This is a genomic window from Desulfitobacterium dehalogenans ATCC 51507 (genome assembly GCF_000243155.2).
Lineage (GTDB): Bacteria > Bacillota > Desulfitobacteriia > Desulfitobacteriales > Desulfitobacteriaceae > Desulfitobacterium > Desulfitobacterium dehalogenans.
In genome coordinates this window covers 3,111,046-3,226,388 of the sequence record NC_018017.1, presented here as the reverse complement: position 1 = coordinate 3,226,388, position 115,343 = coordinate 3,111,046, and the positions used below count along the sequence as shown (strand labels likewise).

121 protein-coding genes (2 of these 121 only partly in view) are annotated in these 115,343 nt (G+C 42.6%); 95 read left to right on the top strand and 26 right to left on the bottom strand.

The window, feature by feature from the left end; genetic code table 11:
• The 3 genes in view from nuoL to DESDE_RS15640 are tightly spaced (each overlapping or abutting the next) and all read left to right on the top strand, a layout consistent with a single transcriptional unit that may run on beyond the window.
• Window positions 1-264, top strand: partial view of an NADH-quinone oxidoreductase subunit L gene (nuoL, locus tag DESDE_RS15650; protein WP_014794999.1) — the 3' portion only. 1,695 nt of this gene lie to the left of the window's left edge; 264 of the gene's 1,959 nt are visible here — the last part of the coding sequence; the start codon falls outside the window, past its left edge; it ends in the stop codon at window positions 262-264.
• A complete protein-coding gene (locus DESDE_RS15645; RefSeq protein WP_014794998.1) occupies window positions 264-1,823 on the top strand; it encodes a complex I subunit 4 family protein in 1,560 nt (519 codons plus the stop codon). Before nuoL ends, DESDE_RS15645 begins: the two co-directional genes overlap by 1 nt.
• Window positions 1,823-3,313 (top strand): NADH-quinone oxidoreductase subunit N, encoded by a 1,491-nt coding sequence (locus tag DESDE_RS15640; protein ID WP_014794997.1) that lies wholly within the window; start codon window positions 1,823-1,825, stop codon window positions 3,311-3,313. The genes DESDE_RS15645 and DESDE_RS15640 overlap by 1 nt, the downstream gene beginning before the upstream one ends.
• A 45-nt stretch (window positions 3,314-3,358) precedes the next feature.
• Here DESDE_RS15640 and DESDE_RS21305 read toward each other — a convergent pair whose 3' ends face one another.
• Window positions 3,359-3,529, bottom strand: a complete 171-nt coding sequence (locus DESDE_RS21305; RefSeq protein ID WP_242831264.1) for a hypothetical protein — start codon at window positions 3,527-3,529, stop codon at window positions 3,359-3,361.
• Window positions 3,530-4,032: 503 nt separating this feature from the next.
• Here DESDE_RS21305 and DESDE_RS15635 point away from each other — a divergent pair.
• The 7 genes from DESDE_RS15635 to DESDE_RS15605 all read left to right on the top strand — a co-directional run bounded on the left by DESDE_RS15635 (window position 4,033) and on the right by DESDE_RS15605 (window position 12,598).
• Complete coding sequence (locus tag DESDE_RS15635) at window positions 4,033-4,398, top strand: YraN family protein (protein ID WP_014794996.1); 366 nt, start codon at window positions 4,033-4,035, stop codon at window positions 4,396-4,398.
• A gap of 211 nt (window positions 4,399-4,609) precedes the next feature.
• Complete coding sequence (locus DESDE_RS15630) at window positions 4,610-5,302, top strand: response regulator transcription factor (RefSeq protein ID WP_014794995.1); 693 nt, start codon at window positions 4,610-4,612, stop codon at window positions 5,300-5,302.
• A 32-nt stretch (window positions 5,303-5,334) separates the two neighbouring features.
• A complete protein-coding gene (locus DESDE_RS15625) occupies window positions 5,335-7,140 on the top strand; it encodes an ATP-binding protein (protein WP_014794994.1) in 1,806 nt (601 codons plus the stop codon).
• Between the two features lie 27 nt (window positions 7,141-7,167).
• Window positions 7,168-8,091 carry a LysR family transcriptional regulator gene (locus DESDE_RS15620; protein WP_014794993.1) on the top strand — a complete coding sequence of 308 codons (924 nt, stop codon included), beginning with the start codon at window positions 7,168-7,170 and terminating at the stop codon, window positions 8,089-8,091.
• 15 nt (window positions 8,092-8,106) lie between these two features.
• A complete protein-coding gene (locus DESDE_RS15615) occupies window positions 8,107-9,036 on the top strand; it encodes a LysR family transcriptional regulator (protein WP_014794992.1) in 930 nt (309 codons plus the stop codon).
• A gap of 267 nt (window positions 9,037-9,303) precedes the next feature.
• A complete protein-coding gene (locus tag DESDE_RS15610; protein WP_014794991.1) occupies window positions 9,304-10,680 on the top strand; it encodes an MFS transporter in 1,377 nt (458 codons plus the stop codon).
• Between the two features lie 31 nt (window positions 10,681-10,711).
• The gene (locus tag DESDE_RS15605) at window positions 10,712-12,598 is read left to right on the top strand and encodes an aryl-sulfate sulfotransferase (protein WP_041917287.1); all 1,887 of its coding nucleotides are present in this window, start codon (window positions 10,712-10,714) and stop codon (window positions 12,596-12,598) included.
• Window positions 12,599-12,682: 84 nt separating this feature from the next.
• On the opposite strand, the gene DESDE_RS15600 is transcribed toward DESDE_RS15605, so the two are convergent.
• The 4 genes from DESDE_RS15600 to DESDE_RS20835 form a co-directional block, all read right to left on the bottom strand.
• A complete protein-coding gene (locus DESDE_RS15600) occupies window positions 12,683-14,776 on the bottom strand; it encodes a recombinase family protein (protein ID WP_014794989.1) in 2,094 nt (697 codons plus the stop codon).
• Window positions 14,777-14,779: 3 nt separating this feature from the next.
• A complete protein-coding gene (locus tag DESDE_RS15595) occupies window positions 14,780-14,980 on the bottom strand; it encodes a hypothetical protein (protein ID WP_041917286.1) in 201 nt (66 codons plus the stop codon).
• A gap of 223 nt (window positions 14,981-15,203) precedes the next feature.
• Window positions 15,204-16,343 carry a dGTP triphosphohydrolase gene (gene dgt, locus DESDE_RS15590; protein ID WP_014794988.1) on the bottom strand — a complete coding sequence of 380 codons (1,140 nt, stop codon included), beginning with the start codon at window positions 16,341-16,343 and terminating at the stop codon, window positions 15,204-15,206.
• 329 nt (window positions 16,344-16,672) lie between these two features.
• Window positions 16,673-17,512, bottom strand: coding sequence for a LexA family protein (locus DESDE_RS20835; RefSeq protein ID WP_014794987.1), 840 nt, complete (start codon window positions 17,510-17,512; stop codon window positions 16,673-16,675).
• Between the two features lie 164 nt (window positions 17,513-17,676).
• On the opposite strand from DESDE_RS20835, the gene DESDE_RS15575 reads away from it, so the two are divergent.
• The 7 genes from DESDE_RS15575 to DESDE_RS15545 all read left to right on the top strand — a co-directional run bounded on the left by DESDE_RS15575 (window position 17,677) and on the right by DESDE_RS15545 (window position 21,095).
• The gene (locus tag DESDE_RS15575) at window positions 17,677-17,895 is read left to right on the top strand and encodes a helix-turn-helix transcriptional regulator (RefSeq protein ID WP_014794986.1); all 219 of its coding nucleotides are present in this window, start codon (window positions 17,677-17,679) and stop codon (window positions 17,893-17,895) included.
• Between the two features lie 2 nt (window positions 17,896-17,897).
• A complete protein-coding gene (locus DESDE_RS15570; RefSeq protein WP_014794985.1) occupies window positions 17,898-18,095 on the top strand; it encodes a hypothetical protein in 198 nt (65 codons plus the stop codon).
• Between the two features lie 38 nt (window positions 18,096-18,133).
• Window positions 18,134-18,322 (top strand): hypothetical protein, encoded by a 189-nt coding sequence (locus tag DESDE_RS15565; RefSeq protein WP_014794984.1) that lies wholly within the window; start codon window positions 18,134-18,136, stop codon window positions 18,320-18,322.
• A gap of 73 nt (window positions 18,323-18,395) precedes the next feature.
• Complete coding sequence (locus DESDE_RS15560) at window positions 18,396-18,860, top strand: hypothetical protein (RefSeq protein ID WP_014794983.1); 465 nt, start codon at window positions 18,396-18,398, stop codon at window positions 18,858-18,860.
• Between the two features lie 27 nt (window positions 18,861-18,887).
• A complete protein-coding gene (locus DESDE_RS15555; RefSeq protein WP_014794982.1) occupies window positions 18,888-19,316 on the top strand; it encodes a hypothetical protein in 429 nt (142 codons plus the stop codon).
• 217 nt (window positions 19,317-19,533) lie between these two features.
• On the top strand, window positions 19,534-19,782 hold the full coding sequence (locus DESDE_RS15550) for a hypothetical protein (protein WP_014794981.1): 249 nt from the start codon (window positions 19,534-19,536) through the stop codon (window positions 19,780-19,782).
• On the top strand, window positions 19,782-21,095 hold the full coding sequence (locus DESDE_RS15545) for a hypothetical protein (RefSeq protein ID WP_014794980.1): 1,314 nt from the start codon (window positions 19,782-19,784) through the stop codon (window positions 21,093-21,095). The genes DESDE_RS15550 and DESDE_RS15545 overlap by 1 nt, the downstream gene beginning before the upstream one ends.
• 365 nt (window positions 21,096-21,460) lie before the next feature.
• On the opposite strand, the gene DESDE_RS15535 is transcribed toward DESDE_RS15545, so the two are convergent.
• Window positions 21,461-22,390, bottom strand: a complete 930-nt coding sequence (locus DESDE_RS15535) for a hypothetical protein (RefSeq protein ID WP_014794978.1) — start codon at window positions 22,388-22,390, stop codon at window positions 21,461-21,463.
• Between the two features lie 293 nt (window positions 22,391-22,683).
• Here DESDE_RS15535 and DESDE_RS15530 point away from each other — a divergent pair, with 293 nt between their 5' ends.
• The 40 genes from DESDE_RS15530 to DESDE_RS15340 all read left to right on the top strand — a co-directional run bounded on the left by DESDE_RS15530 (window position 22,684) and on the right by DESDE_RS15340 (window position 60,786).
• A complete protein-coding gene (locus DESDE_RS15530; RefSeq protein WP_014794977.1) occupies window positions 22,684-24,504 on the top strand; it encodes a DNA cytosine methyltransferase in 1,821 nt (606 codons plus the stop codon).
• A gap of 9 nt (window positions 24,505-24,513) precedes the next feature.
• A complete protein-coding gene (locus DESDE_RS15525; RefSeq protein WP_014794976.1) occupies window positions 24,514-25,029 on the top strand; it encodes a hypothetical protein in 516 nt (171 codons plus the stop codon).
• Between the two features lie 42 nt (window positions 25,030-25,071).
• Window positions 25,072-25,272 (top strand): hypothetical protein, encoded by a 201-nt coding sequence (locus DESDE_RS15520; protein ID WP_014794975.1) that lies wholly within the window; start codon window positions 25,072-25,074, stop codon window positions 25,270-25,272.
• Complete coding sequence (locus DESDE_RS15515) at window positions 25,260-25,607, top strand: hypothetical protein (RefSeq protein ID WP_014794974.1); 348 nt, start codon at window positions 25,260-25,262, stop codon at window positions 25,605-25,607. Before DESDE_RS15520 ends, DESDE_RS15515 begins: the two co-directional genes overlap by 13 nt.
• Window positions 25,608-25,612: 5 nt before the next feature.
• Window positions 25,613-25,840, top strand: a complete 228-nt coding sequence (locus DESDE_RS15510) for a hypothetical protein (protein WP_014794973.1) — start codon at window positions 25,613-25,615, stop codon at window positions 25,838-25,840.
• Between the two features lie 31 nt (window positions 25,841-25,871).
• The gene (locus tag DESDE_RS15505; RefSeq protein ID WP_014794972.1) at window positions 25,872-26,303 is read left to right on the top strand and encodes a hypothetical protein; all 432 of its coding nucleotides are present in this window, start codon (window positions 25,872-25,874) and stop codon (window positions 26,301-26,303) included.
• Between the two features lie 110 nt (window positions 26,304-26,413).
• Window positions 26,414-26,977 (top strand): hypothetical protein, encoded by a 564-nt coding sequence (locus DESDE_RS15500; RefSeq protein WP_014794971.1) that lies wholly within the window; start codon window positions 26,414-26,416, stop codon window positions 26,975-26,977.
• 162 nt (window positions 26,978-27,139) lie between these two features.
• Entirely contained in the window at window positions 27,140-27,655 is a 516-nt protein-coding gene (locus DESDE_RS15495; RefSeq protein WP_014794970.1) for a hypothetical protein, read from the top strand.
• 75 nt (window positions 27,656-27,730) lie between these two features.
• Window positions 27,731-28,423, top strand: a complete 693-nt coding sequence (locus tag DESDE_RS15490; RefSeq protein WP_014794969.1) for a DUF7736 domain-containing protein — start codon at window positions 27,731-27,733, stop codon at window positions 28,421-28,423.
• A 46-nt stretch (window positions 28,424-28,469) separates the two neighbouring features.
• Window positions 28,470-28,646: an antitoxin VbhA family protein gene (locus DESDE_RS21930; RefSeq protein ID WP_014794968.1), complete on the top strand. Its 177-nt coding sequence runs from the start codon at window positions 28,470-28,472 to the stop codon at window positions 28,644-28,646.
• Complete coding sequence (locus tag DESDE_RS15485; protein ID WP_014794967.1) at window positions 28,647-29,324, top strand: Fic/DOC family protein; 678 nt, start codon at window positions 28,647-28,649, stop codon at window positions 29,322-29,324.
• Between the two features lie 110 nt (window positions 29,325-29,434).
• Window positions 29,435-29,626 (top strand): hypothetical protein, encoded by a 192-nt coding sequence (locus DESDE_RS15480; protein WP_014794966.1) that lies wholly within the window; start codon window positions 29,435-29,437, stop codon window positions 29,624-29,626.
• Window positions 29,627-29,783: 157 nt separating this feature from the next.
• Window positions 29,784-30,569 (top strand): ParA family protein, encoded by a 786-nt coding sequence (locus DESDE_RS15475; protein WP_014794965.1) that lies wholly within the window; start codon window positions 29,784-29,786, stop codon window positions 30,567-30,569.
• Complete coding sequence (locus DESDE_RS15470; RefSeq protein ID WP_014794964.1) at window positions 30,566-31,552, top strand: ParB/RepB/Spo0J family partition protein; 987 nt, start codon at window positions 30,566-30,568, stop codon at window positions 31,550-31,552. Before DESDE_RS15475 ends, DESDE_RS15470 begins: the two co-directional genes overlap by 4 nt.
• Entirely contained in the window at window positions 31,545-31,763 is a 219-nt protein-coding gene (locus DESDE_RS15465) for a hypothetical protein (RefSeq protein ID WP_014794963.1), read from the top strand. Before DESDE_RS15470 ends, DESDE_RS15465 begins: the two co-directional genes overlap by 8 nt.
• Complete coding sequence (locus DESDE_RS15460; RefSeq protein ID WP_014794962.1) at window positions 31,760-32,452, top strand: JAB domain-containing protein; 693 nt, start codon at window positions 31,760-31,762, stop codon at window positions 32,450-32,452. Before DESDE_RS15465 ends, DESDE_RS15460 begins: the two co-directional genes overlap by 4 nt.
• Window positions 32,453-32,877: 425 nt before the next feature.
• On the top strand, window positions 32,878-33,213 hold the full coding sequence (locus tag DESDE_RS15450) for a hypothetical protein (protein WP_014794960.1): 336 nt from the start codon (window positions 32,878-32,880) through the stop codon (window positions 33,211-33,213).
• A gap of 7 nt (window positions 33,214-33,220) precedes the next feature.
• Complete coding sequence (locus tag DESDE_RS15445; protein ID WP_014794959.1) at window positions 33,221-33,892, top strand: DUF6710 family protein; 672 nt, start codon at window positions 33,221-33,223, stop codon at window positions 33,890-33,892.
• Between the two features lie 94 nt (window positions 33,893-33,986).
• Window positions 33,987-34,952: a DUF3991 domain-containing protein gene (locus DESDE_RS15440; RefSeq protein ID WP_014794958.1), complete on the top strand. Its 966-nt coding sequence runs from the start codon at window positions 33,987-33,989 to the stop codon at window positions 34,950-34,952.
• A gap of 13 nt (window positions 34,953-34,965) precedes the next feature.
• Window positions 34,966-35,469: a hypothetical protein gene (locus DESDE_RS15435; RefSeq protein WP_014794957.1), complete on the top strand. Its 504-nt coding sequence runs from the start codon at window positions 34,966-34,968 to the stop codon at window positions 35,467-35,469.
• 169 nt (window positions 35,470-35,638) lie between these two features.
• Window positions 35,639-35,965, top strand: a complete 327-nt coding sequence (locus tag DESDE_RS15430; protein WP_014794956.1) for a MobC family plasmid mobilization relaxosome protein — start codon at window positions 35,639-35,641, stop codon at window positions 35,963-35,965.
• Between the two features lie 74 nt (window positions 35,966-36,039).
• Entirely contained in the window at window positions 36,040-39,039 is a 3,000-nt protein-coding gene (locus tag DESDE_RS20830; RefSeq protein WP_014794955.1) for a relaxase/mobilization nuclease domain-containing protein, read from the top strand.
• A gap of 15 nt (window positions 39,040-39,054) precedes the next feature.
• Window positions 39,055-39,321, top strand: a complete 267-nt coding sequence (locus tag DESDE_RS15420; protein ID WP_014794954.1) for a hypothetical protein — start codon at window positions 39,055-39,057, stop codon at window positions 39,319-39,321.
• A 14-nt stretch (window positions 39,322-39,335) separates the two neighbouring features.
• Window positions 39,336-39,926 carry a 5' nucleotidase, NT5C type gene (locus DESDE_RS15415; protein WP_041917285.1) on the top strand — a complete coding sequence of 197 codons (591 nt, stop codon included), beginning with the start codon at window positions 39,336-39,338 and terminating at the stop codon, window positions 39,924-39,926.
• Between the two features lie 164 nt (window positions 39,927-40,090).
• The gene (locus DESDE_RS15410) at window positions 40,091-41,956 is read left to right on the top strand and encodes a hypothetical protein (protein WP_014794952.1); all 1,866 of its coding nucleotides are present in this window, start codon (window positions 40,091-40,093) and stop codon (window positions 41,954-41,956) included.
• A gap of 137 nt (window positions 41,957-42,093) precedes the next feature.
• Window positions 42,094-44,478, top strand: a complete 2,385-nt coding sequence (locus DESDE_RS15405) for an NACHT domain-containing protein (protein WP_014794951.1) — start codon at window positions 42,094-42,096, stop codon at window positions 44,476-44,478.
• 83 nt (window positions 44,479-44,561) lie between these two features.
• Window positions 44,562-44,993, top strand: a complete 432-nt coding sequence (locus tag DESDE_RS15400) for a prepilin peptidase (protein ID WP_014794950.1) — start codon at window positions 44,562-44,564, stop codon at window positions 44,991-44,993.
• A 69-nt stretch (window positions 44,994-45,062) separates the two neighbouring features.
• On the top strand, window positions 45,063-45,596 hold the full coding sequence (locus DESDE_RS15395; RefSeq protein ID WP_148269928.1) for a hypothetical protein: 534 nt from the start codon (window positions 45,063-45,065) through the stop codon (window positions 45,594-45,596).
• Window positions 45,597-45,826: 230 nt separating this feature from the next.
• Window positions 45,827-46,693 (top strand): hypothetical protein, encoded by an 867-nt coding sequence (locus tag DESDE_RS15390; RefSeq protein ID WP_014794948.1) that lies wholly within the window; start codon window positions 45,827-45,829, stop codon window positions 46,691-46,693.
• A 78-nt stretch (window positions 46,694-46,771) separates the two neighbouring features.
• Window positions 46,772-49,132 carry an NHL repeat-containing protein gene (locus DESDE_RS15385; protein ID WP_014794947.1) on the top strand — a complete coding sequence of 787 codons (2,361 nt, stop codon included), beginning with the start codon at window positions 46,772-46,774 and terminating at the stop codon, window positions 49,130-49,132.
• 11 nt (window positions 49,133-49,143) lie between these two features.
• Window positions 49,144-49,719: a hypothetical protein gene (locus tag DESDE_RS15380; protein ID WP_242831263.1), complete on the top strand. Its 576-nt coding sequence runs from the start codon at window positions 49,144-49,146 to the stop codon at window positions 49,717-49,719.
• A gap of 26 nt (window positions 49,720-49,745) precedes the next feature.
• On the top strand, window positions 49,746-50,558 hold the full coding sequence (locus DESDE_RS15375; RefSeq protein ID WP_014794945.1) for a cellulose synthase operon protein YhjQ/BcsQ: 813 nt from the start codon (window positions 49,746-49,748) through the stop codon (window positions 50,556-50,558).
• Window positions 50,559-50,577: 19 nt separating this feature from the next.
• A complete protein-coding gene (locus DESDE_RS15370; protein ID WP_014794944.1) occupies window positions 50,578-51,801 on the top strand; it encodes a nucleotide-binding protein in 1,224 nt (407 codons plus the stop codon).
• Between the two features lie 58 nt (window positions 51,802-51,859).
• Window positions 51,860-52,003 carry a hypothetical protein gene (locus DESDE_RS22120; protein ID WP_014794943.1) on the top strand — a complete coding sequence of 48 codons (144 nt, stop codon included), beginning with the start codon at window positions 51,860-51,862 and terminating at the stop codon, window positions 52,001-52,003.
• A gap of 75 nt (window positions 52,004-52,078) precedes the next feature.
• Complete coding sequence (locus DESDE_RS15365) at window positions 52,079-53,545, top strand: ATPase, T2SS/T4P/T4SS family (RefSeq protein ID WP_014794942.1); 1,467 nt, start codon at window positions 52,079-52,081, stop codon at window positions 53,543-53,545.
• Window positions 53,526-54,419, top strand: coding sequence for a type II secretion system F family protein (locus tag DESDE_RS15360; RefSeq protein ID WP_014794941.1), 894 nt, complete (start codon window positions 53,526-53,528; stop codon window positions 54,417-54,419). The genes DESDE_RS15365 and DESDE_RS15360 overlap by 20 nt, the downstream gene beginning before the upstream one ends.
• Window positions 54,420-54,443: 24 nt before the next feature.
• Window positions 54,444-55,259, top strand: a complete 816-nt coding sequence (locus tag DESDE_RS15355) for a type II secretion system F family protein (RefSeq protein ID WP_014794940.1) — start codon at window positions 54,444-54,446, stop codon at window positions 55,257-55,259.
• An 81-nt stretch (window positions 55,260-55,340) separates the two neighbouring features.
• A complete protein-coding gene (locus DESDE_RS15350) occupies window positions 55,341-58,253 on the top strand; it encodes an Ig-like domain-containing protein (protein WP_014794939.1) in 2,913 nt (970 codons plus the stop codon).
• A gap of 329 nt (window positions 58,254-58,582) precedes the next feature.
• Complete coding sequence (locus DESDE_RS15345) at window positions 58,583-59,134, top strand: hypothetical protein (RefSeq protein WP_148269926.1); 552 nt, start codon at window positions 58,583-58,585, stop codon at window positions 59,132-59,134.
• A gap of 83 nt (window positions 59,135-59,217) precedes the next feature.
• Window positions 59,218-60,786: a hypothetical protein gene (locus tag DESDE_RS15340; RefSeq protein ID WP_158309875.1), complete on the top strand. Its 1,569-nt coding sequence runs from the start codon at window positions 59,218-59,220 to the stop codon at window positions 60,784-60,786.
• A gap of 104 nt (window positions 60,787-60,890) precedes the next feature.
• On the opposite strand, the gene DESDE_RS15335 is transcribed toward DESDE_RS15340, so the two are convergent.
• The 4 genes from DESDE_RS15335 to DESDE_RS20820 form a co-directional block, all read right to left on the bottom strand.
• Window positions 60,891-61,967: a glycine-rich domain-containing protein gene (locus tag DESDE_RS15335; protein ID WP_014794936.1), complete on the bottom strand. Its 1,077-nt coding sequence runs from the start codon at window positions 61,965-61,967 to the stop codon at window positions 60,891-60,893.
• Window positions 61,968-62,050: 83 nt separating this feature from the next.
• Entirely contained in the window at window positions 62,051-62,602 is a 552-nt protein-coding gene (locus DESDE_RS15330) for a hypothetical protein (RefSeq protein ID WP_148269926.1), read from the bottom strand.
• A gap of 354 nt (window positions 62,603-62,956) precedes the next feature.
• Window positions 62,957-63,988 (bottom strand): glycine-rich domain-containing protein, encoded by a 1,032-nt coding sequence (locus DESDE_RS20825; RefSeq protein ID WP_014794934.1) that lies wholly within the window; start codon window positions 63,986-63,988, stop codon window positions 62,957-62,959.
• A 97-nt stretch (window positions 63,989-64,085) separates the two neighbouring features.
• Window positions 64,086-65,348 (bottom strand): hypothetical protein, encoded by a 1,263-nt coding sequence (locus DESDE_RS20820; protein WP_014794933.1) that lies wholly within the window; start codon window positions 65,346-65,348, stop codon window positions 64,086-64,088.
• Between the two features lie 126 nt (window positions 65,349-65,474).
• On the opposite strand from DESDE_RS20820, the gene DESDE_RS15315 reads away from it, so the two are divergent.
• From DESDE_RS15315 to DESDE_RS15250, 16 genes are all read left to right on the top strand, one after another.
• On the top strand, window positions 65,475-66,404 hold the full coding sequence (locus DESDE_RS15315; protein WP_014794932.1) for a tyrosine-type recombinase/integrase: 930 nt from the start codon (window positions 65,475-65,477) through the stop codon (window positions 66,402-66,404).
• Between the two features lie 264 nt (window positions 66,405-66,668).
• On the top strand, window positions 66,669-67,517 hold the full coding sequence (cpaB, locus tag DESDE_RS15310; protein ID WP_041917282.1) for a Flp pilus assembly protein CpaB: 849 nt from the start codon (window positions 66,669-66,671) through the stop codon (window positions 67,515-67,517).
• A 14-nt stretch (window positions 67,518-67,531) separates the two neighbouring features.
• Complete coding sequence (locus tag DESDE_RS15305; RefSeq protein WP_014794930.1) at window positions 67,532-68,191, top strand: hypothetical protein; 660 nt, start codon at window positions 67,532-67,534, stop codon at window positions 68,189-68,191.
• A gap of 44 nt (window positions 68,192-68,235) precedes the next feature.
• Window positions 68,236-68,892 (top strand): hypothetical protein, encoded by a 657-nt coding sequence (locus tag DESDE_RS15300; RefSeq protein WP_014794929.1) that lies wholly within the window; start codon window positions 68,236-68,238, stop codon window positions 68,890-68,892.
• 16 nt (window positions 68,893-68,908) lie between these two features.
• On the top strand, window positions 68,909-69,355 hold the full coding sequence (locus DESDE_RS22595) for a hypothetical protein (RefSeq protein WP_050981844.1): 447 nt from the start codon (window positions 68,909-68,911) through the stop codon (window positions 69,353-69,355).
• Window positions 69,352-70,875, top strand: a complete 1,524-nt coding sequence (locus DESDE_RS15295; protein ID WP_050981842.1) for a VirD4-like conjugal transfer protein, CD1115 family — start codon at window positions 69,352-69,354, stop codon at window positions 70,873-70,875. Before DESDE_RS22595 ends, DESDE_RS15295 begins: the two co-directional genes overlap by 4 nt.
• Window positions 70,876-70,897: 22 nt before the next feature.
• On the top strand, window positions 70,898-71,230 hold the full coding sequence (locus DESDE_RS15290; protein WP_014794928.1) for an Mbov_0395 family pilin-like conjugal transfer protein: 333 nt from the start codon (window positions 70,898-70,900) through the stop codon (window positions 71,228-71,230).
• A 79-nt stretch (window positions 71,231-71,309) separates the two neighbouring features.
• On the top strand, window positions 71,310-72,131 hold the full coding sequence (locus tag DESDE_RS15285) for a conjugal transfer protein TrbL family protein (RefSeq protein WP_014794927.1): 822 nt from the start codon (window positions 71,310-71,312) through the stop codon (window positions 72,129-72,131).
• Between the two features lie 16 nt (window positions 72,132-72,147).
• Complete coding sequence (locus tag DESDE_RS15280) at window positions 72,148-72,354, top strand: hypothetical protein (protein ID WP_014794926.1); 207 nt, start codon at window positions 72,148-72,150, stop codon at window positions 72,352-72,354.
• An 11-nt stretch (window positions 72,355-72,365) separates the two neighbouring features.
• Window positions 72,366-72,698: a hypothetical protein gene (locus DESDE_RS15275; RefSeq protein ID WP_014794925.1), complete on the top strand. Its 333-nt coding sequence runs from the start codon at window positions 72,366-72,368 to the stop codon at window positions 72,696-72,698.
• Between the two features lie 19 nt (window positions 72,699-72,717).
• Window positions 72,718-73,416 carry a hypothetical protein gene (locus DESDE_RS15270; protein WP_014794924.1) on the top strand — a complete coding sequence of 233 codons (699 nt, stop codon included), beginning with the start codon at window positions 72,718-72,720 and terminating at the stop codon, window positions 73,414-73,416.
• Window positions 73,417-73,456: 40 nt separating this feature from the next.
• Complete coding sequence (locus DESDE_RS15265; protein WP_014794923.1) at window positions 73,457-75,292, top strand: VirB4 family type IV secretion system protein; 1,836 nt, start codon at window positions 73,457-73,459, stop codon at window positions 75,290-75,292.
• 15 nt (window positions 75,293-75,307) lie between these two features.
• Complete coding sequence (locus DESDE_RS15260; RefSeq protein ID WP_014794922.1) at window positions 75,308-76,036, top strand: M23 family metallopeptidase; 729 nt, start codon at window positions 75,308-75,310, stop codon at window positions 76,034-76,036.
• Entirely contained in the window at window positions 76,033-76,209 is a 177-nt protein-coding gene (locus DESDE_RS22115; protein ID WP_014794921.1) for a hypothetical protein, read from the top strand. The genes DESDE_RS15260 and DESDE_RS22115 overlap by 4 nt, the downstream gene beginning before the upstream one ends.
• Before the next feature lie 347 nt (window positions 76,210-76,556).
• A complete protein-coding gene (locus DESDE_RS15255; RefSeq protein WP_242831262.1) occupies window positions 76,557-77,840 on the top strand; it encodes a primase C-terminal domain-containing protein in 1,284 nt (427 codons plus the stop codon).
• 121 nt (window positions 77,841-77,961) lie between these two features.
• The gene (locus DESDE_RS15250) at window positions 77,962-78,231 is read left to right on the top strand and encodes a hypothetical protein (protein ID WP_158309874.1); all 270 of its coding nucleotides are present in this window, start codon (window positions 77,962-77,964) and stop codon (window positions 78,229-78,231) included.
• Between the two features lie 172 nt (window positions 78,232-78,403).
• Here DESDE_RS15250 and DESDE_RS15245 read toward each other — a convergent pair whose 3' ends face one another.
• The 5 genes from DESDE_RS15245 to DESDE_RS15225 form a co-directional block, all read right to left on the bottom strand.
• Window positions 78,404-78,862, bottom strand: coding sequence for a hypothetical protein (locus DESDE_RS15245; protein ID WP_148269924.1), 459 nt, complete (start codon window positions 78,860-78,862; stop codon window positions 78,404-78,406).
• Window positions 78,863-78,938: 76 nt separating this feature from the next.
• Window positions 78,939-80,171 carry a glycosyltransferase family 4 protein gene (locus tag DESDE_RS15240; protein ID WP_014794917.1) on the bottom strand — a complete coding sequence of 411 codons (1,233 nt, stop codon included), beginning with the start codon at window positions 80,169-80,171 and terminating at the stop codon, window positions 78,939-78,941.
• Between the two features lie 64 nt (window positions 80,172-80,235).
• Window positions 80,236-81,231 (bottom strand): polysaccharide biosynthesis protein, encoded by a 996-nt coding sequence (locus DESDE_RS15235; RefSeq protein WP_014794916.1) that lies wholly within the window; start codon window positions 81,229-81,231, stop codon window positions 80,236-80,238.
• A gap of 5 nt (window positions 81,232-81,236) precedes the next feature.
• Window positions 81,237-81,875, bottom strand: coding sequence for a DUF1796 family putative cysteine peptidase (locus tag DESDE_RS15230; RefSeq protein ID WP_427846200.1), 639 nt, complete (start codon window positions 81,873-81,875; stop codon window positions 81,237-81,239).
• Entirely contained in the window at window positions 81,826-82,800 is a 975-nt protein-coding gene (locus DESDE_RS15225; RefSeq protein WP_014794914.1) for an NAD-dependent epimerase/dehydratase family protein, read from the bottom strand. Before DESDE_RS15225 ends, DESDE_RS15230 begins: the two co-directional genes overlap by 50 nt.
• A 143-nt stretch (window positions 82,801-82,943) precedes the next feature.
• On the opposite strand from DESDE_RS15225, the gene DESDE_RS21860 reads away from it, so the two are divergent.
• On the top strand, window positions 82,944-83,120 hold the full coding sequence (locus DESDE_RS21860; protein WP_158309873.1) for a hypothetical protein: 177 nt from the start codon (window positions 82,944-82,946) through the stop codon (window positions 83,118-83,120).
• Between the two features lie 1,667 nt (window positions 83,121-84,787).
• Window positions 84,788-85,687: an Ig-like domain-containing protein gene (locus tag DESDE_RS22225; RefSeq protein ID WP_014794913.1), complete on the top strand. Its 900-nt coding sequence runs from the start codon at window positions 84,788-84,790 to the stop codon at window positions 85,685-85,687.
• Window positions 85,688-86,263: 576 nt separating this feature from the next.
• On the opposite strand, the gene DESDE_RS15215 is transcribed toward DESDE_RS22225, so the two are convergent.
• The 6 genes from DESDE_RS15215 to DESDE_RS15190 form a co-directional block, all read right to left on the bottom strand.
• Window positions 86,264-86,812: a M23 family metallopeptidase gene (locus DESDE_RS15215; protein WP_014794912.1), complete on the bottom strand. Its 549-nt coding sequence runs from the start codon at window positions 86,810-86,812 to the stop codon at window positions 86,264-86,266.
• Window positions 86,812-87,051 (bottom strand): hypothetical protein, encoded by a 240-nt coding sequence (locus DESDE_RS15210; protein WP_014794911.1) that lies wholly within the window; start codon window positions 87,049-87,051, stop codon window positions 86,812-86,814. The genes DESDE_RS15215 and DESDE_RS15210 overlap by 1 nt, the downstream gene beginning before the upstream one ends.
• Window positions 87,035-87,715, bottom strand: a complete 681-nt coding sequence (locus DESDE_RS15205) for a replication-relaxation family protein (protein WP_148269923.1) — start codon at window positions 87,713-87,715, stop codon at window positions 87,035-87,037. Before DESDE_RS15205 ends, DESDE_RS15210 begins: the two co-directional genes overlap by 17 nt.
• A complete protein-coding gene (locus DESDE_RS15200) occupies window positions 87,615-88,799 on the bottom strand; it encodes an FtsK/SpoIIIE domain-containing protein (protein ID WP_014794909.1) in 1,185 nt (394 codons plus the stop codon). Before DESDE_RS15200 ends, DESDE_RS15205 begins: the two co-directional genes overlap by 101 nt.
• Window positions 88,800-88,821: 22 nt before the next feature.
• Window positions 88,822-89,040, bottom strand: a complete 219-nt coding sequence (locus DESDE_RS15195) for a hypothetical protein (RefSeq protein WP_014794908.1) — start codon at window positions 89,038-89,040, stop codon at window positions 88,822-88,824.
• Window positions 89,041-89,151: 111 nt separating this feature from the next.
• Window positions 89,152-89,367 (bottom strand): helix-turn-helix transcriptional regulator, encoded by a 216-nt coding sequence (locus tag DESDE_RS15190; protein WP_014794907.1) that lies wholly within the window; start codon window positions 89,365-89,367, stop codon window positions 89,152-89,154.
• Between the two features lie 234 nt (window positions 89,368-89,601).
• Between DESDE_RS15190 and DESDE_RS22810 the strand changes: the two genes are divergently transcribed.
• Both DESDE_RS22810 and DESDE_RS15185 read left to right on the top strand, forming a co-directional pair.
• The gene (locus DESDE_RS22810) at window positions 89,602-89,736 is read left to right on the top strand and encodes a hypothetical protein (RefSeq protein ID WP_282433502.1); all 135 of its coding nucleotides are present in this window, start codon (window positions 89,602-89,604) and stop codon (window positions 89,734-89,736) included.
• Window positions 89,729-90,274 carry a GNAT family N-acetyltransferase gene (locus tag DESDE_RS15185; RefSeq protein ID WP_014794906.1) on the top strand — a complete coding sequence of 182 codons (546 nt, stop codon included), beginning with the start codon at window positions 89,729-89,731 and terminating at the stop codon, window positions 90,272-90,274. Before DESDE_RS22810 ends, DESDE_RS15185 begins: the two co-directional genes overlap by 8 nt.
• A gap of 247 nt (window positions 90,275-90,521) precedes the next feature.
• On the opposite strand, the gene DESDE_RS23035 is transcribed toward DESDE_RS15185, so the two are convergent.
• The 3 genes from DESDE_RS23035 to DESDE_RS15175 form a co-directional block, all read right to left on the bottom strand.
• Entirely contained in the window at window positions 90,522-90,665 is a 144-nt protein-coding gene (locus tag DESDE_RS23035; protein ID WP_427846199.1) for a DUF6019 family protein, read from the bottom strand.
• Window positions 90,666-90,751: 86 nt separating this feature from the next.
• Entirely contained in the window at window positions 90,752-92,308 is a 1,557-nt protein-coding gene (locus tag DESDE_RS15180; protein ID WP_014794904.1) for a YifB family Mg chelatase-like AAA ATPase, read from the bottom strand.
• A gap of 171 nt (window positions 92,309-92,479) precedes the next feature.
• Entirely contained in the window at window positions 92,480-93,124 is a 645-nt protein-coding gene (locus tag DESDE_RS15175; protein WP_014794903.1) for a hypothetical protein, read from the bottom strand.
• Between the two features lie 259 nt (window positions 93,125-93,383).
• Here DESDE_RS15175 and DESDE_RS15170 point away from each other — a divergent pair, with 259 nt between their 5' ends.
• The 7 genes from DESDE_RS15170 to DESDE_RS15140 all read left to right on the top strand — a co-directional run bounded on the left by DESDE_RS15170 (window position 93,384) and on the right by DESDE_RS15140 (window position 100,229).
• Window positions 93,384-94,331, top strand: a complete 948-nt coding sequence (locus DESDE_RS15170) for a decaprenyl-phosphate phosphoribosyltransferase (protein ID WP_014794902.1) — start codon at window positions 93,384-93,386, stop codon at window positions 94,329-94,331.
• Window positions 94,331-95,590 (top strand): ArnT family glycosyltransferase, encoded by a 1,260-nt coding sequence (locus tag DESDE_RS15165; protein ID WP_014794901.1) that lies wholly within the window; start codon window positions 94,331-94,333, stop codon window positions 95,588-95,590. The genes DESDE_RS15170 and DESDE_RS15165 overlap by 1 nt, the downstream gene beginning before the upstream one ends.
• A 1-nt stretch (window position 95,591) precedes the next feature.
• Window positions 95,592-95,948 carry an SMR family transporter gene (locus DESDE_RS15160; RefSeq protein ID WP_014794900.1) on the top strand — a complete coding sequence of 119 codons (357 nt, stop codon included), beginning with the start codon at window positions 95,592-95,594 and terminating at the stop codon, window positions 95,946-95,948.
• Between the two features lie 230 nt (window positions 95,949-96,178).
• On the top strand, window positions 96,179-96,514 hold the full coding sequence (locus tag DESDE_RS15155) for a metal-sensitive transcriptional regulator (protein ID WP_014794899.1): 336 nt from the start codon (window positions 96,179-96,181) through the stop codon (window positions 96,512-96,514).
• A gap of 48 nt (window positions 96,515-96,562) precedes the next feature.
• Window positions 96,563-99,454 (top strand): heavy metal translocating P-type ATPase, encoded by a 2,892-nt coding sequence (locus DESDE_RS15150; protein ID WP_014794898.1) that lies wholly within the window; start codon window positions 96,563-96,565, stop codon window positions 99,452-99,454.
• 59 nt (window positions 99,455-99,513) lie between these two features.
• Entirely contained in the window at window positions 99,514-99,708 is a 195-nt protein-coding gene (locus DESDE_RS15145; RefSeq protein ID WP_014794897.1) for a CopZ family metallochaperone, read from the top strand.
• Window positions 99,709-99,797: 89 nt separating this feature from the next.
• Complete coding sequence (locus DESDE_RS15140; protein WP_014794896.1) at window positions 99,798-100,229, top strand: Hsp20/alpha crystallin family protein; 432 nt, start codon at window positions 99,798-99,800, stop codon at window positions 100,227-100,229.
• A gap of 58 nt (window positions 100,230-100,287) precedes the next feature.
• On the opposite strand, the gene DESDE_RS15135 is transcribed toward DESDE_RS15140, so the two are convergent.
• A complete protein-coding gene (locus DESDE_RS15135) occupies window positions 100,288-100,467 on the bottom strand; it encodes a small, acid-soluble spore protein, alpha/beta type (RefSeq protein WP_014794895.1) in 180 nt (59 codons plus the stop codon).
• A 203-nt stretch (window positions 100,468-100,670) separates the two neighbouring features.
• Here DESDE_RS15135 and DESDE_RS15130 point away from each other — a divergent pair, with 203 nt between their 5' ends.
• On the top strand, window positions 100,671-101,501 hold the full coding sequence (locus tag DESDE_RS15130) for a TIM barrel protein (protein ID WP_014794894.1): 831 nt from the start codon (window positions 100,671-100,673) through the stop codon (window positions 101,499-101,501).
• Between the two features lie 19 nt (window positions 101,502-101,520).
• Here the strand turns inward: DESDE_RS15130 and DESDE_RS15125 are convergent, their stop codons facing one another.
• Window positions 101,521-103,860, bottom strand: a complete 2,340-nt coding sequence (locus DESDE_RS15125) for an ABC transporter ATP-binding protein/permease (protein ID WP_019850993.1) — start codon at window positions 103,858-103,860, stop codon at window positions 101,521-101,523.
• A 166-nt stretch (window positions 103,861-104,026) separates the two neighbouring features.
• Between DESDE_RS15125 and DESDE_RS15120 the strand changes: the two genes are divergently transcribed.
• The 10 genes from DESDE_RS15120 to codY form a co-directional block, all read left to right on the top strand.
• A complete protein-coding gene (locus tag DESDE_RS15120; protein ID WP_014794892.1) occupies window positions 104,027-104,629 on the top strand; it encodes a DUF3786 domain-containing protein in 603 nt (200 codons plus the stop codon).
• A 506-nt stretch (window positions 104,630-105,135) separates the two neighbouring features.
• On the top strand, window positions 105,136-105,687 hold the full coding sequence (locus DESDE_RS15115; protein WP_014794891.1) for a hypothetical protein: 552 nt from the start codon (window positions 105,136-105,138) through the stop codon (window positions 105,685-105,687).
• A 306-nt stretch (window positions 105,688-105,993) separates the two neighbouring features.
• The gene (gene ku / locus DESDE_RS15110; protein WP_014794890.1) at window positions 105,994-106,956 is read left to right on the top strand and encodes a non-homologous end joining protein Ku; all 963 of its coding nucleotides are present in this window, start codon (window positions 105,994-105,996) and stop codon (window positions 106,954-106,956) included.
• A 190-nt stretch (window positions 106,957-107,146) separates the two neighbouring features.
• Window positions 107,147-108,316: a DNA-processing protein DprA gene (gene dprA / locus DESDE_RS15105; protein WP_014794889.1), complete on the top strand. Its 1,170-nt coding sequence runs from the start codon at window positions 107,147-107,149 to the stop codon at window positions 108,314-108,316.
• 141 nt (window positions 108,317-108,457) lie between these two features.
• Window positions 108,458-110,548: a type I DNA topoisomerase gene (gene topA / locus DESDE_RS15100; RefSeq protein WP_014794888.1), complete on the top strand. Its 2,091-nt coding sequence runs from the start codon at window positions 108,458-108,460 to the stop codon at window positions 110,546-110,548.
• A 1-nt stretch (window position 110,549) separates the two neighbouring features.
• Window positions 110,550-111,863 (top strand): methylenetetrahydrofolate--tRNA-(uracil(54)-C(5))-methyltransferase (FADH(2)-oxidizing) TrmFO, encoded by a 1,314-nt coding sequence (trmFO, locus tag DESDE_RS15095; protein WP_014794887.1) that lies wholly within the window; start codon window positions 110,550-110,552, stop codon window positions 111,861-111,863.
• Between the two features lie 424 nt (window positions 111,864-112,287).
• On the top strand, window positions 112,288-113,184 hold the full coding sequence (gene xerC / locus DESDE_RS15090) for a tyrosine recombinase XerC (RefSeq protein WP_014794886.1): 897 nt from the start codon (window positions 112,288-112,290) through the stop codon (window positions 113,182-113,184).
• A gap of 99 nt (window positions 113,185-113,283) precedes the next feature.
• On the top strand, window positions 113,284-113,814 hold the full coding sequence (hslV, locus tag DESDE_RS15085) for an ATP-dependent protease subunit HslV (RefSeq protein WP_014794885.1): 531 nt from the start codon (window positions 113,284-113,286) through the stop codon (window positions 113,812-113,814).
• Window positions 113,815-113,826: 12 nt separating this feature from the next.
• Entirely contained in the window at window positions 113,827-115,203 is a 1,377-nt protein-coding gene (gene hslU, locus DESDE_RS15080) for an ATP-dependent protease ATPase subunit HslU (RefSeq protein WP_014794884.1), read from the top strand.
• A 45-nt stretch (window positions 115,204-115,248) separates the two neighbouring features.
• Window positions 115,249-115,343 carry the beginning of a GTP-sensing pleiotropic transcriptional regulator CodY gene (gene codY, locus DESDE_RS15075; protein WP_014794883.1) on the top strand. Its footprint extends 694 nt past the window's final position, so only the first 95 of its 789 coding nucleotides appear in the window; the start codon lies at window positions 115,249-115,251; the stop codon falls past the right edge of the window.

Genomic DNA, 115,343 nt, shown 5'->3' with positions numbered 1-115,343 from the left:
TGGTTCATTCATAAGGTTATGGATGGCGTTGTAGCCAAAGTACTTTATTGGTTTGACCTCTATATTATCGATGGTATTGTTAACGGGTTGGCAGCGGTTACCCGGGGTTCGGGCCGCGTCTTACGCCGGACCACCACTGGTCAGCTGCAAACCTATGCTTTGGTATTCTTCTTTGCTATAGTCGTAATCTATCTTGTCTTCGCCTTGGGAGAGGGACAGCTTTCGGCGCTTAATCCCGCAGCTATGCTAGGAGGTGTTAAGTAATGTCGACTTTGGCACTTCAGCCTGAAGTGGGCTCCTTTATTCTGCCATTCGCACTGTTAGCACCCATTCTGGCAGCACTGCTTATTGTGTTCCTGCCCAAAGAGGAAGGAAAGACGATTAAACTGGTGGCAGCTCTGGGTACCCTCACTTCATTGTTACTTTCTCTCTATGTATTCTTTGCCTATGACCGCTCCTTAGCAGGCATGCAGTTTAATCTCACGATTCCGCTGATTCCGGATATCGGTGTTAATCTGGCTTTCGGGGTGGACGGCATTAGTATTCCTATGCTCTTACTCACGAACCTCATCGGCTTTACTGCCGTGTATTCCTCTTGGAACATCGACAATCGTGTCAAAGAGTTCTTCGTTCTTCTCCTGATCCTGATTGCCGGGGTTATGGGAACCTTCATTGCCCGCGACCTGTTTATCTTCTTCCTTTTCTATGAAATCGTGGTTATTCCCATTTATATCATGGTTATCATCTGGGGAAGTACAAAACGGGTGACCAAAGAGTATGCAGGGATGAAGCTGACCATCTACCTGTTGATCGGATCCGCTTTATTGCTGGTGGCTATGGTTTCCCTTTGGGTCAATGCTACCAACCAGCTGGCCGCCCTGGGCCAGGGGCCGACCTTTATGTTCGATGAGCTGGCAAAGCTTCAGTATGACCAGACCTTCCAGATCATTTGCTTCGGTCTTTTAACGTTAGGCTTTGGTTCGCTGATTTCTATGTTCCCCTTCCATTCATGGTCTCCTGACGGTTATGCCGGCGCTCCTACAGCGGTCAGTATGATTCACGCCGGAGTCTTGAAGAAGATCGGGGGTTACGGTTTAATTCGCCTGGGACTTATGGTGTTCCCCTTGGGTGCAAAATTCTGGGCGCCGGTGATTGCCGTCTTAGCGGTGATTAACGTTCTCTATGCAGCCTTCATCGCTTTAGCACAGAAAGACCTCAAATATGTGGTCGGATATTCTTCCGTAAGCCATATGGGTTATGTTCTGATTGCCGTGGCGGCACTTAATATAACCAGTATCAATGGCGCAGTGGCCATGATGTTTGCGCACGGCGTGATGTCAGCCCTCTTCTTCTCCATGATCGGATTTATCTATGAGAAGACCCATACCCGCAATATTGCGGAACTGGGCGGGCTTGCCCATCAGATGCCACGCCTGGCCGTAGGTTTCTTACTGGCAGGTATGGCTGGCCTGGGATTGCCCGGCACAGTGAACTTTATCGGTGAATTTACGATCTTCATTGGAACGGTTAAGGTATTGCCGGTCCATGCGATAGTTGGTATCGCCGGGATTATCTTCACAGCGGTTTATTCCCTCCGACTTATTGCCAATGTCCTCTTCGGACCTCGCCGTAAGGAATGGGATCATCTGAAAGACCTGCGCGGTCCTGAGCTTGTTCCTTTGGTTGTTCTGGTCTTTGTCATCATCATCACTGGTGTGTTCCCGAACACCGTACTGCAATTGATTGACACCGGGGTCCAATCCTCAGGGTTAGCCAAGGTGCTTGAAGCTGTGACTCAGGCGAAGATGGGGGGGTTGTTCTAATGGTGAGTTTCGAATTATCTTTACTCTCAACGGAAATCATTATGGCAGTCCTTGGCCTTGGCTTATTCGCAGTAGGATTAATCCTTCCCCGCGGGTCAAGACAGGGAATGTTCCCTCTTACCTTATTCGCCCTCTTGGGAACCCTTGCTTATGCCGTCTATGATTTCTTCTATGGTGGAAATGCGGCGTTCCTGCAAGGAATGTATATGCATGACCAGTTTGCAAGCTTTTTTAAGATTCTTTTCGTCATTGCGGCATTCCTTGTGGTGCTCTCAACGAAAGACTATGTGGCTAAATTCCAGGCTCATCGTGGAGAGTTCTATCCCTTATTGCTCATAGCTACTTTGGGCATGATGCTCATGGCTGGAGCAGGGGATCTTATCACCATGTATGTAGGCTTAGAGATGATGACCATAACCTTCTATATTCTCGTAGCCTACCATCCTAATGATCCAAAATCCTCAGAAGCCGGTATTAAGTATTTAGTTCTTGGAGCCGCTTCCTCGGCAGTGCTTCTCTATGGTATCAGCCTTATCTATGGACTCACCGGCTCCACCCAGATGCACTCGGTGGCCATGACCTTGGGTGCGGAAGCGAATCCGGTGACCATTCTGGCTACCGTGATGATGCTGGCCGGTTTTGGCTTTAAGATTAGTTTGGTTCCTTTCCATATGTGGGCGCCGGATATTTATGAAGGGGCACCTGCTCCGATTACCGCCTTCTTAGCTACAGCTTCCAAAGCTGCCGGTTTCGCAGCCCTGATCAGATTCTATGTCTTAATGATGTACAATCACTCCATGGGTGAAGCTGGGCTCATTCTGCTTCTTGTTCTGGCTGCTTTAACCATGATCATCGGAAACTTGATGGCCTTCCCGCAAAAGAACATCCAACGTTTGATGGCTTATTCAGGGATTGCCCAAGCAGGTTATGTCATTGTTGGTGTTATCGCAGTCTCCATTGCCAGCTCGGCAGCCCAAGGGGGCGTCGATCCGGTCAGTGCTTTTCTGGACGGGATTAAAGGGGTATTGTTCTACCTGATGATTTATGTCTTTGCCAACTTAGGGGCCTTTGCGGTGATTACCCATGTGGCCCAATCTCAAGGCAGCACAGAGATTAAGGACTATGCAGGTTTAGCTAAACGCTCCCCGCTGTCCGCCGCAGTTCTCACCTTATCCGTTCTTTCTTTGGCTGGGATTCCTCCCTTGGCAGGATTTGTGGGTAAATTCTACCTCTTCTCGGCTGTCGTCAACCAAGGTCATGTCTGGATAGCGGTGATTGGTTTTGTGATGAGTATGATTTCCGTCTACTACTATTTATCGATTGTTAAGGTCATGTATCTAGGCGATGGGGAAGGATTACCTGAAGTACCGGTTCGTGGTGCTGCCAAATTTGGTATGGTATTCTCTATGATCATTACCATTGTCTTAGGTATTTATCCCACACCTCTGGCTCAAATGGCGATTACAGCCGCTACGAGCCTGGTAAAATAGGATAGTGTATGTCTTTAAGAGTCTCAGCTTATGCTGAGGCTCTTTTCATAAGCGGCTGCGATAAAAAGGAGTGGAAAGCCAGGTCTCCAGGATTTTGTTTACAGCGGTCGCTCCATAAGCTGCGCGGACAAAACTAACGCTCAAGCCCTCCGCTCCGTCGGGACACCGCCCAAATCGCTCCTGCTCAATGGGCGGTTGGAAACGTCCTGTTTCCAACCCGACTCCGCTGCGTGCTTTTCGCGAAGTTTTGTTTCCGCTCGCTTAAATCCGCTCCCTTTTGTAAATCAAAATCCTTGGGCTGTCTTTTGGGTCTGGGCTGCGAAGCGTCCCTATAAGACCTAAAAGAAAAGCTGAAAGAGACCCACAAGCGTAGCTTTATGCACAGGAGCAAACGGATTTCACTGTGTATAAGGCAGCTAAGGCTTCTGATTCGCTTCACTCACCATAAGCCAAGCTTTCTTTAAGCGTAGGGGCGGTCAGGTTAACGAGGCTTTCTTAACGTAGCGCAGCCACGGTTCACATCTGGTATTGCCCAAAGGTTTGGTGCAGCTGTTAAGAATGCGAGTTAATCAGCCCTGAAGCTATGGAGTGAGTGATGTGCGTAAAGCTACGCGACCCGGCTTTGCTGTACAACAGATTCTTGCTGGGACAAAGGGACTTAATATGTTAGAATACTAAAAAACTTAGAACACTAAGGAAATCAAAGGAGAGAGCTGTCGGTGAGCGAAAGTCGGCAAGCATTAGGAAAATATGGAGAGGAACTTGCTGTAAAGCATATTAAGCAGGCTGGACTTACTGTTCGGGAATGCAATTATCGCTGTCCTTTAGGGGAAATGGATATTATCGCTCAAGACGGGGAAACGATTGTTTTTATTGAAGTTCGGACTCGTTCCACCGGAAGACAGGGATGGGGGGAAGAGAGCATTACCTCTAAGAAGCGTGAGAGACTTTATCGTATTGCTACTCATTATTTAAACTATAGGAAGTATAAAGAGTGGCCTTCTTTACGCTTTGACATAATTGCCATACGTTCCCAAGACCGGGAAGGCAGTCAGCCGGATATTATCTGGATCCGTAGCATTTAAATAATATTGATAAATCCACATTCTGAAAAGAGTGGCCCTATATGCCCGCAAGCGTAGCTTTACGCACAGGAGACCACGCCCGAAGGTACGGATGTGGGGAAAGCTACACGACCCGAGCAAACGTATTACATTGGAATCAGATCTCTTATTTGTTATAAAGTAGAGGTATGATAAAATGCAGATATAAGACAATATTGGAGGGGAGACAGCTATGAATCCCATTTTAGTAATCGATGATGAAGAACGCATACGTCATTTGGTTCGCATGTATTTGGAACGGGAAGGCTATGAGGTGGATGAGGCGGGAAACGGACGGGAAGCTTTGGAAAAAATCCAGAAACGGGATTATGCCCTGCTTATCGTTGATTTAATGATGCCTGAGATAGATGGTTGGAAGGTATGCCGGGATGTAAGAGAGAAATCCGATATCCCTATCATCATGCTTACTGCCCGAGGGGAAGAGTTTGATCGAGTGCTGGGTTTTGAATTGGGCGCAGATGATTATCTGGTAAAGCCATTCAGTACCAAGGAGCTTGTGGCACGAGTAAAAGCCCTTTTAAGGCGTTCCCGGGGGAATACTGCCATAAGTTCTTCGGATTTAGTCTTTGGTTCCCTTAAGATTGAAAAGGAGAAACATCGGGTGTCTATTGAGGATGAACAAATTCCTTTTACCCCAAGGGAATTTGAACTTCTTTACTTTTTGGCGAAAAACCCCAGCCGGGTGTTTTCCAGAGAACAGCTTATGGAGACTGTATGGGGCTATGACTTCTACGGGGATGCCCGTACAGTGGATACACATGTGAAAAAAATCCGCGAAAAGCTGGCGGATCCTAAGGTAAGAAGTATGCTTGCTACGGTATGGGGAGTGGGCTATAAATTCGATCCTGAAGCAGTCAATGAATAGGTTAAGTCTTCACTTGAAAAGAGGAGAAAAAATTGAAGTTTGATCTTCGTCCACGAAGTATCAGTATAAAATTATGGGCTGCCATTACCGCTTTAATCCTAGTGGTATTAGGTGGATTAGGGATAACAATCACTTTGCTATTCGGTGATTTTTATTTCCAACAAACATTGGATACTTTGGGAAATGAAGTTAAGGAAATATCTCACTATCTCGGGGAGCAGCCTAACTGGTCTCAGCGCTTATTTGCCATTGATGAGATCCGTCTTTCCTCGGATACCCAGATGGTTGTCATTGACCGTTACAGTGAAATCATTGCCATCAAAGGTGGGAATGTAGCGGCAAGCTTCGGAACCAACGACCGTATCGGTTGGGGTGACGTTTCAGGGGAGATGAGCTGGCTTATCCGCTCTTTATACCCTTCGGATTTCTTATCCAGAACCGATATTGCCGAGGTCTTGGCGGGAAAGGTTATAACGATTAAGGCTATCCCCAGGAATCAGACGGGACAAGCAATGCTGATCGCTGCGGCCCCCATAGGTACCCCAAGTGAAGCCATTGTGGTGTTGGGGACATCGCCGGCCCCTGTTCAAGATAGTATCAATGCTTTTCGACGGATGACTTTATACGTATCTCTGGCAGCTGTGGTGTTGGCTACCCTGGTAAGCTTAGTTTTCGCAAGACAAGTGACGAGGCCCTTAGCTCTGATGCAAAAAGGGGCCAGCCAAATGGCTAACGGGGACTTTCAGCCCATCACCGGAGTGAGAAGCCGTGATGAGTTGGGTGAACTTGCCGATGTCTTAAACTCTATGGGAGAAAGCCTGAAGAACCATATGACTTGGCTATCCGAGGAGAGGAACCTCCTCCTGGGTATTGTAGAAGGGATCAGCGATGGCGTCATTATGCTGGATGCGGGAGGGGAGATTCTCTACACCAATGAACCTGCTAAAGCCCTTTGGCAAGGGTCGGGGCCGGACGAAGAGTCCCCGGAGCGGAAAGAAGCCCTTATGACTTTTTTACGGGAGTTCATGGAGGATGTTGAGATCGATAACAAGATCCATTTCAACTTGGATACCCAAGTGCTTCAAGTGGCTATGGCAACAACCCAATTTGAAGATGGAAAGCAAGGCTATGTTGCTGTACTGCGGGATATTACCGCATCCTTAAGGGCCGAAAAAGAGCGGCGGGATTTTATGGCCAGTGTCACTCATGAATTACGAACCCCCCTTCACTTGATTCAAGGATATTTAGAGGCTATTCAAGATGGAGTGATAGCCGAAGAGGAGCAAGCGGAAAACATTGATTTGGTGTTGGAAGAGGCTAAACGTTTAGCGAAATTAGTCATGGAACTCCAGGAGTTGGACCGCTTTGACAACTGGAAGAATTTTGAGAAGAAAGAAATTGACTTGGCTAGTTTTCTCCAAGAGTTGCACTATCGCTTTCAAGGACGGGCAGAAGAGTTAGGAATTCATTTAGAGATGGATAATGGTACAGGAGTCATCCATGCCAACCGAGATCGTTTGCTCCAAGTCTTTATCAATCTCATAGAAAATGCGTTCCGGCACACTCCTAAGGGGAAAAGTGTCAACATTAGAATCATTGACTATGATGAGCATATTCAGTTTAATGTAGAAGATCAAGGAGAGGGAATTCCCCCTCAAGCCCTTCCCCATATTTTTGATCGATTCTATAGGGTGGATAAATCCCGCTCGCGGAAAGAAGGAGGTATGGGCTTAGGCTTATCCATTGTTATGCTGATCGTTGAGGCCCATAATGGGGAGATTAAAGTTGAAAGCGAGGTCGGAAAAGGTACAACCTTCAAAGTGATACTTCCCAAATAAATGAACTTTATTGGAGGGATAGTTTCTGTGCGAATAGAACAACTCCAGCATATTATTGAAATTAATAATAAAAGGTCCATATCGGAAGCGGCGAAAACTTTCTTTATGGGCCAGCCTCAGCTTAGCCACTCCATGAAGAACCTGGAAGATGAGTTAGGATATAAGATATTTCGGCGCAATCGAGCAGGTTTAATTCCAACCTGTCAAGGGAAGGAAGTTGTCGGACTGGCTCGTGAAATAATTAATAATATGGAGGAACTTAAGTCTCTGGCAAGTGGCAAAGCCAACCTAACCGGAAATCTCAGTCTGACTCTTGCGCCGGGAGTTTTCAACTCATATGCCAGCTGTTTGATAACTGGTTTCAACGGAAAATACCCTAATATTAATCTAATGATTACAGAGGATATAGACACTGCAATCATTGAAAAGGTTGCCACGGGAACATGTCTAATGGGGGTCACGGTGTGGACCAGCAATTATGATGAGACCATGCGAAGGCTCCTTGATGGAAGTGATATAGCCTATGAAGAAATTATTCAGGATGACCTGAGCTTGATTGTCGGTAATCAGCATCCATTAGCAGATAAAGAGATCATAAGATTGTCCGATTTGGAAGGAATGACTTTTGTGGATTATTGCGGCAGATATCGTAATTTGCTACGAATTTGTGGGATCAATACGACTAAGAGTCAATTCCTGATTGTTTATAACCGAGAGGTCATGAAAATGATCATCGCAAAAAATCAGGGAATCGCTCTGTTTCCTCGTTTTTTCTTTTATAATGATTTGTTTTTTGAACAAGGGTTGTTGAACTATCGCACTATCGAGAAAGGAAAAGATGAAATCAAAATGAAAATGTATCTCATCTATTCCAGAACTAAACCTTTGTCGCATTCTGCGCGGCAATTAAAGAAGATGCTCACCGAAACAATTGTCGGCAACTATAGTTAAGGAGAAAATTCATCCATGCGTATAGAACAGCTTGACCAAATCATAAAGATTCACGAACATGGATCTCTATCCAAGGCTGCTAATTCACTGTTTATCAGCCAGCCCTCATTAAGCGTATCCGTCAGCCGGCTGGAAGAGGAACTGGGCCTGAAAATCTTTGAACGCAGTAATACAGGTGTGCTGCCTACAGAGCAGGGAGAAGTTGCCTTGGAATTGGCAAAAAATATTGTGGGATTAAGCGAAAAGATTAAAGAAATTATGGATGGAAGAAAGGTCCTAATCCGTAATCTTCAGATGGCTATACCGGGAGCCTTCGCTAATGCCATAGCCCCGGATCTACTGCTGAGGTTTCACGCTCTTTATCCTGAGGTTAATCTGCATATTCATGAGACACCCTATTATGAAATTGTGGAGCGCATGGATAAGGGAGCATACTCCATAGGCGTCATACCCTGCGGACAAGAGGGCAAAAAAGATTTACTCAAGCAGCTTAAAGACGTTGAAATTGAATGCGAGATTATCTCCGGCGGTCAGGCCAAATTATTGCTTTTCTTAAGCAGCAAGAACCCTTTGGCAGATAGAGAACGGATTAGCTTCTCTGATATTAAGTCGATGAAAATGATTTCATATAAAACAAACTATATTCAAACTTCGCGAAACTTAGGATATCCTTTCAATAAGCCAATTGTTGTTGAAGACATTGAGCTGCTTAAAAAGCTGATCGGTGCGGACTTCGGGTTTTCCATTTTTCCAGAGATTTTATCCTTCAACGATTTATATATGAGCAGTGGAATGATTAAAGCTATACCCATGCCGGAGTTAAGTGAGCAGTGGGATATTTTCATCTTATACTACCCTAACGAATCTTTATCATCTATCGAAAGAGAGTTGCTTGCTCTGGTCAAAGAGCTGATTCAGGATAACCTAATTAGTCAGATAGAATAGAGGTTGGAATTTAATATGGGTATGCAATATATGCACGAGTAAGTGCATATATTTTTTTTCACATACCTGGCATAACAAAACCTATATTATGCAAAGCCCTAGCAATATCCTACAATAAAGTCAGCCAATTGGTCCATCAGTTTTACTTATTTTTATGGCTCACAGAAAAGCCTTGAAGGAGGAATTGTGAAAGTACTGTCTTTCTTCTTTGCCCCCGAACCTATACTTTCAATTTTTAGGCTGACTATGTAAAGGATGTGGAAATGTATGAGTGTAGAATTTAACCAAGGTAAGGAAATTTCACTTACCGATGGGCCAAAAGTAAAGAAACCTAATAACTATTTCGATGGATTGGCTGTGTCCAAACAGCATCTGTTTTTATTTGTCATCATTGTTTTGTCATACTTTTTCGAGCAAATGGACAATAACAATTTTGCCTTTATTGCTCCTGCTCTTGTTGGTGGAGGGTTTTTCCAACAAAATCAAATCGCCACAATTACCTCAACTTATTTTCTGGGCATGACCCTTGGAGGATTCCTGGGAGGATTTATTTCTGATGCTATCGGCCGTCGCAAGACTTTTTTGTTAGCTATGCTGATCTTCTCTTCTATGTCTATCCTTAACGGCTTAACCAGCAACTTTTCCGTCTTCGTATTCGCCAGAGCAGCAACCGGATTCGGTATCTTCATGATGATGGTTACCTCAATTGCTTATATCGCGGAAATGGCTCCTGGAGAAAGCCGGGGTAAATGGCAAAGCTTGACCGCCGCCGGAGGGTTTATGGCTATGCCGGCCATCGGATTTATTTCCAGAGCGATTATTCCTACAAGTCCGGAAGCTTGGCGGATTATTTTCTATCTCGGTGGCTTAGGCTTTATAAGCTTCGTACTGGGTCTTAAATATCTTAAAGAATCTCCACGTTGGCTGGTAAGCAAAGGCAGAATCGCTGAAGCTGAGAAAATCGTCGAAGAACTCAGTGGCGTAGCAGTCGATTTAACAGAGGCTGCCAAGCATACTCCGCCAAAAGTAAGCTTTGTTGAACAGTTTTCAGGAATGTTCAAAGGGAAGTATCTAAAACGCACGCTTATTTTGTTGGGCTTTGGTATTCCTATCAATATTGCCAGCTTTGCCACATCTGTCTGGACACCAACCCTCCTCACCATGAAAGGGTTTACCCTCGAACAGAGCTTAACCATTGGTACTGCCTTTATGCTGGGTGGCCCGGTGGGACTGTTCCTCTCTTCACCCTTCTCAGATAAAGGCGGTCGGAAGATTCCTATAGCCGTAGGTGTTTTAGCAGGTGCTATCATGACCGTAATCTTTGCCGGCCTGGGCAATACCTATATGGTCGTTATGATTGTGGCATTTATGTTAAACGCTTTAGGTATGGGTACCGGATTTATCGCCATGGCGTATGTTCCTGAACATTTCCCGACCAAAATGCGCAATACCGCCGTGGGTATCGTCAATGCCTGCCAACGTCTCGGTGTATCGGCTTCTCAACTTTTTATTCCCCTCATCATGGCAGGATACGGCTTTAAAGGCTTATATCTTGGTATTGCTTCCTTAATGACATTCTCAGGCTTGTTCGTTCTTGCCTTAGGGGCACGTACGGGTGGAAAAGCACTAGAAGAAATTGACTAAAGTACGCAATTGCAATAAGGAGTGTTGAATGATGAATCCGATCAAAAGTGAACAAATTCCCCATATTATCCATAGGCAAAAGGATTTTGAAGAAGCTTTTTTAGCTGAATTCTCAGCGGGCCATTATACGCTGGCTAACCCACTGGTTGAACTCAATCCCTATGAGATTTGCCCCTTAACGGCCATGATATTATTTGAAACACCGGTATCCACTGAGGCCACGATTATCGTTCGTGGAAAAGAGCATCCTGGAGATATCCGGCATACATTTCCTGCTAATAAGAAGCATATTCTACCGATTTATGGGCTTTATGCAGATTACGAAAATAAGGTTGAAATCGTCCTGGCTAATGGACAGAGGAACACGGTAACCATCAAAACCGGGCCCCTTCATCCTGATGTTCCGGTAGCCACCTCGATTAAGACTACTTCTGAATACATGGGAAATAATCTGATGTTCCTGACGGCGGCTATGAAAGCTATGCCTGTAGGCTATGACTATGCAGGTGAGGTTCGCTGGTATGCTACGAGAAATTTCGCCTTTGACCTCAAGCGTATACCTAATGGCCATATTCTTATTGGAACTGAACGTTTGGTGAAAATGCCTTATTTCACCACAGGCCTTTATGAAATGGCCTTTAGCGGGAAAATATTCAAGGAATACCGTCTGCCCAGCGGATACCATCATGATCAATTCGTAATGGAGGATGGCAACATCCTGGTTCTCACCTTTGATTTTTACTCCGGTACGGTTGAGGATATGTGTGTGCTGCTGGATGCCGAAACAGGGGAAATTCTGAAATCCTGGGACTATAAAAAGGTCTTGCCACAGGATGTAGCCGGTTCCGGAAGTCAAGATGCTCACGACTGGTTTCACAATAATGCCGTTTGGTATGATAGGAAGACCAACAGCCTAAGTTTATCCGGTCGTCACCAAGACGCAGTGATCAATATTGATTATGAAACAGGGGAGTTAAACTGGATCATTGGGGACCCTGAAGGGTGGCCTCAGGACATGGTGGATCAATACTTCTTTACCCCGGTTGGGGAAGGGGAGTTCGACTGGCAGTATGAGCAGCATGCTTGTGTTGTTTTGCCCGATGGAGATATCATGCTTTTTGACAATGGTCACTTCAGAGCAAAAAACAAAGAAAACTACTTGCCCAACAGCCAGAATTTCAGCCGTGGTGTAAGATACCGTATTGATACTGAAAAGATGACCATAGAACAAGTATGGCAATATGGGAAAGAACGGGGCGCTGAATTTTTCTCACCTTACATTTGCAATGTTGAGTATTATGATGAAGGTCACTATCTGGTTCACTCCGGTGGTATTGGCTATGAAAACGGCGAAACCTGCGAAGGTATGGCGGTTATGAAGGTATTACAACCGGAGTTTAAGGATAATGTGTACACCTTTAATTCCATTACCTGTGAGCTCAAAGATGATGTGCTTATGTATGAATTACAAGTACCTGCTAATTGTTACCGGGCAGAAAAACTACCCCTCTACTATGCCTACGAAACTGCCGAATTAGGCGAGGGAAAAATACTCGGCAATTTAGTTGAGACCCAAGAGACAAAAATGAAGATTAAGGCAGTGGAGACAGGTGAGAGGGTGCCGGATCATTATGAAGCATCCATCACAGAAGAAGAGGATCGAATTCTCTTGAATGCTATCTTTGACGCAGGGGAACTGGCTCAGTTGCTCTTGGTGGATGGAGACGGCGGGGTAAAAAGATATCCTATCAGTACCGTACCTCAGGCATTTCAAGCCATGTGCGTAGGGACGTTCCAAAAAGCAGACCCTCGTAACATTGATGTTTATATCAATAAGACCGGATTATCCGGAAAGTATCAGGTTAAGCTCATTGCTGAAGAAAAGCTCTATGAGACCGGAGTTAGCATTACGGCTTAAGCATAATAATAGCAAAGCAAACGGCTGGAGAGCAGGGAAATGCCCTATTCTCCAGCCGTTTCTGACTTGTTTTATATAGCAGGATCAGTATGCAGTAGGGCGGTCCAAGGTTCGGTATTGAAGGGCTTCGGCGAGATGAAGAGGAAAGATATTCTCCTTACTATCTAAATCAGCAATGGTACGGGCAACCCGCAGTATTCTATCGTGGCTGCGAGCGCTTAGGTGCTGACGGTCGAACACATTACGAAGAAGCTGTTCCCCAGCGGAGTCAAGACTACAGAAGGTGGATGTTTCCCCAGCACTCATCTCCGCATTAGTTCTGCTCTCCCCTAGACGGGCCCATTGGCGCCGGCGTGCCTTGAGAACACGGTTTTGAACATCTGCTGAGGTCTCACTTTCCGAATACCGGTGAAGTTCATCAAACTCCACCCGGGGAACTTCAATGTGAAGATCGAAACGATCCAGTAAGGGGCCGGATATCCGGTTACGATAATGACTGATTTGACGTGGCGTACAGATACATGCTCGCTTAGGATCCCCGTACCATCCGCAGGGACACCCGTGTGATTCACTATGTTGGTCACTATGTTGGAAACTATATTCAATGTAAATAGTTGCTGTGGGGCTTTTATCTTCATGAATTGTTTCTACTATGACTCGTTTTACAAGCATCTTAACGATTTCTCTCTTTTCATCCCAAAGGATATCTTCATGAATTCTTGATTTCAAGTAGGCGAGCAGCTCTTGAATTTTTGATATTTTTTCTTCGCCAGTAAATTGCTGATCAGGATACTTATTTAATTGGCTTAACCTTTCGTTAAGCTGCATTGACTCTGTATTTATTTTTTGAAGCTGTAGTTCAACATCTTCCACAGTAATTATCTTTTTCCGAAACAGATCCAGTATCGATTGCTTTTCAGATTCTTTTTGGTTGATGGCTTTAGTTAGAAGGTCCTTTTCCTGATTTAGTTGTTCAACATAGGAGTTATCATCAGCAATTTCCGTTTCTAATTCGTTTAAAAGATCATCAGGATTGCTTACAAAATACACGATATCGGACCATACTAGATTTTCAAGCCATTCTTGAGGAACATTCTTAGAGGTGCATTTTTCTTCATTTGGACCATGGTACATGTTTTTACTATGGCATCTATAATAACCTGTAAGTTTATTTTTTGATCCACTATAAGCGGTACCGGTGTAGGTCCTGCTACAACTACCGCAGCGAATAAGTCCACTGAGCAAGTAATTACGCATTTTGTTCCTCGTTGCTTCGAGTCTATTTTCTTCAAGAACAGCTGCGGCTTGATCGAACATTTCGCAGGTAACAATTGCGGGAACTTTTCGGGTGATTATTTCGCGGTCTTTTTGGGACCGGCGACCATACTCATGTATTCCTTTATAAGTTGAGCTAATAAGTATAGCTCTTATTCTTCCTGGGTACCAAATTCCGGCGGTGTTTTCCTTTCTTTTTCCTTTCAATACCTTACGTCCATCCTTAGTATAAGAAGGGGGAATACCCAAAGCATTAAGGTAGTCAGCAATTTTATAGGTGTTCATACGTCTTTCAATAGTTAAGCGATAAATCAATATGATAACATCGACTTCAGATAATTCAAATCCTGGAATAGGATCGTTTGATAGAGCTAAATACCCGTCTTCAACTCTATATCCATATGGAACAATGCCTCCTAACCATTTTCCATTCTTTGCAGCTCTGTTGGCACCAAGCCACATCCTCTGCAAAATAGTCTCTCTTTCAAGGTCTGCCACGCCGGCCAATATGGTTAGCAAGAATCTACCGCCTGGATCGCTGGTGTCGAAAGGCTCTGTCATGCTGCGAATTTTTACTCCGTGCTTTTCAAGTTCATATACTGAATTTAGTATTATTCGAGCTGAACGCCCGAGCCTGTCCAACTTGTAAATAAGTAAAGTTTTGATTTTGCCCGCTTTTGCGTCTTCGAGAAGACGCTTTCCATCTTTACGTTCCTCTAAGGGAATGGTGCCTGTAACACCGTCATCCAGGTACCATTCTTCCAACTTAATTCCGTGCAAATCACAGTATTTATTACCAAAGTCAATTTGGTTTTCGATGGTACCTCTTTCAGCCTGATCTTCAGAAGAGACTCGACCATAGGCAGATACCTCATCTAAGTTAATTTCTGCAATTCCAAACACTTGTTAGTCCCCTCCAATTTCTTTAACTTGGCTAAAAGCTCGATTGAAGTCCCTTATTGATACCATAAAGCGGTGATCAGGCAAAGCCTTATAAGTTCTGATATGGTTATTGAAAATAAAATCAATGGTTTCCGCTTTACTTAATTTGAGAGCTGCACTTACCTGTGTAACGGTTAAATAACGGTCATTTTGCGTTTGATACACCTCCTAAGGAGCCGCTAATAGAAATAGCCCCACAGCTCTCCCTAGGGAGAAATGTGGGGCTCTGAGGGCCCTCTGACAAGTTTAAGTGTTCTGGACTTCCGGCTGAATATCGCGGAGCCCCTAACATATTTATGTGTTCAGTATAGCAGATGTTGAAAAAAGAACAAGTGTTCTATAAATGGAAATTATTGATACAAGAAAGCAAGGCAACAATACTTTTCGTTTAAACTGTCATTTTTTCCTCATAGTAGTTGTCAAAATCGTCGCTAACAGTATCCGGAGACAAGTTATTGATTATGTTCATATACGCCAAATCTGCATTTTCATCTCCAAGCCACTGAATATAATCTACTACCATTCTTTCCGCTCCGAATTTATCAAGTTTGTACTGATTTATTTTTCTGTTTTTTCTTAGGATAAATTCAGGGTTATTTATGCAGTAGTCAAAGATAGTGCATATCTTTTCAATTCCCTCTTGGTCTGTGGCCACAACCATTGGAGAACAGATTATCTCTGAATAAATATGTCCCTTGATAGTATCATAAACTTTAAGAAAATCAGAGCTAAAAGATATGTGATCTCTATTTTGGCTGTTACTAATGACATCATATATCAAATGATCGATCCAATTATGGTCAAACGGAATGTCAGTAAGGCTGTTCCATAATACTTTGAACTCGTCTTTTGTTATTAATCCGTTTCTTATTCCATCATCTATGTCATGCTTTAGATAGGCAATTCCGTCTGCAATATTGACAACTTGTCCTTCAAGAGAAGCTGGTTTGCCTGGAGCATAACGGTCGATTTGATTCAATTCATTAATAGTGCCTGAGCAATTTGTATGCTTTAAAATTCCCTCGACAACATTATGGGTTAAATTGAATCCAGGATATGGCTCTCCTGTAGCGTTATCAAGGCGATTACATAGAGTTGTTCTCAATATCCATACACTTTGAGCATTATGGTGAAATGTCATTCCACTAAGGCATTTTTTTAGTGCAGTTTCTCCGGCATGACCATAGGGAGTATGCCCCAAATCATGGCCAAGTGCTATAGCCTCTGTGAGATCTAAGTTGAGTTGAAGAGGTCGCGAAATAGACTTGGCTATTTGTGATACTTCCAAGGAGTGTGTCAAGCGAGTTCTGTTATGTTGTTCAAGTCCACTTGCCTTAAAAATCTGAGTCTTCATTCGTAGCCGGCGAAATGGGTTTGAATATAGAATTCTTCCAACATCTCGTTGATACTCAGTTCTATAGATGTCCGGTGTCTCTTTTTTCCAACGTTCTGCGTTTTTTGATTTTTTTGCGTTACGGCGTAAGTGCTGTTCCTCCCAAGCTTCCTGTTGTTCTCTGTAAGTTGTCATACTATCCTCCTCTTAAATGTTATTGAAAAGAAATATATTAGCTATTTTTATTTCAATACCCGTAAGCCCTTGCAATTTTCTTCGCAGCCCAATCCGATTGTATTTCAACATGAGCATGTCGCATATTTAATCCAATGATATAGCCGGCGCTAGCTAGAAAATATCTTTACGATGAGACAGCTTATAAGAGCTTTTTAATTCAAGCCGTAATTAATTACAATATGGGAAACGACTTTTAATCACTTCCTGTGGAATTATGTCGAAATTGATATATATGATAAGAACTGCCCTTCTTTTTTAGTAAGGCAGTTCGTTAATTATATTAAAGGTTAATTAACTTTTTTTACAACGCTTGCGAATAATTCAAGCATATTCTGAACTTGTTTTCCGTCAAGGCCAATCTTACTGGCCCTCATAATCGTATCTTGCCAATCTTGATCGAGGATATCCTTCGATATAACCATATTTTTATAATCATGAAGAGAAGGAGTTTCCTTTATTACTCGAATAAGTTTTCCAATAATTCTGTGTTGGGCCGTAAATGACATATCTTCATATTCGGGATTCGCCGAACGGAGCTTGAATCCCGTATTATCTTGGACAAAAAATTTTAGTGCCGCTCTCCATTCACCATCATCAATACCGGCTGCTACGATGGAACCGTGAGAAGCAACCGAAGTTTGCTCCATGAGAGCAAGATCGCCTTCATGAATGCCAACCCAACTCATGGAATCACCAACAATACGAAGGGCAAAGTCTGCATCGAGATAATCTGGAACACGAATTACTTCTTCCCAATTATCCTCTGAAAGTATAGGAAGCCCGGCACGGATTGTCCCTAATACCGGTATAGTCGAAAGAGGTGTAGATTTATAACTGTGCTTATATGAAGTTGAAGCCTCACCGATAACTATTGCTCCTGCTGGAACTCCAGTTAAGTAGTCGTTTGATGGTCGAATAGAATCTGAGCGCCCGAGAAGATAATCAGTAGTAACATTGAAGTAATTAGCCAAAACTAATTTAATATCATCACTTGGAACCCTCACATCATTTTCATATTGACTAAGAGTCGAATTATTTACCTTCAGTATTTCGGCCAATTCTTTTTGATTTAAGCCTTTTTTTTCTCTAAGAGACTTAATTCTTTGCCCCAAAGTATTCTTGCTCATCAGGTTACCATCTCCAATTTCACATATTGTGAACAACTAAATTATAATTGGAAAGGAAAAGATATACAATCAAAGTTCACGAATAGTGAACAATATTGTTGACATTTGCTAAGTGTGAAAGTATAATAAAGATATAATTAACGTTTCGTGAAAGGCGGTTTGTAATGATTGAACTAAAGTTTGCTAGAGAAGCTAAGGGATATACCCAAGAGCAGATGGCTCAGCTAGTTAAAATAGGCGTTTCCACATATAACATGTATGAAAAAGGCAATAGAAATGTCCCGGATTATATTGCTGACAGAATAGCTAATGTTCTCCAAATTCCTAAAGACGAAATTTTTTTGCCTGTAAGATTCACAGTTAGCAAATGTAAGGGGGGTTAAGCATGGCTGAACCGGCAATTTTTATAACTGAACCTACATACCAAAGCAAAAAATTTGAGGATACCGTTACTGTCGTGCGTATCTTTAATCCGAATAAAGAGAAGATGCTTTCAGCCTTAAAAAGAGTTGTGAATCTTGCAGAAACTCATGCAACAGATTCGACTGAAGATTTGGATGCTGAATTGGATGCTATTTCATAAATCAAAATGGAAGGAAGATAGCTGAGGGGAGTGGGGAGATGAATCATTCAACTATCATTCGCTGTAAAAAATGTAACAGAAGACTCTTTGATATCAGTAACTGTGAGGGAAAAGTCAATATTCAGATCGTCTGTCCAAAATGTGGGGAAATATGGGAAGTTTCAATATCCGGTGAGCTTATCAAAATCAACCGCGTACGGAAAGAAAAAGAGCAAGTTGGGAAGTAAAGGCAGAATCGAACCAAAAGAGATCTTAGGCTGGCTTTGTTGGGAGTGAGTAAACAGAAGAAGGGGGAAAAGCATGTACAGCATGAAGGGGCATTGGATGCTCGTTAGTAAGGAATACAAAGAAGATTTTAGCACAAAGAAAATCAGAGAGGATGTAAAGATTAGCCTTACGGATAAAGAGTATATCAACCTAAAGTTGCTGGCTTACAAAGCTGGGTTCAGAACCCCTGGAGACCTTTTATCATCCTTCGTTGGCGATTTAACAGGTTGGCACAGAAACGGATCGGATGAGAGCGAACTTGCCGAAATGTGGTTCGAGAGAACTTTTGGCGAAAGTGAAGATCACAGTAATTTCATTCACTACCTCTATAATAATGACTTTACATTAGGAGATATGACTGAGCTTCTTTACGATGAAGACTACTTCGAGGACGTATATGAAAACTACATGGATGAAAACAAGGGAAAGAAAAACCAGACAAAAGAAGAATGTAAAAAACTCATGACAGAGCTGCTTGAAAAAGGGGAAGAGCTATAAAGTTTTTGATTAAGAGGGGACGATGATATGGACATAATAATCCAGCAAAATAACATTAGCATCGAAAACTTAACGAATCGGCAGTTTGCCTTGATTTGTGAAGCGGTTTTAAGCCATTTTTGGGAGACGGGCGATTATGGAATTAACGAAGCTGACCGTGAATTGATAAGAGAGGCTTTTGAAAAAGTTGATGGCAAATCTATCCTTGACTTGGCTTCAGAAAGGCGTGAAATCCAAGAGAAGGTTTGGTCAATTATGGCTAGTTACAATTCAGATATTACCTCTCGTCATGCTTGCGTTACTACCCATCGCGGACTTGCCATTTACGTCTTAAGGGAAGCTTGCCCGGCCGCCGGTGATAAGCTTGGATATCTTATCAATCATGCAAATTTTCAAGGAAGACATTATGATACGGTTCAAAATGCAATGGATGATATTGATAGATGGAAAGGATGAACATTTTGCACCGCCCGCCTGATGAGCGCAGACGCGCCTTGGGTCCGCTGGGTACGGACCGAAACTGATGATCCGGCAGAGCTGCCGGGGAGGTCGCGGGAACCCTATTAGCCGCTAATCATTATTAAACTCAACTTCTATAAACAGTTAAATAATTCCTTTAAATTGCTCTAGAATTTAGTTCGGTGAAACGGAACGGAAGGATGTGGGCGAAGCTATGTCCATAGGTAAATCAAAAAGTGAAGCTGTACAGTTAAATGAATTTAGAGAAAAAACGCTTGATTCATACAGGGAGGCGGCAAAAAAAAGAGGGTGTCAATATTTACACTGTTATTGCTTAGCACACATAAAACACCTTGTTACATCCGAGTGCTCAGATAAATTGTTGAGAAAAATGATAGAGATTGCGATTGAAGCTTACGATCTTGTCGCGAATGATACAACTCTCCCTTGGGGGGTGAAGTGATGTCGAAGCTTAAATCCTCCGGGCGGCCGGCTGGCCGGAAGAACACCTCTATACGAGCCGACCGGCTGGAAGTGATCCAGCAGGTAGCCGAAAAACTCATTGCCGGCATGGCCATTGCGTCCTCATCGGAGTTGGCTTTAGCAATCTGGCCGGAAGCGGGTCTGGACAAAACAGTCCTCAATGCAAAATCTAAAACTATTCGTCTGGCACTCAAAAACATAACGGACAATCCGGAGTTGGCCTCTATACCCCAAGAAGCTCTCCAGGCGGCTCTTGTGCAAAGAGCTGGACTAAAGAAGGACCCAAAAGATATTGAAAAAGAAAAGGAGGAGAAGGAAGCAGCTCGTCGATCACACCTTGAGCTGCAGAAAAAAGATTGGATGAGTCAGCCGGTTCGTTTGATGGAAAGTCGGATCAAGGCAGCGGCTAAAGAAGCTTTGGGAATTTATATCGGTGAAGGAGTAACACCGTCCAATCCGATGCCAAGTTTTAATGTCCGAGTTGCCCGCAACACATTTACCCGGGAATCGGCTCTTCAGGTTCTGCAATTAGAGCTGAAAATCCAACTCCATTCTGTGCTGCGCTACACGTGGGGTGGGGAAGAGGCTTGGGAGTTTTTTCAGAAGGCAAAGGAGTTAGTAAAACTCAAAAAGAAGCGTTTTAATGCTGAGAACTTGAGACGAGAAGAGGTATCCGCATTGGATTATCAGCTCAAGCAGTTACAAGATGATGTGGAACTGGCCTATGAGAAAATGAATAGTCAAAAAGGCTGGGCCGATCCTGATCTGACCGCCAGTCAGCAGCTTTCAAACTCAGATATTAAAAACATGGTAATAGAGTACCACACCAACGAAGTAGAAGCCTGGGCTGCAGACAAGCTACCGGCAGATGTCCAAATTCCCAAAGACTTGCGATATCCCGAAGCGGATAAGCTTTGGGATAAAGAACCTTTGCAACAGCCTGAATCAAATTCTTTCCATACCCTGGCTCCTATAGAAGATAGCGCAATAAAACGTGATATTGCCAACACGATACGAGGAAGCTCCCTACGAGTCGCGGGGATAGATAAAGCGGCTTTCCCAGAGAATAAAGATTTCTTCACTGTGGAGGATCTCGAATATCTATGTATGTTCTATGACCGGGGGAGCAAGGAAGTTGCCAAAGCATTGAAAAAAAGCGTCGGTTCGGTCATCAGAAAATATCAATGGCTTAAAAAGCTCAATCTAGTGGATTATTACAAAGAACGTTTCTCAGAAAAAGAAAAAGCCCCGGCAAAAGCCGAGGGACAAATAAAAATCTCCCGTTCATTATAACTCAAGATCGGGCCAAAAACAAATCGACGTTTTCCTACAGCGTTGTAGCATTCAATAATGCCAGGGAAAGCATGGAAGATTCCAAAAAGCATCCTATTGATGCAATCATTTACTTCTATTAGATTGGCAATTCAAAACAAGTTAAAAGTGAATAAATGGAGGGGTAATTATTGTGACAGTAAGAAAAATTTATTTAAGGAGTAGTTTACGGATTAAACGAAGAGCTTCAATTAAAAGAAAGAGTCATATTTTGTTAAAATTTCATCGGCTAGCGCTAGATACGTCCAAAATGATAGGTGAAATTCGCTCAGAATATGAATTTTTGGTGTTAGCAGGTTCTTTTCTGGAATGCAAACAAAAGGAGGCTACATTCGAATAACAAAGCAATATAGTAAATAGTATTTAAGTTCGTCATAAGGCCATAGCCAATACAACCAATGATTTTTAGAGCCATCTAATTCGTGCGAAAATGTAGGGAATCTATTAAATAGGTCCTTAGTGCCCACTGTTGCGCCGAAAATACAAAATTTTTGATGGATAGTTTGAATATATGGGAGATCACTGGTTCTGATAGCTTTTTCTAAATCGGGCAATACCCCTATATTGCCTAATTCGAGTGATACTTCTGCTGCGTCAAGCCAAATGAATAGAGCACCATCTTTTTCTACGAGATTTATTAAAACTTGATGATAATTCTCTATTACTTTGTAAATCAAGTATTTAGCTTCATCTATCAAGCTCTTTTTTTCTTTTGGACTCAAGTAATCTCCAAGAAGATCAAGCGTTTTCAGCATGTAGGGGATTACTAATTGTGTATGCATAGCTGAAGATGCAACAACTGAAAAACTACCATATAGATCGGATAAATCATCTATAGGCTTTAGATCATTTGCAACTTTTCTAATATATGAAACAATTTTTTTTCTTGGCATTTCATCAACCAGCATTGCTTCAAATTTCTTCGGAAAACCAGCTTTAGTTAATCCTGAAACATCGATATTTAATAGCTTAATTTTCAGACTTTTACTTTCATCAACCTTTTGACGGATAAGAGCATCTTTTACGCTACTTATGTCTAAATCAACAAGATAAAGTTCATCAACATTTTCTAGCCAGCAATTGAGGTCGATGTCGTCGCAATTTCCTGCGCCGAAAATAATAATATTTTGACTGGGCTTGTTTTTCAGGAGTGCCCTTTCTTTAAAGATTTTAGTTAATTGGTCTCTATGAGCCTTCCAATCATACCATCTTGAGAAGTTCCTTGATGAATTGAATTTATTGTAGATGCTATTCAAAAAATCACCTCAGAAATTTACTACTCTTTGCTAATTATATAATAAAATTGCACATTTTTGTATTAATTTTCAATTCTCGGCAACCAGTTGAACTGGCCCAGCAGGGCTGAGGATAAATTAAAGATCAAATTATGAAAGGGGAAGATGATGGGAAATCAAACAAAGTACTCTATCATTAAAATAATCACTATTTCCATTGGATTGGTAGTAAGTTATTGGGATTATGAATTATAAAAGCAGTAGGAACAAACGTCCTGCTGTTTTTTTATTTCAATAACCAGGAGGTGGATACATTGTTAATAGAAAAAACCTTAGCCGTCATATTTACAGGGATTGGCGGTTATTCTTATGGCGCATTAAAAGCACAAGTGGAATACGGCGGGAACGTTTATAGATACAAATTAACTGCAGCAATCGACTGCGACCCGATTGCTTGTCATAACCACGATCTTATAACCGGAGAATCAAAATCTATCGTGATGGATTTATTTAGCAGGAAGCAGTATATTCGCTTTCATGGGCAAGAGCCGCCTGAAGATTGGCATGAAATCACGCCATGGGATATATGGGTTGCATTAGGTTACAGAGTGCCAAACGTGTTTTTTCTGAGTCCCCCGTGTAAAGGGCTTTCAGGATTGCTTTCCAAGAAGTTTGCAGATTCAGAGAAATATCAAGCTCTTAATGAACTGTCTGTAAGAGGGATGGAACTTGTACTTTTGGCATGCTACCTCTATGGAGGTGACGTGCCGGAGATTGTGCATTTTGAAAATGTTCCGCGAATTACGTCCCGGGGTAAAACCCTATTAACAAAGATGAAAAAGCTTCTGAAGCATTATTGTTATGCTGTGGATATGAATCCCAGCCATAACTTAGGTCAAATAGGAGGGCTTGGACAGAATAGAGTACGCTTTCTGATCATGGCCAGGCAGGAGAGTAAAATCCCGAACTTTATCTATCAGCCGGCCAAGAAGCCTATGAAGACTATTGGAGATATCATCGGTCCGTTGCCGGTACCAGGCGATACAGTTGCTGGCGGTTGGATGCATCGGATGATGAATTTGCAGTGGAAAACCTGGGTAAGGTTGGCCCTTATCCGTGAAGGCGGTGATTGGCGTGATCTCAATGCTCTCGATTGGTGGAATTATGGAATTACCTATATTCCCCGAGGAGCTGGTGCTTATGGTGTCCAGGCGTGGGATGAACCGTCGAATACAGTCATTGGGAATGCTCGTATTAATGGCAGCAATGGATGTGCAGCTGTAGCCGATCCAAGAACGGGCTTTAAAGACAACACTCATGTTTCACTTTACCGGGTAAGTAAGTTCACTAAATCGGCCCCAACGATAACGGGAGCCATTGGTCCAACGAATGGCTGCATAAACATTAGCGATCCTAGGCTGAGTCAGAGAAGCAGCAGGCATCCAAGTGTTTACCAAATTGTTAGATATGATGAATGCGCCCCCACTGTCACCGGCACAAGGTTTGGCAGCGGGGCCTTGGCCATTGCGGACCCCAGAATTCCAGAACGCCCCGGTCGATACACAGATAAGTATCGTGTACAAGATTGGAAAAAGGCCGGAAATACCATAACAGGGGTTACTGATGTACAAAGTGGAGCTCAGTTGATCGGCGATCCACGATTAACCTGTGAGTGCCGTTCTGGAAGTTATGGTGTCCAAGCATGGGATGAGCCAGCTAAAACAGTGTTTGCCAGTTATGATGTACATGCAGGAACAGCAGCAGTGGCGGACCCGAGAATACCTGAAGATACGGAACGAGGTGTCTGGATTATTATATCCGAAGATGGTACCTGGCACAGACCGTTAACAACATATGAGGGGGCCATTCTCCAGTCATTTCCTACTCATCTTCCGGATGGACGTCCTTTTCAGCTTGAAAAGTGTTCTGATGCTAAGGCGAGAGAATATATCGGTAATGCATATCCACCGGCTGCAGCCACAGCAACAAGTGAAGTAATGCTTTTGGCATTGGCCAAAGCCGATGCCAAAGTTGAATTTGAGTTAAGTCATAAGACCATTTGGGTTGCACCTGATTCGACCGAAGAGGTATCTGATGTGACACATTTAAGTCATTTTGCGCAACATCGGAGGTAGATAAAAACGATGGAGATACGAGATGAAATAATTATCACTTATCCAAACGTCACGCTTGAGTATGCAGAATGTTGCTCTGACAGTATGAAGCGCTTAGGTACATATGCTGAGATATTGTCCGGAAAACTTGGCTATAGGTTGAAAGTTGGTGACGAGGCGGGATTTCTGCAATCGCCTTATCTTAAAGAAGAAAGAAAATCACCATACCGGAAGTACCCACTCTTCCCTTCAACGGTCGTTAAAGAAATCACCGCTGCCGGGGTTTTATTCGCTGACAAATGGTATCCCGACGAGGCGGCATTTATACCGTTTGAGGATTTGCTGGTAAAGCCTGTGGACGCTACGCGAATCAAGTTTGATATCCGTGAGCTTCTGGACGGAAATGCTCAAACTTGCGAATGGTGCAAGAAGAAAAATAAGTATGTGGAATACGACTTGTTTTCTCGTCACTGGTCGAGGAATCACAGGCTTGATAGTAACCTGAAAAACTTTGTGCTTCTTAACGAGCAGGTGGCGTTTTTCTAAGAAAGGATTTCATCCATTTTACAGGGGAAGGGAGTAGGAGCTGTGTTAAAAGAGATAAAGCCAGGTAGAAAGTATTTTGTGATCAATATTGATGAACCTTATGCTGAGCATATTTACGAGATTTTGAAGGCTGGTCAGATTGCTAAAGGAGAATGGCCCGAAGGGGATATCAATTTTGAAGAGTGGAAAAGAATTACCTTTAATAAACCAATAAAGGAAGGTGAAATTTTATGGAACTTTTAACGGCATTGGGTGCCTATCTTTTCTTCGGAACGGTTGGAGTCGGTATAATGGGTGCCGGCTTTAAATATCATCAGAAGCATGGTGGAGCAAGCACTATGCTTATCGGGTTTTCATTACAATTTTATATCTTTGGAATGGTTATGCTGGTTCCAAAGCTGCCCAATCTATTGGAATCGATTTTAAGTCAAAATATAGACATTAGCGGTTACATTAACGGTTTTTGGCATCTCTTTGTTGGAATCATTTTGCTGGTTTTAAGTGGCGTGGCATCGGTAATCTATAATCGTCAGAAAAACAAAAAGAAGTCGCATGATGAGATAAAGTTAAAGGAGTGATGGCAGTGTCCGGCTTTAAACAGGTCTCACTAGCCGATGTTTTTGATGCCCAAGAGCTTCCCCTTGGATTGGGTGAGTATGTTGAACATAGAAGTAAGCCGGGGGTTATCCTGGAGATTGTCAGCGAACCTTATACTACCAAAACGGGTAAGGTAGGGGTGGAGGTAAAAGACCCGCAGGGTTGGACATATCCGGTTGTGCTGGAATATCTGAAACGTTACAAACAAGCCTAATTGACCCAAAGTATGAAAGGAGAAAGGTAAAATGAGTGACATCCTTGATTTGAGTAGCAATAATAATGAGATTGATTTCAAAAGAATATATGATGAGAATTATGATGATCTCAGAATTGGAAAAACTAGAGAGATTATACTACAAGAAAAAGATTCATTGAAACTCTCGTTAGAAGCCCATCCTATGTGGACCGACCACAAGGGAAAAGGAATACACGCGGTTTCCATCAACGTTTATGATGAAAATAACAGGGCAGGTTTTAAATACTCGCTTCCAGTAGAAGATTATGCAGATCCAGAATTTCGTTGGAAAGAGGTTCGAGGCAATTATGATGAAATAAAATCATGTTTTGACAACTGGGATAAAGCACTAGAAGAAGAATTGATGGAACTGTCAGGAAAGGGTACTCCGCAAGCTCAAGTTCATGTAGAAATGAATGATGAGTGGGATTTGGAACCATGAATAACGTAGGTGGCTTGAAGCCTTTCAGGTGTGATATCTGAGGGGCTTTCTTAGTTTGCTCAGAGTAGCCGCCCACCGGGGCGAATTGACAGTCAAGGAGGACTTTTCTAATGTATAAAGATTACGAAAATGAGCCAATGTACATAGCTACATTCGCAGTCGTGGCTATTCTTACGTTTTTTCCCTCGCTAGTGGCAGCGTTCAGGTATCCATTCTTTCTAAACTACATATCAATCATCAAAGAAACTCAACCTATTATTGCTTTTCTCCCATCGTTCATTGTAATAACTATGTGGTCTCAGGTTCTTGTCTATTGGATTGCGGTAATGATAGTAATGTTTGGTTTACTTATAGATCCTCTATTTAAAGTTAAGGCAAGCATGACTGATTTTAGTGCATCGGATTTCTTAACTACTGTTTTTAATGTTATGTGGCGACGGATGGCAACGGGTTTGATAAGTGTTTTAGGCTTTGCAATAGGTTTTAGTGTATGGGTTATTGTAATTACGTCGGTTTTAACTTTTCATACATCAGATATCACCCTTCCAAATACATTTATCCTTTATGTGTTTGCCGGTATTGGTATGGGTTCGATGACTGCCAAAGGGATGCTCGTTTTTGCGAAGAAACTGGTTTCAATTTTGTCCACAGGTGGACTATCAGGAAATGGATGATATGATGAAAATACAACAATTGATTAAGAAGCCTTACAAGAGTGTCACTTGTAGGGTTTTTAATTAATTCGCAGAGTGGCCGCCCATTAGGGCGGATTAATGCGGCAGAGCCGGTCACAAGCCCGGCATTGTTTGCAAAATGTATAGTGGGAGGGTTTTAAAATGAATAGGATTGGCTCATTTACCCAAGAAGAAATAATTGAAAAATGTCAGGAAAATCCACGTATTAAGGATGGTGGAAGAGAGTTCGGAAGTCACATCTCTGAAAAAGATTATCCTTTTAAATTTTATGAACTAAAAGAACCTCAAGATCTTTTTTATCAAATCGGTAGGAATCCTCGCTTTATAAGAGAAGTGTGTGTTTTTAACAGTTTGGCATTCATCAATCAGATACCAGACAATGGTGATGAGTGGTGGGCGTTAAAAAAATATACGGATGACTCAATAAAAGCTTTTTCTAACATAATATTTGAAGGTTTAATTACCTCAGGTTGGACTCCTAACGGAAATGTAAATGAAAAAGTTATTAAAGATCTGGATGCAGCAAATTCCCCTGAAGAAGTCGAAAGCATTTGGTCAACGTATTTACAAACTGAAAAGGATATGCTGGCGCGTGTTTATAAATCTTCCCAAGCTGAAATAGCCGATGATGAAATGGAATATGACCCACATTATTAAAAGAGAACATCAAGAAGGAAATTGCGACAGGATCAAGAATCAAATGATATATTGAATTAAAAAAGGGGGATTAAAATGGCTGTATATGGTTATATACGCACGGCTCAAAATGAGGAGTTTTCTAAAGACCAAGAAGATATAATAAAACTGACTGCATCTAAAAACGATCTCATAATTGATAAAATATATATCGATCATAATGTCTCTGGATTAGCTTTAGGAGCAAGTTTTCAGGAAATGATGAATACCTCAAATTTAAAAACGGGGGATACCATAATAACCACTAGCTTTTCCAGGATATCAAGAAAAGGTGAACATATTGACACGTTTTTACTGGAAACAAAAAATATAGGTGTTCGAGTTATCAGCGCTAGTGAAGATTTCGACACAGCCATAGGTAGATGGGCCGAATTTGTTTCAAGTATTACATCTTTTCTACCATCATACTTTGGAAGAGAGTTTTACTTAGGTGATATTTTAAGCATTGTTACTGACAAAATACTTTATCCACGGAAAATAGAAGGTATGCACGATATTCTTAATTACATGTTAGGAACTCAGATCTTGACTCATCAAATTCCGGAAGCCATAAAAAAATGCAAACCAGTCATTTTGGAACAACATCCTGAACTTGCCACAGTTGATTTTTCTAATATAAAAGAGTGGGGTGTTTGGCTTAGAATGCAAATCGAATTATTTGGTGAGACTCTACCGATTATGCCAATTCCGCACATTAATTCAGATGCACAAATACACGAGATTGATTGATCAAATTATGTGACTAAGTATGCTCTTATGGAAGGGTGAAGAAAGAATGAAAAGCAAAGAAGAGCGTTCGAGTGAGAACCAACGGATCATATCTAATGCGAAAGCCTCTATGGCCATTGAGGGGTTTACGGTTACTGAAAAAGAATCTGAATTGGTGCAGCAATATCTCGAAGGCTCATTATCTGAAGCAGAGGTTATCAAACGGATTAAAGGTGGTCTCTGAATGGATAGGATAGAATATTGCTATCCCGATACAAACATTCTTAAAAACAAATTAGGGATAAAAGACTCAGGAAAACTCCATGAGATGGAAAGGGGGCTTACTTTTTTTCGCTTGGCTCAACTTGAAAAGGAACCAATCCCTGGCAGGTTTGACTTACAGCATCTGCAGAAGATTCATCATCATATTTTTCAGGATATGTACGGTTGGGCTGGCCAAATTCGTTTGACGAATATTGCTAAAGGAAATTCGTTGTTTGCTCTCTATCATTTAATAGAGCCCTCATGTGATGAGCTTTTTAAAGCTTTGAAAAAGGATAATTATCTTCAAGGTTTAAGTCTTGATAAAGTGAGTGAAAGGTTAGCGCATTATACTTCAGAAATTAACGCTATACATCCTTTCAGGGAGGGAAATGGGAGAGCTACCAGGGAGTTCATTCGCTGCCTCGCTAAAGAGGCCGGATATGAACTCAACTATTCGGAATTTGACAAAAATCAATTAGTGGGAGCCTATATAGCGTCATTTAAGGGAGATAATACTGAGCTTAACAACCTATACAAAGAAAACCTTAGACAAATTATCCCGGAATTGGAAAGGGATTCTTTCATTGAGGAAAATAAGTCAGTCGTAGTAATAGAAGAGTATCGGGAAATGGATGATGAGTGGGAACTGGAACCATGAATAAAGAATTAGCATGAAGCCTTTCAGATATGAAATCTGTAGGGCTTTTTATTATGGTTATTCGAATTTTGTGTGGAATCTCCTAATTTTAAAATGTGAGGATGATATGTATGGATATTAAACAACATGAACCTGAAGGTGTACACTTGGGCATATCAGGCAAAGTCGAAATTGTTAAGCTTGATTATTATAAGGAACGCCGGAATGACAATGCGGTTATTATGGCTAAGGCTGGAAGGGGTATGAATTATATTCATAAAGCTAATCTTGTATCCCGATTTCAAGAGGAAAGAATACTCTGAAATACAACAATTGATTAAGAAGCCTTTCAGGTGTGATACCTGAGGGGTTTTTATTTTACGCAGAGTGGCCGCCCATCAGGGCGGATTAATGCGGCAAGCCGGTTCACAAGCCCGGCTTTTTGCTTGCAATTTTTTAAGGAAAGGGAGAATTAATGTTATGAACCAATGTGAAATTATTGCTATAGCCAATCAAAAGGGAGGCGTTGGCAAGACCACGACGAGTATTAATCTGGGTTATTCCCTGGCTGAGCAGGGAAAGAAAGTCCTGCTGGTGGATTGCGACCCACAGTCTAACCTTACAATGAGTTTTGGGATTGATCATCCGGACGAATTACCCATCACGCTGTATCATTTAATGAGCAATATTATTGATGATGATGAATTACCATTAATATCAGAGTTTATCCTTTCTTTCGGTAACCTTGACATTATTCCATGCAGCATTGAGCTTGCTGCAATAGAGATTAATCTGGTAAATGCAATGAGCAGAGAAGTAACCTTAAAAGCTATCCTTGATCCGCTGAGGCATCATTATGATTACATCATCATTGATTGCATGCCCTCATTAGGCATGTTAACGATCAATGCTTTAGCCGCTTGTGATCGTGTATTGATTCCAGCAGCTCCTCAATACTTGTCAGCAAAAGGTCTGGAACTCTTACTGAAAAATATTATGCGTGTTAAGCGACGGATCAATCCAGGTATCGAAATAGACGGTATCCTTATTACTATGTTCACCGAACGAACCAAGCTTTCAAAAGAGATTCTAACGCTTATCAACGAAGCATATGGAAGCCATATTCGAATTTTTGAAAGTAAAATTCCTGTTAGCGTTAAAGTTGGTGAGGCAGTTCTTAACTCTAAAAGTATTGTTGAATTTGATCCCAAAGGAAAGGTGGCTACAGCATATAAGAACTTTGCAAAGGAGTATGAGGGCCGATGATCGAAAAAAAACTCAGATCTCTTGAGGATCTTTTTGGTGATCCAATTAAAAACAAATCTACTGTCAAGGAAAGCGGATCAATCATTGAGCTTGAGTTAGATTGTCTTATTTCTTTCAGCGATCATCCATTTAAGCTATATACTGGGGAACGACTGGAAAACATGGTTGAAAGCATAAAAGAAAATGGTGTTCTCCAACCTATCATTGTCCGGCCAGTCGGCAGTGGAAAATACGAAATTTTAGCTGGTCACAACCGGGTTAATGCCTCCCAATTGGCAGGACTCAGCAAAATAAGAGCTGAGATTCGCGACGTTGACGATCATGAAGCTGTCATAATCGTCATAGCGACCAATCTTGAGCAAAGATCCCCATCCGATATGCTACCTTCCGAGTTAGCAAAGGCACTTAAAATGCAGCTTGAAGCGGCTAAGGCAACTGGAAAAAAACAAATTATTAATGCGCTAGATTCACCCTCAAACCCGCATGGAGACAGGGATTCACAGGAAGGTAACCCAGTGGGGCACCGGGGTAAAAGTATAGAAAAAGTTGCCGATAAAAATCGTATGAGTAAGACAAATATCCAACGGTATATTAGGCTGAATGAACTTATTCCAGATCTCCTCGAACGGGTAGATGACGAGACAATAGCTTTACGTCCTGCGGTTCATTTATCGTATTTATCAAGAAACGAGCAACAAATAATAGAAGACACTATTTCTATCAAGGGCTATAAAATTGATATGGCTAAATCTGAAAAACTAAAAGATCTATCCAAACGAGGGAAATTAACTGACGAGAAAATTTACTCTGTTTTGTCCGGCGAAGATGAAAAAAAGCCTAAAAAGCCAACTAGTATTAAGCTTAAGCCAAAACTGGTTACTAAATTTTTTAAATCAGAGCAAAACCAGGCCGAAATCGAAAAAGTTATTGAGGAAGCACTAACTATATATTTTCAGATGAAGGAGGAGAAAGAAGATGAATAATTACATTCAGGAGCTTAATGAATTTAGCGAGTTAATGGTTAAACTCATTGGACCAACAGTGGATGAAGCACAGGAGCTGAGGCGCTGTATAGATGATTTTGGGGCTGACATCTTCAATCACCTTGACCGTATCAATTTACCGTTGGAGCAGCTTGAAAAGCTAGATGCTATTCGAATTCTTATATCCGGCCGCAAGGAGGACAATCAATGAACCCTTCTCAAAACCTTGCATATAAAGAGATTTTTTTGAGTGGTTTGGCCGGGCTTACCGGCCTTTCTCATGCCCAGCTCAAAGAATATAGTAAATCAAGTTCTATTTTCAATATCATGGATTATCCGGAACTAGTCGATCCGACTTCAGAACAGTTGGAGCGAATTGAACTTCTCAAAAAACTAATCAAAAGCTATAACGTGTTAAGAACTGCAGAAACTACAAGGATGGTATTGGATGATGTTTCTGCTGCAGGAAGATATTTTGTATCCTTCCTGGAGGGCAAGAGAGATAAAGAGGTCTTCATGGTTGCTTTCATGGATACCAAGCTAAAAGTCATTGAAACGAGGATAATGAGCGAAGGGGATATCAATTCGGCCGCCGTTTATCCAAAAGAGATTTTAAAGAGAGCATTAGATTGCAGTTGCTCCTCAATTTTTCTAGCGCATAATCACCCCTCTGGTGATCCCACGCCCAGTAGAGAAGATATTGCCTTGACTCAAAAGCTAGCCAATATATTTGAACCTATAGGAATTCATATTAATGATCATTTTGTTGTAGGGGGGATGAACTATTACTCCCTTAAAGAAAACGGTGAGTCTTGTTTTGACTATAGAGATACTGCAAATTATCAGCCTATCTATTATCATCAAGATAATGCTGCAAATGACCATGAGCTAGAGCCATAATAAATCAAGACGTGAACTATCCCGTCTTTTTTATTGTCCTAAATAGGTGAAGAAGGGAGGTAGATCTTGCATGTCTATCGTGTGTAGTTGCTTAAAGAAAATGGAACAAGACATTATTCAAAATTACACGGTTGAAGAGGTAGAGCCGATAATTCAAATACCTAACTGGGGAGTAACCGTAATGGAGGCAATGCCATATTCGAAAAAACTTAATAGGCATTTAAAACGCTCTGGTGTTCGATGTGTACATCATAAATGGAGTCATTGCCCTCTGTGTGGCAAAGAATTTCAGTAAAAGAAATATAGGAGGAAGAAACATCTAATCGCAGAGTGGCCGCCCGTCAGGGCGGATTAATGCGGCAGGCCGGTTCACAAGCCCGGCTTTTTTGCATGCAAATTTTAAGTGTCCGAAGGAGGTGGGATGATTGGATAAGGAGCTTAAGGCGATCATAAAGCCTTATGATAATTGGTTTAATGATGTAGATGAGGAAACCAATCTTCAGGCTAAAGCTGCTTTGCTGGAATTTTATCGGGTATTGCGCAAAAGGAAACCAGATACTAGGTATGAGATGGGAGATATTTATCACTTTCGTTATCTTCTTTTTTTTGTAAATATTAAGAAGGCCTTTGAAGAAGAAAAATATCTTCGTGTATGTAATGAATTTCATTCGTTGATGTACTATACTCCCTTTTTTCAGAAAAGAGTTTATAATAATGCTATTAACATTCTAGAGACTTATCTTGAGATAAAGGGAGGGTGAAAACAGAGTGCTTAAAAAGCTATTCTCTAAGAAAGAGATAAAACTGAGATCACACCCGGAAAGGGAATTTGATTGGGCTATGAGTTTTGTCCGGGAAGCCTTGGAGTATGAGAACACCAATGAAGACAAGATTATTATTTTGGATTTCATGTTAGGGCTGATCAGGGAAGATTTAAAAACCTCTTTAATGACAAGTGTTTTTTACAATGAAGAACCTGTGAAAATTTCTCCTTTTTTCCCGAGTACTTACGAAGACGAATCAGGGAAGCTAAACAATTTGGAGACCGATAAGAGTCAGAAAAGAGAAATTGACTTAGCCAAGGATTGTGTTTTTGTTGTGCCGTGGGATAAGAGTGACTTGAGAGGTACTATAAAGAACATATTTCAAAACCCCTTTGAATTCATAGACTCTAATCACATGGCCAACTACTATCCTTATTTAGATATTTGTCATGCTTACAATGGACTTCATTCCATAACAGCAGGAATTGGACATAAAAAGGGGATAATCAAAGCTGACGTTATGGATATCACCCCTTTGTTTAATCACATCTATACTGACGGGAACTGTTGGTTAAATCAACATAACCATAATAAGCTGTGGGAGCTATGGGATTTTCGTATTGGAGTGATTTATGAGGTGGCGAAGATTAAGTACCGGCTGGAGAGGAAACTATAACCCGATTTTTTAGAGCTGATTTATAGGGGTTAAGACGTGAATTATCGCGTCTTTTTTTATTGCCCAAAATCGATAAGGAAAGAGGTGAAAAATCATGGGGAAACGGAAACTCTTCACGGATGAACAGGTTGACATGGCTAATAACATTAACATCCTGGAATATGCCAGGCAAGCGGGTTATCCCATTGAACAAATCTCACCTAAAGAATTTAAAATACCAAAACAGGGTGGTCTCCGTATTGATGGAAACGGCCATAGGTGGAACTGCTTTTCAACCAAAACGGGTGGCGGACCGATTCAGTTTGTTATGTACATGGAGAAAAAGTCCTGGGTGGAAGCCGTAAAACAACTGCTTGGATTATCAGCGACTTTAGACTCAGCTCAAAGCTTATACCGTCCTCCGCAAAAGCCCGAAGTGGAAAAAGGTGAGCTCGTATTACCTGAAAAGAACAATACCTATAAGCATGTCTTTGCATATCTAATCAACACACGAAAGATAGACAAAGACATTGTTTCTTTTATGGTCAAGCAAAAGAAGCTTTATGAAAACAGTCATCGATCTTGTGTTTTTGTCGGTTACGACCAGGATGGTGTCGCCAAATATGCCTCAGTTCGCAGCACTAACACAATGGGTAGCAGTTATCGTGGTGATGTAGCTAACTCAGACAAGACTTGGGCCTTCCGTATGGATGGGACGAGCGATACGATTCGAGTCTTTGAAGCTCCGATTGACGCTTTAAGTTATGCTACATTTTTCAAACAGTATGGAATTGAAAATCATGACCATATGTTAGCTCTCGGTTGCCTTGGTGATGTGGCATTAGAACAATATCTTAAGGACCATCCCGAAATCAAACAAATTATTTTCTGTGTAGACAATGACAAATGGGGCCATCAAGCAGTGGAACGCTGGACAGATAAGTATAAGTCAGATTACTCCATAGCTCATCATTTCCCCAAGGGAAAGGACTGGAACGAAGATCTAATCTCTTTTTTCAAGGAGATGGAGAGTAGGGAAGTTGATTTGGAGCTGGATCAGGCCGAAGAGGCTGAGCTATGAAAGGAGAATTCTAATGGAAAACATTGAAATTTTGAAAAAAAATAATCCTCTACGCTTTGCGGATCTGCAAGCGGGAGATACCGTTTTTATTCAGTATCATCCAAGGGAAAAGTATCGTTTTTGGGAGTTTGGTAAAGTCATCGACATAAAAGAAAATCACCGCTCCGCATTGGCGGAGATCTCACTTGAACGCCCTAACCTTCAAAAAAGCGATTTACTAGGGGCGTATGTTGACGAAGTAGATGTGGTGCAACGTGTTAATGAGCCGGCATCCCCTATGGTTAATAAGCTCCATTCTTATATGGATTTGGATTTCTTGAACTTTAAAGAAAATCCTGACAGCAACGGTATAGCAGAAAAATTAAGAGAGATCTACTTGGGTTTACAGCATGGTGTAGATGTTGATCGCTTTGTGAGGCCTGAATACAGTGCTGATCTGATGAAAGAAATTCGATTAGACCTGGAGAAAGACATAGAATTAGACCAGTTTCAAGATGAATGGGATCACGAACTGTAGGGCATTTCTTTTTCAATATCCCCCGCCCCAGATTGCGTCTTATGTCCCGGCAAGCTTCCTATTTGGGTGCCCACGCACCCAAATAGCTTGTTGGGAGTACCTCCCAAACCCTCCTTGGGGACTGCGTCCCCAAACCCCTCTAAGATACCGGAAAATGGAAGTGACGGAGATGAGAAAAAACCCTGAGCGTATCGTCATCCGAACGACAGCCGAGCGAAAAAAGGACGTCCAAGACAAGGCTAAGCGTTTGAATATGGATGTCAATGATTACATGCTGATGATGGAGGAACGAGGAATTATCTATGTAGTAGAAGATGTACCCAATTTGCTTCGACAGCTTGGCGGTATGGGTAACAACCTGAACCAACTTACCCACTTATGCCATATGGGGAAAATTAAAGAACCTGAAATACTCAAGCAGCTGGAAGCTAACATGAAGGGGGTGAAAAAGATATTGCGATCCTTGAGTTTATTAATCGCGAGAACAAAGAAATAAGAAGTCTGAAGAAGGCGATTGATTACATCACTAATCCTGAAAAAATCAAAACCAATGATTATGATACAGAAAAGATGGCGATTGAACGGGTTCTTAAAGATGAAAACTCTGACACATCTAAATTAGTGCTGGATTATATTATGAATCCCGAAAAAGCTGAGCTTGTTACCGGGATCAACTGTACACCTGAGACAGCATTCGAAGAAATGTTGATGATTAAAACGGCCTACAATAAAACAGATAAAAGGCAATTCATTCACTTCGTCCAATCGTTTCATCCTGAGGAAAAGGTAACGCCGGAGCAAGTCCATGAAATTGGCGTTCGGCTTGCTAAGGAGTTCGAACGCTTTTCAGGGTTTCAAATGGTGGTGTCAACGCATCTGGATCAGGATCACCTGCACAATCATTTTGTGATGAATACCGTGAATATGGAACATGGCCTAAAATGGCAGCAAAGCCCGGCACAAATGCAGATGGCTAAAGATTTCTCCGACCAACTCTGCAGAGAGTATAGTCTCAGCACGATAGAGCATAAGGGGAAGGATAGAGAATCCTCCGGAGAATATCGCGCAAGGCAGATAGGGCGGAGCTGGAAACATGAGTTGCGCTTAGCGGTGGATGCATGCATGAAAAATTCCGTCAACCGAGATGACTTCGTGAACAATATGAGGAATCTGGGTTATGACACCAAATGGACGGACACGAGAAAAGACATCACATTCTTTACGGCTGAGGGTAAACCATGCCGCCTTGACAACTTAGATAAGGAGTGGACTAAGGAAGTACTGGAGGAGACTTTTAAATTTAACCAAGAACTTAAAAACCCCGAGGATATGGCTGGTGAAATCAAAAAGTTGGAGCTTGCTGTGCAAGTAGCCAAGGCTGGAGCTGAAACGCAAAAAGCAGAGCAGCAAGCTGATGAGCAGAACGACACCAAAGACTCAATGAAAAGCTGGGAAGATAAATTACGCCAAGCTATTGATACTTGTATGGAGAATTCGATTGGCCGAGCCGACTTCATAGTTAATATGAGAACGCTGGGCTATGAGGTTAATTGGACGGATACACGGAAGGACATAACCTTTATTACACCGGAGGGTCGAAAACGTCGTAATAGCACTTTGGATGAGAATCTGACCAAGGAAGCCTTTATAGAGGCATTTAATAGAAACAAGGAATACAAGGACAGGGAGGTCATGGCTACTGAAATTAGAAAGATGGAACTGCGAGATAAGGACAGTAAGGCTGAGCTGCATAAGGAAGAGGCTCCTATCGAGGAAGGTAATCATGAATTAGAGCCAGTTGAGGTTGGGGATTCGGACATACATGTTCAGGATCATCTGGAAAGCAGCCATGATGATAACGCAAACCAAGAATACCGTGTTGATTGGAGTGCTCGTTATAAGGAAGCGCGAACATACCTTTACGGTAAAAATGAAATTAAGCAGGATTTTAGCAAGGCACATCAATTATTCACGGAAGAAGCACTTACTGGCAACGTCCTAGCCATGCATGACCTGGGCCGGATGCATGCAGACGGGCTTGGAGTAGAAGAGATTGATCTTGTGCAGGCTCAAGAATGGTACACAAAAGCTTTCACTGGATTTAACGCCGTGGAGAGTGAGGCAAGTAGGCCATATATAAAGACCTATGCTCAGTACCGCATAGGTAAAATGTATGCTACAGGATTGGGAACGCTTCAAGATTATTTTGCAGCGGCAAATTGGCTAGAGATGGCTGTTGAGGAAAATCATAAATATGCTCAATATACTTTAGCCGGTTTATATTATCGTGGTCAGGGAGTTGATCAAGACTACGGAACAGCCTTCGTGTTGTACCGCCAATCTGCTATCCAGGGTAACTCTTATGCAGATTATGAGCTTGCCAAAATGCTACGGGGCGGAATCGGGACTGAAAAAGATACAAGCAAAGCTGACGAGCATTTCCGATGTGCTTTTGCGGGCTTTTCAGCCATGGAAAAAGATAGCCGTGACGATAAGCTGCAATATCGACTAGGGCAAATGCTTTATACGGGAACCGGCACAGAGAAGAACATACCCAGAGCCATTGATTACTTAGAAAAATCTGCGAATACCGGTAATGTTAATGCACAATATTTACTCGCAAAGATTTACTTAGAGACGGAGAATGCTCCGCCTGATAAAATTCGTAAAGCGTTAACGTTACTTGAGAAAGCTGCAGGAGGTGGCAACACCCAGGCTCAATATGCTTTGGCGAAAATACTTATCCAAGGGAAACATGTAGAAAAAGATATTGCTAGAGCATTAACACTTCTTACATCATCGGCAGAGCAAAAAAATCAATTTGCTCAGTACGCTCTTGGCAAGCTGTATGTGGAAGGTAAAGTCGTTCCCAAGGATGTGGTAGCAGGTTTGGAACTGCTCAAAGCATCTGTAGAGCAGGGGAACCAATTTGCTCAGTATACTCTTGGCAAGCTGCATCTGGAAGGTGAAGTCGTTCCCAAGGATGTGGCCGCTGGGCTAGAATTGATTAAAGCGTCGGTGGAGCAGGGGAACCAATTCGCTCAGTATACTCTCGGCAAGCTGTATCTGGAAGGTGAAGTTGTTCCCAAGGATGTGGTTGCTGGGGTGAATCTACTTAAGGCATCGGCCGAACAGAAAAACCAGTTCGCACAATACCGCTTGGGTAAGCTCTATATCGAGGGTGAAGATGTTCCTAAGAATGTTCAAGTTGGCATACAACTTCTCAATGAGTCGGCAGAACAAGGAAACCAATTTGCTCAATTCAAGCTCGGCATCGTGTATCTATCCGGAAAAGATGTTCCACGAGATAAGGAGTTGGCAAGACACTATTTCACCCTATCGGCAGAACAGGGCAATGAATTAGCTCAAGTATTTTTGAAAGAGATGGATTCACTTAATATCCCATACCTCATGCATTACCTGGATCTATTCACGAGAGGAGGTCATAATCCGAATACATCCAGATATCCTTTATCTCGCCTTGAAGGACATGCTCTGAAAGAGAAGATTCTTGAGCTTAAATTTAGCAGCAACGTCAAATGGGATAAGGGGCAAGGATACGAGCGTTAGAAAGGAGATGTATCGATGAGGCAATATAGCGATTGGGCAACGGTTTCGGAGTATCTGTATAGTGGAATTTCTAAAAAGATAAGTTTTTTTAAAAATTACCCAGAGAATGTTACTCCCGATCAACTTAAGCTCTTGAAAGAGGCTATTGATGTTTACAATGAAAAATGCATAGCCGGTGTAAATTATCTTAAAAAAGAGTACCAAGACCTGATAGATACCCTTGCGACGAATCAGGAATATGCCGAGAATCTGCCAGAAGATGAGTTGGAACCTGAAGCTTAAGGATGTGAGTGAGCATGTCAAAACAACGCTTGTTTGTGGATATGGACGGGACATTAGCTGAATTTAAGAAGGTCGATACTTTGGAAACCCTTTATGAAAAGGGTTATTTTTTTAACCTTAAACCTATAAACAATGTTGTAGAAGCTATAAAAACTATCATTAGGAACAATCCTGAAATCGAGGTAAACATCTTGTCGGCTTATTTGGCCGGTAACCCTTATGCCATAGAGGAAAAAAATCAATGGCTGGATCAGTATTTACCCGAAATTGATGCAGCCCATCGTGTTTTCTCTCCCTGTGGATGTGACAAAAAGGATTTTATTCCTGGAGGCGTAAGGGAAAATGATTGTCTCCTGGATGATTACACTCACAACCTGAAGTTATGGCAGCCCCCGGCCAGGGGGATAAAACTTCTTAATGGGATCAATCATACCCGGGGAACATGGGAGCATGATCGTGTTCGATACGATAAAGAGCCGGTAGAACTAGCCGCTGACATCGTGAGTATCATGAGGAACCAAGAGATGATTCGAGATGGTAAACCAAACGCTCCAAATTTGCTGGATGAGGCTGGTCAAGAAGACGAATGGGATCACGAACTATGATAAGTAGTTGGGAGGGTGAATTGATGAAATACAAGATAAAGTCTGTAAAGGTCCAAAGGTGCCGAGTATGTGGATGTACTTGGCGTCATGGTTGCCCAGGGGGATGCTATTGGGTAGAGCCGAATTTGTGCAGCCATTGTGTTTGGTAAGGTGGTGGGAACTAAATGCTATTGTTTTTAACCAGTAATCTCAACTTGAATCTTTTTGACTTCGTTCAGGATGAAACACTTCCTGTAAAGAAGATCTCAGGGGAGTTTAACTTAAAGAAATTTGTGATTCGCGATATGCGGAGTTTCAGTCATATTCGTTTTATTGCTATTGACCACCAGGCGTTGAATGATACCGATGAAGAAATTATGGAAGCTATATTAGGATTCCGGGCTATGTATGATGCCCGGATTATTTATTTAGCCGTTGGTATGAAACCCGGTGAAAAGTTGCTGGAAAATCTTTATGAGGCCGGGGTAAGGAATTTTATCACGGCGGTAGACCATGAAATGATGCTGCAGGAAATTATGGAATCTATAAGCCCTAAAGGGATGCGAATTCAAAAGGTGGAAAAGTTTAAACCTCGGCCGACAGAAGAAGTTTCAAAGAAAACAAAACTGAAGAAGCCAAAGGCCGAATCCGATAAACCGATTGCAAAAAAAGAGGTATTGCGCATCAATAAAGTCAAGGCAGCCGGTAATGAAATTAAATCTGATTTGGAGCATGAAGAGAGAAAAGGGGTAACCATTTGTGCTGCTGGTATTGCTGAAGAAACGGGTGCTACAACTAATGCACTGAATCTCGCCTGCTTTTTAGCAGATTTGGGAGCAAGGGTTTCGTATATCGTATGCGACCCTGAGAAAAGTCTTGATTGGCTTGTACACTATAATGTAAATATTAATGTCCAGCCGATTGAACATAAGAGAATTCACTTCTTTACAATTCAAGATAATGTGAATCTTTTAGATTATGATTTTAACGTTCTTGACCTAGGCCATATTTTTAAGACAACGCAGATTACAAATGCTTTTAATGGGAGTAATGTGAGACTACTCACTATAGACTATAGAGCTTATGAGTTAGAAGATTTGACTAAAATACTTGAGCCTCTTGAAAAATCAGATCTGATGTTTCTATTTGCCTCTGAAGAGGATCAGAAAATTATAACGAATGTGGTCAAAAATTATAGCCATTCAATTTACTTTAGCGAAGGTTCTCCATCCCCTGAGTTCTTTAATCCAAAACCTAACCGTATGATTTGGGCAGACATCATGCGCGACTATATGGATGAGATAAATATCCCCTTCGCAGATGATTCTGTTGAAGAGGAAAATAAAGAGATGGTCTCATCTAGGATAAAAAATCTAATTGAGATTCCCGAATCCTTTAAGAAGGCAGCTAGTGTTTCAAAAGAAGTTATTTCAACTTTATCCATAAAGACAGAACTAAAGTGGAAGGAAGAGAAAGTAAGTAAAGCAGGCCCGAGTATAGTAGAAGGCCCCATGAAATCTCTCATGGGGCTGGTCATTTGGGTATGGGCTGAACGAGGAAGGGAAACAACTTATACGGTTTCTCATCTGGCCCAAGTAATAGCGGGTTCCATACCAGTGCTCATTCTTGATGGGAACTTCGAAAATCCTTGTCTAAAACGCTATTATCCGTGTCCTAAACCAGGACCAGGTTGGGAAACCTCTTGGTTAAAGAAAACACCAGGAATTCCTCCTAGCGTCAAACATACCTACGTAAATGGAAATCTGAACGCATGGCCATTGCTGGAAGCGGTCACGGTGGAACAGTCTGAAATAGTGGATATGTGGAATGTGGCGCTCTATTACCATCGGTCTCAGCAGAGGCTCCTTATTGTTGATGGAGGTGGTACGCCTCCTCCTGAAGATGCAGATATTAATTTATATATTGGGAAACGAACAGAAGAAAAAGAAGACGCAAAAACTATTTTTATTACGGAGGATATGGATGGAGATATTGGAGATATTGAAGGTATTCTAAATTATTTGCTCCAGAAAACGGAATGTTCGTGCTAAAGTGATTTTTTGGAGCAATTGTTCATAAATAAATATGGACATGAAACATTATCCATAATTTGGTGAATAATTAATAGGTAAGTATAAAAACTTACTTCAAAAAAGATAGTTAAGTAGATGGAGGTATTTGTCTTATTATGAAGAATAATCTAATAAAGTTTATTGTTTCAGAAGGCTGGGTGAAAATAATAATGTCTAAAGAAGAGAAGCTAAGTGAGTTGCAAAAACTCAATGAGGAAAGTTTTAGGGTAAATGTAATACTGCCACTGTTCAGAAAAATTGGGAAAATGTCCCACGTTCAATCTAGACATGGTAATGATGAATCGGGGCTTGATATAGCATATTTTGAAGAAGATAGTTTAGGAACCAAGCATATGGTGGGTGTTCAATTAAAAGTAGGTGATCTGACAAATTCGCCTAGTTCTGGAAGTAAAAACGATATCACAGTTATAGGTAATCAACTTAAAGCTGCATTTACTCGTAAACATGATTTTGTGGAACCTAGAGGTAAGTTTTCTCCAAAATCAATGTATGTAATAACAAATGGAAAAATAAGCAATAGTGCAAAAAGACAAATTGTTGACGGCATAGGAGTAAGTAATGAAATAAGTTTTTTAGAAGGAGAACAAATCCTAAACCTTCTAGAAAAACACTATCCTGAGTATTTTAGCATTAGAGATAAGCAATATATCGACTATTATACTCAGGTTTATGAAAAACATAGGTATCTAATCGATATAAGAAAATTTGGTTCTCAGAAAGATTTAGAGTTTAATGAAATCTTCATTGAACCAGATATTGTAGAGGCAAATACTGACAAAGAGTTGTTAAGAAAAAAGGCCAAAAAGATAGTTGATAAAAAAATAAAATATTCTTGTGATGAGATTTTGCAAAGTCGTAAAGATTTTTTAATAACCGGAGATCAAGGAAGTGGAAAATCAACTTTATTACAAGCCCTATTATGTAAACAGATATTGAATAATCTACAAGAACATCAAAAGGGAGTTATTCCCGTATTTATAAAGGTAAAAGATCTTGAAGCCAACAAATACGATATTTTATCAACCCTAATATCAATTTTGAAAAAGGAAAATGGAGAAAGGATCATTCCTGAATTAGAAGAAAGACTTACTTCTGGAGATATGCTATTGCTATTTGACTCTTATAGTGAAATCCTTGAGGTGTCTGAAAAAAAGGCTTTTGAAGAGTCGATAGCTAGCTTTAAAAAGGCTTATCCTGGCAATTCGCTTATAATTGCATCAAGAGATTATGATGTTACACTTACCCAAAAATTCGATGATTTAATAAAGTGTAAAATCGAGCCGTTTAACTCTCGAAAATCTGAACAGTTAGTTAGGCAATGGTATAAAAATTCTACTACGATTCTACCAGATGTTGCTTTTCAATCTGTAGAAAGGAAAATAAGCATAGGTAATTTTCCAAGGACACCTTTCGTTTATACAATATGTCTTGTACTCTATGAAGAACATCGTGATGAAATTACATCTAATGTTGCAGAGCTATTTGAAAAATATACTGAGTTATATTTAGGCAAATGGGATAAAGAGCTTTCGATTAAATATAAGTTTGATTTTAGGACCAAGCATGACTATTTATCCTACATAGCATATAGACTTTTTTTAGAAAGCCGCAATTCGATGTCTGTGTGGGAATTTATTAGTGAAATCAACAAACGATTTAAACAAAAAGGGTTGGATGAAGAAGGGGAGGAGTTACTTGAGGAAATAGTCAATTCAGGTATAATAAAAAGAACTGAAGATCAAGTTGAATTCTCTTTTCATACATTACAAGAGTTTTTTGCCGCAAAATATCTGTTAACCGAAGGATTGGAAAACGAAATAATTGCAAACTATACCAATCCTTCTTGGGCGTTAGTAATAATTTATTATGCGGGATTAAAGAGAAATTGTACAAATCTTATTTCAGAAATTTTAGGTCGGGATTATATACCAAAAGAAATTAACGAAGAAAATGAAACACAAAAGACAAAGTTTTTTATAACGTACTTATTAGGTAGTATTTTACAAAATGCTGATCAAAGTAATGAAGATGTTAAAATAGAGAGCTTGAAGCAGTGTTTACAACATCTATCAGATTTACACTTCTATTTATTAAAAAATAACAGCGCAGATAAATTTCCTGTTTTAGTATTCTCTAGTGTCTTAGCGAGTTATATATTAGGTACCCAAAAAATGAAGAACCAATACTTGAAATTGATCCAAGAGTTTAATGGGAAAAATGAATATGATCTTTGGGTGACATTTTTATGTATTATTGTATGTGACTTAGGAATCGCTAATTATCCTAAACATTTGAAAGAGCTGACTAAATCCCAGGATATAGATGTTTTGCTTTTTATAATTTTTAAAACTAAAATTTACTTATACGATAGAAAAGACAGTATTGATGCCGGTGGATTAAAAAAAATTCAAGAGAATGTCAAAAGCAGACTAAGCCCATCTAAGGCGAAAATCAGAGAACAATATAAGATGTTACTGTGAATTTATACAATAGCTATTAAAAGACAGTCCAAAGGGCTGTTTTTTTGTTGGAAGAAAACCATGTGTCTTGAGGAGGGATACTCGTGTTAACTGGATTCCTATATTTTGTTTTTGTCCTAATAACATTCTTTTTAGCACTAACAGACTATTTTAAGATGCGGCTTCCGGATAAGCTGACATTTCCACTACTTGGGATAGGGCTACTTTTCTCAGGTCTTAAGGGTTCTCAGGTCTTGTTTGATAATGGAGTGGCAGCACTTTTCATCGGTGGATTATTCGCCTTGGTTGCTTATTTTTACCCCAACGGCATGGGTATGGGTGATGCTAAATACGTGACAGCATTGACTCTATTTTTAGGGCCTCTTCCTGTTATGGTTACCCTGGTTTGGGCCATTTTACTGGCTCTTATCTTGGGGGGGGTCCTCATTGTTTCCAAACGAATTACGCTGAAGCAGCAAGTTCCTTTTGGTCCTTTTTTGACAATCGGCGCGTGGATGACAATGATTATTTTATAATTGATGGAAACTGATGGGAAAAGATATAATGAAGGGAGTGAAGGAGATTTGAATTGGGGGCAGATTCTAATGGACAGTTTAACGGTTGCGATTATTGGTGCAGTGGCGGTGCTAGGATCAACTCTTTTGGCGAATTGGATTACCGATGTGAAGGGGTATAAAAAACTAAATCTTAAAATTGGTGAGGTACCGAATACTACTCTTTCCGGACAGCATAAGGATATTGAGGCTGCCATTAAAGAAGGTAATTGCAGTCTCAATGAGCAAGTCAAGGATTCGATTAAAGGCTCTACAGAGTCAATATTATCTTCCTCAAACACCATATTGACAAAGGTAGAAAAAATCAATGACCATCTCATCAAGGAAAAAGCGGATCACGAGAATAGTTTCAAGAATCTGGATAAGGATCAACAGAAGATTAAGGGACATGTAGAAGGAATACATGCTTTGGTTAAGGATTGGGAGAGAACGATCAGCAGGAATAGGGAGCTTGAAAATAAGGTCATAGTCTTGGAAGAAAAGGTACAGAAGCTGACTCTTGAGTTAAGTCGTGTGAATCAGGACAGGAGTAACGACCGGGACGAGCAGGATTTGGAGCGCTAAAATGAATGTCGCGATACTGAAAATAAAAAATGCGATTTGAGTTGATTATATCAAATTAACTCGTGATTTCTCTTATTATCTTGAAATTACACACTGATTATGATATAATAGTATTGAGATAGTAGACTTTTTATTCAAGAAATCAAGCTGACATTGATTAACAAGTGGCTGTTGCAAAAGCGTCACATATCTCCAGATAAGTGGTTGTTTCTATAAGGAGGGGAAAAGATATGACCAAGAAAATTAAGGCTTTAGTTATTACGGTTGCTTTGCTAATAGGGTTATTGCCAGGCGTTGCGTTAGCTAGAGGAGGCGTTCCTCATGGCGTTACGCTTGAGGGATGGGTTGCAGGACCCAATGGGAACGGAACAAGTATTTCGTTCGGTTATAGTGATGGATTTGGAACAGATTTGTTTATATCTATCCCATACAACTCATCATGGAAAAAAGTTAATCCGGTAGAACCTATTCTACAAGCTTATAAGGAAGGCTATGGACCGAACTTGGGTGGTGAAGGTGGAATTCTCGGTACAACAATTAACTTCGCTCCTAATGTTCTTGCGGCTATGAAATCTCAGAATTTTAATCCTGCAGAAGTGGGTGGGGCAAGCATCCCACCTGAGTCCACAGCATTAAATGATGATCAGATTGCCTGGCTTCAAAAAGGCGGTTATACTGTTCCAGCAGAAACAACGGCACCTAAACCGCTAGCCGAAGCTGAACCAGCTCCAGTACAACCAGAACCAGAACTTCCGATCAATACAGGACAGGTCAATGCGGTTACTGAGCCAGTTAATTTATCAACAGTACCAACACAATCTGAATCAGAGCCGAAAGCTGATCCGTCAGATTCAGTTGGGCAAACGGTAAAAACACCAGATACACCTATGACTGAAGAGATGGTAACCGAGAATCAAAAGCTTGTTACTCAAGATCCACCAAAAGTAAATGAACCACCGGTCCCCGTTGCCAGCATTCCTGTGCAAGCTCCAGAGCCGGAGCAGTCTAATACTAATCTCATGATGTGGTTAGGAGTCGTAGTAGCTGTTGTGGTTTTAGCTTCGGTTGGAGCTGTCTTTATCAGAAAAAAAGCATAACTCAATAACATCATTTCACCTTCCAGAATCGAGGAGGGTGATTTTTTATTGCCGAAAGTGTGAAAGGAGGTCATATATTTGCACAGAAAGCAATGGACCATGGCCCTTGTTGTTACTTTGCTTTGTCTATCTCTTGTTCTACCGGCTAATGTCTTTGGGGCAGATAACTACACTCACAATGCCAACATCTCAAGAAATAATACTGTCGTTGACCCTCAATACAATGACCTTAAGTACAATAACAATCCCTACTATGTTCAAATCCCGTCATGGAACGGGAACCGGCAGTATTCTAATACCACTCCGGCCGTTGTAGGAAGCAATCTTTATCAATTTACCTATGATCAGAAAGGCAAAGGTTACCTTACCCGAATTGAACTTAAAAAGCCGGATGCCACATGGAAACCAGGCAATGGAATATCACTAAATGCAACTTTAATTGCTACATTTGATGTTGGATCAAGTGGAGGCCGTGATGCAGCTGCTGGGATCTCCGGGCCAACTATTAAGGATGGGTATCTTGCAATAGCTGTGGGTGAGTATCTGTACTGGTGGACAATTGATGAAAATGGCAATAGGACTTCAAATGTTTTCAATAAGAATATTCAAGGCAATTCGGGGAACGCGATAAAATTAATTGCATCCTCCCCTTTAATTACTCCACCTTTAACTGCAAGTGGGACAAACATGCTCACGTGGGAAACAATAACGTGGGAAACTCCCTTCGCCGTTGTTGGTTCATGGTCGGGTGGGGTATTAGCTCAACCCCTTTATACACCTGTGAATGTACAATTCATAGGAAAAGGATATAACACCATAATGGACACTTCCCGCGCCACTAACGATATCGTCACATCCTCCCCGGCCTGGAATCCCAGCACAACAGTGGTGGGCGGCACCGGAGCCGCTGTATTCGGTGTAGCAGCTTATGGGAGTGGGGATAACCGTCTCATCATCATGAATCCTACGACAGGTGAGATTACAACGGTCCGTGGCTTCTTTGAAGGCCCTATAGATTCCTCGCCGGTTATTGCTCCGAATTTGCATATTTTTGTACCGGACCATTGGGGAGGTATTTACAGGATGAATGCCAATGGAGTGTTTGAGGCAAAGGATCTGTCTGCCATGGATAAAGCCCGGTCCAATATCTCCAACATTGCCATAGATGGGCAAAACGTGATCTGGATCGGAAATGCACATACTACGATTACCGTAGCACCTCTTAGTTCATTTGGTTCCATGCGGATTCGGGCAAGTCGGTTTTCAGGACTATATTCACCAGCAGTAGTGAGTAACGGATCTACCAGTACGATTTTTCTTGCTTCCGATACAACAAACGGCCTACTTGTTACCAATCCCATGACAGCTACTAATCCATCCGCAACCTTTGGCGATGAATTTAAGGATTACTGGCAAACACTTGGTTCTGTCTCCGCGACTTATACATCGGTTGCCGCCGATGTTGGTGTCGATTCTGTGGATGGCTCAGATTTACACTTCGTTTGTGCTTGGACGAATTACGGCCTGAATAGTCAAGGCTGCGTCGAGATTTGGGCACCGGCTGACTATAATCTTAAGGCGACAGCTTCACCGGGCATAGTCAACAGTGGGGAACAGGTCATTATCAAAGGCTTGCCCTTTCCGGAGAACCTAACCCAGAGTGTGAAAGCTCATATTACTGATGGCGGGGAAAATACGGTTGATCTGGACTTAAGTCAGTGGAGCCGGTCACCGGAAACATGGCAGGGAGTGATGAATGCCCCCAATAATTATACCGGGGCTGATGCAGTCTATACGGTTACATTAACAGCAACACAACCCGGCGGTAAGACAGCAACAGCCACAACACAGTTCAAGGTAAATCCCATTCCTTTGCCGCCGCCAGGGAATTTGTCCGGAAAACTAAAAATCGAGGCATGGAGAAGAAATAATACCGTTCAGCCTGCGGGTACTGCCAAATATGGAAATGAGCTGGCTATCACCTTAACAGTCGATCAGCCACCGCCGCCACGGGGGCTACTCAATGCACAGGTCACAAGTGCTTATATTACCAAGGCATGGGTTCATACTCCCCGGGGAGAAATCGGTTGGGATGGCACCGGTAAGGTGGAAATTAAGAGGAGAGAAGAGGATATTAATTTATCTCTCAATGGTCTTGTTGGCACGATAAAATACACCGTAGATTGGGCAGGATACCCACCACCTATACCGGATAACACTGTCATGGAAACAAATTATATATACGCACCCTTCGCTGTACATGTGAACTATATCTATCAAGTGCCTTATGTCACGGAATTCGGTGTGTTTTATTACTGGGCATCAGGAAGTTATGAAGCCAGCGGGAATGCTGGAACAACGTTGGATATAACAGGGACTGACCTGTATATCTTTAATCAAAAAATTCATGACCCAGGTACTCCTGTATGGCAACCTTAAAGTCTTTAAGGGTGAAGAATGAACTGGGGGTGATAAATATCTTTAAGTATCTCATTAAAAAATACAAAGCTTCGCGATTTAGTGACGAACATGGCGGCCCACCAATCTATATACTTGCTATCTTCTTTATATCCACCCTTTTAGCCGTGTATGCTGCCTTCTCCTATGTTGGTAAGATACAAGCCATGGCTACAAATCTCAGTTATGGAATTGAGGTAGCTGCAAAAACGGCCTTCGGAAACCATGCAATCCCTGATACAACTAACAATGGTGTACAAGTCTCGAATGCCGGAGCTTTTCAGAATGAATTTATCAGTATTCTACAAGACCAAATGAAGGATTGGCCGCGTAACACTTATACAATAAGGTCTTTAGAAACTTTTGGCGAAAGTGACCGTGGCTCATTACCTCCGACAGAGTTTTCGAATCCAGTACCAGGTACAAGTGTTTATATAAAAATGGATATGCACATTAAAATTGATATGGGATTTATCCCAGTATTCACACGGTGGACAATCCCAATTTATGTTATGGTCAGCTCTAATTCTTATGATGCTTCAACCGGAGCATGGAATTTGGCTCGCTGAAAAAATAAAAAAGGAAGAGGTCATTTATGGAGTACGCTGAAACAATTATGAACAAGCGAGGATTATTTGATCGTCTTGTGAGGGGACGAACCGGGGGTCCTGGGGTGATCGCCGCAAATCAAACTATAGCGGTCTATGGAACACAGGGAGGAGTAGGTACGTCTTGCCTTACGGCGGTTCTGTCTAAAACCTTACATCGTTGGGGATTTACAGTGCTGGTTGTTGAGGCAGCAGCAAGCGGAGGAAGCTTTTTGCGCCTTATGGGGAAAAGACCTGCGAACAATGGCCTTGATACAATAAGTAAGAACCGTGAAAAAATGAATAGTGAATTGGAAGATATTAAAGTGAACATCATAAAAGGCCTAAGCACATTACCCCGATCCGGTGCTCCTTATAATACTCAATGGGCCTGGAAAGAAGAAGAAGCCTTGGAATTATTGCGACTTGCTAGGAAGATGGCGGGTACCGGCTTTATGGTCGTTGATGCCGGAAATCTTCTAAGTGATGCATTATCCCGCGCAGCGTTGATAGATGCTGATCATATCGTTTCTTTGTTCCGGCCAACAGATATGGGAATAGACGCAGCCATTCGCTTTTATGAGCAAACCAGATACGCAAATTTGAGCGACAAATTAATCTGGATTGCAAACCAAGCATACTCATCAAAAGATTCAGCACAACTAGCAGGGATTATTGAACAAAAAATTAATTATTGCATTCCATGGGAAAATTCGATGAAAAGTATGGAGCAAGGTGATAAGGTTCCACAAAATGTTCAATCTATTGCTGAAGAGCTACTGCATAATCTAATCAGTGCTCCTTCAGCAAGAGTATTTTAGCAAAAAAGGTGGTTGTTGAATGAAAACGGTTATAGTAATTATCCCAGATAAAAATATAGGTACTCGATTATGTGAGTATCTAAATGAAAAGTACGGAGTAACGGCAAAGCTTCAGCTGGATCTTCACGGGGTAGAAGAGGTTCAAGCTGATGCTTTTATTATTTACCGGAAATGCGTAGACGACATGAGATTTTTGGATGGAATAGAAGGTGAAATTGCCCTCCTATATGGTAAAGCTTCCATTCCATCGTCGGATAAAGCGTTGACGTATCAAAAGCTGACGGGGAATTTGCCGGAGTGCGTAGACGGTTTTTTGGAACCCCTACTGCAAGATAATTGCGGTGACCTAAATGAGGAATTAAATTGGGATTGGGATGAAAGCGAAGCAAAGCATAAAAGATCAAACAAATTTACGCCGGTACGGTCTGTGGCATTATTTTCCCCAGGAGGTGGTGTAGGAAAGACAACAGCTGCTGTCCATCTGGCAAAGCTTGCTGAACAAGCACGAATCAATGTCGGTTTAATTGAAACCGATGAAGACAAAGGAGGAGTATTACGTTATCTGGGAAAGTCCCCTGCACAAGAGGGACTTGATTCGCTAGAAAAGGCGGTATGGGATGATGAAGTGTTTTTCTCGGAAAACATAAAACGAATTGTACAGAAGGTCGGTCGAATACAGGTTGTACCAATGGTTAGTACATTTAACGGATTATCATGCAACATGCAGAATGTGTCATCTCTCTTTACTTGGGCTAATTCACAATTCGACTTAACTTTATACGACCTGCCGCCAAGATTGCGTGATGTTATGACGTTTTCTGTGCTGCAGGCGGTGGATCAAGTGGTTCTGGTAGCTGAGCCAACGGATATTCTTATGGATGCCTTGCAAAAACACCTGAAGCTGTGCCAGGAAGTAGAGCAGTTCAGCAATTTGCCGAAGAAGTACCGGCTGCTTGTCAATAAAGTGCCGGAGAAAAATGGGCTTAGTCCGGAAGAAATGGCTGATGCGTTAGGACTGCCTTTGCTCGGTTCAATCTCTGCAGATGTAGAGCACTATGACAGAATGATTAACCGGGCTAAGTTTGAGATTCCTTCGGATTCTTCCTGGCGCAAGGTCTTTTTTAATATGGATTTGGGAGGTGATGCCTCAGCTATAAACTTAATCGAAGGCACCAAGGGTGATGGACCCGGTGGGAAAGCTAAGAAAAAGCGGAAAGGTTTTCTTAGCTTTTTCTTTTGCTAATATCTGAACAAAACGCTTTTTTAGTGACGAAAAATGAGTAACGAAGGGAGATAAAAGAATGGACAATTGGGCTACGCTGATAATTATTGTAGTAGTTGTTATTGGGATAGGATTAATTATTAATTCGGTAGCACCGGGAGCCGTCGGCAACTGGTTTAACAATACTTTGCAAAACCTGCTTAATTCTGTGCCATCGATCTAAATGTCTGAAGTGTATCTAAGTTCCCGGAACGGTATAGGGTTCCGGGAACTTACCTTAATGAAGGAGGAATAGCTCATGCCAAGACTAGATTTTGAAACACTGGAAGTAACAGAAAGAAGTGTCAATCTGGCTGATCTCAAGGTGACTGGTCAGCGAAAACAGAAACAGGATAAGAATAAGCAAGATGACAGCCGGAAGGAGCATTGGAAAGGAATCCTTGATGAAATCAATGCTGATGTAATTAAAAGCGCCGGAAACCTCTTGATTGATAAATACACTCACGAGAAAGAAATCTTGCGCCACCTGGAATTGGTTATTGAAAAAAAATCGTTGACCAGTACTGAGAAGAAAGATGCTTATGAGCAGATGAAGGTCAATCTTTTTGGCTTTGGTATTTTTGATAAACACATGAATGACAATAAAATCACAGAGCTTATCATTGATGCCCCTGGCGCAGTTGATGTTGAAGTCGGGGGTGTTTTATATCGTCTAGGAGAAGATCCACCATTTGAAAACGATGAAGTTTTTGAAAGCGACGAGGAACTACAGCAGTGGGTGGACCAGTTACTGAAGATGGCCAAGGCAGAGAGACCATTAAATTACGGGAATCCAAGTGTAAATGTGGAACTTGCAAATGGGGAACGGGTGCAAGCAACCTGTCCGCCTGTAACGGAGCATATCACAGTGAATATCCGGAAAAGTGTGAAACAAACAAAAAAATACTCCGTTGAGGACCAAATTAAGGCCGGATCAGCTGATATAGATATGGCCCACTTTATGCTTGCGTCTGCTCGTGGTAAGGCTACAATGTTAATTCTAGGGCCTACTGGTACAGGTAAAACAACCTGGGTAAGAACCGTGATGGAAGGCGGAGCTACAGTAGAGGGCGGTGGTTTCGATCCAGAAGAACGAGTCATTATGCTCGAAGATACTCGGGAAACCAACGCTAATTTGAAACGCTTTTTAAGTATGCAAACTGTTACACAAGGTCAAAACAAGATGGATATGATAGCTCTGTTTGAGGAGAGCATGAGAAAACGGGGCGATAGAGTGTGTGTGTCCGAGATTCGTGGTATTGAGGCTGCTGTTTTTCTCTTAACTTCGGCAGCTGGGCATGATGGTGCGGTGTCCACCATGCATGCTGGAAATCCTCAAAAGGCTGTCTTCTTACTTATTATGCGGATGAAGCAAGCGGGATATGACATGAGTGAAGAGTTCTTGGAACGCTTTATACACGAACAAGTCCACATCATGGTCTTTCTTGCCCGTACACGTGATGGTCGTCGACGGATATCTCGTATTGTCGAAGTCAATTCTTTAGAAGCAAGCAATACTCCGAAATTCAAAGACATATTTGTTTGGGACCCAATAACAGACACATTCGAATGGGTCAATGACATTGAAGAAGATAAGAGGCGGGAATGGATCATTAATGGGGCTATTGTGCCAGAGTTTCCTGGTAATAAGGATAAGGGTAAGAAATCCAGAAAAACCAAGAAAAAAGATGCTGAGGAGGATAAGGATGGAATGGTCTCTGCTTAGTCTGCTGAGTGCTTTAGCGATGGCTATAGCTTTCTTCTTGTGGCAAAAGAACAAGGAGAAGGGGCTTACCTTTGATGAGAAGACAGAGGAAGTAGTAAAAAGTGTTAGGAAAAAAGAAGAGAAGGCCAAGAAGGGGAATGTCGTTACGTTGCAAAGCCTTACGATTTTGGGAGTACCTTATCTGCGTTATAGGGTGCTCTCATTTGTCTTTGGCTTTATCGTGACTTTTGCATGGTTGGCTATCGCCCAAAACTATGTGGCTGCTGTCATTATGTATGCAGTGGGCTTCCAGCTGCCGGGTTTGTATTACGAACGCAAGGCGGCCGGACTCTTAGATATGCGTGATCGGCAAGTGGCGATTTTTGTTGGCACGACGGCTGACGGGTTAGGCAATGGGCGGACGATCAACGAAGCTTTATGGCAGGCGGCGTTACTGATGAGAGAAGAGCCAATGTATTCTATAGCCCAAACATATATGAAGAAAATTGGAGCGAAAGTGTCTATTGAGGTGGCGATAACTGAAATGGCCCAGGAAATTAATACTCCTAGTTTTCTCTTCTTTGCTAATTTGGTGACTACAGTAAAAAAAGTGGGAACCAAAGGAAGTGATAGCTTCGATATTCTGGATTTCAAATTCAAGGAAGAAGAAGATATTCAGAGTGATCTGCGGGGAGAAGTGTCACTTTGGATGAATCTATTGCTTGCTTTTCTTTCAGTATCCCTTGCCGGTCCCTTGGTCTATCGGAGTTTTATGCCGGATGTATGGTTGGTTATACCAACGACGTTCGGATGGCTGCTGGCCCTTTCGGCCATTGGTACCGTGATTATTTTTAACAGCTTAAGAAAATATTCACGGTTTAGAGTAACACTTTAAGCTGCTGAAGAAGGAGGAATCACCTTGAATTTACCGATGATAGCGGCACTCTCATTTTCAGCCTTTACATTTATCTATTTAGGAATCAGCGAAGAGGATGTCAGACGGAATGAAGTATTTGGATTGGATGACCAGAAAATAAAAAATAAAGTCATGGCATGGATAGAAAAAAAGACATCCTATGGGCTGCGGTCACGTTTGCTTCGCTTAGGTATATCCCCACAAGCTTACATCACTAAGGGGGTGTTGATGACTCTAGGTGCAGCTCTGTTTTTTGGCTTAGCCGGGCGGAGCATAGCATGGGCTTTATTTGGAGGCGGTGCCGCTTATCTCATCCACTGGATGCAGTATTATCAAGCGTATACCTCTTGGCATGAGGATGTTGTCGCTCAAGCGGGCAATTTAGCCACTCTGCTTAAGATACGTCTAATTGTGGGCGATACGGTATCCCAGGCTATACCGGCTATCCTGCCGATACTCCATGGCCCTATGAAAGTGGCATGGATGGAATTGAATTCGGAAATAGCCGGGGGTGTCTCGATACCGGATGCTCTGGATCGGCTGGCGGATAAGATTGGGGATCGGGATATGAGTGCTATCCTTATGAAGCTAAAAACCTATCACAGGGAGGGTGTCCCAACAGATCATTTGGGAAGTCCTGATCCTTTTGGAGATATGGCGGCCAAAATTGAGAGAAGTGCTGCCAAGAGGGTGAAGTATGCAACTAAGAAAATGTCTGGTTCTTTAACCCTCATTGCTGGTGTAGGCTTTTTTACCTTTGTGCTTTGGCTCATTCCGTATTTTTACCATATGCTGACTGATTCATTAGGTCGTATATAAGTTACTATGATTTGGATCATTTTTTAGTTCAAGAAAATAGATCGTTGATTTCTTTTGGAGGTAGTTTGGAGGGAAGAATCCATGATGAGATTGAAAAATCTGATCAGAAGGCTGGCCTATCAGTTAAAACGAGAGAATGGGGTAAGCAATTATGTAAGCTTCATAATAGTCTTACCGGTATTGCTGACCTTTATCGTCGGTGGCGGCTATATGGCCAGCTCAAATCGGATCATGAACACGCTGGATCATGCCCTGGAAATCATTGGCCAGAACATGACCCAAAACGGTGCTTTAACTGCAAAAGGGCAAGAACAACTGATTGCTTATATCGAAAAAAGCGGCTTAAATCCGGGTAAGGTTTATCTTAACGCAACAACAACGCCACAGTCATACGGTAGTCGCGGTCTTGAGGCTGTCATTGGCTATGACTGGGACATTAGAGCACTAGGCTCTGATAGGACCATATGGCATAAATATTATGAAAGAAGTCTACCTCTTGCTCAAAGTCAATTGATTCCCGGTTCCGGTGCTGATACGTCCGGTAGCACCGATATTTCCTCTATTTTCGGAGGTACCCAGGGGGGAACCAATTCAGGAGGTTCCTCCTCTGGATCGGGTACAAGTATCCAGGCAACCAGCATGACGATGACATGCTCAAACTCATCCCCTGTGGCTAATTCTTCAGTAATAGTTTCCGGAACGGCTTATGTCGGGGCTAATACTGCCCCGGCGGGGACACAAATCACTCTCAATGGGGGAGGAGTAAGGCAAACTGTATCCACGGATAGTTCCGGCAAGTATACGGCCAATGTGGCTTTTACCACTCAGGGTACAATCACTTTGCAAGGGGTCAGTGGTAAGGCTTCAGCCAGTGTTACGTTGAATGTTCAGCCGAGCGTCCCGGCCTCGATTACGCTTCAGGTCCCGAGCACAATTCAGATCGGAGACACATTCAATGTCACGGGTAAAGTGGTGGATGCTTCAGGGAAGATCGTTGCTGATGATACGGTTGTTACTATTAGTTCTAGCAATGCCACAGATATTCCACCAACAAATGTTAATACCAAGTATGGGAGTTTCACATATTCCGTTGACAGAATAACTTCGCTAAATTCATTAACAATTACTGCAACAGCTGGGTCAGCGTCAACGACGAAGACTGTAAATGTCATACCAGGCAGTCCTGAGTCAATTGCGTTAAATATCTCCCCAGCGACCTTATCGGCGGGATCGACGGTTACGTTTTCGGGCAAAGTTCTTGGTCCCTATGGAACTCCACCGGCTGCGAATACCCAGGTAAAAATTGTTTCAGGAACAAACGTGGTGGATACCATGCCTTCAGCCGTCACTGACGATCAAGGAAATTTCTCAATGACGGCAACATTAACCAAGGCAGGAACTCACGTATTCTATGCCCAGACAAACGGCTCAATAAATTCGCCTACAGCGACAACAGTGGTTACATCGGGCGCACCGTATAAGGTCAATAATCTATCCCAAACGCCCAATCCACTGAATGCGGGGGCGAATCTTTCTATTTCAGGTTATATTAGCGACCGATACGATAATCCAGTCAGTTCCGGAACAACGCTAACTGTTAGATCCAATGCATTATCAGAGAGTGTTCCAACGGTCGTTCATAGTGGGACGATCAACACTCATGTAACAATGCAGACACCAGGTATTCAGACCTTAACCGTAGCTGATAGTGCGGATAACCCGTTAGCGGGTGGGAGCTTCACGGTAACAGTATTGGCAACTTCAGCGTTTACGCTCACTCCAGAACAGGATCAATATAATGTCAAAGCGGGACAGTCGATAGGGACTGTGGGATTCGTCCTTAAGGATTCCAACGGACAACCTGTAGCCGGTAAAACAGTTAAGTTTATAGAAACTCCCCAGGGTGATTCCTTGATCACTCCGTTAACGGCTGTAACAGATGCGTCAGGACGTGTCCAGACAACAGTCGGTACGCTTACCAAGGCCGGAACTCACACCCTTATGGCAACCTTAGAAGACGACTCTGCTGTGATTGGAACAGTTGGTATAACCGTGACTCCAGGCGCACCTGCGATAATACTTTCTACGGTTTCTCCAACGACGACTGAAGTCTGGGCAGAAGGAAAGTCGGTCCCTTTACCCATCGTAAGTGGTACGCTTACCGATTCGTACGCGAACCCTATTTCAGGGGCTAATTTGACCGTCTCTGGAGGGTTTGGAGTTAGCGTATCGAGAACCACAAATACCAATGGATACTTCAATTTTTTGATTACTCCAACCGTTATTGGAGGGCCCTATACACTTCAGTATTCGGTAAATAGCCCCCAAGGAAACTACTCTACAAACCAAAATTCCTTAATCGTTACAGCCCCACTTATTATCCCAGTCGATAAGATCCTGCAGGGCGTTACTATAGCCGGTCGAGTCGGGACCATGCCCAACATGGCAACATCTAATCCAAATGGCATAGGAGTAGGCCGAAGCCAGGCGAAAGAATACTGGACAGGTGGAGGCTCTACGCTCTTTCTAAAGCCGCAAAGGGGCTATTTTGATGGCGTTGACACCTGGACTTATTGGAATGAGCCTAATCTGTTACCATCAAATATTAAAAGTGGTACAAGTATCTTTGGAGTCGAGGGAAATATGCCTCCTGGAAAACGGTCATTATCAATGAATTTCATTTACGATACATATCCAGTTAAAAATCCCGTTCTAAACTTTACAGTGCCCAATGTCAACTTCACTCCATTTTTAGTTTATGCGGATTTTAGTTCGAGTGGCAGCGTAAATGGAACGGGAGGTGGAAGTGGCCCATCAGGAACGTACTTAGGCTCAGTTAGTAATTTAAGTAAAGGAGAAATGCATGCCGCGTCTAATCATGTAGATTTTTATCTTTCTTTCAGTATGTCAGGAACAAATTGTAATGTTTCAATAACGGCCAATCAAACTTTTACTCTTGATAGAGGTAATGTAACAATCTATCTCTTTGAATAAATAAGAGAGTAAGGGAACAGGAGAAAATCCACTGTTTTCTTACTGATTTCGATTCGTACGCGAACCCTATTTCAGGGGCTAATTTGACCGTCTCTGGAGGGTTTGGAGTTAGCGTATCGAGAACCACAAATACCAATGGATACTTCAATTTTTTGATTACTCCAACCGTTATTGGAGGGCCCTATACACTTCAGTATTCGGTAAATAGCCCCCAAGGAAACTACTCTACAAACCAAAATTCCTTAATCGTTACAGCCCCACTTATTATCCCAGTCGATAAGATCCTGCAGGGCGTTACTATAGCCGGTCGAGTCGGGACCATGCCCAACATGGCAACATCTAATCCAAATGGCATAGGAGTAGGCCGAAGCCAGGCGAAAGAATACTGGACAGGTGGAGGCTCTACGCTCTTTCTAAAGCCGCAAAGGGGCTATTTTGATGGCGTTGACACCTGGACTTATTGGAATGAGCCTAATCTGTTACCATCAAATATTAAAAGTGGTACAAGTATCTTTGGAGTCGAGGGAAATATGCCTCCTGGAAAACGGTCATTATCAATGAATTTCATTTACGATACATATCCAGTTAAAAATCCCGTTCTAAACTTTACAGTGCCCAATGTCAACTTCACTCCATTTTTAGTTTATGCGGATTTTAGTTCGAGTGGCAGCGTAAATGGAACGGGAGGTGGAAGTGGCCCATCAGGAACGTACTTAGGCTCAGTTAGTAATTTAAGTAAAGGAGAAATGCATGCCGCGTCTAATCATGTAGATTTTTATCTTTCTTTCAGTATGTCAGGAACAAATTGTAATGTTTCAATAACGGCCAATCAAACTTTTACTCTTGATAGAGGTAATGTAACAATCTATCTCTTTGAATAAATAAGAGAGTAAGGGAACAGGAGAAAATCCACTGTTTTCTTACTGATTTCGATTCGTATGCGAACCCCATTTTAGGGGCCTCTGTGACTGTTTCTGGTGGCTTTGGGACATCTACTTCCGGTACAACAGATACTAACGGTTTCTTTTCAGTATCTATAAAACCAACCGTGGTTGGTGGTCCCTATATGCTGAATTTTCAAGTCTCCAGTATATCCGGAAACTACTCCACATCCAAAGGAACAATCACGGTCACAGCAGCCCCAGTAGTCCCCGTGCAGAGTATCTTAGAGGGTGTGACGATCTTTGGTAAAACCGGAACTATGCCCAACATGGCTACCCGAAATCCCAATGGCGTAGGGGTAGGCCGAAGCCAAGCTAAAGAGTTCTGGACAGGCGGCGGAAGCACCATCTTTGTAAAACCCCAGATGGGCTTTTACGATGGTAACGATACCTGGGCCTATGTGTCTGTGCCTAACCTAAGCCCGTCAAACATCAAGAAAGGAGTTGATATTCTGGGCGTTAAAGGAGAAATGTCCGCTGGTTATGAAATTGGTGATAGAGTCCTTTTATCGAACCTGGGCATGACTCCGGAAACCAAAACTCTTAATACTAACTTTTACAGTAACAATGGCTCTCCATTTTGGGCAAACTTTATTAACGGTGTCGGGATAGCATCCCATAACTTTGGAAACGGTAATAATGCATTGTTCTCAAGTACAGGTAGAACAAAGGGGTTAAGCTATATGAGCAACCCAAGAATATATTATCCTATAACCTATGGAAGCTATTATTATGCAATAGTAGTATCCGCCAACAGTTCAACTTGGCCAGATAAATGGTTCCATAGTATCTACAAAGTAAATGCTGATCTCAGCGAGGTAAGATTAGACTTGGATTTTCCAACGACTGGTAGCTTTAATCCATCCTTCCTTATTGCCGGTGAGGACGGGTATCTTTATGTTGGATATAATGGAGGAAGCACTATAAAGAAAATCGATCCAAATGCTTTTTCCGTCGTTGCAACAATTAATCTCAGCTTAGCTCCTGGCAATAATGCAAAATATAACGCCTATGTGGATGCATCAGGTAATATCTATCTTTCGGAAATCCTCATCCCCCACTACACTGATTCATCTTCGCAGCCCCGAACAAATATATATAAATACAATCAAGGAGGAAATTTAATTTCAAGCTACATTGGCTCAACAACAGTGCGTGTTCCACACTATACATGGACTAACTATGGGAATAACATTGCCATGTCCGGAAAAGCTGGATACCTTTATATTGTCAATTCAAATTTTGACTTAGTAAAAATCAATGGAAGTACGATGCAGCCCGTTTGGACATACCCTTTAATCAACTTTTGGTCATCCGGATCGAGTTACACCGACATAACATATGGGGCAAACCTTAGTGTGGCTCCAGATGGGTTTATCACTGTCAATTATTATTCGTACACTTCTATGCGCGTATTTGTTTTAACTCCCGACAAGGAGGTTTACTATCAGACTGCTCTTACTTCGGCTACTACAAATGTTATTTATGATGGGCTCAATAGTCTTTTCTGGTTGGAATACCCCCAAGACGGTTGGGGAAATTACGATAAAATATTCAAGACCCAGCGTATTAGCACAACGATTACAGGTTAACAGAAGGCTTTCAGAAAGGCTATCGGATCTTCCAATAGCCTTTTCTGAAATGAAGTTTTTGAGGAAGCACACAGGTCCGGGGCCAGCGGAATCGCGCTACCATTTTACCAAAAGATATATACAGCTCCATCCCCTGGAGTACCTTTTGATCCTGCTCCACCGCCCGGAGAACCGGCCACGCCTACGTCTGCTCCCCCGTAACCACCGGCTGGGAAGATACTACCTGGAAATGTTGGACCTCCTGCACCGCTTGTTTGCCCCGGACCTGCAGGACCGCCACCACTGGCTCCAGATACGGATGTACTAGAACCCCAATACGCATCTCCACCCTTTGAGCCAGCTATAAAGCCAGCTCCCGTTGGTGCTTCACCGCCTTTTGCCGAGGTAAGCTCATTAATAGGTGCATATGCGCTAAACGATTTACCACCATTAACTATTAGGTCTCCAAAGGAAGAGTTTTTTGTCCCGGCCCCTACTCCTCCAACAGTAATGGAAATGTTTTGACCCGGTGTAAGAGCCACGAAGGCTAGACCGAATGCTCCACCACCCCCACCCCCACCGATAGGGCTTCGATTACCAATACCGGGAATGTAACCACCCGGATGAAAATCTCCACTCCCGCCCGCACCATAAATTCCAACAAGTACACTACTTACACCTTCCGGAACGGTCCAAGTATATGTTCCAGGTGTAGTCCATGATTTGCTCCCGTGTGTTGGTAGAGCACCCTGCAAAGTTCCTGTAACCCCTAAAATGGAAACCCCCTTCTTGACATTAGAGGGCACCAAATTAGGTTCAGATACATAGGTCCAGGAGTCAACTCCATCAAAAAAACCCTTCTGGGGCTTAAAATAAATCGTGGAACTCCCACCTGTCCAATACTGCAACGCGACGCTCCTACCCACACCTATCCCGTTTGGATTGCGTGTGGCCATATTGGGCATGATACCTGTTTCTCCAGCTATAGTCACTCCTTCGAGGACTTTGTCCCTTGGGACTAAAATAGGTGGGGTAACTGTAAGTGAGCCTTGGTTAGTCGTGTAACTACCAGGGGGGCCAGTCACAGAATAAAGGAGTGTAAAAGGGCCTCCAACATTGGTTGGGGTTACTGAAAAAGAGAAGTATCCATTGGCATTGGTAACTCCTGACCGACTGGCTCCAAAGTTCCCTGAAACGGTCACGGAGGCCCCCAAAATGGGGTTCGCATACGAATCGAAATCAGTAAGAAAACAGTGGATTTTCTCCTGTTCCCTTACTCTCTTATTTATTCAAAGAGATAGATTGTTACATTACCTCTATCAAGAGTAAAAGTTTGATTGGCCGTTATTGAAACATTACAATTTGTTCCTGACATACTGAAAGAAAGATAAAAATCTACATGATTAGACGCGGCATGCATTTCTCCTTTACTTAAATTACTAACTGAGCCTAAGTACGTTCCTGATGGGCCACTTCCACCTCCCGTTCCATTTACGCTGCCACTCGAACTAAAATCCGCATAAACTAAAAATGGAGTGAAGTTGACATTGGGCACTGTAAAGTTTAGAACGGGATTTTTAACTGGATATGTATCGTAAATGAAATTCATTGATAATGACCGTTTTCCAGGAGGCATATTTCCCTCGACTCCAAAGATACTTGTACCACTTTTAATATTTGATGGTAACAGATTAGGCTCATTCCAATAAGTCCAGGTGTCAACGCCATCAAAATAGCCCCTTTGCGGCTTTAGAAAGAGCGTAGAGCCTCCACCTGTCCAGTATTCTTTCGCCTGGCTTCGGCCTACTCCTATGCCATTTGGATTAGATGTTGCCATGTTGGGCATGGTCCCGACTCGACCGGCTATAGTAACGCCCTGCAGGATCTTATCGACTGGGATAATAAGTGGGGCTGTAACGATTAAGGAATTTTGGTTTGTAGAGTAGTTTCCTTGGGGGCTATTTACCGAATACTGAAGTGTATAGGGCCCTCCAATAACGGTTGGAGTAATCAAAAAATTAAAGTAGCCATTGGCATTGGTAATCCCTGAATGGTTGGCTCCGAAGCCCCCAGAAACCGTAATTGCAGCCCCTAAAATAGGGTTCGCGTACGAATCGAAATGGGTAACGCATTGTCGTTATTTTTGGTCATTTAACACCCCATTCAAGGATGGGATTGAGCCAAAACTACTTCACCAAAACACCACAACTCTTCCGCAGCTGCCATCATTACCGTCACCATTTTCCTTTGTCGAATATGTACCAGATCCCATTCCTCCGGTTCCATAATTATTCATTCCACCAGCACCGCCTAACCCATTAGATGGCGAATAATATTCGCCTTGTGTCCCTGGTGTGCCGTTCCTACCATAAGAATTTCCGATACCACCAAGACCTCCGTATGGATAACTACCGCCAGGAGATCCCCCTTTACCACCCGTGCAGCTGTAGGAACCCACTGATGAGTTTCCCCCGTCTTGTCCTGCTGTGGCACCAGTCCATTTACTACCATCATAATAATTTATAGTGCCGCCTAATCCCCCTGATCCTACAACAATAGGTAAAATCTGGCCTGGCGTTACAGGTATTGAAAAAACACCATAACCACCACCACCGCCGCCTCCTCCTCCGACCTGACCGGGGGTATTACCACCACCGCCACCACCACCTGCTTGAATTAGCGCAAAAATCGAATTCACGCCTTCAGGGACGGTAAATGAATAGGTTCCTGGAGTAGTCCATTCTTTTGATCCATGTGTAGGTACGGTTCCCAAGTAGGTACCCGTTACACCAAATAAATTAACTCCTTGTTTTATATTTGACGGTAATAGATTGGGGGCATTGACGTATGTCCATGTATCGGCTCCATCAAAATAGCCCCTTTGTGGCTTTAGAAAAACCGTAGACCCACCGCCTGTCCAGTATTCCTTAGCAAGGCTTCGGCCTACTCCTATGCCATTGGGATTAGCTGTGGCCATATTTGGCATTGTGCCGATTTGACCTGCTATTGAAACGCCTTCGAGAATCTTATCTGTAGGTATAACAAGGGGAGCCGTAACAGTTAAGGTATTATGACTAACAGCGTAATTCCCGGAGGAACTGGTTACTGAATAATGGAGCGTATACGGCCCCCCAATAACACTAGGAGTAATCCCAAAATTGAAGTATCCATTGGTATTTGTGGTTCTCGATACGCTAACTCCAAACCCTCCAGAGACGGTCAAATTAGCCCCTGAAATAGGGTTCGCGTACGAATCGAAATAGGTAAAGAAAATGGGGAAGATTCCCCCATTTTCTTAATCTGAAATTTAATGAATAAAATTACTCCCAAGCTCGCCAACTACAAGTTTGAGGTGAAGATATCCCAGGACTAACTATGATGGAAAAGCCGTCTGATGTCGCAGAATAACCCGTTGATACTCCAGTATTAGAGTAACCTGTGTTATATGGACCATGATATATAGTATAGTTGGACATGCCCAATAGATATCCATAGTTATTAACTTGTACTAACACAAAAGATGGTCGGAAACTTAGGCCGGAAATATTTAATCGCTGATAGCCATTATCCAATTCTGACATTTTACTACCACTTGCATACTTCACCCCAGTGTTAGTTTTTGCTGTCCCCACAACCCCAAATATGCTCTTCCCACTTATTATGTTTGACGGGATCAAGTTCGGATCTCCCAGTATTGTTTGTGTTCCAGAAAGATATTGACCTGAAGCTATCGTTTGGTTAACTGTTGATGGGGTAATCGTTGCTGCACTCTTTGAAGGAATTGTGCCTGTAACTAGATATCCATTTGAAAATCCTTTATAACCGGATAGCATAGCTCCCGGCACTAAATTTCCTGTAGATGTATTAACGACATTTGTATCTCCATTAACTCCAAAGATGTTAACCCCTGCTCGAATATTGCTCGAAATTAAATCTGGATCTCCCTGTATCGTCTGTGTTCCAGAAAGATATTGACCTGCCGTTATTGTTTGATTAACGCTCGATGGAGTAATCGTCGCTGCACTCTTCGAAGGAATAGTGCCTGTAACTAGAGATCCATTTGAATACCCTTTATAGCCTGATAATATGCCTCCCGGCACTAGATTTCCCCCGGATGTGTTAACAACATTAGGGTTACCATTTACTCCAAAGATGCTTGTCCCTGCTCTAATATTACCGGAGTTTAAGTTCGAATCATTATAGTAAGTCCATGTGTCATCTCCATCATAGAACCCTTTCTGCGGTTTGAGAAAGACCGTGGAGCCTCCGCCGGTCCAATACTCCAATGCTTGGCTTCTCCCGGTTCCTACACCATTTGGATTACGAATTGCCATATTAGGCATGGTTCCGGTTTTACCCAAGATCGTTACACCTTCCAGGACATGTTGTACTGGAACAAGGGTAACAGTCAGTGTATTTTGGCTAACGGTGTAAGTCCCTGAGGAGCTGGTTACAGAATAATGGAGCGTGTATGGTCCGCCTACGATGGTTGGAGTTACCTCAAAATTGAAGTAACCGTTCTCATTTGTGGCCCCACTTACTGATGCTCCAAAGCCTCCAGAGACGGTAATCGTAGCACCCAAAATAGGGTTCGCGTACGAATCGGAATAAGATCTCTTTTCTCAATTCAGGTCCAAAACAGGATAATTTGTGGTTAAATATGCTTATTGCCTGAAAGGACACGATTTGAAGAAAGAGGGAAAAGCAGAATGGATCTAGACACATTTGAGAGATGGATGGATGAAAGGCAAGGTTATGACGTAAAAACGATACTTGCATACTTACGAACAATTAAGCAATTTATCAAATGGGTGGAAGAAGAAAGGGAAATTGATTTTACCGGACCCGAAACCATTACAGCAGGACTTATTCGCGATTATCGAACGTACTTGGCAATCATTTCAAAAAAAGAACCTGCCACGATAAATAAAGCTCTTCAGGTGATTAGAATTTACTCTAGGTGGGGGGTGGAAGAAGGCGCTATCAAAACCAATACAGCGTTACGGGTTCAGTACATTGAAGAACCTTTGTTGGCACCCAAAAGTTTACCTGAAGACTATGTGGATGTGCTTAGAGATGCGATGAAGTCTGAAAGCCTTAAAAAACGTGTGTTGATTGAAATTGGACTTGGTGCCGGATTACGTGTATCAGAAGTTACTAACTTAAGGATTTCAGATTTAAAGCTAAAAAAGAGAGGTGGTGAGATTCGTGTAAGAGTAGGAAAAGGGTTTAAATATAGAACTGTTCCGATGGCTCCTGATTTGGTGGAGCTCTTGCAGGAATACCTTCACGGTAGAACGGACAAAGATGGATATGTTTTTTTGGCTCAAAATACTGATCATAAAATGTCTACTCGTGCCGTGCAAAAGATGGTCGAAAACCTCAGAGACAAATTAGGATTTTATTTTACCTATCATACTTTGAGACATACATATTGTGCTGATTTATTAAACAGTGGCATGAAAATCACTGATGTGGCCATAGTTGCTGGTCACCTGAAGAAGAATGGTATGCCAAATATAGCCACAACAGCTCGATATGTAATGTCCAATCAATATGAACTAGCAAAGGCCGTACGAAAAATGGCGCGCTGGAGGCAAAAGCGCGCTGGACAAAATAAAGGAGATGAAGAAATATGATCACATAAAACTTCCAAGGTATACATAAGCAATAAACTGCTGTGTTTTTAAGAGGACAGGCGATTCTTTGATAAGAATTTGTTTGTCCTCTTAATTTATGAATTTAGAACAAAGAAAGGAAAGAAAGGTGACTCATTTATGAAACTTCCATTTTCACTCCCTCGAATCTCTTCTACACGCAAAGCTAGGTCAAGAGCTTTAACTCTATCTCTGTTAGTCGGTATAAGCACCTTTGCCCTGGCAACGTTCGGAGGACGTTTAGCCATGGGAGACGTCACAAGTATGGTTGTTGCGGCCAACGATCTTGAACCAGGAAAAGTAATCACCGCAGCAGATCTTAAAGATGATGGAAAAGTGTCCGGAATACTTCCAGCAGATGTTATCGTTTCAAAGGATGAGGTGGTAGGACAATCACTATCATATCCAGTTAAAGCTGGACAGCCAATTGTTAAAGGGCTTGTTGCAGAGACACCTATGCGAAACGGCCTCTATCCCGGCGAAGTTGGCGTATGGGTCCCGGTTTCCCTAACGACATCTGGTCTTGTTAAACCAGGCGATATCGTAAGTGTCTATTTGACCCCGGATAGAAATGGATCTAATTGGGGGCAGGTAATCCAATCTGAAATGGTTAACTCACTCAAAGGGGTTAGAGTTGTTTCGGTAATTAACAATGCGGGGCAGCCCATACAACCGAATCTCAATAACACAAGTGGCAGCGTTAATGCTAGTGTGCCTGTTGCGGTTCAACTGGCAATCCCTGAGGAAAGCGCGGGAGCATTTAGTCAGCTTGCTACCGGCAAAGTATCCCTTATGTTTGATCCGTTTGCAACACCGAAAACACATTTAGGCAGTATACAAAGCCCTCCAAACACAATGGTCCCTCCTGCTGTGGTCGAACCTCAGGCAAATCAGGTAATACAAACTCCACCAAATACGAATACTGAGCAAACTGATTTAGATCCTTCAACCATGAACCCGGAAAACATTCAATCCCCGCCACAAAGACAACCTAATCCGGATTCAAATACAATTCCTATTCAGCCACCTAGTACAGGACCAGGGACATCTGGAACATACAATCCACCAATTTATAATCCCGTAGGTAATAATTAAGGAGGTTAATAATCATGGAAAAAAAGTTTAATTTAACTCGGCAAGGTAAACTCGTTATTCTCGGAGTGCTTGTAGTCTTCGTTATAGCTTTAGCTGCTATGACGCTCGTTCAAGGCAAAGGAAAAGAAGGTTCACAGCAGGAGTTCAACTTAAAAGATGTACCGGCGCAAGGTGTTATTGCTGATGCAAATTATCGTCTAGTACCTGTTTTGGATGCCGCAGCAGATAAAGCAGCAAGAGTTTATATCGACACGGAAGCGATACCAGCTCTTTTCTTTGCGACTTGGGATGAGTCCTCAGCTCAAGTAATTATAGAAATACAAAATGTGATAAATCAGATGGGAAGCACTCCTCATAAACCTTTGGTATTGGTTAGTACATTTGCTAAAACTACAGACCAAAATGAGGCAAAAGAAATGGCTAAAGGATTCCAGCAGGAAAATAATATATCCCTGCCTATGACCGTTCAAGTCGGACCTCCAACAGAATTTGTTCAGCAAAGCCCGTCTTTTGTTTTTACAGACAATGAGGGTACTCACATAATAACTGAACAAAACAAGATTATTGAAAGCCTAAGTAATGCTTTAAGTTTGCCTGTTATTGAGCCCGAAATAAAAACTCCTTCAGGGGATGATCCGATTTCACAGGAAGGGGATATGACAAGCCCTAAATAATTGTATTGAGTAGTTAATGAAAGGAAGAAGGAGGGAGTTAATGCGTGAACTATGATAAAATTGTCACCGACTTTACTCAAACATGGTACGAAGAATTGTTTCGACGGCTCAGATGTGTAGGTTACGATATCAGGATTATTAATGATAACTATACTTACGCAAATATTTATTGGGAAGATGCCCTGGTTTGTCAGATTGATAATAATAACGATCTGAAGGGTGATTGGAGTAGTAAAGCTGTCAAGATAATTGCTGAAGAGACAGCGGAGTATGTACTTATGTATAAAATGTCGCCACCTATAAAAAGCAGTAATTCCGGTAAGCAATTGAGGGGGTACAGAAAACTCTTGGCTTATAATGATCAAGTTTTAGCGGCGAGATTAACCCCTGGGGAGGGGTATCAATTTGCTACAGGATATCGTTCATTAACGCTTAACTATTACGTCTTGGATAAAAGATTTAGTGACTATTCAAAGGCTTGTGAGGATTTTGCATTGAGGGCTAGGCTAATCGATCATGAAAAGCTATTCAATGAATCAGAACTAAAAGTGATTCGCTCAGGCTTAACCCGACTTATTACAATTTCTCCTCCTCAAGTAACGTTTGAAGAGTTAAAAGATATTGGAAATGTCCTCAATAAAATAAGTTTCATTCTTGTACCTCGGGTGCAGACGAGAGAACTTGAAGAATTGGAATTATAGTGAAGGAGGTGCTTTCTTGAGCATTAAGCGAAGATTGTTGGTAGCAGGAATAGCCACCGTTTTGCAGACTGGAATCAGTGTCTATTTATCGACGTTACTGCATTTGCTTTTGAAAACGAAGTCTTTGCGGTTCATGGATTCTGGTTTCCCATCGTTTATGAGTTGCATAGAAAGCATAGCATCGGTGAAATCTCATCTGATGCTTTTTTTATGCTTCGAAGGGTTTATTTTGCTTTTTGCGGTATTCCTAATTGTCAGTACCAATAAACCGTACCAGAGCCGTATGATGCAGGTAACACCAGCAATAGAAACGCCTGTGGCTGCAGGACAAAAACAACATGGTTCTGCCCGGTGGATGACGGAAAAGGAAAAAACGGAAACGTTTGGAGTAGCATCCATACCGCTGAAAGACCCCATTATTAGTGAGCTTATTAAGAGAGGAAAGGAGGATAAAATCATTTGAGCACAGCTTTAGCACTTAATATTTCCGAAGGTGGAATTGTCCTCAGTGTACAGAGGAAGGGAAACACACTGTCTATCACTTATGTTAAAGAAGATATCCACACTCTCTGTATTGGTGCTACGAGATCAGGCAAATCACGCACAGTTATCTTGATATCTATTGGGTTTATAGGGCTATCCGGTGAAAGTATGATCTTAAGTGATCCCAAAGGTGAACTCTATAGCTATACAGCTCCGTATTTACGAAGTCTGGGGTATGAAGTTTATGCGGTAGACTTTAAGAATCCTCTTAAGAGTCATCATTATAGTTTTTTGAAGAGGATTTGTGATGGGGTAGATAATGATGATCTTGCTGCAGCGATTGATGCAACATGGGATATGACAGCCAATCTTGTTGGTGAAGCGAAAGGAGAGCGCATCTGGAATGATGGGGAAGCCTCAACGATTGCTAGCGCAATTATGGCGGTAGTCTATGACAACCGCGATCCGGAACGGCATAAATACCGAAACATGACGAATGTCTATTATTTTATCGCTGAAATGTGTAAAACAATCAACAGCAAGATGCCAATCGTTGAGTATGTTAAGAGATTGCCGGATAATCATCCTTCAAAAGGGTTGTTAGCAATTTCTGAAGTAGCTCCTACAAGAACTCGTGGAAGTTTCTATACGGCTGCTTTGGCGACACTTAAACTTTTTACTAACCCTATGATTTATTCTTTGACCTCTGGACAGGATTTTGATCCGGCCGAAATAGGGCGTAAAAAAACCGCAGTATTTATCATCCTTCCGGATGAAAAGAAAACCTATTATTCCTTGGCTAGTTTGATGGCTTCACAAATCTATGAGGAATTGGTAAGGACTGCGGATGCAAGAGGAGGGAGGCTGGAAAGGCGGGTCAACTTTATTCTTGAAGAATTCGGGAACTTCGTCAAAATGCCGGCTTTAGATAGTTCACTTACAGCCGGTGGGGGACGTGGAATCCGGTATTCTTTGTTTGTACAATCTTTTGCTCAGCTTGACGAGAAATATGGCAAAGAAGTCGCAAAAATTCTACGGGACAACTGCGAAAAATGGATCTATCTTCAGGCAGATAATCCTGAAACCCTTAAAGAAATATCAGAAAAACTTGGACCGTACACGGTATCTTCGTACTCAATCAGTTCTTCTAGTGGGCGTTACTCATCTCCCTCTACATCGGAAAGTATGAGTTTGATGAGCCGACCTCTATTGACTCCGGACGAAGTTAGGCGGATAAATCGTCCGTACAGTTTGGTTACATCCCGTGGCTATCCGGCCATTATGTTTGCTCCGGACATATCACAGACTATTTTCAATAAAATGTTTGGCATGGGGGACAAAGAGCATAACAGGTTATTAAGAGAAAGGCGTGAAAATCTAAGGCCACAGCGTATTACGAAAATGAATGACATTGAACTTTGGGGCATTTGGAAGCAATACCAATATTTATGTGCTCCTTCTGTTGCACAAGAAATGAAAGAATTTCTCAATGAGAAATGATTTTGAGAGGTGGATATGTAAGATGATAAAAGAATATAGAAAGTCGTTATTGTTAGCAGCCATTCTAATGGCTGTTTTTTTGTTGGTTCCGGATATGGTTTTTGCTGAGACAATCCAGGAGAGCAAAATTTTTACCGGCACGATTAAGATGTTAAACGATGGTACGACAGCGCTCATGATCGCTGCCCCGATAATTGGTGCACTGGTAATAGCATACTTTTTGATTCGGCGTAGCGCTGCAGACGAAATGGACCAGAAGCAGTGGAATAAACGTGTTTTTGTGGCGCTGGTATCTGTTGTCGGCGTGGAGCTTGTAAGTGTTATCATTAACGTCGTTACATCTTATTATGTTTAAACCGTTTGGATTCTTGAGATTCAATTTCTTAGGCTTATAAGGAATTCTCCTTATAAGCCTAAGGGAGGGAGGGAATGCTTTGGTTGATCTTTTAATGGTTTTGATTGAGGCTTTATTAACAGGCCTTTTAAATTATATGGATTTATTACTAATGAATCTAGTACCAATCGCTTTCTATGCAGAAAATGCTTTAAATGAAATCCTAGGTTTCAATTTGCTGTCGGAAATCTATGAAATTCTATTCATGTTTGGGATATCTCTCATCATTCTGAAGTTTGTGCAAAAGGGATTTAACACGTATATTTTATGGATTGATGGTGACGCAGATACTGATCCGATTGTATTTCTTACCTATTTTCTTAAAGCGTTAGTGGTAGCGATTTCTTTTCCAACATTGTATCACTGGATGGCTACGATTGTACAAGGTCTGACAGATAAGCTTTTAGCCGCCTTAACTCGGGGTCTTCTTGTCGATTTCAAACTGGTAGTGGAATCCATTATGTCGGCAGGGCTTCTGACAGCTATTTTTGGTCTGTTTTACTTAGGCAGCCTCCTTTATTTTTATATCAAGTTCTTGAAAATAGGGTTAGAAATATTAACGCTGAGACTAGGTGTTCCTATAGCCTGTGTGGGATTAGTCGATTCCGACCAAGGCGTGTTCAAAACATACATGCAGAAATTCTTTCAAGCTATGATTACGGTGATGCTCCAGATAGTTTTTCTTAAGCTCAGTTTGGCTCTATTCATGAAAGGGCATCTCATATGGGCTATAGTAGCTATCCAGATGGCTCTAGGTACACCAAGATTTTTACAAGAGTTCATTATTCCCGCGGGGCCGGGGGGAAATGTGATGGGCAAGGCTTTTTATGCTACACAGTTAGTACGAATTTTCAAGAGATAAGGAGGGGGCACTAAATTTGGAGATTGATGACCTGGCAGTGGCTGTTATAATCCTTATCCGAGCCGGAGTGGCTTTGAGGATTGTCTTTTGTCTTATTCGTATGATCGGCAATGCAGAAGAGGCTTCTATGTACAAAAAAAGAGCTTTCAATGCGGTCCTTTTTTATATCATGGCAGAGTCAGTTTGGCAATTTCGAGATATTGTCTTTTTCTACTTTAAATAGGAGGTGCTCACATGGAAAAGGAAAATAGTGGTAATACACTCTATATCCCTGTTGGGATTAAAAGTAAGCCTGAATTCTTTGATGGTTTTGGGAAAGATGAGCTGAGACAGGCTGGCCTTATCTGCCTGGTAGGGGGAGTGATGGATATCATATTTTTGCTGGTAACGTGGAATGTTTCGGTAAGTATCGTATCCATGATGGTGATTGGTGCAGGGAGCGTGATGATGACGATCAAAGATAGGACAAATCTATCGGCAATTGATCAGGTGAAGAATATGCTGCATTTCGCAAAATCACAAAAAGAATATCCCTATGTGGCGCTGAATGAGTGGAAATTCAAATGATGAAGAGGGTGATAATTAGATGAATCCTATTATTTCAATATCTGTCTTGTTTATAACCGTGCTCTTAGCAGCAGGGGTTTTCTTTTTTATAAACAAACAGAAGAAACAAGCTAAGGCTGAAACTCAAGACCAAGTCACTGCTCAAAAATTCACGAATGTCAAAGATATTCTTGTGAAATATCTTTATGCACGGGATGGATACATTTTTATGGCGCTTAAGATGGAGCATTTTAGTATTGATCTTTTTAGCAAAAGAGAAAAGGCGTTATTGACCCGGCAGCTCACGGCTGATCTTTCCGGAGATCAACAAACATTTAAATTTATCGCCGCATCGCGGCCGGTCGATATCAGTCCATTGATCAATGAGTACACGGAGCGTTTAATATCAACGACGAATCAAAAGCAAAAAGAAATATTACGCAAGGAGATTTCAGTGCTATCTAACTATGCTTTATCCGGAGAAGTGATTGAGCGTCAGTTTTATTTGATGATATGGGAGCGATTTGAAGAAGGATCGGAACGAAGTATTTTTCGTCGTATGCAAGATATTGCAGGATGTTTTGAAAACTCTAAAGTCCCCGTAGAAATCTTAAAAGAGAAGGAAATTGTGCGATTATGCAACCTGATTAATAATCCGGCTTATGCTCACCTTGAGGATATGAGCTATGATACTACTTTTCCGATACTCCGGGATCAGGGAGAAAATCTTTCTTCTTGATGTTTTTATTGTTTTTATATAGGGAGGAGAAGAGACTGCTATGGCAAAAAAAAGGACAGAAGAAATGCCGGTCAATAGTGCCTTACTCAATGTTATCACTCCGATAGGGCTCAGATTTACTCGAAATAACTTGACGATAGGTGAGAATAAAGGCAAGATTTACGGGATTATTCAGTATCCACAAGATCCGGACTATGGTTGGTTATCTAAAATAACGAATATACCAAGCACTATTGTATCAATTACATTCACGCCAACAGACAATGGTGCCTTCGTGGACACGCTGTCAAATACAATTAAACTTAATCGTGGTACAGCGGATACAACGAACGATCCTCTAACAAAGCAGAGAGCGACAAGAACTGCAGATAATGCTGAAAAGACCATGGCTCAGATTGATCAGAATGAAGAATCTGTTGGGTTAATGAGTGTTGTGGTTATGCCTATTGCTCGAGACGACGCTATGTTTACTAAGGTTTGTCGGAAGGTAGAAAGTACAATCAAAGGGCTTAAATGCAAGGTGCGAACATTAGCTGATCTACAAAAAGAAGGCTTCAAGATGATTTCTCCTTTCTATACGACAGATAGTAAGGTGGAAAACATCACTCAGCGTCCGGTGCCCCTTTCAAGTTTTGTGGGTGGGTTTCCTTTTGCTTCGTCTGGTTATAACGATGGGAGAGGCTATTACTTCGCCAAAGATGCGGCGGGAGGGCTTATTATCATTGATCCCTGGTTGCGCGGAGGGGACAGGACGAATTCTAATGTGGTGATCATGGGGGTCCCTGGAGTGGGGAAATCTACGATCATCAAGCATCTTGCTCTTTGTGAGTACATGCGAGGGACAAAAATTATCTTTGTAGATCCTGAGAGAGAATATAAAGATCTTTGTTTAAGGCTGAATGGAGATTGGATCGATGCTGGTGGTGGAGCAGGGGGGAGAATTAATCCACTGCAAATACGGCCGGTAGCAAGAGACGAAAACGACGAAGTGGAGAAGCTATATAAAGATGAAGGTCATGGTATGGGAGACATGGCTTTGTATATGCAAAATTTGGAGATCTTTTTCGGTCTTTATAGTCCCTCTTTGACCGATATCCAGAAAGCTATCCTGAAGGATTGTCTAATTGAGTTATACAATGCGTTCAATATCTTTTGGGACACGGATATAGATCTTCTAAGCAATACGGATTTTCCAGTTATGAAAGATCTGTATGAACTTATTGATAAAAAAGGGAAAGCGATAAAGAAGGACTTGGAACAAAATCCTTATGCCAAATTGGCTCTGCTCTTAAAAGATATTGCAATGGGCAGCGATTCCTTCCTCTGGAATGGACACACCACGATTCAATCCGACAATCAATGTGTTTGCCTCGATACTTATAACTTACAAAACTCCAGTGAGCGTATCAAGCGGACCCAATATTTTAACATCCTCAATTGGGCGTGGGAAAAAATGAGCGAAGATAGAACGCAGCCGGTTATGGTAATTTACGATGAAGGGTATTTAATCGTTGACCCGAATGTTCCCCAATCATTGGTGGTCGTGCGAAATCAAGAGAAGAGGGCCCGAAAGTACGAGGCGGCGGTTGTAGTTGCTTCGCATAGTGTTGTAGATTTTCTCGATCCAAAAGTGAAAATGTATGGTCAAGCGATTCTCGATACGCCGTGCTTCAAGATTCTTATGGGGACGGATGGGCCGAACTTGAAAGATACGAAGGATTTATACGGCCTTACTGATGCCGAAGAGGAGCTGCTGGCCAGCAAGCAGCGCGGCCAGGCGCTTCTGATGATAGGGTCAAAAAGGATGAAGGCAAATTTTAACGAGGAAATTCCTGAATATAAATTTGATTACATGGGTACAGCTGGTGGAAGGTAAGTGAGGTGAGCGTCCATGGCCGGCCCCGTCGCGACAAAAGCTCTTCTTCACTTGGCCACAATGGCGACCAGCGAAGAGGGGAGAAGGAAGCTTATCCTTCTTTTTTCAATACCTATAGCCCTGGTTCTTCTACTTTTAATGATGTTTGCTTATATTTTAGCAAGCCCGCTATCGTTTTTAGCGGGCTTCTTTTCTAATCCCAAAGAGATGGCTGCTCTGCAAAGTTTTCGGGCTGAACATGGCGATAAGATTCGTCTGCAGACGGGCATGATCATTTTGAATGGCAAATACCCAATGCCCTCAAATGGTGTGATTACTTCGCCTTATGGTTCGCGCATTCATCCTGTTACGGGGAAATTTGGTTTTCATTCTGGGATTGATATTGCTCCGGAATGGCATAGCGAGATTACAAGTATTGCGGATGGACAAGTGGTCAAGGTTGGTATAGATAAGATTTACGGGAATTATCTGCTCATCAAACACGATTACCCGGATGAAACGTTTTACTCTTTCTATGCTCACTTATCGAAGGTTATTGCTCTGCCTGATCAAGAGATATTTACAGGTGATGTTATCGCGCTTGAGGGGGGAGATCCGGAGAATGATCCTAACCCTGGTTCTAGTACGGGTCACCACTTGCATTTTGAGATTAGAACCAATAAGTTTGCGTGGAGTCATACTGACCCTATCCCATACCTTTATCCACCGCCACCACCAGCCGCAGAGGAAGGAGGGGAATCATGAGCCGCAATGTTAGTCGTAAGACGATTATTGAATTATTTATATATTCTTTTATCCTGGTCATCTCAATTATTTTACTTATTCAGGATAAGCACGAACCGATGTCTGTTAATATCAAGCCGGATTTTACATTACAAGAGGAAAAGCAAAGTGATGCTATTGTTCCTAACGAGTAGGCCATCGGCTTTTTTTATTGGAAGCTTGATCTATATTATCTTAACGATTACTGTATGGTTACACTGCGTGGATTTAGCAGCTCTTATGTCCTTTGTAATGATTGTTTGGCTTAGGGTTGAGAAAGATCATGTATAAATAGAAAAATTCCCGGCTTTTTGACCGGGAAGAATTTAAGTGGATAAATTGATTTTACATCTCATTATACCATAATAATCCATCAAAATAAATAGCGCAGAGAGAACTCAAGCTTGTTTTGGCTTGAGTTCTTTTTTGAAAGGTTGGTTCAATGCTTTCTGATATCTTTTGCGACGTGTTGCCTGAAACCAGCCCATATAAAACGAATCAAATGAAGAAAGATAATGGTCTGGTTTTTGGCTCAAATATAAAATCTGATGCTCGTATTCTCTGGACCTTACCTGATCTTGGTAAAGATTATACTTATATTACTGCTTCAACTTTTTTTGCCCGTCGCCGGCAACGTCGTTATGTTCGGCATGTTTTAGCTTTTGTCTGTGATTTTGATACGCCTCAAGGGACTACTCCAGATGACATCCTGGATTGTTATCGTGCGGCTCGTCTTCCTATTCCGGAGCTGATAGTTGCAACGGCTACTCCTGGACATTATCAGGCGTGGAATATTCTTGATCAGCCGTTACGCATCCGTCATGATATTCTTTTGGCTAAGGTGTCTAAAATTCATGAAATGATGGTTGTGGCATTGGGGGCCGATCCGTGTGCTGTTGGTGTGGAGCGTTGGGTTCGTCGGCCGACAGTGGAAAATAGTGTGTACTGTGATTGGTATAGTAGAACATCCTGGGATGAGTTATGTGATTGGTATGATGTCCAGAAGCCAATCAAGACGGTAAAAGTTAAAGCGCAGAAGGTTGTTTATATCGGTTCACTTCTGGCCACTCCGGCCGGGAGGCGCATCCAGGAGCCGGTCGCGGAAAATGGGGAAAGGAATCGCTGGGCTTATGGCCTTGGCCTTTGTTTGTGGGATGCTGGGATTCCTGTTCCGGAGATACATACTAAGCTGCATGAATGGAATAAAGGTCTTAAAGAACCGTTGGCCATGGCCGAGATTGAGAAGATTTATCGGTCGGTAATTACTGGACGGCATCACGCCTCCCCTCGTGTCCTTTCGTCCATAACCGGCCTTTCTGCACAGATAAAGGGCTGGTATAAGTGGGCTAAACCCAGGGACAGAAGAAGGGATCATATATCGGAAGTTAAGGAAGATATTATCCAGGATCTTTGGATAAATAAGATAGTACGGGAAACTCAAAAAGCCTGGGCTGAACGGCTTGGTGTGGCTTATAGAACGCTTAAGGAGGCGTTGGCACAACTTCGCAATGAGGGTGTTATCGAGGCTTATACTTCAAGGGGGAAGTACGCCCAGAGTTTCTACAATCTCTCTGAGGGATATTTAAATTCGATGTCTTCTGCAGAACTTCCGGCCGCTGCCGGCGCGGAAACTCTATTTTCGAACGGGATTTTAAAAGGGCATACTGCCATATCACCCCTTAAGGGTACTTTGTCTTCTTCTGGTGGGGATATGCCTAGGTGTGGTACTAGATTAAGGATGCAGAGGGGGAATATTCTTCCGGAAGGAGGGTGTAGGGGTGGTTGACCTTTAAGGGAATGGTGAGGTTCCACTGTCTTGATGTAAAGTGAGCTGATTTTTTTCAGTATCTGTGTAGCTTTTTATTAGTGTTTTTCTTAAGGGTTTGAAAGGGTTTTTGTTGTTTTGAGTGAGCATGTGGAAGCCCTTCCAGGTTCGCTATTCGCTCGGTCCATTGGACTCCGGTCTTTGGGCCGTGACCTTCCAGGCTTTCCTTTGGGTCATGGATCGGATCTTTGGGGTTGTTTTTAAGCATGATTATGAGCGCAGCTTTAGGCCCGAAAGATGCCTTGAAGCAGAAGCCTTTGAAGAGGAATTCAGAGTTATGCTTTTGAAGCACTTCAAGATACAAGAGTCTTGTCTAAAACCCATGACTTGGAAAGACTTAATAGGATATTGAAAAAAATATACACATAGGCCAAAGGGACTATTCTCGGCTCCAGCTGAAGGGGGCCTATTTGACAACCATTGGAACTGGTATCATTAGGACTTTCATCTATATAGTGGGCAAAGGTTATCATCAAAATTGCATGTATTTAAGAAGTGATCTGTTGTGGGGACTTAATTGTAAACTATCCCAATTGGAGAATAGCACCAGGAAGTTGATAATCCTTAGGCAAAGTGGCTTTGATTCGCTTCCAAACCTGATCATCAACCAAGAGACTGGGATGCCTAGACGCTGAAGGAAACAGGTTGCAGTAGAAATCGGCTGTCATCGGCAGAAGAACATCGATAGACTGAGGATTAGGAATAACGTATTCATTAGGAAGGCATGTAAAAATTTTGCGCCAGATATGAAAGTTATTGAATTGAGTGTCTAACATAATATATTGGTAGCCGTCAGGACTTTCATTTAATTCTATAGCTACTTCCAATTCAGTATTAACCTCTGGTTCAGCATTGACCTCCGGTTCAGCATTGACCTCCGGTTCAGCATTGACCTCTGGTTCAGCATTGACCTCCGGTTCAGCATTGACCTTTGGTTCTACGCTAACCATTAATGGTTCTTTGCTGTCGTCTATATGAATCACCTTTTTTATACAACACCAGAAATATATAAATACCCGTGTTAACATTTTTATAAACCTGGTCCAGATGATTCTAAGGCTAATCATTAAGACTTCGCCTCCTTTCCGTAATAGCTTTTTGATAAACTTCTACGGTATGGTTTACCATGTTGTCTAGTGACCAATGAGACAACCCCCAATCCTTAGCTGCAGAACCAAGTGTAATTCGAAGAGATTGGCTTTTCAGCAACTTATTTAAATTGGCACATAAACACTCTATATTTCCTACAGGCGTCAATAAACCTGTAACATTGTGTTGGATCATTTCAGGCAATCCTCCTGCGTTACTGGCGATAATCGCTTTTCCGGCGAGTTGAGCTTCAATAATTGATAAAGGCTGGTTCTCAATAATGCTCGGAAGTACGAAGATGTCAGCTTGTGCCAATAAACTTGGGATATCATCTCGATTTCCTAAGAACATAACATCTTCTTCCAGTCCCAGGACCTTACACTGGAGGCGAAGTTCTGCTAGCTTATCTCCCTCTCCGGCAATCCAGCAAATCCAATCTTGACGTTCTTCCTTTAGTCGCCCGAGTGCATCAAGAAGATGCTCCACGCCTTTTAGTTGAACCAACCGGCCTGAATACATGATCACTTTCTTATTAACGGGACGTTTAATCTCGGATGTTTTCTTCATTAGCAGGAAAAATTTCTCAATATCGTAGCCATAATGAAACACTTCGATTTTCTCGTTGGGAACACGGAATTCGTCGGTTAGTATTTTTTTCATCCATTGATTATTAAGAACGGTGTATTCTGCTGATGATGCACCGTCATACTCCAGTTGGTCAAAATATCTTCTAGCCATATAAGAGGTCGGAGACTTGTGAATGGTCTCTAACTGAAGCCTAATCTCGTGTGCAACAGATCCATGAAGGGAGGCGACAAGGGCTGCTTTTGGTGGCCTAATTCGGTTGATGCTTACGGTGGAAATAACATCTTGCGTATGAATGACGTCATAGGATTCCAGACCGAAATAGGCGGTTGACAATTCAAAAAGATAACGACGGAATTCGGTATACTCTATAAGCTTATTCATATAGATTGTAGGGTAATCAGATTCATTTAGCATTGATTTAAGAACTGGAAGTAACTTATCAGTATTAAGTTGCTGTTTATTAACTAAGTGCACAAAACTTCCGGCTTCATCACCGTAGCCAAGTAAATCCACCTCATGATTTAATGATTCCAGCTTTTTTTTCAGTTGTAACATATACGGCCAAACGCCTCCCAAATGAGGGACATGCCAGTAGGTTGCAAGCAGAATTTTCATTGGTTCATCTCCTTTTTATGTAGACAGATGCCTAGGGGGCATCTGCAATCAAATTACTCCTTTATTAAAATTTTTGAGACAAAAAACCCTCGTCAGTCAGTATTTGTTTAATTTCTGCTTTGCTCTTGAGGAGATTCTTAGAAAAATAGGATTCCATTTTTACGGACGGACAAGAAGCATAAGCCTGCTTTAACGTCGGTATATTAGTCGACGGGAGTACCACCAAGTACTGATTGTTCAAAACCACCGAATTGTCACGTTCTATTGATGAGAGAAAAACCTCGTCGAGTTTTTCTCCCGGTCTAATTCCGGTTTCGACAATTTCTGTATCTGCCGTACCATAAGTTTCTATTAATACCTCAGCCAAATCCAATATCTTCCACTGCGACATCATCAAAATGAAAGTTTCTCCACCCTTTCCTTCCTTGGCTGCAGTTAGTAAAAGTTCGGTTGCCGATTTCGGGGTCATAAAGAACCGGATCATCTTTTTGTCAGTAATACCGATTTTACGTTTTTCTTTTAACTGCTCAATAAATATATTAAGGACACTGCCGTTGGAACCGAGAATATTACCTCCTCGTACGTTAATGAACTTCGTCTCTTCGTTTTGTAGATTCGCGTATACGATAAGCTTTTCGCCAATCGCTTTAGTCATTCCATAAAAGTTGACCGGATCTGCTGCCTTGTCAGTTGAGATGTTTATAACCTTTTTTACACGATTTGCAATCGCAGCTTCGATCACATTTTGTGTTCCAATTACGTTTGTTTTCCAAGCCTCTAACGGCTGTTCTTCGCAGACGGGTACGTGCTTCAGCGCGGCAAGATGAAAAATGTAATTTACCCCTTCACACGCTTTAGTCAAGGCATTAAGATCTCGGACGTCACCTATAGAAAAAATCAATCTTGGGTCATTGATTTCCCGATTCATTTTTACTTGGCTGGCTTCGTTACGGGAAAAAATGATAATTCTTTGTGGATTATGAAGTAATAATTCCTTTACCAACTCTTGTCCCCATGAGCCACTTCCCCCGGTAACCAAAATGATTGAGTTTGTGAACATATTATTCACTCCTTATTGCTAATATCAATGTCTTTAAGCATTTTTGTCCAGAAGTGATCATTCGCGGTAAACTTATTTTCGGCAGGAAGTTGAATTGCGCACACTTTATCCAAAGGCCAATCGTCTTCAACCAACCCTTGAACATTCGTATGATTAACAAGAAGCACTCGAAAATCATTCCTGACTAAAGCCGACAGCACCTTTACAAGCTCTTTAGCTTCTCCCAGATCACCTTCAGTCCGAACAAAAAGCATACGTTGACAAGTGGCTGCTTTCTCCAGAAAACGATGAATGCGACGATCAAATTTTTCTTTTACTTCCGCATAACTGCCTAAGTGAGATAATGAATTTTTCCCTATTTCGAAATCGTGATTGGACACCATATGGTAGGCGTCGTCTGATACACATATATTTTTTTCTCCGGCATAGCCGATAATCCGTAAATTGGGAAGGTCCATAAACCCAATAAAACGGTTCTTTAAAAGACGATTAACATCGGACAACGCGGGAGAAGCCATCCAATCCAAAACCCCTGAGTAAGGTCTGAGGTTATTCTTTTCCAGTTGTATAGAGCCGAGGCAAAGATCCCCTAGACTATAAACGGCATCGTACGTTCCTTTCAAATCTTGTAGTCGCAATATCACTATCTCCTTTTATTTTATTTTTTGAATAGGCATAGGTGGTGGCTAAACCGTCTGGTAAGTCTATCAGTGGCTGCCACTGCAACAGTTCATATGCTTTTCTGTTATCTAGGCAACTGTGTTTTACATCTCCTTGATTGGCTGGAGTGTGAATGATTTCGAACGCCGATCCATGAATACGGGACAACATAGAGACTAATTGGTTTACTGAAGTCTTTCCGGATGAACTGACCTGGATGATTTCCTGATCTCCCCGCTCAACTGCAGCCTGAATTGCCCGGACCACATCTTTCACATATACAAAATCACGTGTTTGTGCGCCATCACCGTGAATGTTAAGTGTTTTTTTTGCATGGATATGATCCAAAAAAACAGCTACTACTCCACCTTCCCCTTTGGCTATTTGCCCTGGGCCATAGACATTGCTGAAACGCAGGATGGTGTAGGAAATTCCATAAAGTTGATGGAAAAGAAGAATATATGACTCGGCGGCCCATTTAGATAAGCCATAATAGGAGATTGGTGCCACTGGATCTTCTTCTGAAATCGGTTCCTTATGCAGATCTCCATACACAGCTGAAGTAGAAGTGAAGATCAGTTTTCTAACCTTGGCTTCCCGGCAAGCCTCAAGAAGGTTGATTGTTCCGCAAATATTCACCTTGGCATCATATTGCGGATCCTGAAGAGATTTCCGAACATCTGTCTGAGCAGCTAAGTGAAAAACGACATCGGGTTTTTCACGTATAATAACGGCTTTGGCATCTCTACTACATATATCCATATGGTGGAATGCCACAAGCGGGTGAGACATACATGACTGTCCAGATACCAAATTGTCTATTATGGAGACTTCAATACCTTGGCAAACAAGAGATTCTACAAGATGGGAGCCAATGAAGCCAGCTCCTCCAGTCACGAGGACTTTCATATTCATTCTCCTTTTATATTTTGTGTATTCTATGCATATTGACAGTGTTAAGTGAATAGGGTTCTGGTGCAAAAATAAGCTCTTGTGTATGCTCCACGAATGTCGATTACTAGGTAGTGAAAGTCCACTATGGGGGCTTGTAGTTGCCAACCATTAGTCAAGAGCAACGGTGTCTGATGTCAATAGATTTTGCGGAAGTTTTTATGAAAAAAGCACCGAGATTATCGATGCTTGTCACGTTTATGGGAGTATGTGCGTATAGTGTAGTAGGGATGTTATTTGTTACCCTGGTGTGGTCGGCCGGGGTTTCTGCTTTTTAAACTTGTCACACATCCCCGGCCAGGGACATATAGTGGGGTGGGGATGATAGTCATAAAGTTACCTCTAAATGGCTAATTTATATTCTTCTAAGCAGAAACCCGGTACAAATATAAGGCGCTGGGCTTCTGCTTTTTTACTCCCAGGAATGGTTGTCACGCTTTACTCGTTATGGACATATAGTATAGTGAGCCGAGAGCTTTATTGGTAGATATAGTCATAGTTCCTTTCTTTGGAGCAGAAACCCTGGTGTGGTCGGCCGGGGTTTCTGCTTTTTAAACTTGTCACACATCCCCGGCCAGGGACATATAGTGGGGTGGGGATGATAGTCATAAAGTTACCTCTAAATGGCTAATTTATATTCTTCTAAGCAGAAACCCGGTACAAATATAAGGCGCTGGGCTTCTGCTTTTTTACTCCCAGGAATGGTTGTCACGCTTTACTCGTTATGGACATATAGTATAGTGAGCCGAGAGCTTTATTGGTAGATATAGTCATAGTTCCTTTCTTTGGAGCAGAAACCCTGGTGTGGTCGGCCGGGGTTTCTGCTTTTTAAACTTGTCACACATCCCCGGCCAGGGACATATAGTGGGGTGGGGATGATAGTCATAAAGTTACCTCTAAACGGCTAATTTATATTCTTCTAAGCAGAAACCCGGTACAAATATAAGGCGCTGGGCTTCTGCTTTTTTACTCCCAGGAATGGTTGTCACGCTTTACTCGTTATGGACATATAGTATAGTGAGCCGAGAGCTTTATTGGTAGATATAGTCATAGTATCCTTTCTTTGGAGCAGAAACCCTGGTGTGGTCGGCCGGGGTTTCTGCTTTTTAAACTTGTCACACATCCCCGGCCAGGGACATATAGTGGGGTGGGGATGATAGTCATAAAGTTACCTCTAAATGGCTAATTTATATTCTTCTAAGTAGAAACCCGGTACAAATATAAGGCGCTGGGCTTCTGCTTTTTTACTCCCAGGAATGGTTGTCACGCTTTACTCGTTATGGACATATAGTATAGTGAGCCGAGAGCTTTATTGGTAGATATAGTCATAGTTCCTTTCTTTGGAGCAGAAACCCTGGTGTGGTGAGCCGGGGTTTCTGCTTTTTTATTCCCGGGAGTGTTTGCACACATCCCCTGGCAGGGGCATAGAGTATAGTGTCAATGACCTTGATGTCCTTGACCCCTGTTAGGGCGGTGCTGGAGCAAGAACCCCGGTTCACATTGTTGGCCGGGGCTTCTGCTTTTTTTTGCCTTCTTTTTTATAGCTTTGCCTTACTAGCCTTTTCTAGTGCCACTGTTCGTCTACTGCTAATATTTCTGCCAAATTACTTGAGTTTCTTCATAAACTGCTTTGCAAATACCACCCATATTGCTTGCGCACTATTGACGGTAACTTTCACGCGTAAATGGGGAAAGAGAGCTCATCTTTGCTATGAAGTCGGGTAGTCTTGGCAGGGTGAAAGTCTCAACGTATTTACTTACCTACTCACCCTTTTTCCAGAAGAGTGGAATAGAGTTCACCTGAAATAGCACACCTCGTTTTACTGTCTTATTTTCTCGTTGGTCAAAATTCGCGGGAATTCGTCAAACGAATTGTGCGATAATTACATGAATATAGCTTAATTTAGAATAAGATTGTTCTTGGAACTAAAGGAGTGCATGAGAAATGAGAGATATCAGAAAAACACGGGTGATGCTTGGGCTATTAGTGACTGTTTTGATAAGTAATTGTTTTATTTCATTAACTCCTGAGAAGGCTATAGCTCATTCTGGGAGGACGGATTCAAGCGGTGGCCATAGAGATAATAAAAATGCAAGTGGTTTAGGAAGTTATCATTATCATCATGGTTATAGTGCACACTTACACCCTAATGGCATATGTCCCTATGAAGCTCCGGCCGAGATACCGGTTTCTTCGGTTTCAATAACTTCTAACAAAGATACTTTAAACATTGGAGAAAGTATAGAGCTTAAAGCTGAGACGAATCCAGCAAATGCAACGAATAAGTCTGTTTCTTGGACATCTAGTGATACAAATGTTGTTACTGTAAATAGTAGCGGAGTGATCACTGCTGTCGGAGCTGGAACTGCTGTAATTAGTGTGCAAGCTAATAATGGGATGAAGGATAATACCTCAATATCCGTTATTAAGCCGGTAGAAGAGATCTCTATAGAAGAGAAAGAGTTTTCATTATTAGTTGGTGAGAGTAAGGTATTGACAGCTAGTATAGCTCCAAGAGATGCAACAGAAACGTCTATTTCTTGGTCATCAACTGATCCGAGTATTGTTGAGGTTAGTAATACCGGTGAGGTATCTGCAAAGAGTGTCGGTATTGCTACTATCACTGCCGAAACACTTAATGGGGTAACTGATAGTATAGAAATTGAGGTATCTAAGTTGGAGGAAGCCATTCCTGCGAGTTCTTCACCTGTGACCAAAACGGATTTAGCCAAAACTGAAGAGAAAACAGCTTCGGACAATAATGGCTTCGAGAGTATCGTTGGTATAGGCATTTTAGGAGCCGTGGCTATTGCGGTTAGAAAGGTTAGGAGTGGTAGGAAGTAGGAGTACATGAAGGAAATAATTATTTTTCTAGCTGTAAATGTAAGATTCCCGGGGAGTATTATGGGGCGATCTAAATCTCGGGGTTAGGAGGATCTGCGTGGGGGAAATTGAAAAATTTATAAATGAAATGGTAAGGCAAGGCGTGAATAAGCAATATATTGAAAATATGAACTAAAAAACTTAAAATTACTTACCCCTGCATTTATAATTTAAGGATAAGTTTCCACGCTGTAAGATTAAGTATAGAAATCTCACAAAATCCGGATTGCTAAGATTACCTTCAAGTGTTGAAATATTTCATGATTAACCAGGTGTTTATCACCTGGTTAATTTTTTCCCCTAGATCCATAGGAACGCCAGTCATTATCGAATAACCTGGAGAACAGGGGAAAGCGATTACCGGATTATGTCCAACTTACTTTTATTTGTTCGTTAAATCATTCGTTAGATTAATCGTTTACCTATTCGTTATAACGAAGAAAAAGATTGTCTAAATCCGCATGAATACTTATATGTTCAATATAAAGAAGAGGGTGCAGGGAGAAGAGTGGGGGAGTTGGGGGAGAGGAGAGGGATTTATTTTATGTGTAAAAAGGGGTTTACTGCTTTGCCTTTTATTCTGATCTCATAGTGTAGATGAGGTCCGGTGGAGCGACCAGTATTTCCGCTGTATGCTATCTTTGTACCTTTGACAACAGGATATCCTTCCTTAACCAGGATATCTCTGTTATGTGCATATAAGGCTTGGAGCCCATTTTGGTATTCTACTATAACGACTTGCCCATAGATATTATCCCATTGTGCTTTTATGACTTTCCCATCAGCTTGAGCTCTTATCGGTGTTCCTTCTGGTATGGCGATGTCTATTCCGTGATGATGAGGTGGGTCATAGGTTTTCGTAATTTCTCCTTGGACGGGCATTTCAAACTTTTTCCCTCCTGCAGCAAAATCCGTTATGGTATTTAATAATGGGGAAATATCTTCGAGGGTAGTGTTGACTAAAAGCAAAATACCAAGAGAGAGGATAAGCTGCTGAAAGGGTTTGAGTTTAAAAGCGCCTAGTGTTACCCAGATGATGAAGGTAAAGAAGCCGATGATGGTAATGTGGGCAATCCATAGGATCATTAGAAACCATTTCCTTGGGATAACCCGAATATTTTACCTAAAAGGGTGAGGGCAACGCCGACGACAGAAAGAATCGCGGCGATTTCCATTCCGGTTTTGTAATAGATGGACCAGGTTCCTTTACCTATAGAAACCAGGAATCGTTCACCCAGGAAGGTAATGAGTCCGGCCAGCAATACTCCGAGCATGATCATTCCTGGAGTGCCCGGGCCGAAGAATGATTTAGCGATTTCTGCCATGCATACATTCCTCCTTTATCTGGTCCAATGTGAAGACTTGAAAGTCCAATCCATATTCGTTGTCCTTTGTGATTTTTTCAAGGATTGAGTTTTTCCTGCGGTTTGTTGTAGTGACGATGACTATTGAGGGAAAACCTACAGCTAAAGGTCCCCACCAATAATTCATGTATTCTTGACTGGAGTATAAGCGATTGTATTTGGTAACTTTATCGAATTCATTTTTGGATTCGGCAATATCCAATTCAACGAAATAGAAAGTGAGCTTGTTATAGGCTAAATTTTTTATTGCTGCGAATCCGTCCGGCCGAAGTATTTTTCCATAAGGGACTTCCCATTCGAAGCTGTGGAATTTCTCCCAGCCTTTCTTTATTCTTTTGTTGAACCACACATAAACCCAATTGACGGCAAGCTTATGTTCGAGCTGACCCGGGCGTTTATCCAGATAGTAGAAGTAGGGTCTATCGAAACTAAGCCGGTCACGTTTGATGAGCTTTTTATCTTTGACTAATTTCCTTAACCTTTGTTGGGCCATGCGTAGGCTGACGGTATCAAAGAAAAGAAGTTTAATTTGGTCGGTGTCGAGAACCTGGCATTCCTCCAGGAGGGAGAGCAAGGTTTTGTCGCGGAGGTAGCCTTTCTGATGGTTGGTTAATAAAGAAGTCAACTTTTTTCAACCTCCTGTCTTTTGAATCCTTCAGAAGCATAGCGGCATCTTCAGGATCGAGAAACAGGGTTTGTACTTCAATCATTTCTAAGCCGCATTTATAAATTGCTCTGCCTTGGATGGCTTCAAGGTGTGCTGCCCGGTCGTTATCAAGGATCATATGGCTATTAATAGAGTCGGCACAGATGAACGCCAGCCGGCCAAGGAACATTGCTTTGACATCTCCAAAGTTATCAAAGACTTTTGAGGAGGGTCTTTGGGTGGCGGCTATGATGTGGATTCCGGTGAATCTTCCCATCCGGAGCAATCGCCATAAGTGGTCGATTGTTTCTTTATCCTGCAGTTCGGCCATTTCGTCGATTATGACGATAATAAAGGGCATGTCGCCGCCTTGGGTTAGATACTTTTGGACTTTAACACAATTGGCTTTTTTGAGGATCTTTTTCCGTTTATCCATTTCATGGTTCAACTTCTGGAACAGGATTTTGGCATGCTGCATTTCGTCAACGACTAAGGCGTAATCTTCCAGGTATGCGAATTCTGTGCTTTTGGGGTCTACTATGACCAAGTAGGTATCCGGCCGGGAGAGGAGAATTGAATTAGCTATGACATGAAGTGCATTCGATTTGCCAAAGTTTGTTTCTCCTCCGGTGAAGAAGTGTGGATATTCTGCCAGATCGCGGACCAGTAATCCTTTAGCACTCATTCCGATTGGGAAGGGTAAGTGCATGCTGTTGTATTTAGTGTGATCATAGAGGGAATAAGGGTAACTCTTTTTTAACTCCTCGGTTAAGACTTCCATGATGATTGTGGTTCCTCGCTTTTCGATAAGGAGAGAGCCGCCGGTTGCATCGGCAAAAAGCCGTTCCTTTTTCTTGAATTCATCAAACCCTTTCCCGGGCGGGAGGTGGATTAGAAATCTGTGAGCTTTGTCAGCAAGTTTGATCTGTTTGATAATTAGCGGCCTTGGCTCCTTTGGATATTGATCGTCTATTACGTCGCTGATGGCAGCGTACACTGGTCCTTTTCTGCGAATGTAAATGTATCTGAGCCGGTCAACCAAGGGAGCATCATTACGAAGCATAGCTAACCTCCTTGGTTATTTTCTATTGTTTTTTGTTATTTTCTTTTTCAGTTTCCGGTTCATTTAGTGGGCCTTCTCCATAGACGACTTCACGCCAGCGTTTTCGGGCAAGGTAGGGATGATTGACGATGTATTCCCGGAGCGAGTTCCGGACATGAAAAGATAGTTCATTATCCGGTAAATCGTCAAGTATTGGGCGCAGATCTTCATCATCCCAGAAATGGCGCTTTTTTTTACCCATAGTATCACCTCCTTGGGGGTACTGTGTGTTCCTCTGGTGATACTAAACTATTCAAGAGTGATATGTTTCTTGTTTGTCCGCATATATGTAAATATAGGAAAATCCCCAGACTTATTCGTCTGGGGATTCTTCTAAGTAGACTATATCCTCTACTTTCATATTAAGTTTTCTAGCCATTTTAAGAGCCATTTCCAGAGAGGGTTGAACGTGTTGGTGTTCATACCTACTGTAATTAGCTGGAGCCAGTCCAAGGAATTCTGCAATATCTTTCTTCTTATCAAAAAACATCTGATGTCTAATTTCTTTTAACCGATTCTTTACTCCCATGATTATAACTCCTTTCTTGTCCAATTAAGTATAAGGAAAATAGTTCCGCAAAAATTGGCGAATTCCTTCTATATGAAAAGAGCACTAAACTCACAAGCCATTTTTTTTAAGTTTTTTGTTGCATATAAGTCTTGTTTTAAATGTCATTTAATGATAATGTTTAAATAAATATATAAATAAATATATATATAAATAAAGATGCCTATATAGGCATAATGAGAGGGATGATGCGTAATGGCTGTTACTTTACGCGAATACCCAACTGTTAAGGGTAAAGATGCTACAAGGTTTTTAAAAAGGCAAGAGCAGCAAAAATTAAATCTACAAAAAAGGGCAGATAAAAAATTAGCTAGTAGGAAAAATGCCTAAAGAACTTGAACTTGAGATATCAAAATTATATATTCGTGGTATTAAGGCTGAAGATTGGGCTGAATCAAAAGAGTTTCGTTGTGGAAATGGATCTATGGATAACTTCCTATACATGGAAGCTTATGAGGAACACATTTATAGGCATGCTAGCACTACTCTTGTCTTTTATGAGGAGGAGCTAGCGGCCTATTTTACATTACATCGAGCTCCACTTAAGTTTCAATTGGGAGAAAATGAAGATGAAAAAGTAACTCAGGATGCTTTAGCTTTAGCGAGATTGGCAGTCTCAAGAAAATACCAAGGGAAAGGTCTAGGGACTCATATACTTAAGGAAATTATTATTAGAAATGCTTATATTCATAATGAAATACACATTATTACTGACGCTCTTTATGAAAAATGGAAGTGGTATAATGAAATTGGATTTGTACCATTAATTGAGGACGAAATCGATGAAGAGAATCCAAGTGAAGTGGTTTTCATGGCTTTAGAGCTTTTAGACGGAAAGCTGATAGTGGAATTTATTGATCCATATTAGACAGTATTCTAGTTATATTTTATGGGCATATATCTTATTGAGGTGATTTATCATGCCCGTAAATTTTAGACCTTTTCCTGTAGTCAAAGGTAAAGATGCCGAGAGGCATCTAGAACGACAACGTAGAAATAGGGAGACTCTAAAACGAATATTAAAGGATGCGACTAAAAAATTAAAGAAGCAATAATTGTATAATGAAAAAACTTAAAGTCCCCAGGAGCACATATTGGTATGCCCCTGGGGACTTTTATTGCTCCTCATACTTTTCCTTAACTATCGCCTGTAGTAAAAGCGTCACATTATCAAGACGGTCTTCTATAGATTCGTTCGCTCTTTTCATCCCGTTCTCGACGGCTAATTTTATTATGTAGTAAAGGATTAAGACACCCACGCCCCAGACTATAAAGATTAAGGTCAGGTTTGCAAGTAATAAACTTGTGCCGATGGTTGGTCACCTCCTTTGAAAAGGTGAGTAAATTAAAGCTTGAGAGAAACATCATCATTCGCTATAGACGCAAATTCAAAATTCAGTCTATCAAGCTTATATTTAGGCATCCGCTCTCCACACTCCCAAGCTCTAAGGGTTCTTACATTAACTCCAAGAAATTTTGCATACTCCGATAGGGTCATCCCACGCATTAGACGTGCTTTTTTTATTTGTTCCGGAAGTGTTCTTTCAGGGAGGCAGTCAAAAGCAGCCAACTTATAAAAAGGGACCTCTAAAACAGCCCCTAGGGTTTTCAGAGTTGATAGCAAAGGATTGACCTTATTGTGCTCTATACCTAGAATTGTCACTTCGCTTAGTCCACTTGCTCTTACTAAATTTGCTATTGTCATTTTCTTAGCAAGTCTTGCTTTCCGAACACGAGACCCCGTTGTATTCCCGAGAATAACTGTTCCAGCTTGCCGTGGTGGCAAAGTTTCCTTCTTATTATATAACGCCCAATATTGTAAACTACACGGACAGGGATTCATGCTGGCGACAATACTTAGCCGGGCAGGGTATTTGACACTGCCCCGCTGCCGGGTCAAGGTCAATTCCCGGTCCTCTAAAGGTTGACGCAGAGATTCGAGGACTTCCCGGGAAAACTCCGGCAATTCATCCAGGAAGAGTACGCCATGATTAGCCAGAATGAGTTCGCCGGGTTTAAGGTCACGGCCGCCACCGAGAATCCCTGCTGCAGTTGCCGAATGGTGGGGCTGGCGAAAGGGTCTTGATTGAATAAGCTGCCCGTTATGGCCCAATAAACCGGCGATGCTGTAGATTTTAGTAACTTCAAGGCTCTCAGTTCGCGTCAAAGAAGGGAGGATTCCCGCATAGGCTTTGGCGAGCATGGTTTTGCCTGAGCCGGGGGAACCCATAAGCAGGATATTATGTCCCCCGGCAGCGGCAATTTCCAAAGCTCTTTTCGCTTGCTGCTGACCTCGGATGGAGCATAAATCCAGGGTTTCCTCAGAAGGCTGCTCAATGGGGGAAGAATCGGTTAAAGGAAACGATGCTGTGAAGGGGGAAGAAAAGAGCTCCTCGGTATGGAGTGCACTCACCAATTGAACAAGGTTTTCTGCTGAGCCGCTTTTGATTTCTTCAATAAGATTGGCCTCGAGGAAGTTCTCATGAGGAACAATCAAGGCGTAGGAGGAGAGTTGGGCTAAGGAAACGGCCATTGCAAGAACTCCGGATACCGGCCGTAGTTGTCCTTCTAAAGAAAGCTCTCCGACGAATACCATCCCGGTGAGTTTTTCCAGAGGACATTGTCCTGTAGCGGCCAGTATACCGACGGCAATAGGTAAATCCAACCCTGATCCATCCTTTTTTATATCGGCAGGGGCTAAATTAACCGTAATACGCTGCAAAGGGAAATTAAACCCCGAATTTTTGATGGCTGAGCGAACACGTTCCCGAGATTCCCGTACGGCAATGTTGGGAAGCCCGACGATAGCAAAATCAGGCAAGCCGTTGGAGACATCCACTTCCACCCGAATTAAATGAGCCTGAATTCCAGATACGGCCATGCCATGAACAGAAGCAAACATCAAATCCCTCCCATAGAAGGAAGAATTCGACAAATACCTATATTTTCCTTCCAGAATCGCTTGCAAATTTTTGTCTATGGAGGGGGAGGCAGCCCCGGGTGGAAAAGAAATATGCTCCTCCATCTGTAGTGGTTTTTACTAACCGGACTACATTGGGGAGCATTGATTTTTTTATTTTATCCGTTTAAGATAGGCGGTTTCCATTTGCAGGATGTCAATCTTGGCTTCGATTCGCTCCAGCGAGCGAGAAACATTTTGATTGATATCTTTTTGTACTTCTCTGGCGTCAAATAAAGCCGCAATTTTCTTCGTTAAACCTTCTTCCATGCGAGTTTGTGATTGTTTGAGGCTGGAGATGTCCTCTTTCATAGAGGAAATATCTATTTTCATGGAAGAGATATCTTGGTCCATACGAGCTTGTGATTGCTTAAGACCGGAGATGTCCTCTTTCATAGAGGAAATATCTATTTTCATGGAAGAGATATCTTGGTCCATACGAGCTTGTGATTGCTTAAGGTTGGAGATATCCTCTTTCATAGAGGAAATATCCATTTTCATGGAAGAGATATCTTGGTCCATACGGGCTTGTGATTGTTTAAGACCGGAGATATCCCCTTTCATATTGGAGATGTCCACTTTCATAAGGTCGATATCTGCCTTCATGGCATCGATATCTACCTTCATAGTGGAGATGTCAAGCTTCATAGTGTTGATGTCAGCCTGCATTACCTCTTGGTTGATAGCTAAAGTGTCTATACTTTTAGTGAGTGTACTCAGCTGCTGGATTACTAATTCCTGAAATTGACTATTATCCAATAAATCAATCCTCCTTATCAACTGGGTATCTCTTTAATTTACTCTTCTTGATAATCATATAAGACAAGCTTTGGGTTGTAAAGTGCAAAAAAAACAATTCCTGGAACGATATTAGGAAGTAATAATTTGGTAGCATGCGGTATTTTTTAGGGGCAGGAAGTGAGATGGATGAGTCGAATAGTTATTAATAGTGGAGTTATGCTCTTAGGCTATTATTAATTAGCTTGAGACTAAATAGATAGGGTGTGTATGAACATTGGTGGTCCAGTTAGAAACTCTAAGGGATAAAAATCCTGGTCCAGAGCCGCAAAAGAAGAATACGATAAAAGCAATTGCACAATTAGTCCGTCCTCGGCAATGGGTTAAGAATTCCTTTGTCTTCATTGGCTTGTTGTTCACGCAAAACCTTAGCCAACATTTGATTATTAAGGTCATCATTGCCGCGGTGGCCTTTTGTCTTGTCTCCAGCGCAGTCTATGTGATGAATGACTTTGTGGATCGAAGATATGATCGGAATCATCCGATTAAGTGTAAGCGCCCTCTCGCATCAAATCGGGTTACTCTTCCTGTAGCAGGCTTGATTTGCGCTCTGTTTCTTTTGGGGGGATTTCTCTTAGGTTTGCATGTATCTAAAATCGCCGTAGGAATTCTTGTTTTGTATGTTGCCCAGAATATAGCTTATACGAAAGGGCTCAAGCGAGTGGTTCTCATCGATGTGTTTATTATTGCTCTGGGGTTTATGATGAGGATTCTCATGGGAACTTGGGGAGTGGGAATTCCCCCTTCTGAGTGGCTCTTATTGTGTGGCTTTATGGTGGCTCTTTTTATGGGCTTTGGGAAACGGTGTTCTGAGTTGAACGAATTGAACGCAGATGCCGGACTGCATCGGCCTGTTCTGGAACGATACAGCTCCGGGTTCTTAAATCAATTGCTTGGTATTACGGCCGGTGGGGTTATTTTTACCTATAGCTTATATACCCTGGATTCTGCAACTGTGGCACTTCATCATACCTCAGATCTCATTTATACAGTGCCCTTTGTTATCTATGGCATTTTTCGCTATCTCTATCTGATTCATGAGGGGGAAGCGGGAGATCCGTCGAAGCTTGTTACAAAGGATGGACATCTGATTGCGGTCGTTATTCTTTGGGTTCTGTGTGTATTGTGGATCCTAAAGCTTCATGATCTAGTATTAGGGGTGTTTTGATGTATCGGATTCTACTTGTTGGTTTGTTCGTTGATGTGCTCTGGGTCATTCTGGTACAAACGGTACCTTTTTCAGATTTCTCATATTATCACCGCTTGGCAACGCAAATTGCCAATGGCGGCCCATGGGGCGATACCTATACCTCTGTGGGTTATCCAATTTTTCTGGGGCTCTTTTATAAGCTGTTCGGGAGTTCGATCTGGGTTGCCAAATTTTTAAATATTGCCCTGAGTACAGTAAATAATATCCTTGCCTATTTTCTGCTTAAAAAAATGTCCGTCCCTGCAGAGGTGCGAAATAAATGCCTTTTGCTCTTTGTCTTGTTCCCGATGAATGTTTATTATAACAGTTTAGTGGCTTCAGAAATTCTCTTTACCACAGGACTGCTCTCTGTTCTATTACTCTATTTTTCCAATCTCCGTTGGAAGTATTTTTGGATTGGAGTATTGACGGGACTCAATGCAATGATCAAGCCGTTCTTTCCTGCCTTTGTCCTGGCCATCTTCTTGGTTGAGATTTTGAGCAAAAGGAATTTCCGGCAGAGTCTAAAACGGTCCGGAATCGTGCTTCTGGTGGCCCTCATCGTGCTATCGCCCTGGCTCTATCGAAATTCTAAGATGTTCGGTGAGTTTTGCTATATTTCAAATAATAGCGGCATAGTTCTCTATATTAATAACAACTCCCAGAATAAAGTGGGCGGTTGGATGCCCGCCGAGGATGTAGAAAATTCTGTGGTCAAAACCCCCGCCTATCAAGAGGCAAATCCCCTTGAAAGGAATAAAATGCTTAGTGCGGCGGCTAAAGAGTGGATCGTAGGACATCCCTTAGAATTTCTTATCTTGGGAATGAAGCGGCTTGCCCGTACCTTTTTACTCGTCGGGGATATCAATTATGCCTTTCATGGAACGGCACTCGCATTGCCAAGTATTCAGATGTTTCTTGCTGCTCCGGGGAGCAGTTGGGTACCGTTTTTCATCTTCCTGGCCTCCGAGCTGGTGCGGGCTCCTGTTTTCTTCCTGGGCTGTATCGGAATACTAAGTTATTCCTGGCGAGTTTTGAGAGGGGCTCTCTTCTCGGGTAGGCCGGAACAAAGAAGAATTAATAAAGAAAAGCTGACCCTCTTGATTACATTCTTTATGTTTGCCGGCGTGTATTTTGTCACAGAGGGGCAGAGCCGTTACGCCTATCCAACGGTGATTATTCTAATCTATTTTGCCCTTTGGCGAGTGTATCAATGGAAAGATAAGATGGAGGAATAATATGTTAGGGCAGATTATCATCTCGGTTATGCTTGGGGCGCTCGGCCAAATCCTCGTAAAAATCGGAGCTAAGAATCTTGAACTGGACTTTTCACCCGAGAATTTACTTAGAAGCCTCGGCATGATTATCCAGAACTTCCCGGTCATGTCAGGGTTGTTTCTTTACGGAATAAGCTTCTTATTGTGGATTAAAGTGTTGAGTAAGACGGAGTTAAGCTATGCATACCCTTTCGTCAGTCTTGGCTATATTTTTATCATGGCGTTTTCAGTGATCGTCTTTAAAGAGAATATTTCCTTTTATCGAGTGCTGGGAACTGCGCTGGTCATTGTCGGTGTCTTTTTCATTTCAAGGAGTTAAAAAGAGGCTTAAGAAAAGAAATATGCTCCTCCATCTGTAGTTGTTTTACGAATCGGACTACGTTGGGGGAGCATTATTTTTTTACGTTATCCGCTTAAGATAAACGGTTTCAGTTGAACATATAAGACGAGCTTCAGACTGTAAAGGGAAACGGTAGCATTTCGCAAGAAAAATAGCAATTGACAAAATAGGATAGGGGGGTATACTATATCTTCAGGAGGTGGACACCAATGGAGGAAAAAATAAAGCATTGTCCAGCTTGTCATGACTCAAATGATCAGGAAAGTGAAAGACTAAGCCATCATAGTGAAAGAACCATTCGTGAGTTGATCAATCGGATGAATCGGATCGAAGGTCAGATTCGCGGCATCAAAGGAATGATTGAGAATCACGCCTATTGTGATGATGTATTAAATCAGATTGCTTCAGCTCAGGCTGCGTTAAATGGTGTATCCAAACTTCTTTTAGAAAAACATATGAAATCCTGTGTTCTCGAGCAGATCCAAGAGGGTAACGATCAGGTCCTTGATGAGTTGGTCAAAACCATTTACAGAATGATGAAATAAGGGGTATCAAGGACTTAAGAGCGGGATAGAAGCCGAGGAGGCGTTACAATGAGTAAAAAGAGCAAAATAATTAAAGTGACCGGCATGACCTGTGAGCATTGCGTTCGTCGGGTGAAGAAAGCCCTTGAGAGTTTACCTGAGCTGGAAAATGTAGAGGTCTCTCTGGAGAAAGAATCGGCCAGCTTTGACTGGGCAGGGGAAATCCTAAACATGGAAAAGGCGAAAGAGGTCATTGAAGAAGCGGGCTATGCGGTGATAGAGGCCGAAGAGGAAACGCGGCAAAAGGAACTCAAGGTTCATGGTATGACCTGTGAGCATTGCGTCCGAAGAGTCAAAAAAGCTCTGGAGAGTCTCCCGGAAGTGACCGATGTCGAAGTCTCATTAGGGGAGTCTCAAGCCAGCTTTCGTTATAATCCGGCTATAACCACAGATGCACACATTAAGGAGGCTATCCAGGAGGCGGGATACACTACAGAGTCCACAGAATCCACTGAAGCCCCCGTGCCGGACACCCAAAAATCGAAAAGCACTGCACAACGGTCCATCAACGGGACAAAACAACTCAAGATAACAGGTATGACCTGTGCTAATTGTGCTCTGACTATTGAAAAAGGAATGGCAAAGCTGCCGGGGGTCAAATCCGCTACGGTCAATTTTGCCTCAGAGAAACTTTCCTTAGACTATGATCCCTCACTTCTTGATGAAAAAACTATTCTTGAGAAGGTCAAAGATTTGGGTTATGGGGCATACATGGAAAGCAATGAAGGGAAAGCCCAATTTAAAGTGAGCGGTATGACCTGTGCTAATTGTGCTCTGACCATTGAAAAGAAATTGCGCAACACTCCGGGTGTTCAGACCGTAGCCGTTAATTTTGCTACAGAAAGTGTCACCACAGACTATGATCCCGCCGTGACTAACCTGGAGACGATTTATGAGCAGATCAGGGATGCAGGCTATACCCCGATCGAGAATAAGGAAGAGTTTCATGAAGATAACCATGTGAAATCCCAGCGGAACTGGGTCATCTTTAGTGCGTTGTTATCCGCTCCCTTAATGCCTATGATGTTCATGCCCATGACTCCTGGCATGATGTATACCATGTTCTTCCTGGCAACTGTCGTTCAATTTACGGCAGGCTGGACATTTTATCGGGGAGCTTATCATGCCCTGAAAAATCGCTCCACAAATATGGACGTTTTGGTCGCGATGGGGATTACGGCTGCTTATGCTTATAGTGTGATGACAACCTTCCCCCATATTTTCTTTGAGGGGCCCACATTCTTTGATACATCAGCTCTCTTAATCACCTTTGTACGTTTTGGTAAATATTTAGAAGCAAAAGCCAAGGGACGTGCCGGACAGGCCTTAAAACGCCTCCTTGAGCTCCAGGCGGATAGAGCCCGCTTATTTATTGATGGAGAAGAAAAAGAGGTCCCTGCTTCCAGTGTCAGGATCGGGGATGTGGTCCTGGTGAAGCCCGGGGAAAAGATTCCTGTGGACGGGGTGATCCTCGAAGGGCAAGCCAGTATTGATGAGTCCATGATTACGGGAGAATCCATACCGGTTGATAAGGGTATCGGTGAAAATGTAGTCGGTGCAACCATCAACCGTTCGGGAAGCATTAAGGTCTCCACCACAAAGACAGGTAAAGACAGTGTCCTTTCTGGAATTATCAAAATGGTGGAGGATGCGCAAGGGGTTAAGCCTGCTATTCAGCGTTTGGCTGATAAGATATCCAATGTCTTTGTGCCCGTGGTAGTAGCTATTTCGATCCTGACCTTCATCATCTGGTATGTATTCCTGGACAGCACCTTTGTCTTCGCTTTTACTGCGGCCATTGCAGTCTTGGTCATAGCCTGCCCCTGTGCTTTAGGTTTGGCAACCCCCACGGCCATTATGGTGGGAAGCGGCGTCGGTTTAAACCGGGGTATACTTTTCAAATCAGCAGCCGTACTTGAAGGAATAGCCAAAGTGGGGGCCATTGGCTTTGACAAAACAGGCACTTTAACCAAAGGGAAACCTGAAGTAACTCATCTCATTTCCTATGAAGGATATTCACAAAAGGACCTGCTCAGGATCGCTGCGGCAGGAGAGAACCCTTCCATCCATCCCTTAGCTCAAGCCATCGTCCAAAGAGCCAAAGATGAAGGGATCGAAGTGGCAGACGTTCAGGATTACCATGAAGAAAGCGGTCATGGGACGATCTGCTCTTACCAAGGTAAAAAATTGCTCATCGGCAATAGAAAGTTAATGATGAAAGAGAATGTTCCCACCGAAGGGGTAGAGAACGATTTTCAGGAATTGGCCAACGAAGGAAAAACTACCAGCTTTGTAGCCTATGATGGAAAAATCATTGGGATCATCGCCTTGGCGGATGTCTTAAAAGAGAGTACGAAAGAAGCGATTAAACGCTTGCATGGTTTAGGAATTAAGACCTTCATGATTACCGGGGATAATAAGAAAGTCGCCACCGTCATTGGCAATGAGGTGGGCATTGACGAAGTGATTGCGGAGATCCTTCCCCAGGATAAAATTGAGATTATCAAGAGATATCAAAACGATGGACTAAAAGTAGCCATGGTCGGGGATGGGATTAATGATGCCCCCGCCTTAGCTCAAGCCGACATCGGTATCGCTATCGGCTCAGGCACGGATGTGGCCAAAGAAACCGGGGATGTGGTTCTGGTGCGCAATGATCTCCTGGACGTGGAGCGTGCTATTCGTCTTGGCCGCAAAACCCTTACCAAAATCAAGCAGAATTTATTCTGGGCTCTCATCTACAATACACTGGGAATCCCTATTGCTGCCGGAGTGCTTTTCCCTATCACCGGAGAGCTCTTACCCCCTGAATGGGCCGGTCTGGCGATGGCCTTTTCCTCGGTGTCTGTAGTGACCAGTTCCCTGTTGCTCTCAAGGTATAGTAAGGTATTGGCCAATTAAAAATTTGTTGTTTTTCTCCTTCTACGAGTTGGAGGAATAGATAAAGGGAGGTAAGAACCATGAATCAAACATTAAAAGTTACCGGAATGACCTGCAATCATTGCAAAGCTCATGTGGAAAAAGCGTTGCTGAAAGTTGGCGGAGTCCAACAAGTGGAGGTGAATTTAGAAAAAGGAGAGGCAGTTGTTGCCGGATCAGCCGGCCGTGAAGACCTGATCAAGGCTGTGGAAGACGCCGGTTACAGCGCTGATTGAACGAGACTTCTTTCAGTGATAATGCATGTTTTGAAACGGGATTTGCCATACTAAGATTGAAGAATACGAATCTTAATGAGGTGAGAATTATGGCATTAATTCCTAATGATCCCTTCCGGATGCTCAATCACTATTGGGATGAAATGGAGCGTAATTATCTTAGAGGCCGTGGCAAAGAGGAGCTTTCACAGTTTCTCTATCGGGTCGATGTGGAAGAAACATCGGACCAGGTGTATGTGACGGCAGAGATTCCAGGCCTTGAGAAGAAAGAGGATCTTCATATTGAGATTAACGAAAATCTTCTGACCATCAGCGGTGAGGTCAAACGGGCTGCCACGGCAGTTGAGAGAGCTTCTCACCGCACAGAGAGATATTACGGAAAGTTCAGCAGAACCCTCACCCTTCCCGCGGTGGTAAAAGCGGATGGCTCTCATGCCAGCTATAAAAATGGGATTTTGGAATTGTCTTTTCTCAAGGATCGTCACCCGGCAGCCCGCACTATAGAAGTAGATTTTCATTAAGCTTGATATTTAGAAAGGGATTAACTCCAAAGAGTTAATCCCTTTACCGTCCCTTGTCTTAGGACAAACGACCAGACATATTGCGTTCGGCAATTTCAATTGCTTTTTTGACCATGTTGCCACAATCCCGAGATGAAACCCCACTGAACCCTTCCTGCTTTAAGGTATCCGAAAATCCAAGCTCTTGAGCTATCTGTTGCTTAAGGTTATCTGACATAGTACTACGACGTCTGGACATTTGGATTCCTCCTTTCACCTTAGGGAAATTCAATCTCCTTGCTATTTAAGCAAGTAACACTAGTTTGCATCGCTTCCCTTAACTTTATGTGTGACGAAGGAGCTATTGTTATGCCGGAAAAGGAATAAATAGTTAGATAAAGTCAGAAAAACTGTTATGATATACCCAACACCTACAAGGTAATGAGAAAAGGAGGAATAGATTTGCCACTTTTATTCGGGACTGCTGGGGTTCCCTTATCAGCCAAGGAACGGTCCACAGAAGCAGGGGTCAAACGGGTTAGGGAGCTTCAACTGGATGCCATGGAAGTAGAGTTTGTCCAAGGGGTCCGCATGAGGGAAGAGAAGGCCCAAAAGATTGCCAAAATAGCTGTGGAAGAGAAGGTTGCCCTAAGCTGTCATGGCCCTTATTGGATTAATTTTAATTCTCAGGAACCTGAAAAAGTAGCAGCCAGCCGGGACCGTCTTTTGCATAGTGCACGAATAAGCAAAATCTTAGGTGTAAGAAGTGTGATATTTCATCCCGCTTTTTATCATCAAGATGATCCTCAAGTGGTCTTGGAAAGGACAGCTGGGGAACTTATGATTGTTCGAGAGATTCTGGACACAGAAGATAATGATGTCATACTGCGACCGGAGACAACGGGAAAGCCCTCGCAGCTGGGCACGCTTCAGGAGGTTTTGACCTTAGCACAAGTAGTGCCTGGGGTTTTACCCTGTATTGATATAAGTCACCTTCATGCCCGCAGCAATAGGGGGATCAATACCTATGATGAATTTTGTCAAGTCCTGGAGGCTGCGGCAGAAACCTTAGGGGACCGCTGGGTTAAAAATGCTCATTTTCATGTTTCCGGGATTGAATATGGTGCCAAGGGAGAGAAAAAGCACCTTATCCTTGATCAATCCGATTTGCGCTATCCCGAGCTATTAAAGGCATTTCATACCTTTGGTATGGAAGGATTGGTGATTTGTGAAAGCCCCAATCTCGAAGAGGATGCTCTTCTATTGCAAGCTACTTATCACGAGATGGGATGAGTAGGATCCCCAGGCTTCCTTATTCTGTACGCAACGCTTCTACGGCATCCTTTCGAGAGGCCAGCCGAGCGGGAATATGACCGCCTAATACAGTAATTACGGTACTGAGGATGATTAAGAGGACAGCATGGTCCAGCCTTAACTGGGATGCATTGGTAAGGCCGGTAGATTTATGGATAGCTTGATTGATAGGGAATGTACATGACCAGGCTACCACAATGCCGAGGACACCGGAAAAAACTCCGAGAATAAAAGTTTCAGCATCAAATACTCTTGTAATATCCTTCTTTCTTGCGCCCAGTGCTTTCAAAATACCGATTTCTTTAGTCCGCTCCAAAACACTGGTATAGGTAATGATACTGATCATAATCATACTGACCACCAAAGAAATAGCGGCGAAGGCAATAAGGACCAGGGTGATACCATCCATAATCCCTTTAGTCAAATCTGAAAGGGTCCCAGCCAAATCGGTATAAGTAATGACATCCGCTTCATCTTTTCCTACATTATAGTGCTCAATATATTTGATGACCTCATCCTTGGCGTCAAAGTTTTTAGGAAAGACCATGATCATATAGGGAGAGGGGTCGCCCCCTAAATAAGCAAGCAGGAGTTCCTTAGTATTTTCATCGATCTTCTCTCGGGATAAGACATTATAATCAGCATCTCTTTGGGCTATCACAATGTCGGAATCCATAGCGTTATCGATAACTTTTTGGGATAGCTGATCATCATAAGCGATCCCGGATGCCAACATAGACATACTGGTTCCGGCTTTGGGACGAACTACACCGGAAATTTTAATGGTAAAACCATTTGCAGAGGTATAGTTTTTTTCATAAGCATTGGCAGGGAGATAAGTTCCGAAGGGGGTTTTCGCGTAGAAGTCGTTATTATGGATCACTCTATACTCTGTTCCTACAACATCGGAGAAGGCCAGGCGGTCATTTCCTTCCCCATCAAACCCTAAATCCCCCAGGGTGCCCTTTTCGATTTGATTTTGGCTATTGAGTACCAATACCACATCGGTGAAGTTTTTAGGATATTCTCCTGCCAGTAACTCATAATTATCTACCAGGTAACTATTATTTCCTGAAACGGCACTGGGAAAGGAAGACAGGCCGACTGAACTTGAGGAGGTCATATTACCTGAGGGTGGCCCATTGCTCAAGGTGATAGGAAGGTACTTATCCTCCATCTTCCGTAAAAGGTTCATTTGGACCACTCGGGTATAACCAATACTGCCAACAATATCCGGTGAGACATTTTCCAAGTAGTTGATAAATTCCGGGGAAAGATCGTTTTTATGAGTAATGATATTTTTGCTGGAATCTATGACAATAATTTCGTTAGTATTGGAATTGGCATTGGTACCATAGATCCGATCCCGAATTTCTAGGGTCATATTATTCAGATCGTTGGCATTCATCTGTTGAGTTTCCTGGGAAATAATAATAGGAAACTCAGCCATGGCATCGAATTGGAATTCGTCAATTTCTGAACGAAAGCCCGTGGATAAGCTTAAGATAATGGCAATCCCGATAATACCGATACTGGAAGCAAGGGCGGTGAGAAAAGTGCGCCCTTTTTTGGTCCATAAATTCCGGAAGGATAGGTTAAGAGCGGTCAAGAAGCCCATTCCAGTTTTCTTGAGGTGAAAATCCTCGGGGTGGGCGGGGATTCCATAAGGATTGGTATCGTCAATAATCTTGCCGTCGGAAAACCGGATGATGCGATCCGCGTAAGTTTTGGCCAGCTGGGGATTGTGGGTGACCATAATCACCAACCGATCCTTGGACACCTCTTTGATCAAATCCATAATCTGAACACTGGTAGTACTATCCAAAGCCCCTGTGGGTTCATCGCACAAAAGAATTTCCGGATCATTGGCAAGGGCTCGTGCTATAGCTACCCTTTGCATCTGTCCGCCGGAGAGCTGGTTAGGCTTTTTATGCAGATGCTCCTTTAGTCCTACTTTTTCTAGGATTTCCAGAGCCTTTTTATGCTTTGCCTGCTTGGAAACGCCGCTTAAAGTCATGCCCATTTCCACATTGGCCACGATACTGATATGTGAAATCAGATTATAGCTTTGGAAGACAAAGCCCACTGAATTATTGCGATAGGCATCCCATTCGTATTCTTTAAAGGCTTTGGTGCTTTTGCCTTTTATAATTAAGTCCCCTGAATCGTAATGATCCAGTCCGCCAATAATGTTTAAGCAGGTGGTTTTTCCGGAGCCGCTGGTACCCAATATAGCCACAAACTCTTTATCTCTAAAGGAAACGTTTATGCCATCGAGAGCCTTTGTTTCGATATCTCCTACCCGATAGATTTTTTTGATTTCTTTAAGCTCAAGCATGATAGCCTCCTCAAGAGTATACATAATGGGTCTCATGGGTATTTTCTCTTTTACTTATGTTTTTAATGCAGAGACGGGCTAAGTTTCTTTACAGGTAAGGAGGAAAAACAAAGGTCTGAAAAGAATATCACAGGGAAGAGCAAGTTGACTTTAGGGAGGATGAGGAATGAATTATTCAGCCGCTTATGATGTTGCTTTAGAGAAATTCCGCAAAGCGACCCTTGAGGAAATATCAGAGTACTCCGGTTACCCCATAGATGGGAATAGGATAAAGATAATATTCCTAGGTCAAAGATTTGATGTTGAATACCCATCCGGTCAATTTTATGCTGAGGCAACACTGAATGAGGAGATTTCTGTTCCCACTCAGATATTAATTCTTCATTATTTAGTAAACCGCTCACCTGCTATTCAGACCGGGCAATTAATATCTTATAAAGAATTACCGGGGGGAAGTATCTATATACAACCCTTTACGAATCGCGCCATTAATCCTTTGGTTAAGACCTTTGGCTCCCAACGGTCAGATCTTATTAAGGTGGCCGGCACTTTGGGAGGAGAAGAAGTTTCCCTGGGGGACGCTGCCGTGGTCCTCAATGTATTTCCAAAAGTCCCCATAACCTTGGTTGTCTGGGAGGCTGATGATGAGTTTCCTGCCTCAGGAAATATTCTTTTTGACAACTCAGCCGGCACGATTCTCCCGACAGAGGATTATGCAGTCTTAGCAAGCCAGGTAGTGTTTACTCTGCGGAAGTTAGCATCTAAATAAATCGAGTGTGGCAGAAGATTAAGGACAGCAAGGCTAGGAAAACATGAGTAAATCCATGGGTTAAATGATAATTGGTTTTATTAAAAATATTAAATTAATGCCTTGACATAGTTTTAACATGCTTATATAATTGCAAATGTAATCCGGATTATGAAAATTTATCGAACTTGTTGCAGATTTTTGTCTAAACAAGTGTTTTTTTTGGCCAGATACTTGTTGTGACAAATGTAGTAGATGCAAATATTGGAGTGACAATAGTTAGCCTATGCAACTAGCTTTGCACTAATCCAATAATCTATGATGGCAATCGAGTTCATATCACTGTAGGTTCACATCACCGTGTTTTATGCTAAAATACATTCTTTCACAGAGAGACTCATTTATGGGTCATAGAGTAGAAGAGATATTTCTTCACAGGAGGAGTTTCTTTTTATTGTTAGTCTTTAGCTTAATAAGCTGAAATGAAAAAAATTGTACGTTCTCGAGATTAGGGAGGAAAAAAAGAGATGAAAAAGATTTTGGGTGTTGTACTTTCTTTGGGTTTAGTTATTGGACTTGCTGGTTGTTCAAGCCAAGCTCCTGCAGCCGCTCCTGCTTCAACTCCGGAGCCCATCAAAATGGGCCGCGTTGATGCAGCAGCTCATGGTACCAATGCGGTAGCCATTGCTGTTGTTGCAGTTCAAGGGGACAAGATTGTTGGTGTATCACTTGATGAGTATCAATTCATGCCTGCTGATAAGGCTAAAGGTCTTGCTAATTCTGAAGGCCTGGCTGCAAAGAACTATAAGGATCCTGCTCAAGTTCTTGCTTCCAAAATTGACAACAATGAGTACTACAGCGCTAACATGAAGGAAAAAGCCGGATCTACCGTTGCCTATGCTGACAACTTCAACGCTATCGTAGAATTCTGCGAAGGAAAAACCATCTCCGAATTAGAAGGAACCCTTTCGTCTACTCCTGCAGAAAAGATGCCTGTTGATACTGTATCCGGTTCTACTTTAGCTGACACTGCCGGCTATATCAAAGCGATTGTAGATGCTGCGAAAGCTGCAAAGTAATTTAACTTATATTAGAATATTTAAGTAGTAAAGAGTGCCCGTAACCTGAAAAGGTAGAGTGGGGCACTCTTTTTTTGCACTGTCAGAAAGTATAAACTTACGTTATATACTTTCTAAGCATAAGAGCAACTAGGCAGCCGCCTTTGCCAGAGGCTTGGCGCCAGCCAAGTTTTCTTTAGAGTTTTTGCATAATTCCTTGATAAGGGTTTGTTGCCTTTTGATGGATGGAATGCCAATAATCTAAGTCATTAACATCGAATGAACTTTAATCTCCGGCTTACAATAAAGCTTGAGGAGGTGTATTTCATGCATACCGTATGGAAAGGTTCAATTAGTTTCGGCTTAGTCAATGTTCCGGTCAAAATGCATGCCGCCACAGAAACTCATGAATTTCACTTTAACTATTTACATAAAGACTGTCATAATCGACTTCGCTATATCAAGAAATGCCCCCATTGTGAAGTAGAAGTAGCTGCCGAAAATATAGTTAAAGGTTATGAATATGAGAAGGATCATTATGTCATTATGGAGGAGGAAGACTTAGCGACCCTGGAAGCCCCCATGAGCCGCTCCATTGATATACTGGATTTTATCGATCTTAGTGATATTGACCCGGTCTACTATCAAAAATCCTATTACTTAAGCCCGGAAGAGACGGCTCATAAAGCCTATAAATTACTTTGTCAAGCTATGTCCGACACTGGGAAAGTGGCAATAGCTAAATTGACTATGCGCTCCAAACAACATCTCGCTTGTCTCAGGGTGATTGATCAAAATGTTATGGTCTTAGAAACAATGTACTATCCGGCGGAAATTAGACATTTGGAGTCAAGTTGGGATAATGTATCTCCTACGGACACGGAGATTGCCATGGCTCGTCAGCTCATTGAGAATTTAGCGGCTCCTTTTGAACCCGAGAAATACCGGGATGAATTGCGGGAGCAAGTGAAAGAGCTCATCGAGAAAAAAGTGTCCGGAGAAACTTATCAGGTTAGCGCTGCGCCGGAACCAGGAAAGGTCATCGATTTAATGGAGGCTCTACGGGCAAGCATTGCCATGACCGATCAGAAAAAAGGAAACCCTGAGAAGAAAAATAAAGAAGCAGAGGGTTCCCCTGATCAAAAGAAGTCCAAGACTAAAAGTAAAGAGACCACAAAGAAGCCTTTGGACGGAACCGAGGAACCGGGGCCGGCAGTTCAGGCAGAAGAAGAAAAACCAGCTAAATCCACATTAACCCCCCGGGGGCGGCGCAAGGAAAGGGGAGCATAATTAAGAGTTTACCTGGGGAGGTTTTCGGAAAAGATTAGAAACAGTTGGGGATTTGAGCAAAGTCAGGCAGGAAAAAAATGATTTTGCGAGAATACTTCATTATTTTCAATAATAGTATAAAATTCGACATAGCTCGACGCAGGAAAAAATCCCCAAAGTCGCGAATTGATGGACGGGGGAGGGTTGGCCTATGGGGAAAGAGAGTTTAAAGGAAACAATAAAGGATATATTATTAGAAGAAAAACTTATCCGAGCTATGCTACATACCATACAGGGCGTAGGAAGCGGCAGACTGCGCCAGCTGATTGCCCGCTTCGGGAGCGCCTTAAACGCTTTGCAGCAAATCGAAGGGAGCCAAGAGCTACAAGATGAGCACTGGCTGCAGCAGATTGTGCAAAAGAGTAAAGAGATCCATCCTGCGGATATTCTGGAGTCCTTACATGATCATGGAATAAAGTTGGTCATTCCTGAAGAAGAGGGTTATCCGGATTTGCTGCGTCAATTGACGGATGTTCCGCCGCTGCTCTATTACAAAGGGACCTTACCCGTCGGGCAGGAAGCTCTGGCCATTGTCGGGGCTCGTAAAGCTACTCCTTATGGGAGAGCTGCAGCTGAATCACTGGCCAAAGAAGTCGCCGGACAGGGGATTATTGTGGTTAGCGGGTTAGCCAGGGGCATCGATACCGCTGCTCATCGGGGAGCACTGGCCGGAAGGGGAATAACCTGGGCGGTCATGGGCTGTGGATTGAAGCATATGTATCCTCCGGAAAATCAAAAGCTCGCTGAAGAAATAATGGCAAAGGGTGGTGCTTTATGGAGTGAATTTGCCCCGGGGATGCCTCCTGAACCTCAATTATTTCCAGCACGCAATCGCTTGATCAGCGGAATGTCCAGAGGGGTCGTGGTTGTGGAAGCCGCCCTGAAAAGTGGAGCCTTAATCACTGTGGACTTCGCTCTGGAGCAAGGCCGTGAAGTTTTTGCAGTACCTGGACCTATTTTCAGTCAGATGAGCAAAGGGCCTAACCATCTTATTCGGCAAGGTGCCAAGCTGGTGGAAGGTTTTGAAGATGTATGTACAGAGATTCCTTCCTTTGCCGGAGCAGGTCATATGACCAATCCCTCTGCAGATAGAGATACGGTGTCAGCGGACATCGGGAAGCAGGAAGATCAACGGGGAATAAGCTGCGAGCAGCAACAGATTCTGAACCAATTAAGTGATATCCCCACTCATATTGATCAGATTACGATGAATTCAGAGGTTCCCCCTGAGCAAATTCCCTTAGCCTTGCTTGAACTCCAACTTGCCGGCCGCATCGAACAACTACCGGGTCAATTTTATGTATTAGCTTATAAGTGCTAGACATACTATGGAAAAGAAGATAATATTAGGCTAGTTTACTTATAACCACTCAAGCTAAAGTGATTCAAGATTTTGAAAATTCGGGCTTGTAATATACATTGTGAAAGCAAAATAAGACGTTAAGATTTCTTGAGGTGATGTATGGCTAAAACACTAGTGATCGTTGAATCTCCGGCTAAGGCTAAATCCATAAGCAAATTTTTGAGCAATAATTATACAGTCAAAGCGTCCATGGGACATTTGCGGGATTTGCCTAAAAGCCAAATGGGAGTTGACGTAGACAAAGATTTTGAACCCAAATATATAGCTATCCGTGGACGAGGAGATTTAATTAAAGAGCTTCGCGCTGCCGCCAAGTCTGCCAATAAAGTTCTTCTGGCCTCTGACCCTGACCGCGAAGGGGAAGCTATTGCTTGGCATTTAGGCCACCTGCTTGGGTTGGATCTATCAGAGAAGTGCCGTATTGAATTCCATGAGATTACAAAACCAGCCATCACGGCAGCGATTAAACATCCCCGTCAGATTGATTCCAGCAAAGTAGATGCCCAACAAGCCCGTCGTGTCTTAGATCGTTTGGTGGGGTACCAGTTGAGTCCGTTCCTTTGGAGAAAAGTGAAAAAGGGCTTAAGTGCCGGGCGGGTTCAATCGGTTGCCGTCCGTTTAATCTGTGATCGGGAAGAAGAGATACGGGAGTTTATTCCGGAAGAGTACTGGACATTGACCGCTTCCTTGAAAAGTGAGGGAGGGGTATTTTCTGCTAAGCTTGCCAGGAAAGGGGATCACAAGATCACCATTGCTTCGGAAGAAGAGATGAAGAAGGTTCTCCAAGAACTGGCCGACCAGTCATACCGGGTTAAAGATGTTCGTACCAGGGAGAAAAAGAAACAACCATCCCCTCCCTTTACCACCAGCAGCCTGCAACAGGAAGCTCATCGCAAGCTGAATATGTCACCCAAAAGGACCATGATGCTGGCCCAACAGCTCTACGAAGGGATAGAGCTGGGTAAAGCAGGAGGTATAGGTTTAATTACCTATATGCGTACCGACTCCGTGAGGATTTCGGAAATTGCTCAGGAGGAAGCCAAGGATTTTATTGTGGATCACTATGGGGAGGATTATTACCCGCCGGAACCACGTCAATTTAAAAGCAAAGGCCGGGCCCAAGAGGCTCATGAGGCCGTTCGCCCTACTTCCATATTGAGAACCCCGGACTCCATGAAGGAATTCTTGTCCCGGGATCAACTTCGTCTTTACCGATTAATCTGGGACCGTTTCTTAGCAAGCCAAATGAGCGCGGCTATCCTTGATACGTTAACCGTTGAAGTAGAAGCCGGTGAGTACCTGTTTCGTGCTAACGCTTCCACGGTGCGTTTTCCTGGATATCTTGCCGTTTACGAAGATGGACAGGATGAGAATGAGGACCAACAAGAAGGGACCCTCGCGGCCAATATTCAGCCCCATGAGAGTCTTAGTGCCGTTCATCTCCAAGAGAAGCAGCATTTTACAGAACCGCCTCCTAAGTATACGGAAGCTTCCTTGGTGCGAAAAATGGAGGAGGAGGGAATTGGCCGGCCCAGTACCTATGCCCCTACTATCGAAACGATCCAATCACGGGGCTATGTGGCTAAAGAAGGAAAACAGCTTTCTCCTACAGAATTGGGAGAAATCGTCATCTCCATTCTGACAGAGTATTTTCCGGAAATTGTGGATTTGGAATTTACCGCAAATATGGAGAAAAGGCTGGATGATATTGAAGAAGGGGCTTTACCCTGGAAAGCCGTCATTCGGGAATTCTATGGCCCCTTTGCGGAATCCTTAGAGGAAGCCGATCAGCTTATGGGTAAAGTACAAATCGAAGATAAGGTATCGGAGGAAATCTGTGAAAACTGCGGACGTAACATGGTGATCAAAATGGGACGTTATGGCAAATTTCTGGCTTGCCCAGGCTTCCCCGAATGCCGCAATACAAAGCCTTTGTTGGAAGAGGTCGGAAGGTCATGCCCCGATTGCGGGAACCCGCTTGTTATCCGGCGCAGCAAAAAGGGCAGAAAATTCTATGGCTGCAGCACTTATCCGGAATGTGAATTCGTATCCTGGGAGTTGCCGGCACCGGAACCCTGTCCAAAATGCGGAGGATTAATGGTGGTTAAAACCTCGAAGCAAGGGAAAAAATATGTCTGTACGAATTCCGAATGCCGTTTTGACAAGCAAGTAGAGGAGCAAGCAGAATAATATGTCAGCCATTACAGTGATCGGGGCAGGTCTGGCCGGAGCGGAAGCCGCCTGGCAGATTGCCCGACAAGGAATAGAAGTTGAGCTTTATGAAATGAGGCCGGTGAAAATGACACCGGCCCATCATACAGAGCATTTTGCCGAATTGGTCTGCAGTAATTCTCTTAAAGGGGCAGGATTGGATAACGCAGCCGGACTGTTAAAAGAAGAGATGCGCCGGCTGGATTCGTTACTCATGAGAGCAGCAGACCGGTACGCTGTACCTGCGGGAGGCGCTCTAGCCGTTGACCGTGAGAAATTTTCTCAAGAAATAACGAAAATTCTCGAAGAGCATCCCCTGATCCAAGTTCACCGGGAAGAGGTCAAGTCACTTCCCCCATCGGGTATTGCTGTGATTGCCTCAGGGCCATTGACCTCGGAGGATTTAGCGCTGGACATCCAGAAGGTGACAGGTGAGGATGCCCTTTCCTTTTACGATGCTGCAGCTCCCATCGTTACCTTAGAGTCGATTAATATGGAAAAAGCCTTCTGGGCCTCTCGTTATGATAAAGGGGACCCAGATTATTTGAATTGTCCCATGACTGAAGAAGAATACAAAATTTTTTACAACGAACTCATCAAGGCCGAGACGGCTGAAGTCAAAGGCTTTGAAAAAGGTAAAATCTTTGAAGGCTGTATGCCCGTCGAGGTCATGGCAGCCCGGGGAGAGCAAACCCTGACCTTTGGCCCTCTTAAACCCGTAGGCCTTATCGATGCACGCACTGGCAAACGATCCTATGCTGTTGTACAGCTCCGCAAAGAAAACCGCGCAGGGACCCTTTTTAATTTGGTGGGTTTCCAAACCCATCTCAAATGGGGAGAGCAGCAACGGGTTTTCCGTCTTATCCCCGGCTTAGAAAATGCCGAATTCGTCCGTTTCGGAGTCATGCATCGCAATACCTTCTTAAATGCCCCCAAAGTATTAAAGGCCGACTACAGCCTCCAAAAATCGCCCAATCTCTTTTTTGCCGGTCAAATCACCGGAGTAGAAGGCTATGTAGAATCTACAGCCAGCGGCTTAGTGGCAGGTCTCAACGCCGTTCGCCGCCTCAAGAACCTGCCCACCCTTATTTTCCCACAGGAAACAGCCCTTGGCTCTCTGGCTCGCCATTTAGAAGGATCCCCCAGCGTGGACTTCCAACCCATGAGCATCAACTACGGTCTTCTCCCACCTCTAGAGGTCCGTATCAAAGCTAAAAAGGAGAAAAACGCAAAAATCTCCGAACGGGCTTTGGCGAAGCTGGAGGAGTTCAAAGCAGCGGAGGGGCTTAATTAAGTGAAAGCAAACTCTCCAGGATTATATTTTCCACGTTCACTCTATAGTCTGCGCGGACCGAACTAATCGCTCAGGCTCTTCGCGAAGTTCGGTATCCGCTCGCCTAAAGCTGTTCTCTTTCGGAAAGCATAATCCTTGGGTGGGTTTTCAAGCATTTGTTCGAGTATCTTATGAGGACGTGAAAAGGACCCGCAAGCGTAGCTTTGCGCACAAAAGCGAACGGATTTAGTGGAGGGGCGGTCGGGTCAACGAGGCTTTCTTAACATAGCGCAGCCACGGTTCGCATGCAGAAAGCAGCGGGGTTTGGCGTAGCTGTTAAGAAAGCGAGTTGACCAGCCCTGGAGCTACGGAGAGAGCGTTGTGCGCAAAGCTACACGACCCGGCCAAAGTTTTCATTCTAAAAACGAAGAGGTGAGAATGCACCATGCAAGCCGATCATGCCCTCAGCTTATTCGACGGCCACCTTAAAACCCAAAACCGATCTGAGCATACGCTCATAGCTTACCATAATGACCTCATCCAATTCTTTGATTTCGCCGCCCGGGAGTTAGGCGAAGAACCGGAAAAAATAACCGTCGATCAGGTGGATATATACATCGTTCGCAGTTTCCTTGGGGAAATGACGGACCGGGGCCTGGAGAGAAAAAGCATGGCCCGCAAACTTTCTGCCTTGAGAGCCTTTTTTAAATTCCTATGCCGGGAAGGAATCCTGCAGAAAAATCCTATTCAGCGCATAGCCACCCCTAAGTTAGGAAGGAAGCTGCCCCACTTTCTCTCGATAGAAGAACTGGATAAACTGATTCACACTCCTGACTGCACCACACTGCTGGGGGCGCGGGATCAGGTGATCCTGGAATTGCTCTACGGATCCGGCTTACGGGTCAGCGAGCTGGCCGATCTTAATCGTCAGGATATCGATGAGGGGACTTCCCTTCTTCGGGTTCGCGGAAAAGGAAATAAAGAGAGAATCGTTCCCTTAACCCATTACGCCCTGGAAGCCGCCCGGAAGTATCTGAACATGAGAGAGGATGAACAAGAGGCGTTACTCTTGAATTACCAGGGATCGCGGTTATCCGTTCGTTCCATACGCCGGATTCTCGATGGATTGGCGCTGGAGGCTGGGTTATCACAACACCTTCATCCCCATATGCTTCGTCACTCCTTTGCCACCCATTTACTTGATGGCGGAGCTGATCTTCGCAGCGTCCAGGAGCTATTGGGGCATGCCAAGCTCTCCTCTACCCAGATCTATACTCATTTAACGAAGGAACGATTACGGGAAATCTATGAGCAAAGTCATCCCCGGGCAAAGAAAATGTAAGGGGCTTGTAAATTTTCACAAAAAGACAACAATTGTACACAACTTCCCTTGACACTTACCCAATAATTCTGTAAACTGCCGATATAAGGAGGTATTCCTATGTTCCATGCAACGACCATCGTTGCCGTAAAAAAGGATAACCAGGTAGCAATGGCTGGTGATGGCCAGGTTACTATGGGCCAGGCAACTGTTATGAAGCATAAAGCAAGAAAAGTGCGCCGACTGTTCCACGGCAAAGTTCTTGCCGGGTTCGCTGGTTCCGTTGCCGATGCTTTTACACTCTTCGAGAAATTTGAAAATAAGCTTGAGGAATACCAAGGAAATCTCCAACGAGCTGCTGTAGAGCTTGCCAAAGACTGGCGGATGGATAAGGCACTTCGCAATCTTGAAGCTCTGCTCATTGTAGCAGATAAACAAAGCATGCTCTTAATTTCAGGCTCTGGTGAGGTCATCGAACCTGACGATGGAATAGCGGCGATTGGCTCCGGTGGTAACTATGCTTTAGCAGCAGCCCGGGCATTGGTTAAAAATACAGATCTCCAACCTGCACAGCTTGTTCAAGAGGCTATGGAGGTTGCTTCGTCTATTTGCGTATATACCAATGACCAAATTATTGTTGAAGAACTGTAAGGAGGGGAGCCAATGGAACAACTTACACCACGGGAAACTGTCCGGGAACTGGATCGATATATCGTAGGTCAAAACCAAGCTAAACGGTCAGTAGCAATAGCTCTCCGTAATCGCTTCAGAAGGAGCTTGCTTCCCGAAGGGATGCAAGAAGAAGTTCTCCCTAAGAATATTCTCATGATAGGCCCCACAGGGGTTGGGAAAACTGAGATTGCCAGACGCCTGGCCAAACTGGTACGAGCTCCTTTTCTTAAAGTGGAAGCCACAAAGTTTACGGAAGTGGGCTATGTGGGCAGAGATGTTGAATCCATCATCCGTGATTTAGTGGAAATTTCTTTGCGCATGGTTAAGACGGAGAAGATGGAAGAGGTGGAGATTCAGGCTGCACAAGCTGCGGAAAAGCGCCTTGAAGCCCTACTCGTTCCAGGGAAACGCCAGGAAAATAATTCGTCAAACCCTTTCCAATTTTTGTTTAACCAAGGACAAGAAAAAGATGAGACGGTAACTCCCGAGATTGAAAGAGATCGGTCGTTTATACGTGAACGCTTGCGCAGTGGAGAACTTGATGATCAAGTCATCGAGGTTGAGGTAGAGGACAACCAACCCCTTCTCCCTGATTTTTTAGGAACCGGCATGGAAATTAATACAAATCTTCAGGATATGATGGCAGGAATGCTTCCCAAAAAGCGGCATAAACGGAAAGTTACAGTCAGAGAGGCTCGTCGTATCCTAACCACTGAAGAGGCACAGAAGCTCATTGATCATGATGAAGCTGTTCAAGAAGCGATTCGCCGGGCAGAACAAGAAGGGATGGTTTTCCTCGACGAAATCGATAAGATTGCCGGAAGAGAGGGAGCTTCGGGTCCCGATGTATCCAGGGGAGGCGTCCAGAGGGACATACTGCCTATTGTGGAAGGCTCCACGATTAACACAAAGTACGGACCCGTAAAGACCGATCACATCCTGTTTATAGCAGCCGGTGCATTTCACGTGGCCAAACCATCGGACCTTATTCCCGAGCTTCAGGGGCGCTTTCCCATCCGGGTTGAACTGGAATCCCTGAGCATTGAGGATTTTAAACGGATTCTGACTGAGCCCCAATCCTCATTAATTAAGCAGTACAGTGCTCTGCTGGAAACCGAAGGGATAAAGGTCGAGTTTACAGAGAATGCTATTGATGAATTAGCAAAAGTTGCCTACGAAGTGAATTCCAACACAGAAAACATCGGGGCCAGAAGACTTCATACCATCGTGGAAAGAGTCTTGGAGGAATTGTCCTTCGAGGCCTCGGAGCTGCCTGAAGATTATACGGTTACGATTAATCGGGAATATATTCAACACCGGCTTGGAAATATCGTAAGGAATCAGGATCTTTCCAGGTATATCCTTTAACAGGGAATTTGAATCAGGGTTTAAATAATAGGAGGAATTTTCGCAATGAAAAACTTATTGGAAAAAACAAGAGGTATCAGTAAATTAATCCAGAAGGCTGCCGGACATCCAGTAGACTTCGATGAAATGGCCAATGTGCT

What these genes read in the sequence shown, in the direction of transcription:
- DESDE_RS15645 (WP_014794998.1), top strand. Translation starts at nt 264, where the DNA reads ATGTCGACTTTGGCACTTCAGCCTGAAGTGGGCTCCTTTATTCTGCCA.
- DESDE_RS15640 (WP_014794997.1), top strand. Translation starts at nt 1,823, where the DNA reads ATGGTGAGTTTCGAATTATCTTTACTCTCAACGGAAATCATTATGGCA.
- DESDE_RS15630 (WP_014794995.1), top strand. Translation starts at nt 4,610, where the DNA reads ATGAATCCCATTTTAGTAATCGATGATGAAGAACGCATACGTCATTTG.
- DESDE_RS15615 (WP_014794992.1), top strand. Translation starts at nt 8,107, where the DNA reads ATGCGTATAGAACAGCTTGACCAAATCATAAAGATTCACGAACATGGA.
- DESDE_RS15610 (WP_014794991.1), top strand. Translation starts at nt 9,304, where the DNA reads ATGAGTGTAGAATTTAACCAAGGTAAGGAAATTTCACTTACCGATGGG.
- DESDE_RS15605 (WP_041917287.1), top strand. Translation starts at nt 10,712, where the DNA reads ATGAATCCGATCAAAAGTGAACAAATTCCCCATATTATCCATAGGCAA.
- dgt (WP_014794988.1), bottom strand. Translation starts at nt 16,343, where the DNA reads ATGACAACTTACAGAGAACAACAGGAAGCTTGGGAGGAACAGCACTTA.
- DESDE_RS20835 (WP_014794987.1), bottom strand. Translation starts at nt 17,512, where the DNA reads ATGAGCAAGAATACTTTGGGGCAAAGAATTAAGTCTCTTAGAGAAAAA.
- DESDE_RS15575 (WP_014794986.1), top strand. Translation starts at nt 17,677, where the DNA reads ATGATTGAACTAAAGTTTGCTAGAGAAGCTAAGGGATATACCCAAGAG.
- DESDE_RS15570 (WP_014794985.1), top strand. Translation starts at nt 17,898, where the DNA reads ATGGCTGAACCGGCAATTTTTATAACTGAACCTACATACCAAAGCAAA.
- DESDE_RS15565 (WP_014794984.1), top strand. Translation starts at nt 18,134, where the DNA reads ATGAATCATTCAACTATCATTCGCTGTAAAAAATGTAACAGAAGACTC.
- DESDE_RS15560 (WP_014794983.1), top strand. Translation starts at nt 18,396, where the DNA reads ATGTACAGCATGAAGGGGCATTGGATGCTCGTTAGTAAGGAATACAAA.
- DESDE_RS15555 (WP_014794982.1), top strand. Translation starts at nt 18,888, where the DNA reads ATGGACATAATAATCCAGCAAAATAACATTAGCATCGAAAACTTAACG.
- DESDE_RS15550 (WP_014794981.1), top strand. Translation starts at nt 19,534, where the DNA reads ATGTCCATAGGTAAATCAAAAAGTGAAGCTGTACAGTTAAATGAATTT.
- DESDE_RS15545 (WP_014794980.1), top strand. Translation starts at nt 19,782, where the DNA reads ATGTCGAAGCTTAAATCCTCCGGGCGGCCGGCTGGCCGGAAGAACACC.
- DESDE_RS15525 (WP_014794976.1), top strand. Translation starts at nt 24,514, where the DNA reads ATGGAGATACGAGATGAAATAATTATCACTTATCCAAACGTCACGCTT.
- DESDE_RS15515 (WP_014794974.1), top strand. Translation starts at nt 25,260, where the DNA reads ATGGAACTTTTAACGGCATTGGGTGCCTATCTTTTCTTCGGAACGGTT.
- DESDE_RS15505 (WP_014794972.1), top strand. Translation starts at nt 25,872, where the DNA reads ATGAGTGACATCCTTGATTTGAGTAGCAATAATAATGAGATTGATTTC.
- DESDE_RS15500 (WP_014794971.1), top strand. Translation starts at nt 26,414, where the DNA reads ATGTATAAAGATTACGAAAATGAGCCAATGTACATAGCTACATTCGCA.
- DESDE_RS15495 (WP_014794970.1), top strand. Translation starts at nt 27,140, where the DNA reads ATGAATAGGATTGGCTCATTTACCCAAGAAGAAATAATTGAAAAATGT.
- DESDE_RS15490 (WP_014794969.1), top strand. Translation starts at nt 27,731, where the DNA reads ATGGCTGTATATGGTTATATACGCACGGCTCAAAATGAGGAGTTTTCT.
- DESDE_RS21930 (WP_014794968.1), top strand. Translation starts at nt 28,470, where the DNA reads ATGAAAAGCAAAGAAGAGCGTTCGAGTGAGAACCAACGGATCATATCT.
- DESDE_RS15485 (WP_014794967.1), top strand. Translation starts at nt 28,647, where the DNA reads ATGGATAGGATAGAATATTGCTATCCCGATACAAACATTCTTAAAAAC.
- DESDE_RS15480 (WP_014794966.1), top strand. Translation starts at nt 29,435, where the DNA reads ATGGATATTAAACAACATGAACCTGAAGGTGTACACTTGGGCATATCA.
- DESDE_RS15475 (WP_014794965.1), top strand. Translation starts at nt 29,784, where the DNA reads ATGAACCAATGTGAAATTATTGCTATAGCCAATCAAAAGGGAGGCGTT.
- DESDE_RS15470 (WP_014794964.1), top strand. Translation starts at nt 30,566, where the DNA reads ATGATCGAAAAAAAACTCAGATCTCTTGAGGATCTTTTTGGTGATCCA.
- DESDE_RS15465 (WP_014794963.1), top strand. Translation starts at nt 31,545, where the DNA reads ATGAATAATTACATTCAGGAGCTTAATGAATTTAGCGAGTTAATGGTT.
- DESDE_RS15460 (WP_014794962.1), top strand. Translation starts at nt 31,760, where the DNA reads ATGAACCCTTCTCAAAACCTTGCATATAAAGAGATTTTTTTGAGTGGT.
- DESDE_RS15440 (WP_014794958.1), top strand. Translation starts at nt 33,987, where the DNA reads ATGGGGAAACGGAAACTCTTCACGGATGAACAGGTTGACATGGCTAAT.
- DESDE_RS15435 (WP_014794957.1), top strand. Translation starts at nt 34,966, where the DNA reads ATGGAAAACATTGAAATTTTGAAAAAAAATAATCCTCTACGCTTTGCG.
- DESDE_RS15430 (WP_014794956.1), top strand. Translation starts at nt 35,639, where the DNA reads ATGAGAAAAAACCCTGAGCGTATCGTCATCCGAACGACAGCCGAGCGA.
- DESDE_RS20830 (WP_014794955.1), top strand. Translation starts at nt 36,040, where the DNA reads ATGGCGATTGAACGGGTTCTTAAAGATGAAAACTCTGACACATCTAAA.
- DESDE_RS15420 (WP_014794954.1), top strand. Translation starts at nt 39,055, where the DNA reads ATGAGGCAATATAGCGATTGGGCAACGGTTTCGGAGTATCTGTATAGT.
- DESDE_RS15415 (WP_041917285.1), top strand. Translation starts at nt 39,336, where the DNA reads ATGTCAAAACAACGCTTGTTTGTGGATATGGACGGGACATTAGCTGAA.
- DESDE_RS15410 (WP_014794952.1), top strand. Translation starts at nt 40,091, where the DNA reads ATGCTATTGTTTTTAACCAGTAATCTCAACTTGAATCTTTTTGACTTC.
- DESDE_RS15405 (WP_014794951.1), top strand. Translation starts at nt 42,094, where the DNA reads ATGAAGAATAATCTAATAAAGTTTATTGTTTCAGAAGGCTGGGTGAAA.
- DESDE_RS15395 (WP_148269928.1), top strand. Translation starts at nt 45,063, where the DNA reads ATGGACAGTTTAACGGTTGCGATTATTGGTGCAGTGGCGGTGCTAGGA.
- DESDE_RS15390 (WP_014794948.1), top strand. Translation starts at nt 45,827, where the DNA reads ATGACCAAGAAAATTAAGGCTTTAGTTATTACGGTTGCTTTGCTAATA.
- DESDE_RS15375 (WP_014794945.1), top strand. Translation starts at nt 49,746, where the DNA reads ATGGAGTACGCTGAAACAATTATGAACAAGCGAGGATTATTTGATCGT.
- DESDE_RS15370 (WP_014794944.1), top strand. Translation starts at nt 50,578, where the DNA reads ATGAAAACGGTTATAGTAATTATCCCAGATAAAAATATAGGTACTCGA.
- DESDE_RS22120 (WP_014794943.1), top strand. Translation starts at nt 51,860, where the DNA reads ATGGACAATTGGGCTACGCTGATAATTATTGTAGTAGTTGTTATTGGG.
- DESDE_RS15365 (WP_014794942.1), top strand. Translation starts at nt 52,079, where the DNA reads ATGCCAAGACTAGATTTTGAAACACTGGAAGTAACAGAAAGAAGTGTC.
- DESDE_RS15360 (WP_014794941.1), top strand. Translation starts at nt 53,526, where the DNA reads ATGGAATGGTCTCTGCTTAGTCTGCTGAGTGCTTTAGCGATGGCTATA.
- DESDE_RS15350 (WP_014794939.1), top strand. Translation starts at nt 55,341, where the DNA reads ATGATGAGATTGAAAAATCTGATCAGAAGGCTGGCCTATCAGTTAAAA.
- DESDE_RS15345 (WP_148269926.1), top strand. Translation starts at nt 58,583, where the DNA reads ATGGCAACATCTAATCCAAATGGCATAGGAGTAGGCCGAAGCCAGGCG.
- DESDE_RS15330 (WP_148269926.1), bottom strand. Translation starts at nt 62,602, where the DNA reads ATGGCAACATCTAATCCAAATGGCATAGGAGTAGGCCGAAGCCAGGCG.
- DESDE_RS15315 (WP_014794932.1), top strand. Translation starts at nt 65,475, where the DNA reads ATGGATCTAGACACATTTGAGAGATGGATGGATGAAAGGCAAGGTTAT.
- cpaB (WP_041917282.1), top strand. Translation starts at nt 66,669, where the DNA reads ATGGGAGACGTCACAAGTATGGTTGTTGCGGCCAACGATCTTGAACCA.
- DESDE_RS15305 (WP_014794930.1), top strand. Translation starts at nt 67,532, where the DNA reads ATGGAAAAAAAGTTTAATTTAACTCGGCAAGGTAAACTCGTTATTCTC.
- DESDE_RS15290 (WP_014794928.1), top strand. Translation starts at nt 70,898, where the DNA reads ATGATAAAAGAATATAGAAAGTCGTTATTGTTAGCAGCCATTCTAATG.
- DESDE_RS15275 (WP_014794925.1), top strand. Translation starts at nt 72,366, where the DNA reads ATGGAAAAGGAAAATAGTGGTAATACACTCTATATCCCTGTTGGGATT.
- DESDE_RS15270 (WP_014794924.1), top strand. Translation starts at nt 72,718, where the DNA reads ATGAATCCTATTATTTCAATATCTGTCTTGTTTATAACCGTGCTCTTA.
- DESDE_RS15265 (WP_014794923.1), top strand. Translation starts at nt 73,457, where the DNA reads ATGGCAAAAAAAAGGACAGAAGAAATGCCGGTCAATAGTGCCTTACTC.
- DESDE_RS15260 (WP_014794922.1), top strand. Translation starts at nt 75,308, where the DNA reads ATGGCCGGCCCCGTCGCGACAAAAGCTCTTCTTCACTTGGCCACAATG.
- DESDE_RS22115 (WP_014794921.1), top strand. Translation starts at nt 76,033, where the DNA reads ATGAGCCGCAATGTTAGTCGTAAGACGATTATTGAATTATTTATATAT.
- DESDE_RS15255 (WP_242831262.1), top strand. Translation starts at nt 76,557, where the DNA reads ATGAAGAAAGATAATGGTCTGGTTTTTGGCTCAAATATAAAATCTGAT.
- DESDE_RS15240 (WP_014794917.1), bottom strand. Translation starts at nt 80,171, where the DNA reads ATGAAAATTCTGCTTGCAACCTACTGGCATGTCCCTCATTTGGGAGGC.
- DESDE_RS15235 (WP_014794916.1), bottom strand. Translation starts at nt 81,231, where the DNA reads ATGTTCACAAACTCAATCATTTTGGTTACCGGGGGAAGTGGCTCATGG.
- DESDE_RS15225 (WP_014794914.1), bottom strand. Translation starts at nt 82,800, where the DNA reads ATGAAAGTCCTCGTGACTGGAGGAGCTGGCTTCATTGGCTCCCATCTT.
- DESDE_RS22225 (WP_014794913.1), top strand. Translation starts at nt 84,788, where the DNA reads ATGAGAGATATCAGAAAAACACGGGTGATGCTTGGGCTATTAGTGACT.
- DESDE_RS15215 (WP_014794912.1), bottom strand. Translation starts at nt 86,812, where the DNA reads ATGATCCTATGGATTGCCCACATTACCATCATCGGCTTCTTTACCTTC.
- DESDE_RS15210 (WP_014794911.1), bottom strand. Translation starts at nt 87,051, where the DNA reads ATGGCAGAAATCGCTAAATCATTCTTCGGCCCGGGCACTCCAGGAATG.
- DESDE_RS15200 (WP_014794909.1), bottom strand. Translation starts at nt 88,799, where the DNA reads ATGCTTCGTAATGATGCTCCCTTGGTTGACCGGCTCAGATACATTTAC.
- DESDE_RS15195 (WP_014794908.1), bottom strand. Translation starts at nt 89,040, where the DNA reads ATGGGTAAAAAAAAGCGCCATTTCTGGGATGATGAAGATCTGCGCCCA.
- DESDE_RS15190 (WP_014794907.1), bottom strand. Translation starts at nt 89,367, where the DNA reads ATGGGAGTAAAGAATCGGTTAAAAGAAATTAGACATCAGATGTTTTTT.
- DESDE_RS22810 (WP_282433502.1), top strand. Translation starts at nt 89,602, where the DNA reads ATGGCTGTTACTTTACGCGAATACCCAACTGTTAAGGGTAAAGATGCT.
- DESDE_RS15185 (WP_014794906.1), top strand. Translation starts at nt 89,729, where the DNA reads ATGCCTAAAGAACTTGAACTTGAGATATCAAAATTATATATTCGTGGT.
- DESDE_RS15180 (WP_014794904.1), bottom strand. Translation starts at nt 92,308, where the DNA reads ATGTTTGCTTCTGTTCATGGCATGGCCGTATCTGGAATTCAGGCTCAT.
- DESDE_RS15165 (WP_014794901.1), top strand. Translation starts at nt 94,331, where the DNA reads ATGTATCGGATTCTACTTGTTGGTTTGTTCGTTGATGTGCTCTGGGTC.
- DESDE_RS15160 (WP_014794900.1), top strand. Translation starts at nt 95,592, where the DNA reads ATGTTAGGGCAGATTATCATCTCGGTTATGCTTGGGGCGCTCGGCCAA.
- DESDE_RS15155 (WP_014794899.1), top strand. Translation starts at nt 96,179, where the DNA reads ATGGAGGAAAAAATAAAGCATTGTCCAGCTTGTCATGACTCAAATGAT.
- DESDE_RS15150 (WP_014794898.1), top strand. Translation starts at nt 96,563, where the DNA reads ATGAGTAAAAAGAGCAAAATAATTAAAGTGACCGGCATGACCTGTGAG.
- DESDE_RS15145 (WP_014794897.1), top strand. Translation starts at nt 99,514, where the DNA reads ATGAATCAAACATTAAAAGTTACCGGAATGACCTGCAATCATTGCAAA.
- DESDE_RS15140 (WP_014794896.1), top strand. Translation starts at nt 99,798, where the DNA reads ATGGCATTAATTCCTAATGATCCCTTCCGGATGCTCAATCACTATTGG.
- DESDE_RS15135 (WP_014794895.1), bottom strand. Translation starts at nt 100,467, where the DNA reads ATGTCCAGACGTCGTAGTACTATGTCAGATAACCTTAAGCAACAGATA.
- DESDE_RS15125 (WP_019850993.1), bottom strand. Translation starts at nt 103,860, where the DNA reads ATGCTTGAGCTTAAAGAAATCAAAAAAATCTATCGGGTAGGAGATATC.
- DESDE_RS15120 (WP_014794892.1), top strand. Translation starts at nt 104,027, where the DNA reads ATGAATTATTCAGCCGCTTATGATGTTGCTTTAGAGAAATTCCGCAAA.
- DESDE_RS15115 (WP_014794891.1), top strand. Translation starts at nt 105,136, where the DNA reads ATGAAAAAGATTTTGGGTGTTGTACTTTCTTTGGGTTTAGTTATTGGA.
- ku (WP_014794890.1), top strand. Translation starts at nt 105,994, where the DNA reads ATGCATACCGTATGGAAAGGTTCAATTAGTTTCGGCTTAGTCAATGTT.
- dprA (WP_014794889.1), top strand. Translation starts at nt 107,147, where the DNA reads ATGGGGAAAGAGAGTTTAAAGGAAACAATAAAGGATATATTATTAGAA.
- topA (WP_014794888.1), top strand. Translation starts at nt 108,458, where the DNA reads ATGGCTAAAACACTAGTGATCGTTGAATCTCCGGCTAAGGCTAAATCC.
- trmFO (WP_014794887.1), top strand. Translation starts at nt 110,550, where the DNA reads ATGTCAGCCATTACAGTGATCGGGGCAGGTCTGGCCGGAGCGGAAGCC.
- xerC (WP_014794886.1), top strand. Translation starts at nt 112,288, where the DNA reads ATGCAAGCCGATCATGCCCTCAGCTTATTCGACGGCCACCTTAAAACC.
- hslV (WP_014794885.1), top strand. Translation starts at nt 113,284, where the DNA reads ATGTTCCATGCAACGACCATCGTTGCCGTAAAAAAGGATAACCAGGTA.
- hslU (WP_014794884.1), top strand. Translation starts at nt 113,827, where the DNA reads ATGGAACAACTTACACCACGGGAAACTGTCCGGGAACTGGATCGATAT.